The sequence below is a fragment of the Burkholderia sp. Tr-20390 genome, from assembly GCF_017104595.1.
Lineage (GTDB): Bacteria > Pseudomonadota > Gammaproteobacteria > Burkholderiales > Burkholderiaceae > Burkholderia.
Genome location: NZ_JAAGPC010000012.1, coordinates 1 through 97,302 on the forward strand (window position 1 = coordinate 1; position 97,302 = coordinate 97,302).

Below are 97,302 nucleotides of genomic sequence, written 5' to 3' on the forward strand. Positions count from 1 at the left end.
TCCGTTGAAGATGCGCACGTCACCGAGGTCGTCGCGCCGGCTCGCCGCGTAGACGGGCTGCGGCACGGTGAGCTGGTAATACGCGGCGGTGCCGTCGAGGTCGAGCGAGAAGCGCTGCGCGACGCGCGCGTCGGCCGCCGCGAACGACGCGAGCAGGCTCAGTCCGAGCAGGGCGGCGAGTCGTTTCATGGCGTGTCGTCCTGCGGCGCGGCGGCCTTCGGCGGCAGCGGCGAGAAATACCCGATCAACAGCAGCAGCACGCCGATGCCGATGAACGACACGATGCGCTCGATGCCTGTCACGTGCGACAGGTCGAACAGGAACAGCTTGACGACCGTGAGCGCGAGCAGCGCGGCGCCGACGAACCACAGCGGACGCAGCCCGCGGCGCGTGGCCCAGATCGTGATGGCCAGTGCGCAAAGCGTCCAGTACACGGACACCGATGCCTGCACCAGCGTCGATTCCGCCATCGCGCCGAGTTCGTACGGCACGCCGGCCCAGTGATGCAGCGTACGCAGCAGGATCGCGTTCAGCCACAGGAACGCGGTCGCGCCGGCCGCGCTCAGCAGCTCGACGCGATACTTGTCGAACGACCAGCCGAGCTTGCGTGCGCGCACGAACCACGACGCTGCGAGTGCGTAGACCACCGCGAGCACGAGGTCGAGCGGGTTGAAGAGCGGCACGCGCGCCCAGCTTCCGCCGTCCTGCGTGAAGTTCGCGTAGAAGGTCCACCCCCACATCACGACGATCAGCGGCAGCGACGCGAGCGCGCACACGCGGGCGATGCCGTCGCGGCGCGTCAGCCACATTCCGGCGAACGCGAACAGGCTCCAGCCGACCATGAACACCTGCTGGATGCCGAACGACGACAGCACGGTGTCGATGCCGTAGGCCAGGTGGAAGCGCTGATGCAGCGTGCGCAGCATCAGTGCGTTGAACCACAGGAACACGGTGGCGATGGCCACGTAGTCGACGACGCGCGGATGCCACGCGATGCCGAGCGTCTTCAGCCGGCGCAGCCACACGGCGAATGCAATGAACACCAGGCCCTGCGCGATGTCGAGCGGGTTGAGCAGCGGCAGCCAGAAGAGCGGCGCCGCGTTGCCGTCGCTGATCACGCTGGCGATGCTCCACAGCCACAGCAACGCCGCGAGCGGCGCCGCACCCCACACCTGGTACGCGCGCGGAAACGCCGCGACGGGCCAGCGCAGCCGCGAGCCGGGGCCCGACACCAGCAGGAGCAGCGCACCGAAGCCGTAGGCCCACGCGCTCCAGCTCCACGCGCCTTCGGGCACGTACGCACGCAGGCGCCAGAAGCCTTCGAGCGACAGCAGCCCGCACACGGTCCAGAACATCAGCGTATGCAGCGGCGCGATGATGCCTGCGGAGAGGGATGGCGCGACGCCGCGCGCCGAGCCTGGCGCGGAATCGGCGCCTGCGGTGCCGCGCGACTGGCGCCACAGCAGCGCAAGGCCTGCGCCGACGGCGACGGGCCACGCGAACGCGCCCATCCCCGACAGCGGCGCTTCGTGCGCATCGAACACACGCAGCGCGAGCAGCGCCAGCACCGGCGTCAGCGCGAGCGCGGGCCATTCGGCGAGCGGCCACGCCAGACGGCGGCGCGCGACGTGCGAGAGCCACGCGGTGCCGGCCGCGAACAGCGCGGTCGAATCGACGACGAAGCGGTCGGCATGCAGGTCGACGTGACGGCTCGCGTAGACGAGGATCTCGTGCAGGCCGCCGCTCACCCACCACAGCAGCCCCCATGCGGCGGCGGCGGCGCCGATCTCGGGCATCCACGCGTGCCACGCGCGGGCTTCGCCGCGCCCGTGCAGCCACCAGCCGGTGAACAGGCCGGCGAGCGCGATCAGCAGCATCGCGATATACGGGCTGTTGAGCACCGGCAGCACGGTGGCGTCGGCCGGCCCGAGCAGGCTCGTGAAGAATGCGCCGGCCGCGGCAACCTGCATCAGCAGCCCGAAGCCGAACCGCAGCATGCGCTTCTCGCGCACGCCGAGCCAGACGACGGCCGCGCCTTCGATCGCCCAAGCGGCGCTGGTCGTCGGGCCGGAGAACGCGAGCGGCACGGCCAGCGTCGCGAAGATCACCGCGAGCGCGAGCGTGGATTCGAACAGCAGCGCGAGGCGGTCGCGGCGCCGCGCGAGCCACGCGGTGACCACGACGTAGAACGCCGACAGCGCGACGGCGCTCCACGCGAGCCCGAACGGCATGTCCTTCACGAGCGACGCCTGCAGCGCGGTGGCGACGATCGGCGTGCCGAACACGAGCGTGCCGTCCACGTAGTGCCGCAGCGCGAGTTCGCGCTTCACCGCATACAGCAGCGCGATGCCGACGTACATCAGGAAGAACAGGATGAGGAACGGCTCGGTGCTCGCGAACAGCGCGGGGCGGTAGGCCGTCACGCCCCACGCCGAGCCGATCGTGAACGTGAAGACGAAGCCGAGCAGGTTCAGCGGACGCCAGGCCTTGAACCACGCGATCGCGAAGATGCCCGCGTTCAGCAGCGCGTAGTAGCTGAACAGCGCGACATGGTTGCCCTGGCCGGTCGACAGCAGCACCGGCGCGAGAAAGCCGCCCGCGGTGCCCATGAACGCGAGCGGCAGCGCGTTCTGCCGCACCGCGAGGAACGCGCTCAGCGCACACACGGCCACCATCAGCGGGAACGCGGCGCCGACGGGCAGCAGCGCGTAAAGCTTGGTCGCGGCGAAGATCGTCAGGTACAGGATGCCGACGCCGCCGCCCTGCAGCACGAGCCCGTACGCCGCGCGGCGCGCGCGCACGCGCCAGCCGATCGCGAGCAGCGCGGCCGCGGCGAGCGCGGTGCCGGCGAGGCGGAATTCGATCGGCAGCATGTTGTTGTCGGCCGCGTACTTGAGCAGGAACGCGACGCCGAAGAACAGCACGATGATCCCGACGCGCACGACTGTGTTGCCGCCGAGCAGCCAGTCGCGTGCGGCGCGGAATGCGCGCTCGACGAGGTCGGGCTCGCGCGGTTTGGGCGGCGCGGGAGGCGCCGACGGTGCGGGGGCCGGGGCGGCAGGCGTTTCGCTCGCGCGGATCGCGGCGGCCGGTGTCGGTGCCGGCGTGGCGGCGCGAACGGGGGTGGGAGCCGGTGCCGATACGGACGCCGGTGCGTCCGTGCGTGCGGCGGCCGGCTGGGCAGGCGCGCGCGGTGGGAGGACGGCCGAAGGCGGGACGGGTGCGGATGGGGTGGCGGAGGCGGTGCCGGCGGGCTTGTGCACGGTCGCGTCAGTTGTGGCCGTGCCGGCCTTCGCACCAGCCAGCTGGCCGCGCAGCGACGCCACTTCGCGCGTCAGCGTCTCGACTGTCGCCTCGAGGCGCGCGACGCGCTCGGCCAGGGGAGCCGGCGGCTGGGCGGGCGGTGCCTGCATCGCGAACGCGGCGGGCGCCGTGCCGTTGTTCTTGCGCTTGCGCTGTTGCAGCGTGTTGTCGAGGCAGAACCCGATCGCGGCGCCGAGCACTGCGCCGGTAATGGCGGAGAAATCCCCGATCAATGCGGCAATCCCGCCCACGATGAAGCCGATTGCGGTAAAAGCCCAGTTCATCTCGCCTTGCTCCCTCTCTCGTATCGTTATCGGCCTGCGATCGGATGTCTGCCGGTCGAGGCGGTATCGGCATGGCCGGCAGGCGAACCGGCATGCGCTGCTGACCACGGTGGCCGCGTGATGGCCTGTGTCGCGGTCAGCCTGTTGGCGGGGAATGTATCACAGCGGCTGTCGGGGATTTTCCGGGTTGGCGCGGTATCGCGGCGTGCACCGTCCGGTGTCGCCGCGCGGCTTTTTGCACGGTCATGCTTTTTATTGGTGGAGGCGAGGCGCTTTCGTCTGAGCAGATCGACGCGTGATCGGACGTGAAATTGTCGTAAAGCGACGCGTGCCCGATGCGAATTGGCGCAAGGCGCGACGCGATCCGCGCCGCGTTGCTGCGCACAAGTCCGACGCGCGATGCCCGCCGTTGCTGGCCGTGCGCGTATTGCGCCGCCGCAATCGGGTGCCGTCGCGTGCCGCGCCCCGCCCGGCGGGGCTGGCAGCCGTGTCGTATTTGCGCAAGCGTTTGTCGTAATTCGTCGGCAGGTCGGGGTTTTTTCTGGCAACTATGTAGGCACGCTAAGACAAGCGCGAGTCCCCGCTACACGAGGAGAAGGTTTCGATGGATGCCCCCAAGGTCGTGGTCGAAGGTCTGTGCAAGGTGTTTGGAAGCAACCCGCAGCAGGCGCTCGACATGCTCGCCGCCGGCGCGACGAAGGACGATGTGCTCAAGCGCACCGGCCAGGTCGTCGGCGTGCACAACGTCTCCTTCGATGTGCAGGAAGGCGAAATTTTCGTGCTGATGGGCCTGTCCGGCTCCGGCAAGTCCACGCTGATCCGCCTCGTGAACCGGCTGGTCGATCCCAGCGCCGGCAAGGTGATGATCGACGGGCTCGACGTTGCGTCGGCGCGCCGCTCGGCGCTGACCGCGCTGCGCCGCAAGGACATGAGCATGGTGTTCCAGTCGTTCGCGCTGATGCCGCACCGCACCGTGGTGTCGAATGCCGCGTTCGGCCTGGAAGTCGCGGGCATGGGCAAGAAGGAACGCGAGCGCCGCGCGATGGAAGTGCTCGAGCAGGTCGGCCTCGCGCCGTTCTCGCACAAGCTGCCGTCCGAGCTGTCGGGCGGCATGCAGCAGCGCGTCGGCCTTGCCCGCGCGCTGGCCGTGAACCCGTCGCTGATGATCATGGACGAGGCGTTCTCCGCGCTCGATCCGCTCAAGCGCCGGGAAATGCAGGATGTGCTGCTGCAACTGCAGAAGGAACAACGCCGAACGATCATGTTCGTGTCGCACGATCTGGAAGAAGCGCTGCGCATCGGCAACCGCATCGCGATCATGGAAGGTGGCCGGCTCGTTCAGGTCGGCACGCCGCAGGACATCATCGCGAACCCGGCCGACGATTACGTGCGCGCGTTCTTCGACGGCATCGACACCAGCCGCTACCTGACCGCCGGCGACCTGATGCAGACGGGCGCCGTGCCGATCGTGTCGAAGTGCGATGCCGCGAACGTCGCGGCGACGCTGAACGGCAGTGCCGACTATGCGTTCGTGCTCGATGCGCAACGCAAGATCCGCGGCTTCGTCACGCGCGAAGCGATCGGCCAGGCGACGCCGTCCGTGAGCCCGATCGAATCCATCCGGCGCGACGCGTCGCTCGAACATGTCGTCGCGCGCGTGGTCGCGAGCCCGAATGCGCTGCCGGTCGTCGACGACGACGGCTGCTACTGCGGCTCGGTCGATCGTGCGCTCATCCTGAAGGCCATCACGCGTTCGCGAGGTTCCCATGTCTGAAATGATTCCGCTCGGTACCTGGGTCGACCAGTCCGTTCACTACCTGCTCGACCACGACGCCAAGACGTTCGACACGATCGGCCAGGCGATCGAGGGGCTCGCGGCATTCGTCGAGCACGGCCTGCAGGCGATCCCGATGTGGCTGATGATGGCGATCTTCATCGGCGTCGGGCTGTGGCGGGTGGGCTGGCGCTTCGCGCTGTTCACGACGCTGTCGCTGCTGCTGATCTTCGCGACGGGCTTCTGGGACCAGACGGTCATCACGCTCGGCCTCACGCTGTCGTCGACGATCATCAGCCTCGTGCTCGGCATCCCGCTCGGCATCTGGGCCGCGAAGAGCAAGTGGGTCGCCGCGATCGTGCGCCCGATCCTCGACCTGATGCAGACGATGCCCGCGTTCGTCTACCTGATTCCGGCCGCGATGCTGTTCGGTCTTGGCCGCGTGCCGGGGATTCTGTCGACGGTGATCTTCGCGATGCCGCCGGCGGTGCGCCTGACGAGCCTCGGGATCCGCCACGTGAACCGCGAGATCGTCGAAGCCGGCCAGGCCTTCGGCTGCACGCCGTGGCAGCTGCTGTACAAGGTGCAGTTCCCGAATGCGCTGCCGTCGATCATGCAGGGCGTGAACCAGACGATCATGATGGCGCTGTCGATGGTGATCATCGCGTCGATGGTAGGTGCAGGCGGCCTCGGCAACGACGTGCTCGCCAGTATCCAGCGCCTCGACATCGGCCTCGGTTTCGAAAGCGGCCTGTCGGTCGTGCTGCTCGCGATCATTCTCGACCGCATCACCGAAAGCTTCGGCCGTGCACCGGGCACCGTGAAGGCGCCGCTGTTCTCGGGTCTCAAGCAGCTGTTTCGCGTGAAGGCCGCGCCCGCGCAGGCCTGACCTCCGGCGGCCGGCATCCCCGGCCGCTCACCCTGAATGAATAACGGCTTCCGCGGTTTCGGCCGCGGGGCTGGCCCCCTGCAACCTCCTCGCCAGGAGACCGATGTGACGTCCGCCGTCGCTGTCGCGCCCGCAGCCTGCGTTTCACCGGTTTCATCGCTCGCCCATTTCGGCTTCCTGACGCTGCCGAACTTTTCGATGATCGCGTTCTCGAGCGCCGTCGAAGTGCTTCGGATGGCGAACTACGTCGGGCGCGCCGATCACTACCAGTGGTCGATCTATTCGCTCGACGGCAGTCCGGTTCACGCCAGCAACGGCATCGCGGTACGGCCCACGCAGGCGCTCGACTACACGAACCTGCCCGACGTGATGATCGTGTGCGGCGGCATCCGCATCCGCGACGTGGTCGACGAGGGCGCGCGCGATACGCTCGCGGCGCTCGCCGAACGTGGTCTGCCGCTCGGCGGCATCTGCACGGGCGCGTATGCGCTGATGTCGAGCGGGCTGCTCGACGGCTATCGCTGCACGGTGCACTGGGAGAACCTGTCCGCGTTGCATGCCGAGTTTCCGCAAGTGGGTTTCGCCGACGAACTGTTCGTCGTCGACCGCGACCGGCTGACCTGCACCGGCGGCACCGCGCCGCTCGACCTGATGCTGAACCTCGTCGGGATGCGCTTCGGCCAGCAACTGGCCGCGCAGGTATCCGAGCAGTTCATCCTGGAGCGCATCCGCAGCTCGACGGACACGCAGCCGATTCCGGTCGATGCGCGCGTCGGCTTCTCGCGCGCGGAGCTGATCGAGGTCGTGCGGCTGATGGAGGCGAACATCGAGGAGCCGCTGTCGCTCGAGGAGCTCGCACGGCTCGTGCGGCTGTCGCAGCGGCACCTGCAGCGCATGTTCAAGGTGTACCTGAACGTGTCGCCGACTCACTATTACCTGACGCTGCGCCTGAAGCGCGCACGCGACCTGCTGCGCACGACCGACGCGTCGATCGCACGCGTGACGACGGTCTGCGGCTTTCATTCGCCCTGCCATTTCAGCAAGGCCTACCGTGCGCAGTTCGGTCACGCGCCGAGCTACGAGCGCCGGTTGCCGGGGCGCTGACTAATCCAATGGTCCGCGACGCCGCCGGGATCGCGGCGCGCGGCTTCAATAAACGATCCCGCATTCAAGCAAACGACATCACTTTGAGGAGAAGCAAGATGAAGCGCCTATTGATCGCAGCGGTGTGCGGGATCGGGATAACCGCGCCGATGTCGGCCGTGTATGCGGCCGATCCGCCCGTGTGCAAGAACGTGCGCTTCGCGGACGTCGGCTGGTCCGACATCGCGGCGACCACGGGCCTCGCATCGACGATGCTGCAAGGGCTCGGCTACAGCCCGACGAAGACGATCGCGTCGGTGCCGATCACGTTCGCCGGCATCAAGAGCAAGCAGATCGACGTGTTCCTCGGCTACTGGTCGCCGACGATGGACCCGATCATCCAGCCGTTCACGAAGGCCGGCCAGATCAAGGTGCTGTCGACGCCGAACCTGACCGGCGCGAAATACACGCTCGCGGTGCCCGACTACGTGTACCAGGGCGGCCTGAAGTCGTTCGCGGATATTCAGAAGTACGCGGACAAGCTGAACGGCAAGATCTACGGGATCGAACCGGGCAACGACGGCAACCTGCTGATCAAGAAGATGATCGACGGCAACAAGTTCGGCCTCGGCAAGTTCAAGATGGTCGAGTCGAGCGAGGCCGGGATGCTGGTCGAGGTGAATCGCGCGATCCGCGACAAACAGTGGATCGTGTTCCTTGGGTGGGAACCGCATCCGATGAACGTGCAGATGAAGATCGACTACCTGACCGGCGGCGACGACGTGTTCGGCCCGAACTACGGCGAAGCGAAGGTGCTGACGGCGACGCCGCCCGACTACTCGCAGCGCTGCCCGAACGTCGCGAAGTTCGTGTCGAACCTGCAGTTCACGACGTCGATCGAGAACCACGTGATGATGCCGATCATGAACAAGGAAGACCCGAACAAGGCGGCGGCCGAGTGGCTGAAGGCGAACCCGCAGGCGCTCGACAAGTGGCTCGCCGGCGTGACGACGCTCGACGGCAAGCCGGGCCTGCCGGCGGTGAAGGCCTATCTCGGCGTGCATTGAACGTAACGCGTCGGGCGTCGCGGCTTCGGCTGGAAGCCTGACGTGTTTCCGAGCCGGTGGAAGCAGGGTGCGCATCCTGCTTCCGCCGGCTTTTTGCTTCCGGTTTCAGGTTCGGCCCGTCAGTGGATGGGCGATGCGCTAGACTGCCCGATCCCGATCGAGGAGGCGGCAATGATACGCAGTGCGCTTGAGGTATCCGGATGGCGGCAGGTGGCCGGCAGGCGGCCGAGGCCGAACGGCGCGTCGGCTCGTCGCGACGCAGGCTGCAACCGGACGATGCCGCACTGCGGCCATTCACGCGCATGAAGCGCATCGAGCAAGTGGTGCTGGCCGCCGATCTCGCGGGCACGGCGGTGTTCGCGGTCGAGGGTGCCAATGCGGCGATCGGCGCCGGGCTCGACCTGTTCGGTGTGATGGTGCTGTCGCTCGTCGTCGCGCTCGGCGGCGGCGTGATCCGCGATCTGCTGATCGGCGCACGGCCGCCCAGCGCCGTGAGCGACTGGCGCTATCCGGCGCTTGCGTTCGCTTCAGGGCTGTTCGCGTTCGTGTTTCATGAGCGGGTCGCCGCGTTTTCTCCGTCGCTGCTCACGACGCTCGATGCGGCCGGCCTTGCGTTGTTCGCGGTCGCGGGCGCGGTGAAGGCGCTCGAATTCCGGGTTCACCCGTTCATTGCGACACTGATGGGCGCCGTGACCGGTTGCGGCGGCGGCGTCGTGCGCGATGTGCTGCTTGCACGGATCCCGGTCGTCCTGGTCACGGACATTTATGCGAGCGCGGCGCTGCTCGGCGCGGTGGTCGTCGTATCGTGCCGACGGCTCGGTTGCTCGCCGATCGTCGCGGCCGTGCTGGGCGGCGTCGCATGCTTTGCGCTGCGGATGGCTGCGGTACGATTCGGCTGGCAATTGCCGAAAATTGCCGCCGGGGCGTGAGCGTTCGGCTCATTGCCCCTTCGTCGCCGCCGGCACGTCGAACACCCGATCGAACGCCCACTGGAACACGAACGCGTAGCCGAAGAAGAACGCGAACAGCCCGATGTCGACGACGAACGCGTCGAGCCACGAGATGTCGAGCCACCCCGCCACGACCGGCACCAGAATGAAGATCAGCCCGCCTTCGAATCCGGTCGCGTGCAGGATCCGCCGCCCGAGCGTGCGTGTCGGCTGGCGACGCGACGCTTCCCAGCGCTCGAACAGCGCGTTGAAGATCATGTTCCACAGCATCGCGATCGCCGACATCGTTGCCGACAGCGCGCCCGAATAGACGAGGTCCTGCTTGAAGATCGCCGCGATCGCGGGCGAGATGCAGGAAATCGCGATTGCTTCGTAGAGCACCGCCTGCGTGATCCTGCGCGGTAGGCCTTGCACGTTGTTGCTCCAGTGGGACGTCACTCGCCGCGGCACCGTGCCGCGACGTCCCGCAAGGCTATTCGCGTTGCACGCCTGCTTCAATTCACCTAATCTCACCCGGATTCAATTGAATTCAACCCGGCCCGAGCCGGCCCGCGAGGCCCCGTGTTCTCGAAAATCCCCCTGACCGCATTGCGTGTATTCGAGTCGTCGGCGCGGCTCGGCGCATTCAAGGCCGCCGCGGACGAACTGTCCGTGACGCCGGCCGCCGTGTCGCACCAGATCAAGTCGCTCGAAAGCCGGCTTGGCGTGCTGCTGTTCGAGCGCGGCGCGAGCGGCGTGCGGCTCACGGACGAAGGCGAACGCCTGTTTCGCGCGAGTCACGATGCATTGCTCGCATTGAGCCGCGGGCTCGATGCGGTGCGGCCCGAGGCGGCCGGCGAGCGCACGCTCGTGCTGACCACCACGCCCGCGTTCGCCGCGATGTGGCTGATTCCGCGCCTCGGCCGGTTTCGTCAGGTCGATCCGCAACTGCACATCAAGGTTGAAACCGGCAACACGCTTGCGGATCTCGAACGCGATGCGCGGATCGATCTCGCGATTCGCGCGACGTCGCGCACGTTTCCGGCACTGCACGAGATTGCGCTGATCGACGAGTATTTCGGCGCGTATGCGGCCGTCAGCTTCGACGCGCATCGCACGGACGAGCCGCTCGACCTGATCGAGACCGTGTGGGATACGCCGCTGCCGGTGTCGGTCGACTGGGTGTCGTGGTGTCGCGCGGCCGGCCGCGACGCGTGGCTCGAGCGCGCGGTGTTTCGCCACTACGACGACGAGCATTACGCATTGCAGGCGGTGCTGCATGGGCAGGGCATCGCGTTGCTCAGTTCGGTGCTGGCCGCCGAGCATGTCGAGCACGGGGCGCTGATGCCGATCGAGCCGGCGGTGCGGATCGAGGGCGCGCGTTTTGTCGCGCTGTGCCGGCCCGGGCGGGAGCGCGAGCCGCAGGTCAGGTCGTTTCTCGACTGGCTCGAAGAGGAGATTGCGCAGACGCGGGAGGCGGTGGGGCGGATGGGGGCGGGCGTTGAGCGGTAAAGCGGGCCGTGCAGGCCCGATGCGAACCGACCCGCTCGCACACCCACCATCACCCGAACCTGACGCAATAAACCGGTGGCAAATGCGCAGACACCAGTTGCCAGCTTTCGCCGCCGTCGCCGGACGTCCATAACCCGCCGGTGGTCGATCCCATCGCGAGGCGCGTACCGGTGTCATCGATCGCGAGCCCGTGCCGATACACGAGGTCGTACGCCGGTGCACTCGGCAACCCGTTCGAAAACTGCTCGAAACTGCGCCCGCCGTCGCGCGTGCGCGTGACGACGAACCTGCCGTTCACCGGAATCCGGCACGCGTCCTTCACGGCCGGCACGAACCACGCGGTGTCCGGTTCATGCGGGTGCACGGCTACCGCGAAGCCGAAGCTCGAAGGCTGCGCCTCGATGCGCCGCCAGTGTTCGGCGCCATCGGTCGAGCGGAAGATCGTGCAGTGATGCTGCGTCCACAGCACGTCCGGGTTGGCGGCGCATTGCACGACGCGGTGCGGGTCTTGCGCGTTGGGCTCGCCGCGCCGCTCGGGCGGCATGTAGTCGGCTTCCATGCCGTCGGCGGTCACGCGCCACGTCGCGCCGCCGTCGGCGGTCTGCCAGACGCCGCCGCACGAGATGCCGACCATCACGTGCCGGCTGTCGCGCGGATCGACCATCACCGAATGGATGCCCGGCGCATCGTATCCGCCGCCGCCCCATTCGGCGCGCTCCGGGCGATCCCACAGTGCCCGGTTGAGCACCCAGGAACTGCCGCCGTCGTCGGAGCGGAACAGGCCGCCGGGAATCGTGCCGGCCCACAGCACGCCGGGTTCGTCGGCGCCGCCGGTTTCGAGCGACCAGATTTGCTGGAGCGTCCACGGCGGTTGCGGCGTGCCGGGTGGCGCGTCGTCGTCGTCGCCGGTGCCGGCATTCACACTGGCACCGGCGGGTGGGGCGTCGGCGGGCTGCGGCGGATAGACGGGAACCGCGCATTCTTCCCAGTCGGCGGCGCCTGCGCGCCGGCGGTGCAGCTTGACGCCGAAATGGCCGAGGTTCAGCGCCGCATACAGCGTGCCGTCGCGCGGGTCGGCGAGCGCCATGCTGACCGGCTCGCCGGCGAAGTGCGGCTCACCGAGCGTCCAGCCGCCGTGGCCGTCGGCCTGCAGGACGAACAGGCCCTTGCGGGTGGCGACGAGCAGTCGATCGTTCATTTGCGATGTCTCCGGATGCCCGGCTTGACGTTGGGGTGCGCGGCCGGTGCTTGTGCATATGTCCCCTTATCCGCCCGTCAACGCCTGCACGACATAGACCCGGCTGGCGTCGCCGAGCACATCGGACAGGTGTTGCCGGTCGCGGATCGGCTGGCCGTCGATGAATACCGACAGGTGTTTGCGCAGCGCACCCTGGTCGTCGAGGATGTAGCCGCGCAGCCGCGGCTGCTCGCCGAAAACGGTGTCGAATGCTTCGCCGACCGAGTGGGCGTCGATCTCACGCTCGGGCGTTTCGATATGCCGCTGGATCGAGGCGGCGAAGAAGAGGTGCGCCATGGCGGTGGCTGGCAGGAGCCTCGCTGAGGGGACGGTCTGTAGTTTAGGCGATCCTTTGGGGGCGGAAAGCCGGCATCGCGTAGTCGCGGTGCGCCGGCGTGTCCGATCCGGCCGGGTCGACACGTTCCGGCGAATCGGCAACAATCCTTGCCGGATCGTCATCGCATACAGGAATCGACCGCCATGCGACCGTCAGTCGTACGCTTTCCATTTGCCGATGAAGGAAATACTTGCCATGCCGCGATCCGCGCTGTCGATCGTCAAACCCGCCGTCGACGATATCGTCGCGGGCCGCAAGCGGGTCGAAATCCGGTCGTGGGCGCCGCCGGTCATACCGTTGCGTGATCTCGTGCTGGTGCAGAACACGATCTTCCTGCGTCAGGACGGACAGGAGGACCCTGACGGGATCGCGCTCGCGCTGGTCGACGTCGTGGGGGTACACGACTGGACGCCGGATGAAGCCCGCGCGCAAGGCAAGCAATGGTGTGCCGGATACGTGTGCTGGGAACTGACGAACGTGCGGGCGATCGATCCGCCATTCCGATGCGCAGCGAAACGAGGGATCTATGCACTGGAGACCCCGGAGCGTCATGCATCCTGACTCCCGCGCCCGGGAACGACAGAGCCATCGGTGATGGTTTGCCGGGCAGATATCGTGCAGTCGTATTACGCGTACTTGTCACCCACCGCCGCCCTGACCGGATGCGTGTCATAGACGATGACCATGCGCTCGACGCGTCCGCTTTCGTCGAATTCGAACACATCGACGCATTCGAACTGCACCGCCGAGCCGTCCTTCAGCCCCCAGTCGTACACGAAGTAACCGGTTGCCCGTCGCGCGCCGGTCGCGCTGACGCAGATGTCGATCGCCGTGATGCGGCTTTGTCCGGATGCGGAAACGACTTTTTCGAAAAACGGTGTCGGCTGCATCCAGCCGAGAAACGGCGAATAAATCCGCGCATCCGGCGTGAACAATGCGCAGATCGCGGCGACGTCGCCGCGCTCGAGCGCCTTCAGGTAGGTGTCGACCTGCCGCGTGTATAGTGCTTTCGACGATGGGTCCATTCTCTTTCTCCGCGGGTTGTTGACGAGCCGGGCCGCGACAGGTGAGGCGGATCCGGTGCAACCACGATAGCGATGCACAGATGTCCGAACAATCGAAAAATCCGCAACCCGGGCATGCGGCCCGTGCATACCCGCTTGCCGAACTCACGCGAGCCCTGCCGCCGTTGACGGCGTTCCAGGCCTTCGTTGCCGCGGCCGAACTCGGCAGCTTCAGCCGGGCTGCCGATCATCTGTGCCGGACCCAGGGGGCGGTGAGCCGTCAGGTGCAGCAACTGGAAGTGCATTACGGGTGTGCGCTGTTCGTGCGTCATGCGTCGGGGCTGACACTGACTGCGGAAGGCGGCGCGTTGCTGACGGTGGCCGTCGACGTCCTGACGCAACTGGCACGCCACGCGCAGGCGCATGGCGGCGTCGCGCCGGTTCTCACGCTGCGGTTGCCGTCGACCTTCGCGATCCGCTGGCTGCTGCCGCGTCTCCCGGCGATCAATCGCGCACTCCCGCAGACCGAGCTGCGGATCCAGACGTCGGCGGACGACACGCCGGATTTCGCCGGAACCGACGTCGACGCGATCGTCGTACGAGGCGCCGGGCACTGGGCCGGCATGGTGTCGGTTCCGCTCTTTGCAGAGCGGCTGACGCCGATGTGTACCGGCACGCTGGCCGCTTCATTGAGATCGATCGCCGACCTTGCGCAGGCCACGTTGCTTCATCCCGCCCACGGGCACGACGAGTGGCGCTGCTGGCTCGCGGCCGTCGGCGCGACGCAGGTCGACCCGGAAGCCGGGCTCGTACTGGACACGCTCGAATTGACGCTCACCGCCGCCGAGCAGGGGCACGGCGTGGCGATCGGTGACCCGCGCATGGCCCGGGACCGGCTCGCGGCCGGGACGCTGGTCGCCCCGTTTGGCGAGGTCGTGGACAACGGTCTCGGCTATTTCCTCGTGTACCCGTCGCCGCGTGCGATGCAGCCCAAGATTCGCGCGCTGACGTCGATCCTGACGGAACTGGCACAGGACGATTCGCCGCGCATGGCGTGACGGGAAGCCACGCCGCTCACACGCGCTAAACCGGAATCGACCGCCCGCGCATCCTGATCCCGATCCGCACGACACCGATCACCGCATTCGACAGCCACGTGAGCAGGCGCGGCATCCCGCGCCGGCGGATATCGAGCAGCAGCACGATCCGCACCGCGTCGCTGTCGTTCCATACCTCGTGCAGGAACGTGTCGTCCCACAGCAGGAAACGCCCTTCCTCGAGCCGGTATTCGTGGCCGTCGACTTTCAGCACGGCGGCCGGCGTGCCGTCCGCGCGCGTCGGCATCGACAGCACCAGATAGCCGCGCAGGATGCCGCGAAACGGCCCGCGATGCGGGGGAATGTGCTTGCCGGGCGCGAGGAACGACAGCGATGCGGACAGCACGTCCGGCGATGCCGCGACGATCGATGCGACGGTCGGGCAGCGCGACAGGTTGCGCGGGAACGGCTGGCCGTACGCCTGCATGATGAACATCCGCCAGTCGCGTGCATCGTTGGCCGAGATGTCGTACTGCTCGCGCATGATCTCGTGAAAGCGCGGGATGCGCGGCATGTCGCGCGCCACGGCGAATGCCTCTGCCTGGATGTCGGTCCAGGCACGGACGAAACGCTCGGTGTCGGGAAACACGGCCGTGTCGAGCACCGCGCCGCCGTCGATATGGCGGTCGAACAGCGTGCGCAACAGGCCGGCTGCATAGTCGTAGGCGACGGACATGATCGATCGAAGGGCGATCCGTAAGGGGTGACGTCAGTCTGCCCGAAGCGCGGCGGGCGCTGCGTTACGTCAGGTTACGCCGGCTGACGAAAGAATGACAGTTGCATGAACGTCCGTGCCGGGCGCGCCCGGTGCTCGAGAAGCCGCGTGATCCGGGTTGCGCGACGCGCGGGAATAAACGCACGCGCTCCGTCGTCATACGGGTGTAGCACGTCGTCTCGTTGACTTCTCAAGGAGTGGAACATGAACACGCATTGGCTGGTGGCCGCCGCGGTGGCGGCGATTTCTCTCGCGGGTGTCGCGACGCAAGCGTCGGCACAGGCACTGACGCGCGCGCAGGTCAGGCAGGAACTGACCGACGCCGAAAACAACGGGCTGCGCTTCGTGACCGATACGTCGTATCCGGACGTGAGCCCGCTGTTCCAGCGGCAGGTCGAACAGATGCCGACGCATCAGGCCAGCACGGCGGTCGGCAGCGATCCGGCCGCGTCATCCGAAGCGGGCAGGCCGGCGACGATGTCGCCGCGCCAGGGTTCCGCCGCATGCGTCGGCCCCGCGAGCTTCTGCGCGGTTTATTTCGGAAGCTGACGCAGCCGCCTGCGTTCGCAGGTCAGGTATTCGAGGGATTCAACACGGTTGATCGATACGGAACATTGAAGGAGTTCATGATGAAAACATATATCGTAGTACTGATGATGATCGGCGCGATCGTCGGTCAGTCGGCTTTCGCGCAATCGGCCGCGCCGCTGACGCGTGCCCAGGTTCGCGACGAATTGATGCGTCTGGAAGCAGCCGGGTATGACCCGGCGAAGGGAGATGAAGGGGAGTATCCGGCGGACATCCAGGCGGCGGAAGCGAAGCTTGCCGAGCAGGACCGGGCCCGGATGGCGGCTGCCGCCGCGCACGCGCCGGCCGCCGGTATGCCGACGCAGACCAGCAACTAGGTGTCGACATGCTCTTGTGCGACTTCAGGCCGTCGTGTTCGCGGCACGGCCGAACGGCGCCGGCCGCGCCGCCGGCCATCGCGCGCCGCTTCGCGCGGCGGCGCGATCATCTCATCGGTCGCGTGCGATGAGCGGCCGGTCGGGCGTGCGACCAACCGGAACGAAGACGGTAGCGGTATCGGCGGCAATCCGGCACATGCGCACGATGGCATGCGGTGCCGCCAGCATGGCGATCACCAGGGCATCATGCGCTGCATGACCTGATCGCGCAGCACGAAGCGGTGCGCGAGCGCGGCCGCCACGTGCAGGCAAATGCCGACGAACAGTGCCCACGCGAGGATGCCGTGCACGTCGCCCATCGCGTGGCCGAACGCGGAGCCGGCCGCCGACAGCGCGGGCAACGGCACGATCCCGAGCAACGTCACGCTCCATGCGCGCGACGACGCGTTGATCCAGCCGAGCAGCGGCACCGCGATCAGCAGCGCGTAGAGCGCGAAATGCGTCGCGCCCGACAGTGCGCGCATCGCGGGCGGCAGGTCACTCGCGGGCGGGCGATGCGTCACGCGCCACAGCACGCGGCAAGCCATCGCCGCGAGCAGCGCGGTGCCCACGAGGAGGTGCGCGGCGATCAGGCCGATGGGCTGCGTGTCGCGATGCACGTCGGGCATCGTCCAGCCGATCGCATATTGCGCGATGACCAGCGCGACGATCAGCCAGTGAAGCAAGCGCGCAACGGTGTCATATCGGGCGGGCGTGGACATGGAGACTCCTGCGGACGACGGGGACGATATCGGTCGAGCGGATTCTACGTTCGCTTTCTTAACGAAACGTTAAGCAGGCGTCGCCACAATCGTTCTCCGCTGGACTGTCGCTTTTCTTCATCCTGACCTACGCGACCTTTCGAATCTTTCAGATCGATAGCGGTCGTCCGCACGGGAGACTCTTTCATCATGGCACCTTCGACGATCGAGCGATGGCGTGCCCACCTGCTGATCGCCGCACTGGCCGGCATGTTCATCCAGGGTTTCATGCTGGTGTCGTTGCTTGCATGGCACGTACCCGAAGCATTTTTCACCACGATGACGTTTCGTATCTGGGTCGCCATCGCGTTAGCCACCGCGATCCTTTCGGCCCGCAAGCTTGCCGACGTCGCGTTCCGCGCCGCGCTCGCCTGCGGCTACGTGCGCGTGACAGGAATCGATCGCCGCACGGTAGTCGTGTCATCTGATTGCGCGTATCGTCGCTTGGTCGTCCTTCACATCCGGCTCCACGGGAATCGATACGGCGGCGTGCACGGGTGACCCTGCGTGCGCGCGGCGGCTCCCGGGTGTCGTGGTCGCACGGGTCACCACTGGGGAGAAGCATGGTTTTGCTGCATGTGCTGCGCGCGCTGGCCGGGGCAATGTCGATCGTCTGCGGGCTGGGCGTGTTACTGGGCATTGCCTACACGATCACGGCCAGCGTGCTGGTCGGCCGGTTCTTTTCCCGGGCGCCGGCCGAGCCGCGCGACTATCCGGGCGTCACCGTCGCGAAGCCGCTGCACGGCGACGAGTGGCAACTCGTACAGCATCTCGAAAGCTTCTTCGTGCAGAATTATCCGGGGCCGGTCCAGCACCTGTTCGGCGTGCACGACGCGAACGACAAGGCGCTCGTGGCCGTCGAGGCGCTGCGGGCGCGCTACCCTGAAGCGAACATCAAGGTCGTCGCCGATGCGCGGCTCTATGGGCCGAACCGCAAGATCGCCAATCTCGTGAACATGCTCGAACACGCGGAGTATTCGGTGCTCTGTCTCGCCGACAGCGACGTTCGGGTCGAGCGCGATTATTTGCGCGCCGTCGTCGGCGCGCTGCAGCAGCCGGAGGTCGGCATCGTGACGAGCGTGTATCGCGGCATCGCATCGCCGGGCTTCTGGCCCGGTGTCGCCGTCGCGATGACGAACTACCATTTCCTGCCGGGCGTGATCACCGGGCTCTTCCTCGGGCGCGCACGGCCATGCTTTGGCCAGACGATTGCGATCACGCGCGCGACGCTCGAACGCATCGGCGGCCTCACGCGTTTCGCGCATCACCTGGCCGAGGATCATGCGCTGGGCGAGGCGGTGCGGCAGGTGGGCGCGCAGGTCGTCATTCCGCCGTTCGTCGTCGGGCATGCGTGCGTCGAGGAGACGTTCGCGAAGCTGTACGCACACGAATTGCGGTGGAGCTGCACGATCCGCGCGGCGGACCGGCTCGGTCACGCCGGCTCGGTGCTGATGCACCCGGTGCCGCTCGCGCTGCTGGCGCTGCTGTTTTCCGGCGGCACGGCCGTCGCGTGCGGGCTGGCAGTCGCGGCGCTCGCCGCGCGGGCGCTGCTGATGCTGAACACGAGCCGGGCGACCGGCGCCGGCCTGCGCGGCGCGCTGTGGCTGCCGTTCGTCGATCTCCTGCAGTTCGTCGTGTTCGTGTCGAGCTTCTTCTCGTCGCATGTCGTGTGGCGCGGCACGCGTTTTCGCGTCGACCGGGAAGGGCTGCTGTCGCCCGCGAGCGAATCATGACGACCCCAACGAACCCCGCTGCCGATGCCGCGGAGCGGAACGCCGCGCGGGGCGACGCACGGCTGCGCCACGTGGGGCGGGTGGCGGCGCTGGGCGGGCTCGCGCTCGCCGTGTGGCTGATCTGGCGCGAGCATCCGCTGGACATCCTGCATCGCCTGCAGATCGCCGGGGCCGGGCTGTTGCTCGCGGCGCTGGCGCACATCCTGCCGATGCTCGCGAATGCGTGGGACTGGCGGATGCTGATCCGCGGCCCGAGCCGGCCGTCGTTCGCGACGATGCTGAAACTCGTGTGGATCCGCGAATCGATCAACGGGTTGTTGCCGGTCGCGCGGATCGGCGGCGAGATCGTGTCGTTCGGCCTGCTGCGGCAGGCGGGCGTGCGGCCGGCCACCGCCGTCGCCAGCCTCGTCGCCGACATGCAGCTGACGCTGATCAGCCAGCTCGTGTTCGCGCTGGTCGCGATCGGCTACGTGCTCGAGCACGTGTCGTCCGACGCCGCGCGGGTGGCCGGCAACCTCGCGATCGGCATGGCCGCGCTGGTGCCGGTGCTGCTGCTGTTCGCGCTGGTGCAGCACGCGCGGCCGTTCGAACGCGCGATGCGCGTGCTCAACCGCGTCACGAGCGGCAAGGTGGTGGCGCTGGTCGGCGAATCGGCGCGCACCGATCAGTCGATCCGGATGATCTGGAGAAAGACCGGCATCGTCGTGCGTTATCTCGTGATCTGGCAGACGCTGCAGTTCGTCGGCTATGCACTGGAAATCTGGCTCGCGCTGTATTTCCTCGGCGCGGAGCCGACGTTCGCGCAGGCGCTCGCGATCGAGGCGCTGATCCAGCTCGTGAGCAGCATCGCGTTCCTGATGCCGGGCGGGCTCGGCGTGCAGGAGGGCGGGTTCGTGCTGATCGGCGGGCTGCTCGGGTTCGACCCGCCGACCTGTCTCGCGCTGGCCGGCGCCCGCCGCGTGCGCGACCTGCTGTTTTATCTGCCGGGCCTGCTGGCATGGCAGTGGGCGGCCGGTTCGGCGAAGCGGCCACGCGCGACGCAAAACCCGCCGTTGCCCATCGGGGAATCGGCCCGGCCGCGTTGATGTGACCGGGCAGCCCCTGCCCGTCACGCGCGGCGGGCCGCGCGGGACTCAGCGCCGTTCGTCGGCGAGATGGCTGCGGATCACGTCCGCGAACGACGTATCGCCCTTCAAGCCGAGCGCTTCCGCGCGCGACGTATCCCAACGGCCCGGCCAGCTGCCGACGATCTTCTCGACGCGCTCGTCCGGCACATGGCGGATCAGCTTCACGACGTCGTCGCCCGCGACTTCGCGCAGCGCCGCGATCATTTCGTCGACCGACACCGACAGGCCGGGCAGATTGATCACCCGTTTGTTGCCGAGCTTCGCGCCGTCGATCTCGCAGCCCGCGACGAGCGCTTCGATCGCGCCGCGCGGCGACAGCAACCACAGGCGCGTCGAACCCGGCACCGGGCACACGCTTTCCTCGCCGTTCAGCGGCTCGCGGATGATGCCGCTCGCGAACGACGACGCAGCTGCGTTCGGGCGCCCCGGCCGCACGCTGATCGTCGGCAGCCGCAGCACGCGGCCGTCGACGAAGCCGCGCCGCGCGTAGTCGCACAGCAGCAGCTCGGCGATCGCCTTCTCGGCGCCGTACGACGATTGCGGGTTCAGCGCGGTGTCGTCCTGCACGACGTCGGGCAGCGTGCCGCCATAGACTGCGACGGAGCTCGTGAACACGACGCGCGGCCGATGGCCACGCGCGCGGCATACTTCGAGCAGCGTGCGCGACGCGTCGAGGTTGATCCGCATGCCGAGATCGAAATCGGCTTCGGCCTGCCCGCTGACGATCGCCGCGAGGTGGAAGATCGCGCCGGTCTGCGTGTCAATTGCGCGGTCGAGCACCGCGCGCTCGGCGATGTCGCCGACGATCGACGTCACGCGCGCGTCGCCGAAATCGCTGCCTGCGACGACGTCGAGCAGCACCAGCTCGTCGATCTTCTCGCTGCGGCCGTCGGGGCCGGCGAGTTCGCCTCGCTCGAGCAGCTTGCGTGCGAGACGGTGGCCGAGAAAGCCGGCGCCGCCGGTGATCAGTACTTTCATGTTCTTTACCCTCGGAAGAATGCTGGAATTACAGGTACGGCTTGAGCCAGCCGAGCCCTTCGGACGTGCCGGCCTTCGGGCGGTACTCGCAGCCGATCCAGCCGTCGTAGCCGAGCGCGTCGATCAGCGCGAACAGATACGGGTAGTTGAGTTCGCCGATATCCGGCTCGTGGCGCTCGGGCACGCCCGCGATCTGGATATGGCCGATGCCCGCGAAATCGCGCTTGAGCTTCATCGCGAGATCGCCTTCGACGATCTGGCAGTGGTAGCAGTCGAACTGCACCTTCAGGTTCGGCGCGCCGACTTCCGCGCAGATCTCGTGCGCATCGTCCTGGCGGCTCAGGAAATAGCCGGGCATGTCGCGCGGGTTGATCGGCTCGATCAGGATCGTGATGCCGTGCGCGAAGGCGGCTTGCGTCGCATGCCGCAGGTTCGCGAGGTAGGTGTCGCGATGGCGCGCACGGTCGGCGCCCGGCGGCACCATGCCGGCCATCACGTGCAGCTTCTTGTTGCCGAGCACGCGCGCATAGTCGAGCGCCTGGTCGATGCCGCGCCGGAACTCGTCCTCGCGGCCCGGCAGCGACGCGGTGCCGCGTTCGCCCGCGGCCCAGTCGCCGGGCGGCGCGTTGAACAGCGCCTGCTCGAGGTGGTGCGCATCGAGGCGCGCGCGGATGTCCTCGGCGGCGAAGTCGTACGGGAACAGGTACTCGACGGCCTTGAAGCCGTCGTAGGCGGCAGCGGCGAAGCGTTCGAGGAACGCGTGCTCGGTGTACATCATCGAGAGGTTGGCGGCGAAGCGTGGCATGGCAGCGGGTCCTGTGAATGAATGGGGCGGGGCGCACGGCGCCCCGCGTCGAATGGCGGCCGGATCGTTCGTGGGGCGAATCAGCGGTTCACGAGTTTCGCGGGCGTGAGCCACACCGCGATCGCGCCGATCACGAGCATCGCGGCGAGCACGTACATGCCGGACGCGGTGCTGTGCGTGACGTCCTTCAGGTAACCGATCACGTACGGGCTCGCGAACCCGGCGAGGTTGCCGACCGAGTTGATGATCGCGATCCCGGCCGCGGCCGCGGAGCCCGCGAGGAACGCGGTCGGCAGCGACCAGAACAGCGGGGCGCAGGTCAGCACGCCGCCCGCCGCGAGCGACAGGAACACGATCGACACCGCCGTATTGTGCGAGTACGACGCGGCGACCGCAAACCCGAGCGCGCCCATCAGCGCCGGCACGATCAGGTGCCAGCGGCGTTCGCGGCGCTTGTCCGCGCTGTGGCCGAACAGGTTCATCACGACGATCGCGACGAGGAACGGAATGGCCGACAGCAGGCCGATCTGCAGCGTATCGGTGATGCCGGTCGACTTGACGAGCGTCGGCATCCAGAACGTGAGCCCGTACTGGCCGGTGACGAACGCGAAGTAGATCAGCGACATCCACCACATGCGCGGGTCCGCGAACACGGCCTTCAGCGAATGGCCGTGCTTCTGCTGTTCCTGCGGCTGCGCGGCGATCTCGTCCTCCAGCAGCTGCTTCTCGCGCTCGTCGAGCCACTTCGCGCTGCGGATGCTGTTGTCGAGATACAGGATCGTCGCGATGCCGACGAGCACGGCCGGCACGGCTTCGATCATGAACATCCATTGCCAGCCGTGGAAGCCCGAGCCGCCGTGGAAGCGCTCCATGATCCAGCCCGACAGCGGGTTGCCGAAGATGCCCGACACGGGAATCGCGGACATGAATACCGCGATGATCTTCGCGCGGCGATGCGACGGGAACCAGTACGTGAGGTACAGGATCACGCCGGGATAGAAGCCGGCTTCCGCGAGGCCGAGCAGGAAGCGCAGCACGTAGAACTGCGTCGGCGTCTGCACGAACGCGAACAACGCGGACAGCAGGCCCCACGTGATCATGATTCGTGCGATCCAGATGCGTGCGCCGATGCGGTGCATCAGCAGGTTGCTTGGCAGTTCGAACAGAAAATAGCCCAGAAAGAAAATGCCGGCGCCGAGCCCGAACACCGTTTCGCTGAACGCGAGGTCCTGTGACATCTGCAGCTTCGCGAAGCCGACGTTCACGCGGTCGAGATACGCGACCACGTAGCAGAGCATCAGGAACGGCACGATGCGCCAGAACACTTTCTTGTAGGTGCGGTCGAGTTCCGCGGCATGGGCGGGCGCGGCGGGCGAGCGGCCAGCGGCCGCGTCGAGAGCAGTCATCGTCGTCTCCAATGATGTCGTGTGCCGGCGGCGCGTACGTCGCCGGTCGTGTGTGTGCTGACGGAAGGGCCCGCGCACACGGCGGGCATGGGAATCGTTGCGCGGCGCGCCGCTACCAGCGCGCGCCGAAGCTGGCGCGTAGTTCGTCCAGCGCGGCGTCGTCGAGCGGCTCGGGTTTCGGGTGCGTCATCAGCCACAGCCGCGCCGTTTCCTCGAGTTCCTCGAGCGCATACGACGCGTGCGACACCGACGGTCCCCACATCACGGGGCCGAGGCGGTCGAGCAGCACGCCGCGCACCTGATCGGCGAGCGCCGCGACTTCGGCGGCAACGGCCGGATCACCGGGGCGGCGGTAGCGGATCAGCGGAATGTGGCCGACCTTCATCACGTAGTACGGCGTGATCGGCGGCAGCACGTCGGTGTCGCGCCACACGCCCGCGAGTGTCAGCGCGACGAGATGCGTCGAATGCGTGTGGACGACGCCGTTCGCTTCGGCATTGCGTGCGTAGATGCCGCGATGCAGCGCGAGCGTCTTCGACGGCTTGCCGCCCGATACGGGCTGGCCGTCGAGGCCGACTTTCGCGATGTCGTTCGGGTCGAGCCGGCCGAGGCATGCATCGGTCGGCGTGATCAGCCAGCCGTCGGGCAGGCGCGCGCTGATGTTGCCCGCGCTGCCGACCGCATGGCCGCGCGCATACAGGCTCGCGCCGACCACGCAGATCTCTTCGCGCAGTTTCGCTTCGTCGCTCATCGTGCGGCTCCGTCCAGCGCGCGCAGCGCCTTGTCGAAAAAGTCCGTGGCGCCGAAATTGCCGGACTTCAGCGCGAGGCCGAGCGGCTGCGCGTCGATGGTGGCCGTCGCCGGCACGCCCGGGTCGATCTGCGTGCCGATCTGCAGTGACTTCACGTCGAGCGCCTGCACGACCGCGCCGGACGTTTCGCCGCCGGCGACCACGAACTTGCGCACGCCGAGATCACGCAGGCCGCGCGCGATCGCCGCGAGCGTGGCTTCGACGAGATGGCCGGCCGCGTCGACGCCGAGCGCCTGCTGCACGGCCTTCACTTCGTCGGGCGTCGCGGTCGCGTAGATCAGCACGGGCTGCGGCAGGTGCGCGCGCGCGAACGCGAGTGCCTGGTCGACGACGGGTTCGCCGCGCGATGCCGCGAGCGGATCGATGCGGAAGCTCGGCCGCGTGGCGCGCCATGCGGCGACCTGGGCATTGGTGGCCTTCGACGCGCTGCCGGCGAGCACGACCGACAGGCCGTCGATGCGCGGCAGCGACGCCGCGTTGTCGCGTTCGGGCAGTTGCTCCGCGCGACGGAAATTCGCGGGCAGGCCGAGCGCGATGCCCGAGCCGCCGGTGACGAGCGGCAGGCCCGCGCACGCTTCGCCGAGCACGTAGAGGTCGCGGTCCGACAGCGCGTCGGCGATCGCGAAGCGCACGCCTTCCGCGCGCAGTTGCTCGATCCGCGTGCGCACGGCGGCCGCGCCGAGCGCGATCGTGTCGTAGCGGATCAGGCCGACCGGCGACTTCGTCTGCCGTTGCAGCACGCGCACGAGGTTCGCGTCCTTCATCGGCGTGAGCGGATGGTTCTCCATGCCGGATTCGTTCAGCAGCACGTCGCCGACGAACAGGTGGCCGCGATAGATCGTGCGGCCGTTCTCGGGGAAGGCCGGGCACGCGATCGTGAAGCCGCCGCCGGCCGCATCGAGCAGCGCATCGGCGACGGGGCCGATGTTGCCCGCGTCGGTCGAATCGAACGTCGAGCAGTACTTGAAGAAGAACTGCCGGCAGCCTTGCGCGCGCAGCCATTCGTACGCGGCGAGCGATTGCGCGACGGCGTCGGCGGCGGGGATCGTGCGCGACTTCAGCGCGACGACGATCGCGTCGGCGTCGAGCGGGGTGCCTGCGGCGCCGTCGGCGGGCACGCCGATCGTCTGCACGGTGCGCATGCCGCTCTTCACGAGCATGTTCGCGAGATCGGTCGCGCCGGTGAAATCGTCGGCGATGCAGCCGAGCAGGGGACGGGAAGCGGAAGCGGTCATGGCAAGTACGTCGGTCGAATCAGCGGGCGGGCGGCAGCGTGATGCCGGGGAAAGTCTTGATCACGGCGGAATCGTCCTCGCCGCCGTGGCCGGCGCTCGACGCGCTCATGAACATCTGGTGCGCGGTGGCCGACAGCGGCAGCGGGAACTTGCTGCGGCGCGCGGTATCGAGCACGAGGCCGAGATCCTTCACGAAGATGTCGACGGCCGACAGCGGTGTGTAGTCGCCGTTCAGGATGTGCGGCACGCGGTTCTCGAACATCCACGAATTGCCGGCGCTGTGCGTGATCACGTCGTACAGCGCGTCCGCATCGACGCCTTCGCGCAGGCCGAGCGCCATCGCCTCGGCCGCCGCCGCGATGTGCACGCCGGCCAGCAGCTGGTTGATGATCTTCACTTTCGAGCCGATGCCGTGCGCGTCGCCGAGGCGATAGACCTTGCCGGCGATCGCCGCGAGCACGTCCTCGCAGCCCGCATACGCGGCGGCCGGGCCCGACGTCATCATCGTCATCTCGCCGGAGGCCGCGCGCGCGGCGCCGCCGGATACCGGCGCATCGAGCATCTGCAGGCCGGCCGCCTCGATGCGCGCGCCGAGCGTGACCGCGAATTCGGGCGCGACGGTTGCGCTGGCGATCACGACGCCGCCCGGCTTCATCGCCGCGACCGCGCCGTGTTCGCCGAACAGCACCGTTTCGGTCTGCGCGGCGTTGACGACGAGCGTGACGACGACGTCGCACTGCGCGCCGAGTTCGGCCGGCGTCGCGCAGGCGATGCCGCCTTCGGCGGCGAACGCCTGCAGCACCGTGTCGCGCACGTCGCATGCGTGCACGCGCAGGCCGGCGCGCAGCAGCGAGCGGGCGACGCCGAGGCCCATCGCGCCCAGGCCGATGACTCCAACATTTCGTGACATGGTCAACCTTGATCGATTCGGGAGAGGGGCGGCGCGGCGGCCGCCGGGTTCAGCAGATACCGGCTTCCGCGAGGCGGCGGGCGGCGTTGTACATGTGCGTGCGCGCCGCGTTGCGTGCGGCCATCGGGTCGCGCGCGCGGATCGCGTCGGCGATCGCCGCGTGTTCCTCGCGCACCTGGCGCGAGAAGTCCTCGCGCGTCGCTTCGTTGCGCCGCGTGACCTTCACGCCGGCTTCGAGGTATTGGTTCAGGAACTGCAGCGTCTTCAGGAAATACGGGTTGCCGGTGACGGCCGCGATCGTGCGGTGGAACGCGACGTCTTCCGCGACGCCATCGCGCCCTTCGGCCACCGCGTCGTCGATCTTGCGCAGCGCATCGTCGATGTCGGCCATGTCTTCATCGGTGTGGTTCAGCGCGGCTTCGGCGGCGACCTCGGCCTCGATCGCGCGGCGCACCGCGAGCAGGTGCGGCAGCGACGTGGCTTCGACGGCCTCCGCGTAGTCGATCCGCAGCGGCCGGATCGCGCCGTGCTGGTTCACGTACACGCCGCTGCCCTGGCGCGGCTCGACCACGCCTTCGTTCTTCAGCCGCGAGATCGCCTCGCGGATCACGGTGCGGCTCACGCCGAATTCCTGCGCGAGCACGGCCTCCGTCGGCAGCTTGCCGGTGGCGGAGAAACTGCCGACTTCGATCTGCTTGAGCAGTTGCTGCGCGACATGGTCGCTCATCGCGCGGGCGGGAATTTTCTCGAACATGGCGCTCTGGTTTGTAAGGTTATGTGGTCATCATACAAATTTGAATGAGCGTCTGCATCCGGGATAACCCTCGGCTAACGGAGCGCAACGTCGGCCAAATCGATTGGAACCGGTTCCAATTGAATCGAATCCGATGCGTTCGAGTGTCGATGCGCGAACGGTTGGAAAAGGAGCGGGGGCCCGTCGCCGTCAGTCGGCGATGTCCTCGACGGCGTCCGCCGCGATTGCCGCGCCGGCTTCCGCCACTTCCCCGCCACGCTCCCGATACGTCGCAGGCGGCACGCCGAACTGCTTGCGGAATTCGCGCCCGAGGTGCGACGCATCGGCGAATCCGCAGCTCGACGCGATATCGGCCACCGTGCGGTCGGAGCTCGTCAGCAGCCACGCGGCCGTGCGCAGCCGCACCTGCTTCGCGAACGCCTGCGGGCTCTTGCCCGTTTCCGCCTTGAACAGCCGCTCGAGCTGCCGCGTCGACAAATCGAGCTTGCTCGCGAGCTCGTCGAGCGACAGCGCACGCCCGACATGCTGTTCCATCAGGAGAATCGCGCGCTTGACCTTCGGGTGCGTCGCCGGCTCGAGGCCCGGCGGATGCGGCTGCGGCGCGTTGCCTTTCTGCATCTCGCCGACCAGCAGGATGCGCAGCGCCTTCTGCACGGTCGCGTGATCGAAGTGGCGCAGCAGGATCGCGGCGGCGACGTCGATCGACGCGCGGCCGCCCGAGCAGGTGATGCGGCGCCGGTCGATCACGAACAGCCGGTCGGCGATCAGCAGGTCGGGATCGGCAGCCGGAAAGCGCTCGATGAAATCCCAGTAGTGGAACCAGCTCACGCAGGTGCGGTAGCCGTCGAGCACGCCGGCGCGCATCAGCGTGAACACGCCGGTGCAGATGCCGACGACCGTCGCGCCGCCCGCCGCCGCGCGGCGGATGAAGTCGAGCGTCTCGGGGCCCGCCTGCGGCCCCGAATGCAGCAACCCGCCGACCACCACCACATAGTCGAACGGCTCGGCCGCGTCGAACGTTTCCCACGGCGTGATCTGGATCCCGCAGCTTGCGCGCACCGGCGCGAGGGTCTCGCCGATCACGCTCCACGCGCAGCGCACGGGCTTGCTGTAGTCGCCGTCGTCCGCCGACAGCCGCAGCATGTCGACGAAGCCGGAGAAGGCCGTCAGCGTGAAGTTCGGCAGCAGCACGATGCCGAAGCGGATACGCCGCGGCGTGGGTTCTGCGAGGGGGGAAGCGGGTACGTCGGTTGTCATCGCGGCCAATCTCTTCACGCCGGGCGGGCGGTCTCACTCAGTCTGTTGATACGGGTCATGCGGATACGGCGGCCGGGCGGGGCGGATGCAGCCAGCGTCGCTGATCGGTTCCGGCACGACTTGTGGTTTTCCGTCGCGAACCATCGCCAAAACGCACTTTCGGTCCTGCCGGCAGGGCGCTTGGCGGCGGTATCCCACGCCGATGCCGTTTTTGTTCTATCGGCCGATTTTACGCTTTGATGTACTGGCGCCAACGTCATTTCACGTGTGTGCCACCCAGAGGAAGCCAATGAACGTCAGCGTCTTCGACCTGTTCAAGATCGGCATCGGCCCGTCCAGTTCGCATACGGTCGGCCCGATGATCGCCGCGTGCCGCTTCGCGTCGCACGTGGAGGACGCGAACCTGCTCGGTTTCGTGCGCCGCGTGCGGGTCGAACTATACGGCTCGCTCGGCGCGACCGGCAAGGGCCACGGCACCGACAAGGCCGTGCTGCTCGGTCTCGAGGGCCACCTGCCCGACACGATCGATCCGGACCTGATCGAGCCGCGGCTCGCCGCGATCCGCGCGGAGAAATCGCTGTCGCTGCTCGGCAAGCAGACCGTCCGCTTCGAGGAAAAGGAGCACATCGGCTTCTATCGCAAGCTGATGAGCGGCACGAGCATCGTGCACCCGAACGGGATGCGCTTCCAGGCGTTCGACGAACACGGCCAGCTGCTCGTCGAGAAAGAGTATTACTCGGTCGGCGGCGGCTTCGTCGTGAACCGCGACGGCGATCGCGTGAACGGCGTGCGCGCGGCGGTCGAGGTGCCGTATCCGTTCCGCACCGGCGACGACCTGATGCGCCAGTGCCGCGAACACGGGCTGTCGATCGCCGAGCTGATGATGCGCAACGAATGCGCGCTGCGTCCCGCCGACGAAGTGCGCGCCGGGCTGCTCGCGATCTGGCGCACGATGGCCGCCTGCGTCGAGCGCGGCTGCAAGGTCGAGGGCGACCTGCCGGGCCCGATGCGCGTGAAGCGCCGCGCGGCCGAGCTGAACAATCGCCTGCGCGCGCGCTCGGAGGAGTCGCTGCGCGACCCGTTGTCGATGCTCGACTGGGTCAACCTGTATGCGATGGCCGTCAACGAGGAGAACGCGGCGGGCGGCCGGGTCGTCACCGCGCCGACCAACGGCGCGGCCGGCGTGATCCCCGCGGTGCTGCACTACTACGTGAAGTTCGTGCCGGGCTCGAACGAAGCCGGCATCGTCGAATTCCTGATGACGGCCGCGGCGATCGGGATCATCTACAAGGAAACCGCGTCGATCTCCGGCGCGGAAGTCGGTTGCCAGGGCGAAGTGGGCGTCGCGTGCTCGATGGCCGCGGCCGCGCTCGCCGCGGTGATGGGCGGCACGCCCGACCAGGTCGAGAACGCGGCCGAGATCGGCATGGAGCACAACCTCGGGATGACCTGCGACCCGGTCGGCGGGCTCGTTCAGATCCCGTGCATCGAGCGCAACGCGATGGGCGCGATCAAGGCGCTGAACGCGTCGCGCATGGCGCTCAAGGGTAACGGCCAGCACTACGTGTCGCTCGATTCGGTCATCAAGACGATGCGCGAGACGGGCGCCGACATGAAGACGAAATACAAGGAAACGTCGCGCGGCGGTCTGGCCGTGAACGTCATCGAATGCTAAACGAAGGATCACTCACATGAGCCGCTACTCGATATTCAGCCTGTTCCGCAACGGCCTCTCGTATCACGAGAACTGGGAAAAGCAGTGGAAGAGCCCGGAACCGAAGAAGGAATACGACGTCGTGATCGTCGGCGGCGGCGGCCACGGCCTCGCGACCGCGTATTACCTCGCGAAGGAGCACGGGATCACGAACGTCGCGATCCTCGAGAAGGGCTGGATCGGCGGCGGCAACACCGCGCGCAACACGACGATCGTCCGCTCGAACTATCTGTGGGACGAATCGGCCGCGCTGTACGAGAAGGCGATGAAGCTGTGGGAAGGGCTGTCGCAGGACCTGAACTACAACGTGATGTTCAGCCAGCGCGGCGTGATGAACCTGGCCCACACGCTGCAGGACGTGCGTGACACCGAGCGCCGCGTGAACGCGAACCGGCTGAACGGCGTCGACGCCGAATTCCTGACGCCCGCGCAGATCAAGGAAATCGAGCCGACCATCAACCTGAACAGCCGCTACCCGGTGCTCGGCGCGTCGATCCAGCGCCGCGCGGGCGTGGCGCGTCACGACGCGGTGGCCTGGGGCTTCGCACGCGGCGCGGACCGCGCGGGTGTCGACATCATCCAGAACTGCCAGGTGACGGGCATTCGTCGCGAAGGCGGCGCGGTCGTCGGCGTCGATACGGTGAAGGGTTTCATCAAGGCGAAGAAGGTCGCGGTGGTCGCGGCCGGCAACACGACGACGCTCGCCGACATGGCCGGCGTGCGCCTGCCGATCGAGAGCCACCCGCTGCAGGCGCTGGTGTCCGAGCCGATCAAGCCGGTCGTCAACTCGGTGATCATGTCGAACGCGGTGCACGCGTACATCAGCCAGTCCGACAAGGGCGACCTCGTGATCGGCGCCGGCATCGACCAGTACACGGGCTTCGGCCAGCGCGGCAGCTTCCACATCATCGAAAGCACGCTGCAGGCGATCGTCGAGATGTTCCCGGTGTTCTCGCGCGTGCGGATGAACCGCCAGTGGGGCGGCATCGTCGACGTGTCGCCGGACGCGTGCCCGATCATCACCAAGACCGACGTGAAGGGCCTCTATTTCAACTGCGGCTGGGGTACCGGCGGCTTCAAGGCGACGCCCGGCTCGGGCTGGGTGTTCGCGCACACGATCGCCCGCGACGAACCGCATCCGCTGAACGCGCCGTTCGCGCTCGACCGTTTCTACACGGGCCACCTGATCGACGAGCACGGCGCCGCCGCCGTCGCGCACTGACCGCTACCGCACAGACACAGGAGAAAGAAACATGTTGCTGATCGAATGTCCGTGGTGCGGGCCGCGCGCCGAATCCGAGTTCTCGTGCGGCGGTGAAGCCGATATCGTGCGCCCCGTGAACAACGAGAACATGACCGACCGCGAATGGGGCGAGTACGTGTTCATGCGCGAGAACAAGCGTGGGCTGCACAAGGAGCAATGGCTGCACACGCAGGGCTGCCGCCGCTGGTTCAAGGCCACCCGCGACACGGTGACCTACGATATCAAGGGCTACGAAAAGTTCGGCGGCGAAGCTGCCGGCAACGCACACGAAGAGGGCACGAGCAAATGAGCCAGAAAGACCGCCTCGGCACCGGTGGCCGCATCAATCGCGCGATTCCGTTGACCTTCACGTTCAACGGCCGCACGTATCAGGGCTTCCAGGGCGACACGCTCGCGTCCGCGCTGCTCGCGAACGGCGTGCACTTCGTCGCGCGCAGCTTCAAGTACCACCGTCCGCGCGGGATCGTGACGGCCGACGTCGCGGAACCGAACGCCGTCGTGCAGCTCGAATCGGGCCCGTACACGGTGCCGAACGCACGCGCGACCGAGATCGAGCTGTACCAGGGGCTCGTCGCGTCCAGCGTGAACGCGGAGCCGTCGCTCGAGAACGACAAGTACGCGATCAACCAGAAGCTGTCGCGCTTCCTGCCGGCCGGCTTCTATTACAAGACGTTCATGTGGCCGCGCAACATGTGGCCGAAGTACGAAGAGAAGATCCGCGAAGCGGCCGGCCTCGGCAAGGCGCCGGAAGCGCTCGACGCCGATCGCTACGACAAGTGCTACGCGCACTGCGACGTGCTCGTGGTCGGCGGTGGCCCGTCGGGCCTCGCGGCCGCGCATGCGGCGGCCACGGCCGGCGCGCGCGTGATCCTCGTCGACGACCAGCGCGAACTCGGCGGCAGCCTGCTGTCGTGCCGCGCCGAGATCGACGCGAAGCCCGCGCTGCAATGGGTCGAGAAGATCGAGGCCGAGCTGCGCAAGCTGCCCGACGTGACGATCCTGTCGCGCAGCACCGCGTTCGGCTACCAGGACCACAACCTCGTGACGGTCACGCAGCGTCTGACCGATCACCTGCCGGTGTCGATGCGCAAGGGCACGCGCGAACTGCTGTGGAAGGTCCGCGCGAAGCGCGTGATCCTCGCGACCGGGGCGCACGAGCGGCCGATCGTGTTCGGCAACAACGACCTGCCGGGCGTGATGCTCGCCGGTGCGGTGTCCACCTACGTGCATCGCTTCGGCGTGCTGCCGGGCCGCAACGCGGTCGTGTTCACGAACAACGATCGCGCGTACCAGACCGCGCTCGACCTGAAGGCGTGCGGCGCGAAGGTGACGGTCGTCGATTCGCGCGCGTCGTCGAACGGTGCGCTGCCGGCCGCCGCGAAGCGGCAGGGCGTGACGGTGATGAGCGGCGCGGTCGTGACGGGTGCATCGGGCAAGTGGCGCGTATCGTCGGTCGACGTCGCGTCCTACTCGAACGGCCAGACCGGCGGCAAGCTGCAGACGCTGCCGTGCGACCTCGTCGCGATGTCGGGCGGCTTCAGCCCGGTGCTGCACCTGTTCGCGCAGTCGGGCGGCAAGGCCTGCTGGAACGACGAGAAGGCCTGCTTCCTGCCGGGCAAGCCCGTGCAGGCGGAAGCGAGCATCGGCGCAGCAGCCGGCGAATTCGGCCTGGCGCGCGCGCTGCGGCTCGCGGTCGATGCGGGCGTGGAAGCCGCGAAGGCAGCGGGTTTCACCGCTGCGCAGCGCGCGGTCGCGCCGCAGGTCGCGGAAACCGTCGAAGGCGCACTGCAGCCGCTGTGGCTGGTCGGGAGCCGCGAAGCCGCGGCACGCGGGCCGAAGCAGTTCGTCGACTTCCAGAACGACGTGTCGGCCGCGGACATCCTGCTGGCCGCACGCGAAGGCTTCGAGTCGGTCGAGCACGTGAAGCGCTACACGGCGATGGGCTTCGGCACCGACCAGGGCAAGCTCGGCAACATCAACGGGATGGCGATCCTCGCGGGGGCGCTCGGCAAGACGATTCCGGAAACGGGCACGACGACGTTCCGCCCGAACTACACGCCGGTGTCGTTCGGCACGTTCGCGGGCCGCGAGCTCGGCGATTTCCTCGATCCGATCCGCAAGACCTGCGTGCACGAGTGGCACGTCGAGCACGGCGCGCTGTTCGAGGACGTCGGCAACTGGAAGCGGCCGTGGTACTTCCCGAAGAACGGCGAAGATCTCCATGCGGCCGTGAAGCGCGAATGCCTCGCGGTGCGCAACAGCGTCGGCATCCTCGACGCGTCGACGCTCGGCAAGATCGACATCCAGGGTCCGGACGCGGTGAAGCTGCTGAACTGGATGTACACGAACCCGTGGAACAAGCTCGAAGTGGGCAAGTGCCGCTACGGGCTGATGCTCGACGAGAACGGGATGGTGTTCGACGACGGCGTGACGGTGCGCCTCGCCGACCAGCATTTCATGATGACGACCACGACGGGCGGCGCGGCGCGCGTGCTGACGTGGCTCGAGCGCTGGCTGCAGACCGAATGGCCCGACATGAAGGTGCGGCTGTCGTCGGTGACCGATCACTGGGCGACGTTCGCGGTGGTCGGCCCGAAGAGCCGCAAGGTCGTGCAGAAGGTGTGCCAGGACATCGATTTCGGCAACGAGGCGTTCCCGTTCATGAGCTACCGGAACGGCACGGTTGCAGGTGCGAAGGCGCGCGTGATGCGGATCAGCTTCTCGGGCGAGCTCGCCTATGAAGTGAACGTGCCGGCGAATGCGGGCCGCGCGGTGTGGGAAGCGCTGATGGCGGCCGGCGCCGAGTTCGACATCACGCCGTACGGCACCGAAACGATGCACGTGCTGCGCGCGGAGAAGGGCTACATCATCGTCGGCCAGGATACCGACGGCTCGATCACGCCGTACGACCTCGGGATGGGCGGCGTCGTCGCGAAGTCGAAGGACTTCCTCGGCAAGCGTTCGCTCGCGCGCTCGGACACCGCGAAGGAAGGCCGCAAGCAGTTCGTCGGCCTGCTGACCGAGGACGAACAGTTCGTGCTGCCGGAAGGCGCGCAGATCATCGCGAAGGACACGCAGGTGTCGGCGGTCGATCCGACGCCGATGCTCGGCCACGTGACGTCGAGCTACTACAGCCCGATCCTGAAGCGCTCGATCGCGCTCGCGGTGGTGAAGGGCGGCCTGAACAAGATGGGCGAGAGCGTCGTGATTCCGCTGGCCAACGGCAAGCGCATCACCGCGACGATCTCGAGCCCGGTTTTCTACGATACCGAAGGGGTGCGCCAGCATGTGGAATGAAACCAGAAACCAGACGCAGGTGGCGGGCGCGGGCGGCGTGACGCTTGAATCGCCGTTCGTCGGCGCGGCCGACGTGCTGAAGCCGCACCAGGCGCGCGCCTCGAAGAAGTTCACGCTGCGCGAGCGGCCGTTCCTCGATCTCGTCAACGTGCGCGGCGAGTTGAGCGATCCGGCGTTCGTGAGCGCGTTCGAGCGCGTGGTCGGCTGCCGGCCGCCCGCGGCGCCGAACACGGTCGCGCGCGGCGCCGAGTACGACGTGCTGTGGCTCGGCCCCGACGAGTGGCTCGTGCGCTCGAACGGACCCGTGCCGGCGGGCGTGCTCGAAGCGAAGCTCGCGGAAGCCGTGCAGGGCACGTATTCGGCGGCCGTCGATGTCGGCAGCGGCTATACGGTGGTCGAGATCAGCGGCGAACGCGTGCGCGACGTGCTCGCGCGCGGCTGTCCGCTCGATCTCCATCCGCGTGCGTTCAAGCCGGGCCAGTGCGCGCAGTCGCATTACTTCAAGTCGTCGATCGTGCTGATCCCGACCGGTGACGATGCGTTCGAGATCGTCGTGCGTCGCAGCTTCGCCGACTACTTCGTGCGCATCATGCTCGACGCGGCCGCGCCGCTCGCATCATGAAGCCGTTCGACGAACCGTTCGTGGCGATCGACGCGCCGCGCCTGCGCGGGCGCGGCTGGAGCGTGTTCGTCGACGAACTGAAGGTGCCCGCGCGGATCGGCATTCATGCACACGAGCATGAAGCGCCGCAGCCGATCGTGATCGATGCACGGCTCGGTTACCGGTGCGAGCCGAGCGAGCAGGGCGAGTGGATCGATTACGACGGTTATTGCGCGCGCCTTGCCGCATTCCTGTCGCACAAGCCGCATACGCGGCTGCTCGAGACGCTCGTCGCCGATATCGCGGTGCTGTCGTTCCGTGAATGGCCGGCGCTGGAGTCGCTGACGCTGTCGGTGTACAAGCCGAAGATCCGGCCCGGCACGAAGCGGGTCGGCGTGTCGCTCGACTGGACACGCGGGGATTATTTGCGGTGGACGGGGGCGGCGGGGCAGTTTTGAGGCGTGATGACACGGCAAGCCGGTGTATCTGGTTTGCCGTGCATTTCTCTTTGTTCCTGAAATATGAGAACAATGGGTGTGCGGTGAATGTAGTCGGCATTGTTCCTGAAATATCGGAACAATGAGACGTTCACTCGCCGTCACGTATAACGCGAGCGCTCTTGGGCGACCCGCTTCGGCCCCGCTCCAGCAGCTTGCGCTGGCCTTGCAGGCCAGTGTTCGCGGTGCCGTCCTCTACGAGCCATGCCAGCGGCAATGCCATTGCGGGTTCCGCCGTGCTTTGCGTGCGCGCGTCGATCGTCGCGGCAACCGTCAACGGCGATCTTTTCAAGATTGTGTTGTGCCGCCCCGGCACGACCTGTTCCAATCACCGTCGAACTTCCTCTGATCGCAGTGCGATGTTTCCCACGTACTATTCGCTATTGGGAAATATTCACGAAGTCCATCGGGAAGGCGATAATGAAACGCGCTGTGATTTTCGTTGTTGCCGCTTTGGCGCCGCTCATCGCACATGCCGGGTGCAGTGATAACCTTCAGAACTGGTCGGCGCGACTCCATCCCGGCCATACGCTGGATGCTACGCACGCGGTTTGCAAGGTCTGGCCTGCGAACGCGGCGCTGACGATCGGGGCGTTACCGCTGATGCAGAAAGGCAGCGCCGACGGGCCGAACGTCGTCGACATCGAAGTAGTGGTTGCCGATACGGCTACGGGTGCGATTGTCACGCATCGGTTTCAGCGATCGGCGATTCGCTATGCCGAGGATCACTATTTTGAGGGCATCGACCTCGACACGGCGCGCTATCAGCTGACCTCCACTCAACGTGCCTTCGGCGTGCGCCTGAAGTCGTCTGGCGGCCCGCCCGCGGATATGTCGGGCATCGCTACGCTGAGTCTCTATTTGATCGATGGGCAGCATTTGCGCACGGTGTTGGACCGCCTGATCGTGAGCGATTGGACGGGCGACCGCGATGGTCCTTGTACCAGCATTTCAGAAACGTCACGCACACTCGCACTCGGCCCGCCAGACACGCAAGGCTATGCCGTTTTGCGGGTCAGCGAAAAGTACGTCGAGCGCGTGAACCGGCTCGAGGTCGATAAATGCTCGGGTCGCACGTCACCCGCTCAACACCGTAACATGACACTCGACTATCGCGATGGCACATACCGGATACCGGATGCCATGCGAAATGCCGATTGATCAGTTGCCTCCGCTTCACCATTCTCCTGCTCCGTTCAAAGTGATAGGTGGGGAGCAATGAAACGTTTGGCTTTTGACGGATATCGAGCGGACCACCTGCGATAGCTGCGAGACGTTTCAGGCGTATCGCAGCTATCGCTCCGTGCGACAGCATCAAGCCGCAGCCACCCCATCCAGCGCCGGATAGTCGACATACCCGCGCGCATCGCCGCCGAAGAACGTTTCGCGCCGCGCGTCGTTCATCGGCGCGCCGGTCTTCACCCGCGTCACGAAATCCGGATTCGCCAGCACCATCTGCCCGTACGCTTCGAGATCGGCCAGCCCCGACGTCACGTCCGTGCCGATCGCGTCGCGCGTGCGGCCCGGACGGTTCAGGATCAGCGTGCCGCTCCAGCGCGCGCGCAGGTCGGCCAGCAGCGCTTCGTTGCCCTGATGCATCACGTGCAGGTAGGCGAGGCCGAGCCGGTCGAGTTCCGTCGCGAGATGGCGATACAGGTCCGGCCCCTCCGCACCTTCGTCGAGGCCGCCCAGCGTATTGCCGGGCGACACGCGGATGGCCGTGCGATCCGCGCCGATCTCGTCGGCGATCGCCGTGGCGACCTCGATCGCGAAGCGCGCACGGTTCTCGATCGAGCCGCCGTACGCGTCGGTGCGCGTGTTGGCATTCGGCGCGAAGAACTGCTGGATCAGGTAGCCGTTCGCGCCGTGGATCTCGACACCGTCGGCACCCGCCTCGATCGCGCGGCGCGCGGCGATGCGGAAGTCGTTCACGGTCTCGCGCACTTCGTCGAGCGTCAGCGCGCGCGGCGCGGGGATGTCCAGCATCCCCTTCATCGTGAACATCTGCGCATTCGGCGCGATCGCCGACGGCGCGACGGCCTGCCGGTGATGCGGCGTATTGTCGGGATGTGACATGCGCCCGACGTGCATCAGCTGGATGAACAACCGGCCGCCACGGGCATGCACGCGGTCGCTGATCGCCTTCCAGCCGGCGACGTGCGCGTCGGTATAGATGCCGGGCGTCGTCAGGTAGCCTTGCCCGTCGTCCGACGGCTGCGTGCCTTCGCTGACGATCAGTCCGAGGCTCGATCGCTGCGCGTAATACTCGGCGGCCCATTCGCCGGGCGTGCCGTCGAAGGCGGCGCGGCTGCGGGTCATCGGCGCCATGACCAGGCGGTTTTCCAGCGTATATCGGCCCACGCGGACCGGGGTGAACAGTTGGCTCATGATGCGTCAGCTCCTCGAGAGTCGGGACGGTGGCACCGGGTCGGTGCTGCCTCGGGCGCCGGCCGCGCACGGGTGTGCCGACCTCGCCTCCACGCACCCATCATCCATTGCTTCCTTTTCGGGATAAACCGGGTAATCTGGATAACATTGATCCATTGATGGAGCAGTGGGCATGGAACTGCTGAACGACATGGCGCTGTTCGTCGAAGTCGTGAAGGCGAAGGGGTTTCGCAGTGCGGCGGAGACGCTGGGGATGCCGAACTCGACGCTGTCGCGGCGCATCAGCGCGCTGGAGAAGGCGATCGGGCTGCGGCTGCTGCATCGCACGACGCGCCGGATCGAACTAACCGAGGCCGGCCAGCTCTACTTCGAGCGCTGCAAGCGCATCGTCGACGAGGCGCGGCTCGCGCACGAGCAGCTCGGCGGGTTGCTGGCGGAGCCGACCGGCGTGTTGCGTGCGTCGTTTCCGGTCGATTTCGCGGTGACCTACCTGGCGCCGCTGATCGTCGAGTTCTCGACGCGTTACCCGAAGCTGACATTCGATTTCGAGCTGACGTCGCGGCGGGTCGATCTGGTGAGCGAACCGTTCGACGTGGCGATCCGCTTGGGCGATTCCGACGATTCTCAACTGATCGCGCGGCGGCTGGCCACGCTCGGGAACTACCTTTATGCGTCGCCCGGCTATCTCGCGCGCGAGGGCGAGCCGCGCACGCCGGACGACCTGGCGCGGCACGCGTGCCTCAGCCTGGCGAGGGCCGGCACGTGGACGCTGCATGACGGCACGCACTCCGTCGCGGTGCCAGTGAGCAGTCGTTTCGCGGGAAACAGCGTCGGCATGCTGCGGCGCCTGGCCACGCTCGATGCGGGCATCATCGTGCTGTCCGAGGCGATCGTCGCGGACGACCTGGCCGCCGGCCGGCTGCGCCGCGTGATGCCCGCATGGGAGGGCGAGCCGATTCCGGTCTACGCGATGACGGAAACGCGGCTGCTGCCCGCGAAGACGCAGCATTTCATCGAGTTCTTGCGGGAGCGCTTCGCGCAGGCGTGACGGGCGGGTAGCCGTTCGTCGTTCAGTTCTGCGCCGGTGGCGGTGCGTCCAGCTGCGCTTCCCATTTCTTCAGGATGCGCACGCGTGCCTGGCTGAAATCGACCCAGCAGTTCATCCGCGCGTCTTCCGGGATCATCTGCTGCGGATTGGCGGCTTTCACGTAGTCGCAGGTGTCGTCGGCGAAGCGGGTCCAGCTTGCCTGCGACTTCGCGAGCGCGCTGGCGGCATCGGGGTTGCGCTGCTTGAGCTTGTGCTCGAGCGACCGGTACGCGCGCTCGACGGCCTGATCGTTCTGACCGAGTACGCAGGTCCGTACGTCGTTCATCGTCAGCGCGTGTTTCTCGCAATCGACGGCGGCAAACGCGGTGGTGTGGCCGATCGCCAGCGCGGCAACAGCAAGGAAGCGGGTGGCGTGGCGCATGCGCGTCGATCGAAGGGGGAGACTAGTTGGCGCGGGCCGACGTCGGGCTCGTCCTTTCGCTGACCGGCACCATGCGGGCCTTCGCATCGTTCGCGGAATTCGCAGGATTCGAGGCTTTCGCGTCGTCGTCAGGTTCAAGCACGAAGCGGAACGAATCGACGCGCTGCATCACCTTCGCCGCATACGCGTTCGAACCGCCGCTGTAGCTTCTCAGGCCGGCCCGCACGTCGCCCCCGGCCGCCCTCACGTAGCCCGACAGGATCGCGGAGCCCACTTCGACGTTCGCGTTCGGGTCGGTCAGGTCCTTCACGTTGCGCACCAGGCCGCGGTGCGCGGTCGGCACGACCTGCATCAGCCCGGTCGCGCCGTGCTGGCCGCGCGCCTTTTCCTGGAAGCGCGATTCGATCGAAATAATGGCGTAAACGAGTGCGGGAGGCAGTGAATATTTCGTCGCAGTGACGCTCACGATATCGGCGAGCTTCGCGGCCCGTTCCTTCGCGACGCCGAACTTCTTCGTCAGGTAGGACGTGATGCGGCGGTTTGCTTCGTTCGGCTGATCGTTGGCGTCGGCGAGCGGCGCGGAGGCGACGGACGGCGCCGATGCGGCTGCTTCGGGCGCGGACGCAGGCAGTGCGGGCGCTTGCTGCGCCGACGCCTGTTGCGCGATGCCGAGCGAAAGCACGATCAGCCAGAGAAACCGTCGCATGGTGGAGTGCGGGGAATGGGAAGGCGCCTAGTATATCGGCCAATTGCCGCCGGCGGTCGAGTGCCGGTTCGAATGAAAGCGGCATGTAGGCTTGTGTCGCGGCGAGCCGATCGAGGAACCGATCGTTGCGCGGACACGCATCGGAGTCCGGACGAACGCTAGTTGATGATCTCGCCGATGCCGGTTTCGATGCGGATTCTGAGCTGCTGGATGAACGCCGGATCGTAGGGTTCCCAGCTTTCGAGCTCGCCGACGATCTTCAAAGGCGATGTGCTCCGGTACGATCGCGTCGGATTGCCCGGGAATTTCTTGTCCGTGACGTTCGGGTCGTTTTCGAATTCGCCGGTGGGTTCGACGATGTAGACCCGCGGTCGGCCGTCGCCTTTGGCCATTTCCGCAGCCAGGCCGGCGCCTTTGGGCAAGGCCGTGAAGTAGATGTGATTCATCACGACGTCATCGCGATAATTCGATCGGAAGCCTGCCGTCAGCAAATCGCCGATCCGCAAATCCGCTTTCGTGCCATGAAAAAACGGGCCGGTGTCCGAAACGGTCATGGTTTCCCCCTTCCAAAAATCGCGCAACGGCTTCTACGCGCGCCGTGCGGCTGCCACCCGTGCAATCGCGCCGATCGCATCGCTGACGAGCACCGCGAGCAGCCCGACGATCACGCCGCCCTGCAGCACGAACGCGGTGTTCGACGTCTGCAGCCCCGCGATGATCACGTCGCCGAGCCCGCGCGCGGCGACCGTCGAGCCGATCGTCGCGGTGCCGAGATTGATCACGACCGCGAGCCGCACGCCGTTGACGATCACCGGAAACGCGAGCGGCAGCTCGACCGACACCAGTTGCTGCCAGCCGCTCATCCCCATCCCGCGCGCGGCGTCGACGACGTCGCGCGGCACATCCTCGAGCCCCGCGATCGTGCTTTCGAACACGGGCAGCAGCCCATACAGCACGAGTGCGATCAGCACGGGCTTCAAGCCGAAGCCGACGGCCGGCACCGCGAGCGCGAGCACCGCGACGGGCGGGAAGGTCTGGCCGATGTCGACGACGCTGCGCGCGACCGGCAGGAAATCCGCGCCCCACGGCCGCGTGACCGCGATGCCGGCCGCGACCGCGACGATCGTGCCGATCACGCTCGACAACGCGACCGTGCCGAGATGCGCGAGCGTGAGGTCGAGCAGGCTCGCGCGATCGTAGATCACTGGCGCGCCGTTGTCGGCGAACGGCGCGAACAAGCCTTGCAGCCATGCGGGTCGCAACAGCAGCACGAGCAGCAGCGCGAGCGCGGCCGCGCGTGCGAGGTAGGCGGGGAGTGCCGACCGCCCGGGCCGCGTGCTGCCGTGCGTCGTCATGCGGGCTTCCTTGCGTGCGCACGGATCGCATCGAGCGTGATGCGGCGCGTGTTGCGGCCGTCGCCATCTTCCACTGGAAGCACATCGACACCGCGCCACAGCAGCTCCGACACCGCATCGCGCAGCGTGCGCGTCGCGGCGATCGGTTCGCCATCGGCATGACCGGGTTCGGCCACCGCATCGATCGGTGTCAGCGCGAGCAGGCGCAGCGGCCGGTCGACGCCGGCGACCAACTGTTCGACGACGCCGGCTGCCGGCTTGCCGAGAATCTCGGCCGGCGCAGCGACCTGCAGCAGCCGGCCGCCGTCCATCACCGCGATCGTGTCGCCGAGCTTCAGCGCTTCCTCGATATCGTGCGTGACGATCACGACGGTGATGCCGAGGCGGCGCTGCAAGGCAAACAGGTCGTCCTGCGCCTTGTTGCGGATGATCGGATCGAGCGCACCGAATGGCTCGTCCATCAGCAGCATCGCGGGCTCGGCCGCGAGCGCACGCGCCACGCCGACGCGCTGTTGCTGCCCGCCCGACAGTTCGTGCGGCAGCTTGTCCGCGAACTCGGCCGGCGCGAGATGAAACAGGTCGAGCAATTCGTTCACGCGCGCGTCGATGCGATCGGCCGGCCAGCCGAGCAGGCGCGGCACGGTCGCGATGTTGCGCGCGACGCTCCAGTGCGGAAACAGCCCGTGCCCCTGGATCGCATAGCCGATGCCGCGACGAAGCTGTTCGGGCGCCACGGTGGCCGTATCGACGCCGTCGATGCGGATCGTGCCGCTCGTGGGCGCGATCAGCCGGTTGATCATGCGCAGCAGCGTCGACTTGCCGCTGCCCGATGCACCGACGAGCGCGGTGATCGTGCCGCGCTCGATCGTCAGCGAGACGTCGTCGACAGCGACGATATCGCCGAAGCGTTTGCCCGCACGTTCGATCTCGATCATCCTGCACGCCCCTTCGCGAGCGTGGTCGCGGCTTCGAATATGACGGCCGCCACCAGCGCGAGCACGATCGTCGGGATCGCGCCGAGCAGCACGAGATCGGCGGCCGATTGCCCGATCCCCTGGAAGATGAAGGTGCCGAAGCCGCCGCCGCCGATCAGCGCGGCGACCGCGGTCAGCCCGATGTTCTGCACGAGCACGATGCGCACGCCGCTCAGGATCACGGGCAGCGCGAGCACGAGATCGACGCGCAGCAGCCGCTGCGCGCGCGTCATCCCCATCGCGCGCGCCGCTTCGGTCACGTGCGGCGGCACCTGGCCGAGCCCGACCACGACGCTCGACGCGATCGGCAGCAGCGAATACAGGAACAGCGCGAGCACGGCAGGAGCGACGCCGATGCCGCGGATGCCGAGCGCGGCCGCGAGCGGCACGTGGGCGGCGAGCAAACCGAGCGGCGCCATCATCAGCCCGTACATCGCGATGCTGGGGATCGTCTGCACGATATTGAGCACGGGCATCGCGACGGTACGCACCGCCGCGATGCGCGCGCAGGCGATGCCGAGCGGCACGCCCGCGACGAGCGCGGCCGCCACCGAGCCGCCGGTGAGCGACACGTGCCGGATCGCCTCGATCCAGAAGTCGTCGCTGCGCACCGCGTATTCGCGCATCACCGAAAGTCCGTCCCACCAGCCGCTCGCGAGCGGCACCGAAATCGCTGCTATCGCGACGACGAGCGCGGCGAGGCGCCGCCACGGGCCGAAGGCGAGCCGTGCAAGCGCATCCGCGACGAGCACGGCCCACGCGAACAGCAGCAGCCAGACGCCGGAGGAGGGTGATACGCGGGCGAGCGTGTCGTCAGGCGCGACGAGGTGCGTCGCGGCCGCGCCGACCGCGTACGCGAGCGTGGCGAGCCACGCGCAGCCGGCCGCGAGGCGCCACGCGGGGCGGCTGGCCGTCATCGCCCACAGCGCGCCGACGATCCACAGCGCGGCGAGCGCGGCGCCCTGCAGGGCCGGCAGCGCGGCGAACACCGACAGGTCGGTGCCGGCCGCGATGCGGTTCGGCCGCAGCACCGCGAACGGCAGGCCGAGCACGGCGACGATCGTCAGGACCCCGATCAGGATGCCGACCTTGTCCGCCGTGATGCGCCGCGCGGACGCTGCCGCGCGATCCGTCATTTAACGAAGCCCTTCGCTTTCAGGTAGCTTTTCGCGACGCCGGCGGCCGGTTCGCCGTTGATCTGGATGCGCGCGTTCAGCGTCTGCAGCGTCTTCAGGTCGAGGCTCGCGAACACGGGCTTCAGGTAGTCGGCGATCTGCGGGTGCGCTTTCAGCACGGCTTCGCGGATCACCGGCGCGGGCGCATAGACGGGCTGCACGTGCTTGTCGTCGTCGAGCACCGCGAGGCCGCTCGACGAGATGCCGCCGTCGGTGCCGTAGACCATCGCGGCATTCACGCCGTCGGTCTGGTTCGCCGCGGCCTTGATGGTTGCGGCCGTGTCGCCGCCGGACAGCACGACGAGCTGGTCGGGCTTCAGCTTGAAGCCGTACGCCTTCTCGAACGACGGCAGCGCCGACGCGCTGTTCACGAATTCGGCCGACGCCGCGAGCTTCACCTTGCCGCCGCCGGCCACCCACTTGCCGAAATCGGAGAAGGTCTTCAGGTGCTGCGACTGCGCGACCGGTGCGAGCACGGCGACGCCCCACGTGTTGTTCGCGGGCGCCGGGGTGAGCCAGACGAGATGGTTCGCCGCGTAGTCGAGCTGCTTCGCGGTGTCGTAGCCCTGGCTCGCGTTCTTCCACAGCGGATCGTCCGCCTTGTTGAAGAAGAACGCGGCGTTGCCGGTGTATTCGGGGTAGACGTCGATCTCGCCGCTCGTGAGCGCCTTGCGCACGATCGGCGTGGTGCCGAGCGCGATCTTTTCGGTGACGGGGATGCCGTGGGCCTTCAGCACCTGCGCGATGAGGTTGCCGAGCAGGTTGCCTTCGGTGTCGATCTTCGACGACACCACGACGGGCGTGTCGGCATGCGCGCCGGGCGCGACGATCGCGGCGGCGAGCGCGAGGCCCAGGATCCGGGCGGGCAGGGCGAGCTTCATACGGGCCAATCTCCAGGACGAGGGCGTACGCCGAAAGTTACTTGACTGAGCCGGCTTTGGCAAACCACGTGCGGCGGCGTGCCCACAGCCCGTGTGGGGATTACCCGCATCCGTGTGGCAGGCTTGTTACACTGAATCCGTTCCCGCCTTGCCGACACTTCCTGACATGAAGCCCGAGTTGCTGGTTCTCATCGCATTGCGCGGCGACGCGCATCGCGAGATCGCCGCGTCGTTCGACGTGCGCTACGCCCCGACATCCGACGAACGCGAACGTGCGATCGCCGAACACGGCGGCACGATACGCGCGGTGCTGACCAACGGCAGCACGGGGCTCACCGCCGCCGAGATCGATCGTCTTCCGCAACTCACGTTCGTCAGCGCGCTCGGCGCCGGCTACGAGCACATCGATGTCGCCCATGCGAAGACGCGTGGCGTGACCGTGGTCACGGGCGCCGGCACCAACGACGATTGCGTGGCCGATCATGCGTTCGCGCTGCTGCTCGCGGCCGTGCGCAACGTCGTGCAGCTCGATGCGAAAACCCGCGCGGGCGTGTGGCGCGACGGCCTGGCGATGCCGCCGAACGTGTCGGGCAAGAAGCTCGGCATCGTCGGGCTCGGCAAGATCGGCGAGAAGTGCGCGCGCCGCGCGGCCGGCTTCGACATCGAGATCGGTTATCACAACCGGTCGGAGAAGAACGTCCCTTACCGCTATTTCGATCGCGTCGACACGCTCGCGCAGTGGGCCGATTTCCTGATCGTCGCGACGCCGGGCGGCGCGGGCACGCGGCACCTGATCGATCGCGCGGTGCTCGACGCGCTCGGCCCTGGCGGGTTCGTCGTCAACGTGTCACGCGGCAGCGTTGTCGATACCGCTGCTTTGGCGGACGCGTTGCGTGAAGGACGCATCGCGGGCGCGGGGCTCGACGTGTACGAAGGCGAACCCGAGCCGCCGCGCGCGCTGACGGATCTCGACAGCGTCGTGCTGACGCCGCACATGGGCGGCTGGTCGCCCGAGGCGCTCGATCGGTCGGTGCGGCAGTTCATCGACAATGCCGAGCGGCACTTTTCAGGGCGGCCGGTGTTGACGCCGGTGTGAGCGGCGCCGGGATGATGATTCGCCGCCCACCGTTTCGTCCGGGATCGATGTCGGCGTGAGAGGCGTCCCGCGACGGTCGAGGGCGGATGCGACGCGCTATCGATCGATACGCAGCACGAGCTTGCCGGTCGTGCCGCCCGACTCGAGCGCCGCATGCGCGTCGACGATCGCGTCGAGCGCATAGCTGCCCCCGATCAGCGGCTTCAGTGCACCGGTGGCCAGCAAGCCGAACAACTCGCCGAGCGTTTGCTGCACGACGTGATCGGCGAGGAACGCATGCAACGCGAAACCCGACAGCGAGCGGCAGCCGAAGATGAGCGCGTTCATCAGGCTGTCATCGACCGCGAGCAACTGGCCGCTTGCCGCGCCATAGGCGACGAAACGACCGTGCGGCGCAAGGCTGGACGCCAGCGTGCGGGCCACGGCGCCACCGATCGAATCGAACACGACGTCGGGGCCCGTGCCGCCGGTTGCAGCGGCCAGTCGATCGACCCACGCGTCGTCGCGATAGCTGATGGCCTGATCGGCACCGAGCGCCCGCACCGTCGATAGCTTCTCCGTGGAACCGGCCAGGCCGACGATCGTCCTGGCACCGTCGAGTCTCGCCAGCTGGATGAGCATCGAACCGACGCCGCCGGCTGCGGCGGTGATGGCGACGGATCGCGCGGCCACCGGCGTCTCGCGCAGCAGCATGCGGGCGACCAGCCCCTGCAGCATGACCGCGACGGCGTCGTCGTCCGAAACGGCGTCGGGAATCGCGACGATCAGCGGAGCGCGTACCGTCACATATTCGGCATAGCCGCCGGTTCCGCTCGTTGCGCCGAACAGCGCCGCGGCCACGCGATCGCCGACGCGGAAGTCCCGCACGTTCGCGCCTGCCGCTTCGACGGTGCCGACCGTTTCCGATCCCAATATCGCCGGCAAAGTCGGCGCCGGGCCCGGATAGGTACCGGCGCGTTGCAGCGTTTCCGCGAAATTCAGTCCGATGCGCGTCACGCGCACGAGGACTTCGTCGGGAGCCGGCGTCGGGCGCTCGATCACGACCGGACGGAGTACGGACGGCGCGCCGAAACGATCGATCTGAATGGCATTCATGGTATTCACGGGGAAATCTCGCTGGATGCGGGGGCGTTGCCCCCGGGATGTGTGAGGTGTCGGGCAGGACGCGGCGTCGGCCGGATCACTCCGGCAGGGACGCTCGATCGCCGCGATCGAACGAGGCGCGGCCCGCGCCGTTCAGCACGAGCGCGAGCAGGCCGCCCGTCATCGACAGGTTCATCATGAAGAAGGTCTGCTGCGTCTGGTCGCCGCCGCTATGGAAGATCACCGCGGCGATGACCGAAAAGATCGCGAGCCCGAGCGCGGCGAGTCGCGTCATGAAGCCGGCGATCAACGCGAGGCCGCCGGCGACCTCGACGAAGATCACGAGCGGCAGCAGCGCCCCCGGTACACCCATGTGCGCCATGTATTGCTCGGTGCCTGCGTAGTTGAAGATCTTGCTGATGCCTGCGCCGACGTAGACGCCGGCGATGAGGGTGCGCACCAGGACGGACAGGATGGCGTTGACGGTGGGCGTCTGCGCAGCGGTTCGGTACAGGGCGCGGTTGATCGATCGAATCATGGTGAGTCCTTGTTCGAGGGGCGACGGATCGGCGATCCGCCGCCGTATTCAGCGGTTGGGGTTCGGGGCCGCGCTCATGCGCGGAACGGCGGGTAGTCGGTATAGCCGGCTTCGCCGCCGCCATAGGCCCTGGACATGTCCGCATGCGCGAGCGGCCGGTCGTGCCGGAGGCGTTCGGCAAGATCCGGGTTCGCGATGAACGGGTAGCCGAACGACACGAGATCGGCATGGCCGTCGGAAAGTGCCGTTTCCGCGCGTGCTTTCGTGTAGCCGTTGTTCGCGATGTAATGCCCGCCGAACGCGTGCTTGAGCGCGCCGTAGTCGAATGCGGGCACCGCGTCCGGTGCGGCCTGAGGGACGCCTTCGACGACATGGAGATAGACCGCGAGGCCGCTCAGCTGGTTGGCGAATCGCTCGAACAGCGTTTGCGGATCGCTATCCGCAATTCCACCGAAATGCGGCGTGACCGGAGAGATACGGATACCTAATCGATCGGGGCCTGAAACGAGGCCGACTGCGCGCACGACCTCGAGTGGCAGCCGAAGCCGGTTGTCGATCGTGCCGCCGTAGTCGTCGGTCCGGCGGTTCGTGCCGTCACGCAGGAACTGGTCAAGCAGATAGCCGTTGCCGGCGTGAATCTCCACGCCGTCGAACCCGGCCTGCAATGCGGCGCGAGCGGCCAGCACGTATTGGTCGACGATGGCGGGCAATTCGGCGGGTTCGAGCGCGCGCGGCACAGGGTACGGCTGCGGGCCGGTCGGCGTATAGGCGTCGCCGTCGGGCCGGATCGGCGACGGCGCGACCGGTCGTGCACCGTCCGGCTGCAGGTCCGGGTGACCGATGCGGCCGACATGGGCCAGTTGCACGAAAATGCGGCCGCCTTCACGGTGCACCGCGTCGGTCACCTGTTTCCAGCCCGCGATCTGCGCGTCGCTGTAGATGCCCGGCGTGAACGGATAGCCCTTGCCCTGTGGCGAGATCTGCGCGCCCTCGGTGACGATCAGGCCGGCCGAGGCCCGTTGTGCGTAGTAGGTCGCGTTCATCGGGCCGGGCGCGTCGCCGGCACCGGCACGGCTGCGCGTCATCGGCGCCATTACGATGCGATTCCTGAGCGTGATGCGCCCGAGTTCGATCGGGTCGAACAGCGTCGGACGCGTAGACGCACGGGGCGGTGAAAGCAAGCGGTCGGTCGTCATGGTTCCATGTTCCTGTGACATTGACGGGGGACTGTCGACGCGGGGAAGCCGCGATCGACATGGCGTGACAGGAATGTAGGGGATCGTTTCGATCCAAACAATTGGCTAGAATGGATCGTTAAAATCAATTTTCTGGATAGATCGTGGATCGCAGCCCCAATCTGGATCAGCTTCGTGCGTTCGTCGCCGTCGTCGAGGCAGGCAGCTTTTCAGGGGCGGCGCGTCGGCTCGGCAGGGCGCAATCGGTGGTGAGTTATGCGGTCGCCAGCCTTGAGGCACAGCTGGGCATGCCGTTGTTCGAGCGCGGCAGACGCCGTCCGCAACTGACGGCCGCCGGCGAGGTCGTGCTCGCCGATGCGCGTCGGCTCGACATGCTGATGGGGCAGTTGCAGGCGAAGACGGCCGGTTTGCGGGGCGGCGTGGAAGCCGAGCTGTCGCTGGCCGTCGACGTGATGTTTCCGTTGCCGAAGCTGGTCGAAGGCATGCAGGCGTTTGCGGAGGCGTTCCCGACCGTCGCACTCAACCTGGCGATCGAAGCGCTCGGCGGCGTCATGAAGCTGGTGCTCGACGGCGGCTGTGCGCTCGGCATCAGTGGCCCGATTCCGAACTGGCCGGATGCGATCGACGCGACCTCGATGGGGGCGATCGAGTTGCTGACCGTTGCGGCGCCCATGCATCCGCTCGGGTTGCGCGCGGCGCCGATTCCGCTCTCGGAGGCGCGCGAGCATACGCAGATCGTGCTCACCGACCGCAGCAAGGTCACCGACGGGCAATCGTTCGGAATCCATGCGACCCGCACCTGGAAGGTGGCCGACCTCGGCGCGAAACATCGGTTGCTGCTCGCCGGGCTGGGCTGGGGATCGATGCCGATGCATCTGATCGAGGACGATCTGCAGTCGGGCCGACTCGTGCCGGTGCAACTGGCCGACCGGCGCACGTTCCGATACGGACTATCGCTGATCCGGCGTGCCGATCGCGCGAGCGGTCCGGCCGCGCAGTGGCTGATCGATTATTTGAGTCGCCAGGGCGATCCGAACGGCCGGCGGGCCTGACCCATGCCCGGCAGCGACCGGCCGGGCAGGCCGCCGGCCAGCCTTGCAATCCGCGACGATTGAAGGCTGGCCGGACGTTCGGCCGTGTCAGCGACGCGCGCCGGCGGAAGTGCGTTCCGCCCGGCGCATGCCCGCTCAGGACGAAGCCAGCGGCACCGTCACCGACGTACCGGCCGGGTCCAGCGTCAGCCCGGTGCCCGGCGTCGGCCGCAGCGTCGCCTCATTGTCGCTCGACAGCACGACGAGCCCCAGCCGGTGGCCGGCTTCCAGCTTGTAGTCACGCGGCATGAACGTCAGCTTCAGGTCGTACGGCATGCCGGGCAGAACCGGCTGCGAGACCCACTCCGATACGCGGTTGCGCGGATCGGTCCACGCCCGCGTGACGATCGTCGCCGTGCCGTCCGGCGCGCGATCGACCAGCAGGGCCGTCACGTTGGCCACGGCCGTGAAGGTCAGCCTGACGCGCGCGGTCGCCGAACCGGACAGGCGTGTCGCGGCCGTGAGCGGCGCGGTTTCGAAGCGGCTGCGGTTCTCGCCCGTCGGCGCGTTCGCCAGCGTGAGCGCGGTGATGCGCGCATCGTCGGTGAAACGCGCGAGCGGACCGCCGGTCGGCAGCCGCAGCAGCGTGCCGGTGCCCGCGCCGTCGCCGCCCGCGAAATACGTGACCGGCGTGGCGTGGCGTGCGGCCCAGTCCGCTTCCTTCAGCAGCGTGCCGTCCGCCTGCTCGATCACCGCGCGCGGATCGCGTTCGACGCCATTGTCGAAACCGATCAGGTAGCGCGTAAACCAGCGGTTCACTTCCGCGGTCCACGCATCGGCCATCGCCGGCACGCGGGTCGGGTCGGTGTGCTTCAGGCGATGCAGCCACAGCTGCGTCGGCACGCCCTGGCGCCGCATCGCGAGATGCCACAGCGTCGACTGGTCGACCCGCACGTTGTCGTCGGTCAGCCCCTGCGCGACGAGCGCCGGTGCGACCGCGTACGCGGTGGGAATATCGCGCGCGGCCCAGAACGGCGAATAGTCGCCGGTCTTGCGGTCTTCCTGCTGCAGCGCTTCGTCGATCAGGTGCGTGCAGCGCTCCGGATGCGCGTTCGTCAGCAGCGCCTTGATGTACACGTCGACGTCCTCGCCCTGATAGCCTTCCGGCGCACGCACGAGCCCGCCCGAGCGGTAGTAGCCGTACATGTTCGTCAGCCCGGCGACCGGCACGATCGCGTCGAGCCCGCGCGTGCGCAGGCTCGCGACCATCTTCGGCAGCGTGCCGTCGTACGACACGCCGTACATGCCGACGTGGCCCGTCGACCAGTTCGCGACGACCGTCTTGCCGTTCGCGTCCTTCGCGGTCGCGTCGCGGCCGAGCCAGCGGATCACCGAGGCCATCGCGACCGATTCGTCGCGGGTGAGGATCGTCGGGCAGCCGTCCGAGCCGGCCGTGCCGAGCGAATCCGCGTAGACGATCGTGAAGCCGCGCGGGATGAAGTAGCCCTCGATCCACGAGCGCCCGGCGGCGGCCGCCTCGACCTGCTGCAGCATCCGCACCTGCGGCGCGGCGGCCATGATGCGCGCGGAGGCGCCGGTCGCTGCCGCGGCCGCCGTGGCGGCCGGATGCGGCGTGCCGTCGAGTTCGACGTCGACGTTGTGGTCGGGGCTGTCGGCGAGGCCCGCGTAGTACGGGCTCGCGAGCACGATGACGGGCGTGCGCGCGCCGTTCGCGGTTTCGGTCGGGCGCACGATGCGCACGTGGATGCGGTCGCGCGTGCCGTCGCCGTCGGAGTCGACCGGCGTGTCGACCCACGCGTTCTCCTCGATCGTGCCGCCCGACAGCGACGGCTGCACCTGGCCGTTCGTGATCACGGGCCGGTAGCGGCCGCCGCTGGCCGGGTTGGCGTACGGCACGCCCGACGGCGATATGCGTGACGCGAGCGACTGCTTGTCGGCTGCCGAGGCGGCGGCCCCCTCCTGTTGGCCCTGCGCGAGCGCGGAGGCGCCCGCCACGCTGCCGCCGTCGTCGCCGCCGCACGCGGCGAGCGTTGCGGCCGCAACGAGCGCGGGAAGCCACGCGCGACGCAATCCGGTTCGATGAATGTCCATTGTCGACCTCTTGTTGTGATTGTCTGGAACCGGACGGCCCGCGATATGCCCCCTGCGGCCCGGCCGGGTGCTGCATCGGATGAAACGGAACTGCACCTTCGAAAGCACCGGGCGCGATGCCCGGGTGTCACGGCCGGTGTCGACGCGTGTCACGCATCGCGCGACCCGGCGAGCGTCGGGGCGATTGCATCGCCTCGACCGCAAAGCATCAGCGCGGCGGCTGATTCGGGCCGCCCGGTCGAAGCGAGGCCGGCGGCACGAAGTGAATACAGGAGTGCGAATCAAATGCGGGCATGCCCGATCTTCCTTCAGGTTTCAGATGAAACGGAACGGCACGATGCGATGAGGCGGGGATGGTGCGAACGGCGGTGCTGCAACGGCAGGAAAGCGCGACGCGAGTCGGCAGGGCTGGCCGGAATGCTTTCCGGAAGCTTGCGCAAAACTTATCTCAGTGAAATCTCGGTGTCAAACTTTTTTAGTTTGAGTCAAACAAAGTTTTAAGCGTGCGGGGCGATGGACCTGCGATCGGTCTAAATTTCCGGGAAATCTGTCCGTAAACGGTAAAAAACAGATTGAAAGGAGAGAGAGGGCATGACGACTTCAGTCACGGCAGCGAGCGGCCTTTCGCTCGTGCAGATGGCGCAGCAGGCTGCGCTCGACGGGCGCCAGCAGACGGACGCGGCGACCGGGCAAGCGCAGGACACGCCGATTACCATCCGGGCGCTGGACCAGGACGCGATGCACGCGGCGCGCATGAAGCAGATGTCGATCCTGGGCAACCTGTCGACGAAGCTGCGCGACGTCACCAGCCAGCTCGCGACGAGCCTGCACGAGATCATCGCGAAGCGTCCGGACCTGGCCGACGCGCAGTTCGACTTCAAGACCGACAACGGTCAGATCAAGGTCGTATCGAAGACGATGACGGAAAGCGATCGCGCGTGGGTGGAGTCGACGCTGAACGCGAACGCGGGCCTCGTGCTCGCGACGCGCGCGTTTCACCAGCAGGCCGTCGATTTCGCGGAGCAGGGCGCGGCCGCCGTAGGCGAGACGTTCACGGACGACGATCGCAAGGTGGCCAGCCAGCGCGCCGACGCGGACTTCCTCTTCATGAAGGAAGTCAACGCGTCCGTCGCGCGCAACCAGCGGTTCGAAGAGGTCGGCGGGCATTTCACCACGCTGGACGGCACGCGGCTGACGTTCGATCAGTCGGCCGGCACCGCGCGCGGCACGCTGGCGCTGCTGGATACCGACCGCCAGTTGTCGTCGGGTGCGGCGATCTTCGTCGACGAGTCCGGGCAGAAGACCTACGGCCGGCGCCCGGGTCTGATCGACGTCGGCTTCGGCGCCGCGTTCGAGAACATCCTGAACGGCCGCAACAGCATCGGCTTCCACGAGATCGCGTAGCCACGCGCGTCACGGAGCCGCACGCCGCGCGCCTATTCGTCGCGCAGCGCTTCGGCCGGCCGCACCCGCGCGGCGCGCCAGCTCGGGTAGAGCGTCGCGACGCACGACATCAGGAACGCGGCCGCGGCGATCTCGATCACGTCGGTCGCTGCGAGCTTCGACGGCAGCGAACTGAGGAAGTACACGGACGGCGTCAGGAAGCGGATGCCGAGCAACTGCTCGATCGCGGGCAGCACCCACGGGATGCTCACCGCGATCGCGCAGCCGAGCGCGACACCCGCGAGCGTGCCGGCGAGCCCGATCGTCATCCCCTGGATCGCGAAGATCTTCATGATCGACCCGGGCGGCGCGCCGAGCGTGCGCAGGATCGCGATGTCGCCCTGCTTCTGGGTGACGGTCATCACGAGCGACGACACGAGGTTGAACGCGGCGACCGCGACGATCAGCATCAGGATCAGCGACAGCATGCGCTTTTGCAGCCGCTCGGCCTCGAACCACGTGCGGTTCTGCCGCGTCCAGTCGCGGATATAGAGGTCGCCCGACAGCGTGCGCGACAGTTCCAGTGCGACGTCCGGCGCGCGCTGCAGATCGTCGAGGCGCAGCCGGATGCCGGTCGGCGCACGCACGTTGAACAGCGTCTGCGCGTCGCGGAGATGGATGTAGGCGAGCGCGCTGTCGTACTGGTAGTGGCCCGACTCGAACGTGCCGACCACGTTGAACTGCCGGAACCGCGGCAGCGCGTCGCCGATGCGCGCGGTGTTGCCGGGCGCGAAGAACGTGACGCGGTCGCCGATCTTCACGTGCAGCGCGTCGGCCAGCGCCGAGCCGAGCACGATGCCCATCTCGCCCGGCACGAGCGCGTCGAGCCGCCCGGTCTTCAGTTTGCGCGCGATCTCGGACACCCGCGGCTCCAGCACGGGATCGATGCCGCGCAGCGCGACGCCCGTCACGCTGCCCGCGTTCGTCAGCAGCGCCTGCGCGTCGACATAGGGGGCGACGGCGCGCACCGCCGGATTCTGCAGCGACTCATGAGCGGTGAGCCGCCAGTCGGGCATCGCGCCCGTCGGCGAGAAGATTTCCACGTGGGCGAGCACGGACAGCATCCGGTCGCGCACTTCGGTCCGGAAACCGTTCATCACCGACAGCACGACGATCAGCGCGGCGACGCCGAGCGCGATGCCGGCCATCGCGGCGCCGGCAATGAACGACACGAAGCCGTCGCCGGCCGAGCGCCGGCCGCCGCGCGCATAGCGCAGCCCGATCTGCCATTCGAACGGGAGTTTCAAGCGGTTTCCTTTCATTTCGATTCGATCCTGCCGAGCCGCGCATTCTAGCGAACGCGGCGCCGCCGTGTGCAGAGGTTGCGCCCTGGACGACCGAGATCCGCCCGACCGGCCGGTCATCCGGCGGCGTTGCGCGCCGGCACACCGATATTTCCATCGTTTCGGGTCTGATCGATAATGGCGCCCAGCATCCGGTCGAACATACCAAGCAATTACGGCGCAACCGGGCCGCGCCGTCACAGACCCATAACAATTCGGGGAAGGTTGCCGCACCCGGCAGCATGTCCTTGACAAGGAAATAACAATGGATTTGCTGCGTTTCCTGCTGCTCCTGCCGATTCGCGTGGCGGGCTTCGTCTGGTGGCTGCTCGGCTGCGCGCTGCGGCCGCTGGTCGGCGACGTGTCGTGGACGGCGCCCGCGTGGATGGGCGTGACCGCCGCGGCCGTGCGCCGCCGCCCGTGGCATGCCGGCGGCCTCGTGCTGCTCGCGGCTGCGCTCGGCTACGGCGGCTACTGGTTCAAGCATCGCCCGAAGCCGCCCGAGCCCGCGACCGTCAGCTTCACCGTGAAGGCGCCGGCCATCACCACCTACGAGGTGGACGACACCGACAAGCCGAAGATCACCGTGCATCCGCTCGAAGTCGTGTTCGCGCAATCGGCGGCGCCGATCGAACAGGTCGGCAAGCCGGCCGGCGACGGCATCGAGATGACGCCCGCGCTGAAGGGTGCCTGGGAGTGGGCCGACGACAAGACGCTGCGCTTCACGCCGGCGGCCGACTGGCCGGTCGGCGCGCACGTCGAGGTGCGCTTCGCGGTGCACCGGGTGTTCGCGCCGCAGGTGCTGATGCACGACGACCGTTTCGCTTTCGACCTGCCGGCGTTCGCCGCGACAGTCGGCAGCAACGAGTTCTACCAGAACCCCGACAATCCGGCGGAGAAGCAGGCGCTGCTGCAGTTGCGCTTCAACTACCCGGTCGATCCCGCCGAGTTCGAGAAGCGCGTCGGCCTCGTGCTGGTCGGCCGCGACGGCAAGAATACGACCCCGCTGCGCTACACCGTCAGTTACGACAAGATGAAGACGAGCGCATGGGTCCGCTCGCAGTCGCTCGAGATCCCGCGCGATCCGCTGGTGGCACGGCTCGACGTCGACAAGGGCGTGAAGAGTTCGCGCGGCGGCAACGGCACGCCGGACGTGCTGCATGCGTCGGTCGCCGTGCCGGGGCTCTACAGCCTGTCGATCGCCAACTTCGCGCCGACGCTCGTCGACAACGAGCGCTTCGAGCCCGAGCAGGTGCTCGTCGCGGAGGCATCCGACGGCGTGCGCAGCGCCGATCTCGCTGCGCGTGCCAGGGCGTGGGTGCTGCCGAAGCGCAAGCCGGGTGTCGATCAGTCGGACGACGATCCGCCTTACGAATGGAACGTGGCCGACATCAGCGACGCGGTGCTGAAGCAGTCGAAGCCGCTGCCGCTCGACGCAGTGCCGACCGAGAACGACTACGCGACGCTGCAAAGCTTCAAGTACCACGCGACGCCGGGCGATCGCATCGTCGTGCGTTTCGCGGGCGACCTGAAATCGGCCGGCGGCTACCTGCTCGCCGAGCCGGTGACGACCGCGTTCACGGTGCCCGACTATCCGAAGCTGCTGCGCTTCATGGCTGACGGCTCGCTGCTCTCGATGAGCGGCAGCAAGCGGTTGTCGGTCGTGTCGCGCAACCTGCCGGGGATGAAGGTCGAGATCGGCCGCGTGCTGCCCGACCAGCTCCAGCATCTCGTGAGCTTCAACAACGGCACGTATGCGCGGCCCGAGCTGTCGTATTCGTTCAGCGAGGATCACATCGTCGAGCGCTTCGTGCAGACGCGTGCGTTCCCGGCCGGCGACCCCGGCAAGGCGCATTACGAAGGCATCGATCTCGGCCAGTACCTGAAGGGCGGCAAGCGCGGCGTGTTTCTGCTGCACCTGACGAAGTACGACCCTGCGGCCGAGAAGAAGAAAGCCGACGATGCGAAGGACAGCGATGCATCGTCCGGCGACGGCGGCCAGGATCAGTCGGACAACGCCGATTCGGGCGACAGCAGCGGCAACGGCGACGACAGCGACAACGCGCTCGGCGACACGCGCCTGATCGTCGTGACCGATCTCGGGATGCTGGTCAAGAAGGCGCTGGACGGCAGCCAGGACGTATTCATCCAGTCGATCCGCACGGGCAAGCCGGTTGCGGGCGCAACCGTATCGGTGCTCGCGGTGAACGGCCAGGCGCTGTTCACGCAGACCACGAGCGCCGACGGCATCGTGCATTTCCCCGCATTCAAGGGGCTCGACCGCGAGAAGCGGCCGCAGCTGTACGTCGTGACGAAGGACACCGACCTGTCGTTCCTGCCGGTGGCCGGCCGCGACCGCCAGCTCGACTTCTCGCGTTTCGACGTCGACGGCGAGCGCAATGCGACGGGCCAGGGGCAACTGTCCGCGTACCTGTTCTCGGATCGCGGGCTGTATCGGCCCGGCGATCCGTTCCACATCGGCCTGATCGTGCGCGCCGCGAGCTGGGCGCGCAGCCCGGCCGGCGTGCCGCTGCAGGCGGAGATCGTCGACCCGCGCGGGATCACCGTCGAGCGCAAGCCGGTGACGGTCGATGCGACCGGCTTCACCGAGCTCGGCTATACGACGGCCGAAACGGCGCCGACCGGCACGTGGACCGTCAACCTGTATATCGTCAAGGACGGCCAGCCCGGTGCGGAGCCGATCGGCAGCACGACGGTGCAGGTGAAGGAGTTCCTGCCCGACCGGATGAAGGTCGACGCGAAGCTGTCGCAGCAGGTCGTCGAAGGCTGGGTGAAGCCAAAGGGGCTGAAGGGCATCGTCGATGCGCAGAACCTGTTCGGCACGCCGGCGGAGAAGCGCCGCGTCGCGGCGACGCTGACGCTGCGCCCGGTGTGGCCGTCGTTCCGCAGCTGGCAGGGCTATCACTTCTTCGACGCGCGCCGCGCGAAGGAGGGCTATACGACGACGCTGCAGGACGGCACGACCGACGACAAGGGCCATGCGGAGTTCGACCTCGATCTCGACAAGTACGCGGACGCGACCTACCAGCTCTACTTCCAGGCGAAGGCCTATGAAGCGGAAGGCGGGCGCAACGTCGCCGCGAACGCGCAGACGCTCGTGTCGAACAACGACTGGCTCGTCGGCTACAAGTCGGTCGACGATCTCGGCTACGTGAAGCGCGGCAGCCCGCGCACGGTGCGGCTCGTCGCGATCGATCCGACCGCGAAAGCGATCGACGTGAAGGACCTGCGTGCGCAGCTCGTCGAGGAGCGTTACGTGTCGGTGCTGACCAAGCAGGATTCCGGCGCATATAAATACGATTCGCGGCTGAAGGAAGTGCCGGTCGACGACAAGCCGCTGGCGATTCCGGCGGCCGGGCTCGACTTCACGCTGCGCACCGACAAGCCGGGCAGTTATGCGCTCGTGATCCGCAACGCGGCCGGCGCGGCGGTGAACCGGATCGAGTATTCGGTCACGGGCGACGCGAACGTCACGCGCTCGCTCGACCGCAACGCGGAGCTGCAGGTGACGCTCGCGAAGCACGACTACAAGCCGGGCGAGCAGGTCGAGATCGCGATCCGCGCGCCTTACGCGGGCAGCGGCCTGATCACGATCGAGCGCGACAAGGTGTATGCGCATGCGTGGTTCCATGCGGACACGACGAGCTCGATCCAGCACATCACGGTGCCGGCCGGCTTCGAGGGCAACGGCTACATCAACGTGCAGTACATTCGCGATCCGTCGTCCGATGAAATCTTCATGAGCCCGCTGAGCTACGGCGTCGTGCCGTTCTCGGTGAACCTCGACGCGCGCCGCAACGCGGTGTCGGTCGATGCGCCGGCGCTCGTGAAGCCCGGCGACACGGTGAACTTCACAGTGCATTCGGCGAAGCCTTCAAAGGTCGTGGTGTTCGCGGTCGACGAGGGCATCCTGCAGGTCGCGCGCTACAAGCTCGGCGATCCGCTGAAGTTCTTCTTCCGCAAGCGGATGCTCGAAGTCGGCACGTCGCAGATCCTCGACCTGATCCTGCCGGACTTCGAGAAGCTGATGGCGATGGCCGCGCCGGGCGGCGACGCCGACGATGCAATCGGTCGCCAGTTGAACCCGTTCAAGCGCAAGCGCGACAAGCCGGTCGTCTACTGGTCGGGGATCGTCGACGTGAACGGCGACACGCGCCTGAGCTACACCGTGCCCGACTACTTCAACGGCAAGCTGCGCGTGATGGCCGTGTCGGTGTCGCCGGACCTGGTCGGTACGTTCGAAGGCGCGACGACGGTGCGCGGCGATTTCGTGCTGTCGCCGAACGTGCCGACGACACTCGCGCCGGGTGACGAGGCCGACGTCAGCGTCGGTGTCGCGAACAACCTGACGGGTGTCGGCAACCAGCCGGTGCCGGTCGCGGTCACGCTGAAGACGGGGCCGCAGTTGCAGGTGGTCGGGCCGGCCACGCAGAACGTCGCGCTCGCGCCGCAGCACGAGGGTGTCGCGATGTTCCGCGTGAAGGCGACCGACACGCTCGGCTCGGGCTCGCTGTCGTTCGGCGCGCGTTATGGCGCGAAGGGCGCGCAGCAGCGCGTCGACGTGTCGGTGCGGCCGGCCGCCGCGTTCCGCACGCAGCTCGACATCGCACGCCTCGATCCGGGCAAGAAGGCGAGTGTGCCGAACCTGCGGTCGATGTACGACGCGTATGCATCGCGCGACGCGAGCATCTCCACCGCGCCGCTCGTGCTGTCCGAAGGGTTGTCGTCGTATCTCGTCAACTTCGAGCACACCTGCAGCGAGCAACTGGTGAGTGCGGCCGTGCCGCGCGTGTTCGCGGCGAAGTGGCTGTCGGTGCGGGCGCTGACGAGCGCGATGCATGCGGCCGACGCCGGTGCCGACGCGACGAACGCGGCGGCGATCACGCAGTTCCTCGGGGTGCTGCGCGGCCGGCAGAACGCACAGGGTGGGTTCGGGCTGTGGAGCGCCACACCGGACGCCGATCCGTTCGTGTCCGCGTACGCGATGCACGTGCTGCTCGACGCGCGTGAGCGCGGCATCGCGGTGCCGAAGGACACGCTCGACGCGGGCAACCAGTATCTGCAGAAGCTCGCGGCGAACGATTCGCTCGGTTCGCTCGACCTGCTGCGGCAGCGCGCGTACGCGGTGTATCTGCTGACGCGCCAGGGCAACGTGACGACCAACAGCCTCGCGGCCGTGCAGAAGCGGCTGCAGGATGCGTATCCGAACGACTGGAAGAACGATCTCGCAGCCGCATGGCTTGCCGCGTCGTACCAGCTGCTGAAGCAGGACAAGGAGGCCGCGGCGCTGATCGCGGGCCCGCAGGCGCTGCTCGAGCGCAAGCGCGCGTCCGACGGCGGCTACGTGACCGGCTACTACCTCGATCCGCTGACGCGTGACGCGAGCGTGCTGTACCTGATCGCGAAGCACTTCCCGGACCGCGTGCGCAAGCTGTCGCCGCGCGCGATGGACAACCTCGCCGCGCCGCTCGTCGACAACCGCTACAACACGCTGTCGTCGGCGATGACGATCCTCGCGCTCGATGCGTATGCGGCGTCGAGCGCGGGCCAGCTCGACCAGCTCGCGATCGACGAGGTGCGCGCGGGTGCCGCGCCGAAGGACGTGTCGTCGATCCAGGCGAATCTCGTGCGTTCGGGCACGTGGTCGGCCGGTGCGTCACGCGTCGACTTCGTGAACGGCAGCTCGCTGCCTGCATGGTGGATCACGAGCCAGTCGGGCTACGACCGCGGCACGTCGACGAAGGCGATCAAGAACGGGCTGGAGATCGTGCGCGACTACACCGACACGGACGGCAAGCCGCTCGACAAGATCACGGTCGGCCAGGAGATCGACGTGCACCTGAAGATCCGTGCGACGGGCTCGGCGAGCGTCGGCAACCTCGCGATCGTCGACCTGTTGCCGGGCGGCTTCGATCCGGTCATCGCGCCGCCGCCCGTCACCGACACGCAGGAGGGCGACAGCAACGGCGACGGCCGCGCGTCGGCGCCGGTGGCCGATGCGCCGTGGCGTTCGCCGATCGGCGTGAAGGGTTCCACGTGGCAGCCGCAGTTCGCGGACGTGCGCGAGGATCGCGTGGTGATCTACGGCACCGCGACGACCGACGTGCGCGAGTTCGTCTACCGGATCAAGGCGAGCAATGCGGGCCGCTTCATCGCGCCGCCGGCCTACGGCGAGTCGATGTACGACCGCCGCTTGCAGGCCCAGGCGCCCGGCGGATCGACACTGACGGTGGAGCGCGTGCGATGACGATGAAGCTGCAACGTCGTTGCCGGCCGAGCCGGGTGCGAGGAGCGCCCGCGCGTGGCTGACGACGTTTCGGTGCGCCGGCGCGTGCTGCACGGCGCCGGCCGCTGGCTGCATCGCTGGCAGAACTGGATCGCCGGCGTGCTGCTCGTGTTCGGCGCGCTGGCCGCGTGCCGGCTGTGGCCGCATCCACCGCTGCGCGACTGGAAGCCGTCGTCGGTCGCGGTAACCGACGCACAGGGCCGCTTGCTGCGGCTCACGCTCGCGAAGGACGATCGCTACCGGCTGTGGGTGCCGCTCGACCGGATGTCGCCGCAGCTCGTCGAAGCCGTGATGCTGCACGAGGACCGCTGGTTCTGGTGGCATCCCGGCTTCAATCCGTACGGGCTCGCACGCGGCGCGTGGATCACGTACGTGCGCGGCGGCAATCCGCAGGGCGGCTCGACGCTGACGATGCAGCTCGCGCGCTCGCTGTGGCGGCTGAACACGCGCACGCCGGCCGGCAAGCTCGAGCAGGTGGCGCGCGCGGTGCAGCTCGAACTGTTCTATTCGAAACGGCAGATCCTCGAAGCGTATCTGAACGATGCGCCGTACGGCCGCAACGTCGAAGGCGCGGGCACCGCGAGCGTCGTCTATTTCGACCGGATGCCCGACGCGCTGACGCTGCCCGAGGCGCTCGCGCTGGCGGTGATTCCGCAGGACCCGGCGCGACGGGTGCGCGGCGGGCAGGATGAAATCAACCGCGCGCTGGCCGTGTCGCGCAACCGGCTGTATGCGCGCTGGCTGACGAAGCACCCGGGCGATGCGTCGTTCAAGCCGCTGTTCGCGTTGCCACTTGCGATGCGGTCATTGTCCGCACTTCCGTTCGATGCACCGCACGCGGTCGACCAGGCACTCGCCGCACGCAGCGCGTGGCGTACGACCTCGAGCGCGTCGGCGAACGACGGCGACACCGACGCGCGGCTCGTGACGACGCTCGATCTCGACCTGCAGCACACGCTCGAACGGCAGATCGCACGTTATGTCGCGCGCAACGACACGCGCGGCGTGCGCAACGCGGCGGCGATCCTCGTCGATACGCGCGACATGGGCGTGAAGGCGCTCGTCGGTTCCGCGAACTTCTTCGACCGCACGATCGACGGGCAGGTGAACGGCACGCTCGCGCGGCGCTCGCCGGGATCGACGCTCAAGCCGTTCATCTATGCGCTCGGTTTCGACCAGGGCGTGCTGCATCCGCAGACCGTGCTGCGCGACGTGCCGACCGCGTTCGGCCCGTATGCGCCGGAGAATTTCGACGGCCATTTCCTCGGGCCGATCACCGCGACCGATGCGCTGAACCGCAGCCGCAACGTGCCGGCCGTGTGGGTCGCGTCGCAGCTCAAGTCGCCCGATCTGTACCGTTTCCTGCAGGAAGCCGGCGTGCGGCGGCTCGCAAGCGCGCAGCACTACGGGCTCGCGCTGGTGCTCGGCGGCGGCGAAGTGACGATGCAGGATCTCGCGGCGCTCTACGCGATGCTCGCGAATCGCGGCGAGTTCCGGCCGCTGCGGCTGCGCGCGGACGAGCCCGCGCTGCCTGGCAAGCGGCTGCTGAGCGCCGAGGCGAGCTACATGACGATGGACATGCTGCGCCAGCATCTGCGCCCCGACGAGACGACCGGCGCGCAGCCGTCGAGTGTGCCGGTCTACTGGAAGACCGGCACGTCATGGTCGTTCCGCGATGCATGGACGGCCGGCGTGTTCGGCCCGTACGTGCTGGTCGTGTGGGTCGGCAACTTCGACAACTCGACCAACACGGCATTCGTCGGCGTCGATGCGGCCGCGCCGCTGTTCTTTCAGGTTGTCGATGCGCTGAATGCCGAGCGCACGCTCGTCGAGCCGCCGCGCGCGGTGCCGTCGAAACTGAAGCGCGTGCGGATCTGCCTCGCGAGCGGCGACTTGCCGAACGAGTGGTGCCCGCAGCAGGGCTGGACGTGGTTCATTCCGGGCACGTCGCCAATTCGCGTGAGTACCGTGCACCGGCCGGTCGTGATCGACGATGCGACGGGGAAGGCCGCGTGCCCGCCGTACGACGGCAAGCGCACGCATGCGGAGATCTTCGAGTTCTGGCCGTCGGATCTGCAGCAGGTGTTCGTGCAGGCAGGCATTCCGCGCCGACGGCCGCCGCAGAATGCGGACTGTCGCGACGCGGGGCAGGTCGAGGGCGATCCGCCGCGCATCACGTCGCCGCTGCGCGGGAGTACGTATGCGATGCGTGTGAAGAGTACGGAGGAGACGCGCATTGCGTTCAACGCCACGGCCGATGCGAGTGCGCATTCGCTGTACTGGTTCGTCAACGATGCGTTCGTCGGGCGCGGTGTGCCGGGCGATGCGCTGTTCTGGCAGCCGCGGACGGCAGGCAGTTATACGGTGCGGGTGGTTGACGATCACGGGCGCAGCGATCAGCGGCCGCTGGCGGTGGGGTTGGAGCAGTAGGCGTTGCGTGGCTGTCGCCCGGGTTGCCGCCGGGTGACTGCGTCGACCTCTTCTGTGCTTGGAGGATTTCCGCGGACATGGGGCAGACTGTCGGTATTCGGCCGGATTCATCGTTCGACAACAGTGCAACGAGAAATGAAATGATTGCAATCGACGTCGCGTGGAAGCACGCTTTCGAGACAGAGCCGGTCCGGCTCGTTTCGGTGCTGGATCGGGATCGCTATGAGGTGCGCAAGCTCGAATTCTTTCGCGACGGCCGGGTGGGATTTGCCGACGATGCGAGGTCGTCGCATGGAACGGAGCTTGGAACGGTTCCCGTGCCGTCGCTGGTCGAGATCAACGCCGATCCTGAATTCGATGGAAGAGAGATCACGCTGGAAGATTTCGAAACGCTATGGTCGCGCCATGTGACACGTATCGATCGCGTCGACTGAGTGTGCGGCGTTGGGCGGCAATCAGTTGCTCGACATCGGCGCGTGGATTGCCGGCCCGATAACGAGAGCGTCGAACGTCATCGTCCGCCGATATCGGCAAGATCGGAACCTCGGAAGCCGTTGCTGATCCATGCAGTCCACTTATGCGATGCCTTATGGACAAGAAAGCAAGAAACATCCTGGTCAGAACTTACTGGAACAGCAAGGGATGGGTTGACAGAAAGGACAGGAACATTAGCGACGCCGATCTTGCCTATGCAACGGAACAAGGCGTGATGTTTGCCCCCGTCACGCTGACGCACGACCAGAGCATTACGGCAATCAAGGAAATTCTGCCGAAGGTCGCGCAGGATGCCGTAGCCAGGGCGTTTTTAAGCAGCCTCTCGACGCGGCGGCTGGAATGGCGTTCGGCGTTGGCTTCTTTCGTGTGCGCGCAACGATTGTCGCCGCCGCATGAATACGTACCGAAGGTGAGCGGACACGGGTACACGAACGGTGTCATCACGCACACCGCCTATCGCTGCGGCGTCTGCGACGGATCCCGGGAGTATGAGGCGGTGGACTTGAGCGTACTGAATTTCGAGCGCATCAAATGGGGCGGCGTGCGTCTCGGCGACCGGATGTATACCTTGTTCGATTTGCAGCAATTCCTGCGCGAAGAAATTTCCGAGCCCACGCAGGCCGACATCGACATTCTCAAATCGATGCTGTCAGTGATTGCTCATAGCCAGCCAGATGACTACCCGAGTGCTTTGAGGGACAACCTCGAGCCGGTCATCAAATCGTCGAAAAGCGAGCGCGGCGTGTTGATGGAAATTCTGGCGTGCGTTGATATTCTGCGGCCGTCGTCTTACGACAGGCCCTCGCGAGGCAGGCACGATTGGCATTTCATGGAGCACTGGCGCGGAGAGGACAAATACAACGAAGCTGCCGTGAAGCAGTATTTCGGCAAGTATCTCGATTGACAAGAGACCGCAACTTGCCCGGTTTGCAGGCCGGGTTGGCAGCACCGATTCAGCCTGCCTCGATTGCTGATGCCGCACATCGAAGCCAATGCTGGGTTCGGCCGAGTGGCGGCATTTCAAGAATGCTGCATGTCTCTTGCGGGGCGTCGGGCTACATCCATAGCAATCGCCAACGCGCCTTTTCTTCTTCTCTTCCGGCGCTTGCCGTAGCCGTAGCCGCGGGCGCGTAACGCCCCGCCCACCCCATCACCCATCATCCGCCTTCGCCTGCAGCCCCTTCAACCCCTGGATCACGACCAGCAGCGCGCGCCCGTGCTCATCCGACCCGTCCCACGCGTCGACGATCGCGTCGCGCAGCAGGTCGTTGTACTGGCGGCGCGACGGCCCGGTATCGACACCATAGAAACTGCATAGCTTATTGAATGGCGCGCTGCGGCGCAGCCGGTGCCCGTTCGACAGCCTCAGGCGCGATACGGTCGGCTGGCTGACCCCGGAGAGTCGCGCAATTTCGCTGGACGAGCGTGTATCTGCCATCAGGCGGCGCAACAGGTCTTGAACGGGAAAATCTTGGTCCGGGGCTTCCATGCGATGCATTATACCTATACAGTTACGGCTGTTGAATGGGCTTGCTGTCACCAGCGAGGCTGTATCCCCGAGAAAGTTGATGACACTGAAACACCTCCCACCCACGTTCTGCTGGACCAAGATCGGTACCGAGTCCGGCGAGGATTTGCCGACCGTCGTGCTCCGCAAGGAATGGGAGCGCCGGCTTGGGGGCGGGCGTTTTCTGTGGGGCATCAACCAGCCGCTCGGCAGCAGCGCGCAAGTCGCCGCGCATCGCACGGGCTCGCTGCTCGCGCTGTTTTCGCCGGTCGCATCGCGCCCGCGCGCAGGCGAGCGCAAAGACATGCTCCTGTGGAATGCATGGGTCGACGCGAGCGGGCAGGTGCGGCCGTTGCCGCCGCACACGTTCATCGCCAGCCGCTCGACCTTGCCGTCGGGCCGGCGCCGCGAACAGCACTACGCGCTCGTGTGCGCGTCATCCACCGCGCTGACGGTCGGCACGCAATTGCGCGTGTTTCCCGATCACCTGCGCAGCGTGAGCACCGGCCAGCCGCTTGGCGCCGCACAGGGCGCGGCCGTGGTCGATTGCGTCGGGCGTGCGAAGGAGCAGACGGGCAAGAGCTATCCGCTCGCGCTGTCGGTCGAACTCGAAGCACCGTATTTCGTGCGGCTCGCACAACCGTGCGTGCTGAAGGCACGCGATCTCGCGGAAGTGAACAAGGCCACGCGCGCGGGCGATTTCGATCGCTTCGTCGAGCTCGTCGCGCGTTTGCGCGGCCGTTCGCCGACGGACGCCGTGCGCGGTGTCACGCGTGATCTGTTCGATGTGCCGCCGATCGAAACAGCCGCCGCGTATGTTGCGCCCACGCACGCGGCGCGATTGCGCAACCGGCCGGCGGCCGAGCATCCGCGTGATCTCACCGGCGACCTGTTCGACCTGTCGCCGGGTGAAGCGGCCGCGTTCGCGGGCCTTGCGCATCCCCGTATCGGGCGCGCGTGATGAAACGCGCGACGCAGATCGCGCAAGAATTTGTTGCAATCTCGCCATAGCGGAGCGGCGAGCGCAGAGCGACAATCGGCACGAAGCGCGCTGCGCGGCGGCCGATGCGTCGATACTCGATGGGTCGTGGTTCACGCCGCCGACATGCGCACCACGCACACTGAGCGTCGGCGTGCTTCACACTGCAACCCTGAGGGAGAAGTGTCGATGTCGACCCACATCTGTTCGCGGGAAGCCCGGGCCGCGCAGCGCTTCGTCGAAGCCACGCGCAACGTCGATCAGGCGTTTCGCGCCGTGCGCGGCGAAAGCGACGACGACGTTTCGTCGGCCGAATACGCACTTGCGATGTCGCGCCTCGATCGTGCGCTCGACGAGCTGGCGCGTGCGCAGGAATTTTTCGATCGCGTCGTCAGCGCCGACACAGCGCACGACAACTGATCGAGCCGCATCAACGTGAAAGCGCGTCGGGCGACGCGCTTTCATCATCTTGCCGGGTATCGCACCCGGCATGTCATTCAGTCATCCCGTTCCGACTTCAAACTTTGCGGCCTTCGACCGGATAGCCGGGATCGGTATAGCCGTGCGTCGAGGCATGCCCGGGCGGCACGAGCGAATCGACGAACCGTTCGTCGTCCGGGCCGAGTTCGAGCTTCAGCGCATCGACGTAGCTGTCCCAGTGTGCTTCGGTGCGCGGCCCCGCGATCGTCGAGCTGACGATGCGGTTCTTCATGACCCATGCGAGCGCGAACGCAACCGACGTCGTGCCGCGCGCGGCGGCATGCGCGGCCACCTGCTGCGCGATGTGCAACGATTCGGGGCGCCATTCCGTTTGCTGGATGCGACGGTCGCCGCGGCCCGCGCGTGAATCGGCGGGCGGCTGCGCATCGACTGCATATTTGCCAGTCAATACACCGCGCGCGAGCGGGCTGTACGGCACGACGCCGATCCCGTAGTGCGCGGCGGCCGGAAGCTGTTCGACCTCGGCCGTGCGATCGACGAGGTTGTACAGCGGTTCGCTCGCGACCGGGCGATCGATGCCGAGCTGGTCCGCGAGCCGCGCGATCTCGGCGATGCGCCAGCCCTTGAAGTTCGACAGCCCGAAGTAGCGCACCTTGCCTTGCCGGATCAGGTCGGCGATCGCGCGCATGCCTTCGTCGAGCGGCGCATCGGTCAGCGCGCGATGGAAATAGAGGATGTCGATGTAGTCGGTGCCGAGCCGCTTCAGGCTCGCGTCGACCGATTCGACGATCCATTTGCGCGACTGGCCCTGCCGGTTCGGCCCTGCGTCCGGCCCGGCCGGATAGCCGAACTTCGTCGCGACGACCCAGCTGTCGCGACGCGACGCAATCGCGCGGCCGACCACTTCTTCCGAGCGGCCGGCGTGATAGACGTCGGCCGTGTCGATGAAGTTGATGCCCTGGTCGAACGCCTTGTCGATGATGCGCGCCGATGTCGCTTCGTCGGTTTCGCCGCCGAACATCATTGCACCGAGACACAGCGGCGACACCTTGAGCGCGCTGCGCCCGAGATAGCGGTAATCCATGAAGGCTCCATGCGGGCGCGTGCCCACCGGTTGAATGTAGGGATGCTGCGCTTACACGCCGGCTTCGTCGAACACGCGCTGCGCGATCGTCAGCGCCGAGCTTGCGGTCGGCCAGCCCGAGTAGAACGCGAGGTGCGTGATCGCTTCGACCAGCTCGTCGCGCGTGAGGCCGTTGTCGAGCGCTTTCTTCAGGTGGAACGGCAGCTCGTTGACGCGATACAGCGACACGAGGCTCGCGACCGTGACGAGGCTGCGATCGCGCGGCGACAGGCCGGGGCGCTGCCACACGTCGCCGAACAGCACGTTGTCGGTGTAGTCGGCGAGGGCGGGGGCGATGGCGCCGAACGCTTTGCGTGCGGCGGAAGTCGGTTCGGACATCTAGGGCTCCGGGGAAAGTGGGGAACACCGTCGATGGTAGCCACCGATGCGTCTATCGATAATCCCCGTCAATCCGCATGCACTTATCGACCCGATTCATGAATCGCGGCGCATGGGCGGCGCAGGCTCATGCGCGATAGCGCAGCGCCTCGACGATCACCGCGAGCGCGCGCGACGACTGCCGCCGGCTCGCGTAGTACAGGTGATGACCGGGGAACGTCGGGCACCAGTCGGCGAGCACGCTGTCGAGGCGGCCGGCGTCGACATGCGGCGCCGCGAGTTCGGCGGGCACGTAGGCGAGCCCGTAGCCCGCGAGCGCCGCATCGAGTGTTTCGTAGGTGCCGTTGAACGTGACCTGCCCGTCGACGCGCACCTGCAGCATGTCGTCCCCGCGTGCGAGCTCCCACGCGTACAGCGCGCCATGCGTCGGCAGGCGCAGGTTGATGCAGTCGTGCGCGACCAGATCCTGCGGCGACACGGGGCGCGCGCGTTCCGCGAAATACGCGGGCGCGCCGACGATCGCCATCTTCATGTCGGCCGAGATGCGTACGGCGATCATGTCCTTCGCCACCTGGTCGCCGAGCCGCACGCCGACGTCGAAGCGCTCCGCGACGATGTCGGACAGCCCGTAGTCGTTCACGAACTCGACTTTCAGGTCGCGATAGTCGCGCAGGACCGGCGCGAGCTTCGGCCACAGCAGCGTGCGGATCACGAAGTCGGTCGCGTTGATGCGCACGGTGCCCGTGGGCTGGTCGCGCAGTTCCGCGAGCGCAGCCAGTTCGGCCTCGATTTCGTCGAAGCGCGGCGCGAGATTGAGCAGCAGGCGCTCGCCGGCTTCGGTCGGCGCCACGCTGCGTGTCGTGCGCGTGAGCAGCCGCACGCCGAGGCGCGTTTCGAGCGAGCGGATCGTATGGCTGAGCGCGGATTGCGAGACGCCGAGCTGCGCGGCCGCCCGCGTGAAACTGCGCTCGCGCGCGACGGCGATGAAGGCGAGGAGATCCGCAAAGTTGTCGCGCGGCATGGAAGGTGTCGGGTGGTCGATGCCCGCGCATCGTACCACCGGGTTCGCCGGGCCGCGTCGTGTCGCTGCGTCGTGACGCCGCGATGCGGCGCGCGTCAGCCCGCGCGGGTCATGCCCGGCGCATGGGGCGCGGGACGGTACGCATAGCCGCGCTGCTGGAACGACGTCGCGAAGAACCGCATCTGGTAGCGGATCGCATTCGCCCAGTAATCCCACGTATGGCCGCCCGGCCGTTCCGCATAGTCGTGCGGCACGCCGAGCGCGACGAGCCGTTCGTGCAGCGTGCGGTTCGAGCCGACGAACGCGTCGTCGCGGCCGCAGTCGATCGTCAGGTCGAGATGCGCCCGCACGAACGCGCCGGCGCTTGCGACGATCACGTTGCGGTCCCAGAACGACGGATGGCGGCCGGGGTCGCCGAATACGTGGTCGATGCCCGGCTCGTCCGCGCAGCAGCGCGGATCGACCGCGCCGCTGATGCTGCCGACCGCGCCGAACGTGTCGGGCCGGTCGAGCGCGATGCGCAGCGCGCCGAAGCCGCCCATGCTGAGCCCGGTGATCGCGCGGGCGCGTTGCGTGGCGATCGTGCGGAAGTGCAAGTCGATGTACGACACGACTTCGTCGCCGATGAAGGTTTCGTAGCGGCTGCCCGAATCGAACGGGCTGTCGATGTACCAGCTCTCGTGCCCGCCGTCGGGCATCACGAGGATCACGTGGTAGCGGTCGGCCAGCGCGGCGATGCGCGTGTTCGACGTCCAGTCGGTGTGATCGCCGCCGGAGCCGTGCAACAGATAGACGACCGGATAGCGGTCGCCGTCGCGGGTGCCGCGCGCATAGGCGTCGGGCAGCACGACGGTGGCCTTGAGCGTCTCCTTCATCGCGGCGCTGGGAATCACGACGACCCGCGCGTGGAAGGCGAGAGCAGGGCCTGAAATGGCGACCAGCAGAAGCAGCCAGAAGGCGCGTGCCAGGTACATCGATCCTCGCATGTGTCGACCCCATCCGGCGCCGGGCGCCGGGAAAACCCTGTTCGGACGACTCTAGCAACCGCGCCTTTCAACCATATTTCGGCGAATCCTACGGGTTGTCAGGCGGGCGGCGCGGACACGATGCGCTCGAGCGCCGCGCGAAACGCATCGGGTTGCTCGGCCGGGATCAGGTGCCCGCAGCGCTCGATCGTGTCGAAGCCGGCGCAGCGCGCGAGCGCCCGGTCGGGCACGTGCCAGCCTGCGCGCGAGCGTTCGCCGGCCATCAGCCAGACCGGATGACGCGCGAACACTTGCGCGAGTGTCTGCAGATAGCCCGGTTCGCCCGTCGTCGCGACCACCGAGCGGCCCATCGCGCGCAACGTCGATGCCGGCTGATGCGCGAGCCAGCGGCGGGCGTCGTCGACGAGGCCCGGCGACGGCGCGTCGATCGCGCCACGCAGCCAGCCGTGCGGATCGGCACGCAGGCCGTCGAGCATCGCGTCGGCTTCGGCAGGCGTCATGCGGCCGACCGACGCCGACCAGAATGCATCGTCGAGCGTGAAGTTGCCCTCGATGTTGACGATCCGCCGCACACATTCCGGGTGCGCATGCGCGAACAGCATCGCGATCGCGCCGCCGACCGAGTGGCCGACGACATCGACCGGCTGCGCGCCGAAGTGCGTATCGACGGTATGCCGAAGGTGCTCGACCTGCGCGGCGAGTGTGATCAAGTCGAACGGTACCGTGCGATGCGCGCCGTAGCCGAGCAGGTCGGGGGCGAGATGCGGGCCGTTCCACCCGTGCACGTCGAGCGTGCCGATGAAACCGTGGATGAAGACGACGGGCGTGGGCTGGGTCATGGAGCGGGCGCGGCAGGAAGGGGTGGCAATTCGAGTTCGGCGAGCAGTTCGTCGAGTTCGAGCACGTGCGTGCGGTCGTGGTCGAGCAATTCGCGCACGAGTTCGTCGAGCGACATGCGGCGCAGGCCGTCGCGCAGCCCGCAGCGTGCGAGTTGCGCGGAATCGAGCGCGGCCGCGGTTGCACACAGCGCGGCGCGGCCCGTGCGGAATGCCGTGACGGCAGCGTCGAGCGGTTGCGCGAGATAGTCGCGTTGCGCGGCGAGCGCGGTGCCGTCGACGGATGCAATCACGGGCAGGTCGAGCGTGCATACGGCGTCGATGCGCTCGGCGAACACCGCGTCGAGATCGCGCAGGTGGCATGCATGCTCGACGAGCGAGAAGCCCGTGCCGTCGGGGCGGCGTGTCCACAGCGCGGCCGGCACGTGCGCCGCATACGCGGCGAGCCGATCGGGCAGGCGCGCCAGCGCGGCGACGACGTCGGTGAAAGGCAGCAGTTGCGGATACGCGCTGAACACCGCGCCATAGCTGAACAGCGTGCCGCCGAGCCGCCCGCGCGCCTGCACGACGTCGTGGCCGTGACGGCGCATGACTTCCGCGACCATCGCGCCGCAGAACTGGCGGGCTGTCGTGTCGGTTTCGATTTCGGGGAATTTGTGCGCGATCTCGTGCTGGATCGCACCGATCGCGGCGACGCCCACGCGCGACAGCGCCGCGAATTCGACGTAACGCTCGGGTTGCGCGATCAGCGCTTCGAGCTGGGCGCCGAGCGCGGTGAGGCGGAAACGGTCGAAGCGGGAATGCATGACGGGAGGGTTTCGGCGAGTAACGTATCAAAACGATACGTTACTCGCCGAGGGGACGTCAACAGGCGGAATCGGGCAAGACGTTGGTTCACTCCTTGCCTGCGCCCTTGGCTGCCTGTTCGATCAGCTTCGCGACTTCGGCCGGGTGCGAGATGTACGCGACGTGGCTCGACTTGAGCTCGATCGTCTTGCTGCCGGCGCGTTGCGTCATGAAGCGTTCGAGCTCGGGGTTGATCGCGCGGTCGGCCGTGGCGACCACCGCCCAGCTCGGCTTGGTCCGCCATGCGGCATGCGTGATCGGCACGCCGAACGACTGCGCGGCCGGCGTCACCTGCGAGATCGCCATGAATTTCGCTTCGGCGGCCGGCACGTCGGCCGCGAAGTCGGCGTGGAACGACGCTTCGTCGAAATACAGATGGCCGTCTTCGGTGGCCTTGATCGCCTTCGTCGCGGGCGGCGTCTTCTTGGTCAGGTCGAGCGGGCTTTCGCCGGTGTCGGGCTGGAACGCGGCCACGTAGACGAGGCCCGCGACCTTGTCGTCGTTGCCGGCTTCGGTGATCACCGCGCCGCCGTAGCTGTGGCCGACGAGGATGCTCGGGCCGTCCTGCGCGTCGACGACACGCCGGGTTGCCTTCACGTCGTCGTCGAACGACGTTTCCGGTTGCTGAACGACGGAAACCTTGTAGCCGTCGCGCGTCAGGATGTTCGAGACGGCTTGCCAGCCCGAGCCGTCGGCGAAGTAGCCGTGAACCAGCACGACGTTCTTGATGGGGGCGGCGACGGCCGCGTGCGAACCGAATGCGGCGGCGGAAACGGCGAGTGCCGCGGCGATGTGGCGAAGTTGGGAAAAGCGCTTCATTTTCATTCTCCAGAAGGAAGACAGGGTGGGAAACCGTCGGATATCGACAGGCGTCTTGTTCTGTCGATGAAGTCATCCTACTAGTAGGTAGGGTGGTCGACAAGGAGAATTTGCGGCTGGAAAAGACTATCTCAGGGCAGTAAACTATCGCTGTTTTTCATCCGACTAGATGGTAGGCAGATATGACGGTATCGGGGGACAGTACGGCGGGCCGCATTCTCGAGGCCGGGCGGCAACTGATCATGCGGCGCGGCTACAGCGGGTTCAGCTATGCCGACATCGCCGACGCGATCGACATCCGGAAGGCGAGCATCCATCACCATTTCCCGACGAAGGCGGATCTGGCGGTCGCGGTGCTGCAGCAGTCGCAGGCGAATTTCGATGCCGATATGTCGCTGCTCGACGCGAGCGGCGCCGACGCGCTGGTGCAGATGCGCGCGTACATCGGCTACTGGGAACGCTGCATCGCGGACGACAGCGCGCCGTTCTGCGTCGCCGGCATGCTCGGCGCGGAGCTGCCCGCGCTGCCCGACGAGGTCGCGCGGGCGGTGAGGGCGCATTTCGACGACCTCGCCGCATGGCTGGTGCGCGTGCTCGAGGCGGGGGTGAAAGATGGCGTCGTGCAGCCGGACATATCGGTGCAGACCGAGGCCGCGACGTTCGTGTCGCTGGTCTACGGCGCGATGCTCGCCGCGCGGGCGTACGGCAATGCCGGGATGTTCCGGGACGTGACCGGCGGCGCGGTCGAGCGGCTCGCGGTGCCGCGCAAACGCGGGTGAGCCGCGCACGCATCAGCGGGTAGGAGCGGCGTCCGGCGGTGAGGCGAAACCGTCCGGCGCCGCCGCGATTTACGCGTGTTTTCCGGCGTCGGCCTGCGCGCTCGACCTCGCTTTCTGCGCTTGCAATGCTTCCGTGAACGCCGGGCTGAAGTCTTCCGCCTCGAACAGCGGGCGAATCTCGATGTCGGAGTCGCCGGGCATCGGGTTCGGGCAGCGCTTCACCCATTCGACTGCCTCGTCCATCGATTTCACCTGCCACAGCCAGAAGCCGGCGACCAGCTCCTTCGTTTCGGCGAACGGGCCGTCGCTGACGGTGCGGTTCTTGCCGGCAAAATGCACGAGCTTGCCGCGCCTGCTCGGGTGCAGCCCGTCGGCGGCGAGCAGGATGCCGGCTTGCGCCAGTTCTTCGTTGAACCGGCCCATCGCGGCGATCATTTCCGGGTCGGGCATCCGGCCGGATTCGGAATCGGTGGTGGCCTTGACGATGACGAGGACGCGCATGGTGGACTCTCCTTGAACAAGAATGAGGGGGCGCCGCCGGTCGTTCCGACGGCAAAACGAGCGGTTACGACAACACGACGCGCGACGGCGGCGCGAATCGACATCGCAGGGAAAAAATCTCAGGGGTGAACGGCGTGTGCGGCGTTGCGCCGGCAATCCGTCATGTCGTGCCGGCGCCCGCATCGAGCGCGCTGCGGATCCGGGCGGCGAGTTCGTCGCGCCGGTATGGCTTGCCGAGCAGCATCACGCCGGGGTCCAGCCGTCCCGCATGGAAGATCTCGTCTCGCGTGTAGCCGGACGTGAACAGCACGGGCAACGGCGGCTTGCGCAGCGCGGCACGGCGTCCGAGTTCGCCGCCCTTCACGCGGCCGGGCATGATCACGTCGGTAAACAGCAGGTCGATTGGCGTCTCGCTGTCGAGCACGCGCAATGCGGCTTCGCCGCTGGACGCCGTGATGACCTTGTAGCCGAGCTGCGCGAGCATGTCGACCACGGTCAGGCGGACGTCCGCATCGTCCTCGACGACGAGGATGGTCTCGTGGCCGCGCACCGCGTCGTGCTGCGGCATGCGGGCCTGCTCCTCGGCCGCGCCGTGGCAGCGCGGAAACGTGAGGCGCACGGTGGTGCCCTGGCCCGGCGTGCTGTCGATCGACACATGGCCGCCGCTCTGCTTGACGAAGCCGAACACCATGCTGAGCCCGAGCCCCGTGCCTTCGCCATCCGGCTTGGTCGTGAAGAACGGTTCGAACGCGCGCTCGAGCACGTCGGCCGTCATGCCGGTGCCCGTGTCGGCGAGCTCGAGCGTCACGTATTCGCCGGGTGGCGTCGGCGCGCGGCCGGCGTTCGACGCATCGCCTGACTGCACGTTGTAGGCGGCGATCGTCAGCGTGCCGTCGCCGCGCATCGCGTCACGCGCATTGAGCGCAAGGTTCAGGAGTGCGTTTTCGAGCTGGTGCCGGTCGGCGAGCACGTTGCCGACATCGGGTGACAGTGCGGGGACGATCCGGATCGTTTCGCCGAGCGCGCGGCGCAGCATCTCGCTCATGTCCACGATCAGTTGCCGCGGATTCAGCGTCGTCGGCGCGAGCGGCTGGCGGCGCGCGAAGGCGAGCAGGTGCGACGCCAGTTTCGCCCCGCGCCGCACGGCGTTGTTCGCGTTCTCGATCCGGGGTTGCGCGCCCGCATGGGCGCCGAGCTCGACGGAGAGGATCTGCAGGTTGCCGCTGATCACCTGCAGCACGTTGTTGAAGTCGTGCGCGATGCCGCCGGTCAGGTTGCCGATCGCTTCCATCTTCTGTGCATGACGCAACTGTTCCTCGATCGCCGCACGCTCCGCGATCGCGTCGGTCACGCGCTGCTCGAGCGTCTCGGTCAGGTCGCGCAGCCGGGCATTGGACGCCTGCAGCGCCGCTTCCGCGCGATCGCGGTGGCGCGTGGCGAGCACGCGTTCAGTGGTCTCGACGACGACGGCGAGCACGCCGCCCGGTGCACCGTCGTCGTCGGGGATCGGGCTGTAGTGCAGATCCATCCAGACGTCTTCGGGGCGGCCGCTGCGCAGCAGCACGAGGGCTTTGTCGCGATAGGACAGCGTGCCGCCGGCGAGGCAGGTGTCCATCACGTTGCGGTTGAAATCGGCGACTTCGGGCCAGCCGAGTTCGACCGGCTTGCCGAGCAGATACGGATGGCGCCCGCCGGCGAACCCGGCATACGCGTCGTTGTAGATCATGTAGCCGGGGCGGCCCCACAGCATCACCAGCGGCAGCGGCGACGCGAGCACCGTGCGCACGGCCGTGACGAGGCTGGCCGGCCACCCGTCGAGCGGGCCCAGCCCGGTGGCGGCCCAGTCGAATGCGGCGATGCGCCGGGCCATGTCGCCCTGCCAGCCGGTACAAGCGTGATGCTGCGCGAACAACTCGACATGCATGGGAGCGCTCCGATGAGGACATGCGGTCTCGGGCGGGGGACAAGTCGCGAAAGCGTGCTCCATTCTAGGGCAGATCGATTCGTGCGGCGACGCTGCGCCGTTCCGGAGCCCGTCGTCAAAACTGGTATGCTGATCCTCACCACGTTCACGCGGAGGGCGCCATGGCTGCTAAGGAAGTCTCGAAGAAGAAGTACCTGAAAATCCTGAACAAACGCCTGCGCGCCGAGCCGGCGGCTCCGGCCGGCGCGTCGTTTGTCTTTTTCCCGCTGGGTGCGAAGGCGAAGCACGCGACGGGTGTCGTGTCCGGCGACACGCGCAGCAAGCGCGAACTGGCGGTGATGGCCGCGGTGCAGCGCAAGGCGGCCGAAGAGTTCGTCGTCGCCGGCGCCTGACCGGACCCTGCTGCACCCTCGCTGGATTGCCGCCTCCGCCCCTTACGCGGCGGCGGCCTCGCAATGCGCGATCGCGCCGGCGAGCACGCGCGGGATGTCGTGCGTGAGGGCCGGGCCGTGCCTCGGCAGGATGAGGTCGAGATCGAGCGGCTGGATCGGGCACAGCGCACTGGCCAGGCAGGCGAGCGAGGGCAGGTAGTCCGGGCGCCGGCTCGAATCGACGGTCGCCGGCAGCGGGCCGTCCGTCGCTTCACGGCCGAAGCGCATCAGGATGCCCGACGACAGCAGCGCCTTGTACGCCGGCAGGTACCCGACTGACCCATTCCACTGATGTACGTGTTTCGTGAAGATCGGCACGAGTTCGACGCCGGAGCGGGGCGTCGACACCGTGCCGGGCAGGCGCGCGACACGGTGCCTCGGCTCGGTCCGGCAGCGTCGGTCCGGCCGCGAATCCGGCCGCTTCGCGCAGCAGTCGGGCACGGCGCTGCGCACCGTCCCGGCTATCGTGAACATCCGGTTCGATCGGGCGCTCAGGACACCTAGTCCGCCGCCGCCGCATAGCGGCCACCGCCACCCGCTTCATCGCCCGCCGCGAGCTGTTCCAGCGCGAGGCCCTTCGTCTCGATCCCGAGTGTCCACACGGCCAGCGCGGCCGCGATGAACGACAGCGCGCCGAGCGTGAACACGCCGCCCTGGCCGAACACCGGCAGCACGACGCCGACCACGTAAGGCCCGATCAACGAGCCGACGCGCCCGATCGCCGACGCGAAGCCCGAGCCCGTCGCGCGCGCGCCGGTGCCGTACAGCTCCGGCGTGTACGTGTACAGCGCGGCCCACATCCCGAACAGGAAAAACTGCATCGCGAGGCCGGTGCCGATCAGCAGCGCCATGCTGCCGCCGTACAGCGCGCTCTGGCCGTACGCGTACGCCATCACGCCGCCGCCGATCAGCGACGCGATGCAGGTCGGCTTGCGCCCCCAGCGTTCGACGAGCCACGCGGCGCACAGGAAGCCCGGCACGCCGCCGAGCGAGATCAGCACCGTGTAGAACACCGATTTCGTGACCTCGAAGCCGGCCTGCTGCAGCAGCGCGCCGAGCCACGACGTGAGGCCGTAGAAACCGAGCAGCGCGAAGAACCACAGCAGCCACACCATCACCGTGCGGCGGCGGTACACGCCACTCCAGATTTCGCGCAGCGCGCCGTGGCCACGCGCGACGACCGGCTCGGCGAGCCGCGACGGCGGCGGCAGCGTCGTGACGCCGGCCGAGCGCATCACCTTCGCCTCGATCGTGTGCATCACCGTGTCGGCTTCCGCGTGCCGGCCCGCATGCTCGAGCCAGCGCGGCGATTCCGGCACGATGCGGCGCACGACGAGCACGAACACCGCGGGAATCGCGAGCAGCGCGAACACCGTGCGCCAGCCGAACTGCGGCAGCACGAAGTACGCGACGATGCCGGCCGTGATGAAGCCGAGCGGCCAGAAGCCGTCCATCAGCGCGATCAGGCGGCCGCGCTTCTCGGTCGGCACGAATTCGGACAGCAAGGTCTGCGCGACCGGGAATTCCATCCCCATCCCGATCCCGAGCAGCACGCGGTAGACGATCAGCGCGTCGACGCTCTGCGCGGTCGAGCACAGATACGAGGCCGCGCCCCACAGCACCATGCTCCACTGGAACACGGGCCGGCGGCCGAAGCGGTCGGCGAGCAGGCCGGCGACGGCCGCGCCGAGCACCATCCCGAAGAAGCTCGCGCTCGCGACGAGGCCGGCGGCCGCGGTCGACAGGCCGAACTCCTTGCGGATCGAGCCGAGCACGAACGTCATCGTGCCGAGGTCGACCGAGTCGAAGAAGAATGCGATCGCGATGATGAAGAAGATCCGCTTGTGATAGCCGGAGAACGGCAGGCGTTCGAGCCGGGCGGCGGCGGAGGCGGGAGCGGTGGCGGCGGGCATGGCGTCCTCTGAAATGAAAAGGGGCCGCGAAGCGCGTGCTTCGCGGCCCCGATGCTTCATCTTCAGTAGACGCGACCACAAAATGCCGCATCAGAGGAAAAGCGCCGCCTGCTTGCTCAAATGCGTCATCGGCAGCAGCGCGGGGAGCGGCCGTCTTGCGTCAATTCTTCAGCTTGTAGCCGGTGCGGAACATCCACGCGACGATCGCCAGCAGGATCACGAGGAACAGCGACGTCGCGCCGAGGCTGACGCCCACGTGCACGTCGGCGATCCCGTAGAACGACCAGCGGAAGCCGCTGACCAGGTAGACGATCGGGTTGAACAGCGTGACGACGCGCCACGCGGGCGGCAGCATGTCGACCGAGTAGAAGCTGCCGCCGAGGAACGTGAGCGGCGTGATGATCAAGAGCGGCACGAGCTGCAACTTCTCGAAGCTGTCGGCCCAGATGCCGATCACGAAGCCGAACAGGCTGAACGTGACCGCCGTCAGCACGAGGAACAGCACCATCCAGAATGGATGCAGGATGTGCAGCGGTACGAACAGGCCGGCCGTGGCGAGGATGATCACGCCGAGCAGGATCGACTTCGACGCGGCCGCGCCGACGTACGCGATCACGATCTCCCAGTACGACACGGGCGCGGAGAGAATCTCGTAGATCGTGCCCGTGAAGCGCGGGAAGTAGATGCCGAACGACGCGTTCGAGATGCTCTGCGACAGCAGCGACAGCATCACGAGCCCCGGCACGATGAACGAACCGTAGCCGATGCCGTTCACGTCGCTGATGCGCGAGCCGATCGCGGAGCCGAACACCACGAAGTACAGCGATGTGGAGATCACCGGCGCGATGATGCTCTGCATCAGCGTGCGGCGCGTGCGGGCCATTTCTGCGCGGTAGATCGCGCGGATGCCATGCAGGTTCATGACTCAGGCTCCTTGCACGCCGTTGCGGCGGTTGTCGATCAGGCTGACGAAAATGTCCTCGAGCGAGCTCTGCGTCGTGTGCAGGTCGCGGAAGCCGATGCCGGCCGAGCCGAGCGCGTTGATCAGCTTCGCGATGCTCGCGTCGTCGCGCTGCGAGTCGTACGTGTAGACGAGCGCGGCGCCGTCGGCCGCGCGTTCGAGCCCGAACGGCGCGAGCGCGGGCGGCACGTCCGCGAGCGGGTGCTCGAGCTGCACGGTGAGCTGCTTCTTGCCGAGCTTGCGCATCAGCTCGTGCTTTTTCTCGACGAGCACGAGCTCGCCGCCGAGGATGATGCCGATCCGGTCGGCCATTTCCTCGGCTTCCTCGATGTAGTGCGTGGTCAGCAGGATCGTCACGCCGCTCTCGCGCAGCGAATCGACGAGCTTCCACATGTCGCGGCGCAGCTCGACGTCGACGCCGGCCGTCGGTTCGTCGAGGAACAGGATGCGCGGCTCGTGCGACAGCGCCTTCGCGATCATCACGCGGCGCTTCATGCCGCCCGACAGCGTCATCAGCTTGTTGTCGCGCTTGTCCCACAGCGACAGCGCCTTCAGCGTCTTCTCGATGTACGCGGGATCGGGCGCCTTGCCGAACAGGCCGCGGCTGAACGACACGGTCGCCCAGACGGTCTCGAACGCGTCGGTGGTCAGTTCCTGCGGCACGAGGCCGATCATTTCGCGGGCCGCGCGGTAGTGATCGCGGATGTCGTGGCCGCCGACCGTCACGCGGCCTTCGGTCGGCGTGACGATGCCGCAGATCGAGCCGATCAGCGTCGTCTTGCCGGCGCCGTTCGGCCCGAGCAACGCGAAGATCTCGCCGGGGCGGATGTCGAGGGTCACGTGCTTCAGCGCCTGGAAGCCGGACGCGTAAGTCTTGGAGAGGTCGGAGACGGAAAGGATCGGTTGCATGCTCACGGAGGGCACGGCCGGCCGGCGTGACGGTGCGCGCCGCGCGTGCCCGGCATCGCCGCCGCTGCGAAGCGGCCGGGATCGGGGACGGCATGGCGAACGGGCGTCATGTCGAACGGCGTTGTGGTGCGGGATCGCAGGATCGCCATATTAGCAATCGGTAGATGGAAATGCATTCTCGTGGAAAGGGCGTGGGTTGCCGGTGCTGGATTTGCGTGAATTGACGGTGCATCGCTGAATAGCGCGACTCTTTATTTGCGATGCGTGAACAATTTGAGCCATTTTCGGCGAACCGGGCTGCGATCGTGTTTCCCCTCGGTGGCGGCGCGGCCGGCCGGCCGACTGTGCCGCCCGAAGGCCGTCGCGCCGTACCGGGACGGCGTGCGCGGCGCTCGCGATAATGCGTTTCTTTCATCGTTTACGGAGCGGCGCGCATGTCTTTGGTCGATTTCAAATCCGTGGCGGCGGCGCAGGCCGTCGCATGGAAATCCACGATCGTCGGCGAGGTGGGGCCGGCCAGGATCAAGGTGCTGCGCATGGATGCGCAGGCTTACGAAGCGGAAGTGCACGACTACAACGAAGGCCTGCTGGTGCTCGACGGCCGGATGATGCTCGAGGTCGCAGGCGAGACGATCATCGTGGAGGCCGGGCAGATGTACCTCGCGCGCGCCGGTGTGTCTCATGCGGTGCTGCCGGGCAGCCACGGCACGCTCGCGATCATCGACGTGTAAGGTTGCGCCGCAACATGCAGGTGGCCGGCTGAGGCCCGGCTGGCTTGGCCAGGCGCGGATTGGCGGCCGCCATTCAAACGCGTGTTATACCGCCCGGGTATTTGTCTGAGCAAATAAATTGAAGGCTGTTTGAAAATCTGTCAAATACCGTGTAAACGCTAGGATTGCGTGGTTTCGGTCGTTTGGAACTCTGCATCCATTTACTTGTGGGTATCGTCCGATCATAGTCTCCACCAACGACGCATCACGATAACGAATCAAGCGTACGGATGGAGACCAATTCATGAGACGCCTATCCGCGGGGCCAGCCGGACTGCCGTTTCCCGTTTTTTCGCTGAATGCAGGCGCGATGCCGATCGCGTACCTGCGTTGTCCTGTCGCCGTGTAGCGGCGAACCATTTCCCGTTTCGATCGTTCTCACGGCGCCGTGCCGCATGACGGCGCCGCGGGAGAGCGCTTGCCTGCCGCCGCGGCGTGTGCCGCATGTGCCTGATCGGCATCGCGGCCGTCTTGCGCGCACCGTCATGCGCCGCGCGTCCGTGCCGCGGCGCGATACCAACCGGCGGGCCATGCAGCCTGTCCGGACGAGACTTGTCGTACCTGAAAAGGAGGGGTTGATGATTTGCATTCCTGAATGGCGGAAAGCGATTCTGTCGTGCGCGGTGCTGGCGCTGCCGTTCGTTGCCGGTTGCGGCGGCGGCGACGATCCGGGGCCGATCAACGTGCCGCAGTGCTCGGGCAGCGCATGCGGGCCGAGCGGTGCCGAAACGACGCCGCCGGTCGTGACGAAGCTGTGTCCGGACGCGCTCGATTACACGACGACGTATACGGGCGGCGCAGGCAGCGGCGAGTACGTGAAGGTGAAGTTCGACACCACGAAGCTCACCTACCAGATGCAGTTCATCGAATCGTCGGTGCCGACGTCGGCCGGGCAAGTCAACAATACCCGCGCGGGCTTGACGATCAGCGGCGCATTCCATCATCCGACCACGCTCCCGACGGCCGAGCAGAACCGCTGCGCATTCGTGCTCGACAGCGGCGCGACGAGCGACGGTGCGTATTCGGTGACGATCAACCGTGCCGATCCGCCGATGCTGTTCGTCGGCAATGGCGTGGTGGGCGGGGGGATTCCGGGGGCGACGATTGCGTTCGCCGGTATTCCGCTGCTCCCGGGCGTCACGCTCGGCGTCGTACCGTCGCGCACGTTCGATTTCTATCCGTTCATCGGCTTCACCGACACCGAAACCGACTTCACGAAAGTGGCGGGCAACTACAACGAGGTAGGCATCCATCTGTCGCCGATCGGCGGTGATGGTCAGAGCCCGACCGGGCCGGTCGGCTGGGAGTCCGACGTCGTCAACTGGAATCAGACGTTCAATGCGGACGGCTCGTGTTCGATCACGCAAGGCAGCGACTACTCGTGTCAGACGACCGGGACGCCGTGGACGCGGCGCAACAACGCGGACGGATCGGCCGACAACGTATTCGTGAGCAATCCGGCTGTGGGGCAGGGGTATCCGATTGCGGGGCAAGGTTCGACGCTGATCATTGCACCGAGTCAGGCGAAGGGCATCATGATCGTCGGCAGATTGAACGGCGTACTTGTGCCGATTGTGATTCGAGTGGGCTACACGCACGTCGATACGGTCAATCTGCTCGCATCGGTCGCCGATGCCGAAGTCGGTATCTCGATGCTTTCGTCGACGAAAGCGATTGCCGCGAACTCCCTGAAGGGCGGTTATATCGGCGCGACCAGTGCATCCGCATGCGGCATCGTGACCTCCAGTGGCCAGGGGAACAAGTTGACGTCGGCGGGGCCGAGCTTCAACCCGAACGTGCCGCACCCTGACCTGCCGGGTACCTTCACCAATAACGCCTTCTATTCGGTAGCAGGCAGTTGCAACGACGGTACTGCCGTGTCGACGATGGCCGCGAACTATACGTCGACGCTGTTCCAGGGGGCTACCGCGGCGTTCATCGATCCGCAGACGTCGTCGGTGACCTCGCAGTTCGGGCTCGACTACACGCAGGCGACACCCGGCAAGATCAAGGTCACGGCCACGCAGAACTTCAACGCGAAGGGCGCCGGCGGCGACGTGGCGATCTTCAAGAAGGGCGATACGGGCTGGATCGTGACGGCCGGCAACGTCTACGCGATGGTCGTCAACAACAGCCAGGTCAATCCGTTCTTCACGGTCGGCGCATTCGTCCAGTAACCCTGCATTGAACACGTAACACCGGCGGCGCATGCGTCGCCGCCGGCGAATCGAATTTCAAGAGGATTCCTATGAATTTGAAGCAATGGATGGCCGCGGCCTCGCTCGCGCCCGTGCTGGCAGCATGCGGCGGAGACGGCGACCCGCCGCCCGCACCGGCGGTCCGGCTGTGCCCGCAGACGATCGACTACAACACGGTGTTCATCGGCGGGTCGGGATCGGGCGAGCTCGTGAAGGTGCAGCTCGATACGACGAAGATGACGTACCGGATGACGTATCTCGCATCGCCGGTGCCGACCACCACGGGCACCGTGCAGCCGACCCGCGACACGGCGCCGGCCAACGTGGTCGACGGCACGCTCGCTGACGAAACGGGGCTGCCGACGGTGAAGCTGAACCAGTGCACGTTCCGGATGCAGAACGCGAGCCTCGACCCGAACCGGCCCGCGCGGCTGTTCCTCGGCGAGGGCGTGCTGGGCGGCGCGATTCCCGGCGCGACGATTCAGTTCGACGGCGTGATCGGCGTCGGCAAGATCACGAAGACGACGTTCCCGTACTACCCGTTCATCAGCTTCTCGTCGCTGGAAACCGACCTGACGAAGATCGCAGGCAAGTACAACCAGCTCGGCTATCACCAGGTGCCGTCGCAGAGCTTCCAGCCGGTGGCGCTCGACCAGCAGGTGACGATCAACGCGGACGGGAGCTATGTCGAAACCGACAACTTCGGCAAGAAGAACGGCGGGCAGCCGCTTGCATCGAGCGCGACCGTGAACCAGCCGTTCACGCTGCGGCCCGATGCGCCGGCGTTCCAGTCGCTCAACTACCTGCCGCAGATTCCGCCGACGCTCGCGGCGGTCGATCCGGCGAAGGCCGGCAAGGGGATCCTGATCGTCGGCAAGCTGCGCAACCAGCTCGTGCCGATCTTCATCCGCACCGGCGCGGCCAACGCGGATCTCACGCAAGGCCCGCCGAGCGCGGACGACGAATCGGGCATCTCGTTCCTGAGCCCGCAGACGCCGATCGCGCAAGGCTCGCAGAACGGCGAGTACACGGGCGTCGACAGCGCGTTCAACTACCGCGCGACCGCGCTCGTCGGCGCGCAGGCCACGCTGCTCGATCCGTTCAATGCGTCGCAGGCCGCGCTTACGCGTGCGCTGAACCTCGACTACACGCAGAAGGTGCCCGGTGTCGTCACGACCGTGCATGCGGATGCGGCGTCGGGGCCGGCGACCGGCAAGTTCGTGTTCACCGGCGGCGTATTCGGGTTCCTCGACATGAACGATACGAGCAACCCGTACTTCACGGTCGGCGCATTCGTGCAGTGACGCAGGCGTGGATGGAGACACGGCGGCGCCGCGCGCAGATGCGCGGCGCCCGGACAGAATGAGGGGAGACTTCATGAAGAAGCTGATTGTCGCGGGTGTCGTCGCAGGCGTGTCGACGCTCGCATCGGCCCAGCAGGCGGGCGACAACGTCGCGACGCTGGGCTGGCTGCACATCATGCCGCAGGATTCGACCAACGGGCTCACGACGAATCTTGCCGGCATGCCGATCAACGGGCCGCTGCGCCTGCCCGGGTCGTTCACGTCGCCGGGCACGAGCCTGACGGTCAACAACGCCGATACCGTCGGCCTTACGCTCACGCACTTCTTCACCGACCACATTGCGGTGACGTCGGTGCTCGGCGTACCGCCCGAGTTCACGCTGACCGGGCACGGCTCGATCCGGCCGCCCGGCCCGGCCGGTGCGCTCGGCAGCGTCAACATGGACAACCCGGCGAACCAGCCGGCGGTGAAGAACGCGCGGCAGTGGAGCCCGACGGTCATTCTGCAGTACTACTTCAATTCGCCGACGGCGCGGTTCCGCCCGTTCGTCGGGATCGGCGTGGCCTACAGCTGGTTCAGCAACATCGAACTGAACGGCAACTTCGCGAAGGACATCAACGAGAACCTCGGCAGCGTGCTCGCGGCCGGTGCCGGCAAGCCGGGCCCGACGTCGGTGGAGGGCAAGGCGTCGTCGTCGTTCACGCCGGTCTACAACGTCGGCGCGAGCTATGCGATCGACAAGCACTGGGGCTTAACGGCGACGCTGACGTACATGCCGCTGAAGACCTACTCGTCGCTCGTGATCAAGGCGGCCGACGGCTCGACGCTCGCCACCACGCGCACGCGGCTGAAGGCCGATCCGCTGATCACGTTCGTCGGGATTTCGTACAAATTCTGAGCCGTCCGGCGCGCATGACGCGCGTCGGCGGCTTCCTGCGACCGGCTGGCCGGACCCTTCCGGCAGGAAGGTCGCGTTCCTGGCGGCGTGCCGCCATTTGTGAAGAGAGGGGGCAGTTCAAATGAGCATTCGCAAAATCGTATCGCTTGTTGCTGCAGTGGCTTTCACCGCGGTTTCGGCCGCGCCTGCTTTCGCTGTCACCGTTACGCGTGCCGACGGCCAGCCGATGAACCCGAACGGCGAGCCGTTCTCGGCGACCGGGCTCACGAACCTCAGCAAGGGTGCGATCACCGCAGGCTGTACCGCGACCTTCAACGGCACGATCACGTCGACCGGTATCGTCAGCATCACGTCGACGACGTTCACGGGTGGCGCAACATGCTCGCTGATCAGCGGCAGCGCGAGCAGTACGTCGCCGTGGACGGGGCAGGCTGACAGCACGACGCAGTTGTCGATCAATAACGTAAAGGTGAACGTCACGCTGCTCGGCACCTGCGGGCCGAGCAAGGTCGTGACGACGTGGAGCGATACGAACTCGTCGCTGGCGTTCAATAACTCCGTGCTGACGCCGGACTGCACGGTGGCTGGCACGGTTCTGACGTCGCCGAAGTTCCACGTGCAGTAAGCGATCGCGGATCGAAGCGGATGCCCGCCGCGCGCGAGGGCCGCGCGGTATGTGCGGCGGGCTTCCGCGGTTTCGCTGGGTTCGTGCCGTCGCGTGTATCGGCGCGGCGGCCGGATTCATTCTGCAGAGCGGCCGCGTTTCTCGTGTAAGGCCGCCATATATCAATAGAGAGGGCCGTACAAATGGAAATTCGTCAAATTGCATCGCTTGTTGCTGCAGTGGTATTTACCGCGGTTTCGGCCGTGCCTGCTTTTGCGGTGACCGTTTCGCGCGCGGATGGGCAGCCGATGAATCCGAACGGTGAGCCGTTTTCGGCGGCGGGGCCGGTAACGCTTGTCAAGAAGACGGCCGTCACGAACTGCACCGCGATATTCAACGGAACGATTACGTCGACGGGTATCGTCAATATCACGTCGACGCAGTTCGTCGGGGGCAACTGGTGCCCGCTGATCAGCAACACTGCGAGCAGCGCGGTGCCTTGGACAGGGCAGCTGGACAGCACTACGCAGCTCTCGGTCAATAACGCGCAGGTGGGCATCGCGCTTCTCGGACCTTGCGGACCGAGCAAGCTCGTGTCGTCATGGGACGATTCGAATTCGTCGATGACGTTCAATAACGCGGAATGGAAACCTGATTGTACGTTGGCCGGCAGGACTGTTACGGCGCCGAAGTTCCATGTGCAGTAACCGTATCCGAGGACGCCGGGCGCGGGCCACGCGTGAGGACCATCCGGTATGAACGCGGGTTTCCGCTTCCTCGATTTGTTCGCGTTGTCGCGCTTATCAGCGTGACGGCCGGCTGGCCTCCCGTATCGCGATCCGATACGGGGGATTGCAGTGCCGGCGTGGCGTACAGCGCCACTCGATTCAATTGAAACAACCAAATTCAAATTGGCCAGAACACTCCCGGAAGACCCATGCTTACCGATCCAGCAAAGTATGGAGATGCCCGCGGCGCGACGCCTGACCGGCTGCGCACGGCCGCGTGGCTGCAGTATCTGATCGAACGAATCGACGCCGCCGCGTGCGCGGCGGACACGGGTGACGCCGGCGACACGACCGTCATCTCGTCACACGCGATACGTATGCGAGTGGGCGCGAACCTGTCTCGAGAAACGGCAGCGATTCTTGGCCGGCTTGCGCCGTGGATCGCATCGGACAGTGGCGCCTGCGCATGCGATCTGACGGACCCGCGCGGCGCGTGCTCGCATGTGCCGTCGATGCAGCAACTCGCCGAAGCCGAACGAAGCTGCCCCGGCTCGCGCGCCGTGTTCGACACCGCGTACGGTGTGATCGATGCATGCGCGTTCGACGATCCCGATGTTGGCTGGGCCGCACTCGGGCGGATTGCCGGCGGTGTCGAATGCAACGGGGGCGATGACGGTGCATGTAGCGAACATGAACAGGGCGTGCACGGCGACACGTCGCCTGCGAAGAACCTGAGAGAAAGACTGGCCGTGGTCGCGGCTGCCGGTGGGGAAACGGCAGCCATGCCGGGCGCCGTCATCGACGCGATCGTGCTGCGCGTGTGCGGGCCGCGCGACGATGCATCGCGCATCGACGAGATGGCGGCGCTCGTGACGTTCTCGGCCGCACTTGCTGCCGGCGACGGAACGTCCATCGCCGCGTATGGCGGTCAGCACAACCTCGTTGCCCGGGCGATCCGCACGCATCGCGCCGATCTCGCGTCGGTGGACGGGCTGCTCGCGGCGTTGTCCGTGTGCCGGCTCGATCGGCTCGTCGGCGCGGGCAGCTTTTGGGCGTACTACCTGCTGGCGGGCATCGTGATTGCAGCGCCGGATGCCGTTCGGGAAGTCGGTCGCCGCTTTCATGGTGATGAATGGCAGGCGTGGCTCGATCACGTGCTCGCGTGGCCGGCGGTCAGTCGATTCGGGCCGAAGGAGGACGACGCGTTCGAAGGCCTGCGCGGTGCAATGAGCCTGACGTCGCGATGGAATCCGATCGTCCGCGGGAAGCGGATGCGGAAGCGGGGTGTCGTATCGCCCTGAATCGGGGGGCACGTGGGACATGGCCGACTGATGCATCGCCTTGGCCGAAGCGACATACAAGGATTCCAAACGAATCGCGCACGAGCACCCTCGCTCGCGCCGAAGTGCCGGCCTCGTTCGCAAGCGCGAACGGGCGTCAGGCGGCGGCGCGCTGAGCCTTCGTGCTGTCAGCGTCCACACCGGCCGCGCGCCACGCCGTCCACGCCATCTATCCTTCCAGACCGCCAGACCGCCAGACCGCCAGACCGCCAGACCGCCAGACCGCCAGACCGCCAGACCGCCAGACCGCCTCGCGCCTCCCCGATCCAGGTACCCTCGACCGAACGCAGTATGATTCCGCAGACGGCGCCGGCGATCGCTTCGATATAGCTGCCGCCCGCACCGCCCAAGATCTGCCAAGCTTGTTGTAAGCCGGACGCAAACAGCCGCCGCGTGAGAGCGCCGCCGCGAACCCGCCGCCGGACCCCCTTCATCGAAACGGTCAGTCAGATGTCAAAGCAAAACAAGAAGATCCTCCTCCTGAGCGTCAGCGCCGGCGCCGGCCATACCCGGGCGGCCGAAGCGATCCGCGCGTTCGCCGACCACCATCCCGCCGGCATCGAAGCCACCCACCTGGACGTGATGGATTTCGTGTCCACCGGCTTCCGCAAGCTGTACACCGATCTTTACATCAAGCTCGTCAGCAGCCAGCCGGCGCTGTGGGGCTACCTGTACCAGAAGACCGACGAAGTCGATCCCGCCGCGCCGTCGCAGAAGATCCGGCGCGCGATCGAGCGGCTCAATTGCCGGGCACTGCTCGCGGAGATCGAGCGGCAGCGCCCTGACGCGATCATCTGCACGCACTTCCTGCCCGCCGAGCTGCTGTCGCGCGAGATCCGCAAGGGGCGCGTCGACACGCCGGTGTGGGTGCAGGTCACCGATTTCGACCTGCACAGCATGTGGGTCGTGCCGAACATGCGCGGCTATTTCGCGGCCAACGACGAGATCGCGTGGCGCATGCATGCGCGCGGCATGGCGCCCGACACGGTGCATGTGAGCGGTATCCCGATCATGCCGGCGTTCGGCCAGCCGCTCGATCGCGCCGCCTGCGCGGCCGAATTCGGCCTCGATCCCGCGCGCCCGACGTTCCTGATGATGTCCGGCGGCGCGGGCCTCGGCGGGCTCGACGTGCTGGCCGCGCGCCTGCTCGAGATGGAGGCTGACTTCCAGCTGATCGCACTGGCGGGCAAGAACAAGGCGATGCTGACGTCGTTGCAGGAACTCGCCGCGCAGCATCCGGGCCGGCTGTTTCCGCAGGGCTTCACGCAGCAGGTCGAGCGCCTGATGGCCTGCGCCGATCTCGTGATCACGAAGCCGGGCGGCCTGACGACGTCCGAATGTCTGGCGATGCAGTTGCCGATGATCGTCAACTCGCCGATTCCGGGCCAGGAAGAGCGCAATGCGGATTTCCTGCTCGAACAGGGTGTCGCGCTGAAGGCGATCGACGACGATGCGCTGGTCTACCGGATCCGCGCGCTGCTGCAGACGCCCGAGCGTCTTGCCGACATGCGCAGCCGTCTCGCGCCGCTCGGGCGGCCGCTCGCCGGCCGCTTCGTGCTCGATCGCGTGCTGGGCCTGGAGCCGGCCGCATGAGCGGCGCGCGTTTTGTGCCGACGCGCCATACGGTGTTCGTCGTTGCGTGGGTCGTGCTGCTCGCGTACTTCTTCGCGAACGTCGAGATCCAGATCGAAGGCAGCGCGGGCTGGGCCGCCAACCTGCCGACGTGGCGCATCGAGCATCACTGGCTGCTCGACCTCTTCTGGGGCGGGCGGCCGATGACCGGCTATCACGCGTGGGTGTTCCCGTTCGTCGCGCTGTTCTTTCATCTGCCGGCCGTGTTCAACGGACGGTGGTCGTGGCGCATCGAAGCGCGGACCATCGCGTGCATCATGGTGTTCTGGCTGACCGAGGATTTCCTGTGGTTCGTGCTGAATCCGGCGTATGGCCTGGCCCGTTTCAATCCGGCGAATGTGCCGTGGCATATCCACTGGCTGGGCGTGGCCCCGACCGACTACTGGACGATGAGCGCCGCCGCGATCGTGCTGTTCATGCTTTCCCGCGAGCGCAAGCGCGCCTTTTACTGATCTCCGACCCGACATGAAAATCGCCATCATTGCCGCGATCGCCGTCGCGTTTGCCGGGCGCGTGCAGCCGGCCCACGCGGACCCGGCCTCCGAGGTGTCCGCCCGGCCGATCAAATGGGCGCAGAGCGTGGCCGACGCGCATGTGAACAACCTGCATCGCATCACGCCGACGCTGTATCGCAGCGCCCAGCTGTCGCGCTCGGACGTGCCGGAACTGCAGAAGCTCGGCATCCGCAAGGTCATCAGCTTCCGTTCGTTTCACGCGGACGACACCATCCTGGCCGGCACGCAGATCCGGATGCAGCGCATCCGGATCAACACGTGGGACATCCGCGACGAGGACATGGTGACCGCGCTGAAGGCGCTGCGCACGGCCGACCAGGACGGCCCGGTGCTGATCCACTGCCAGCACGGCGCCGATCGTACCGGCCTCGTGTCGGCGCTGTACCGGATGGTGTACCAGGGCTGGACGCGCGAGCAGGCGCTCGATGAACTGCAGCACGGCGGCTACGGGTTCCATCCGATCTGGCAGAACATCACGAACTACTTGAAAAACGTCGACGTCGAGCGCTTGAAGCGAGAAGTGAACAGCGGCTGACGAATCCATGCAAAACGCCGCCGACAATCGCTGTCGGCGGCGTTTCGAAAGTACGTCGATGCGCGGGCACCACGCCCGCCGTCGTCAGACCGTCTCCGGCTGCCGCACTGCCTTCGCGATATTGCGGGCCATTGCCCCGTTCGCGACGAAGTACGGCACGTCCACGCGCGCAAGCGGCTTGCGCCCGCGAATCTTGTCCGCGATCTTCTCGGCGATCATGATCGTCGGCGCATTGAGGTTGCCGGTCGTGATGATCGGCATGATCGACGCATCGACGACGCGCAGCCCTTCGAGCCCGTGCACGCGGCCTTCTTCATCGACCACGGCCATGTCGTCGTAACCCATCTTGCACGAGCACGACGGATGGAACGCGGTCTCCGCGCGGGCGCGCACGAACGCGTCGAGTTCCTTGTCGGACTTGCAGTCTGCACCCGGGTTCAGCTCGCGGCCGCGATAGCGGTCGAGCGCGGGTTGCCGCATGATCTCGCGCGTCGCACGGATCGCATCGCGGAATTCGCGCCAGTCGAGCGCTTCGGCCATGTAGTTGAACAGGATGCTCGGATGGTCGTTCGGATCGCGCGAGCGCAGCTTCACGCGGCCGCGGCTCGGCGAGCGCATCGAGCCGACGTGCGCCTGGAAGCCGTGCATCTCGATCGCGTTCGAGCCGTTGTAGTTGATCGCAACAGGCAGGAAGTGATACTGGATGTTCGGCCACGGATCGTCGTCGCGCGTGCGGATGAAACCGCCCGCCTCGAAGTGGTTGCTCGCGCCGAGGCCGGTGCCGTTCAGCATCCATTCGAGGCCGATCTTCGGCTGGTTCCACCACTTGAGCGCCGGGTACAGCGAGACCGGCTCCTTGCACTCGTACTGGATGTACATCTCCAGGTGATCCTGCAGGTTCTGGCCGACACCGGGCAGGTCGAGCACGACGGGAATGTCGAGTGCCTTCAGCCACGCGCCGGGGCCGACGCCCGAGCGCTGCAGCAGTTGCGGTGACGCAATCGCGCCGCTGCACACGAGCACTTCGCGGCGTGCATGTGCGGTCGCGCGTTCGCTGCCGCGCAGGTACGTGACGCCCGACGCACGCTTGCCGTCGAACAGGATGCGATCGGCGAGTGCGTGCGTGACGATCTCGAGGTTCGACCGCACCTTGGCCTGGTCGAGGTAGCCGCGCGCGGTGCTGGCGCGGCGGCCCTTCGGCGTGACGGTGCGGTCCATCGGGCCGAAGCCTTCCTGCTGATAGCCGTTCAGGTCATCCGTGCGCGGATAGCCGGCCTGCACACCTGCATCGACCATCGCCTCGAACAGCGGGTTCACGCCCGGCTTGCTGGTCGTGACCGACACGGGGCCGCTGCCGCCGTGATAATCGTTCGGGCCGACGTCGCGCGTCTCGGCCTTCTTGAAGTACGGCAGGCAGTCGAGATACGTCCAGTTCTCGAGGCCCTTGTGCGTCGACCAGTTGTCGTAGTCGAGCGCGTTGCCGCGGATGTAGCACATGCCGTTGATCAGCGACGAGCCGCCGAGCCCCTTGCCGCGGCCGCATTCCATCCGGCGGTTGTCCATGTGCGGCTCGGGGTCGGTTTCGTAGGCCCAGTTGTAGCGGCGGCCCTGCAGCGGGTAGGCGAGGGCGGCCGGCATCTGCGTGCGGAAGTCGAAGCGGTAGTCGGGGCCACCTGCTTCGAGCAGCAGCACCGTCACGTCCGGATCTTCCGTCAGGCGCGTTGCGAGCACGTTGCCCGCGGAACCTGCGCCGCAGATGATGTAGTCGTATTCGCGTGTCGTCATGACGGTCAGTCTCCTTTCGTGATCCTTAAAACACCGGGTTGTAGCGGCCGAGCTCGACCTGCACCGACTTGATTCGAGTGTAGTGCTCGAGCGTCGTGATGCCGTTCTCGCGTCCGACACCGGATTGCTTGTATCCGCCAACCGGCATCTCGGCCGGCGATTCGCCCCACGTGTTGATCCAGCAGATGCCGGCTTCGAGACGATGGATCGTGCGGTGCGCGCGCGACAGGTTCTCGGTCACGACGCCGGCCGCGAGGCCGTAGTGCGTGTCGTTCGCGCGGGCGATCACTTCGTCCTCCGATTCGAAATCGAGGATGCTCATCACCGGCCCGAAGATTTCCTCGCGGACGATCTTCATGTCGTCGCGGCAATCGCCGAACACGGTCGGCGCGACGTACTGGCCGCTGCCGAAGTGGCCGTCGGTCAGGCGCGTGCCGCCCGCGAGCAGCTTCGCGCCTTCTGCCTTGCCGCTTTCGATGAAGCCGAGCACCTTGTCGAGCTGCGCGGCCGACACGAGCGGGCCGAAGTTGGTATCGGCATCGGTCGGCTTGCCGACGCGGATGCGCTTCACGCGTTCGAGCACGCGCTGCGTAAATGCATCCTTGATCGAGCGGTGCACGAACACGCGCGTGCCGTTCGTGCAGACCTGGCCCGAGCTGAAGAAGTTGGCGGTCACCGCGATGTCGGCCGCGCGGTCGAGGTCCGCGTCGTCGAACACGATCAGCGGCGACTTGCCGCCGAGCTCCATCGTCACTTCCTTCAGCGACGATGCACCGGCCAGCGACATCACCTTCTTGCCGGTTTCGACGCCGCCGGTGAACGACACCTTCGCGATGTCCGGGTGGCCCGTCAGCAGCGCGCCGACCGAGCCGTCACCCTGCACGACGTTGAACACGCCGGCCGGCACGCCGGCTTCCGTATAGATTTCCGCGAGCTTCAGCGCGGTGAGCGGCGTGACTTCGCTCGGCTTGAACACCATCGCGTTGCCGGCCGCGAGCGCGGGGGCCGTCTTCCAGCATGCGATCTGGATCGGGTAGTTCCACGCGCCGATGCCCGCGCACACGCCGAGCGGCTCGCGGCGCGTGTAGACGAACGATTCGGCGCGCAGCGGCACCTGCAGCCCTTCGATCGCGGTCGCGAGGCCCGCGTAGTACTCGATCACGTCCGCGCCGGTGACGATGTCGACCGCGAGCGTCTCGCCGATCGGCTTGCCCGTGTCGCGCGTTTCCAGCGCCGCGAGCTCGTCGTTGCGCTCGCGCAGCAGGTCGACCGCGCGGCGCAGGATGCGCGAGCGCTGCATCGCGGTCATCGCGGCCCATTCACGCTGGCCTTCCTGTGCGGACGCCACCGCGCGATCGACGTCGGCCGCGCTGGCCTGCTGCACCTGCGCGAGCAGTTCGCCGGTGGCGGGATCGAAGGTGTCGAAAGTCTTGCCGCTCGTGGCGTCGACGTAACCGCCGCCGATGTAGAGGCGCTGCAAACCGAATACGGACATGAGGATCTCCTTGAGGGCGACTGCGTCGCGCGTCAGTCGGACGCGAGCAGCAGGTCGATGTAATCGTGGGCGAGCTTCAATGCAGCCCGGGTGTCGATGGGGCCGCCGGCGAGTGCGCCGCGCAGCCACAGGCCGTCGATCAGCGCGGCGAGGCCGCTGGCGGCTTCGCGCGCTTGCGTGCGCGGCAACGCCTTCGCGAATTCGGCGCACAGGTTCGAGTGGAGGCGCCGCGTGTTGACGTGCTGCAGGCGCTTGAGCATCGGGTCGTGCATGCTCTGCGACCAGAACGCGAGCCAGGTCTTCATCACGGGCGCGCTGACCTGCGTGACGTCGAAGTTCGCGGCGACGATCGCGCGCAGCCGGGCGCGCGGATCCTTGCGTGCCGCCACGCGGCGGCGCGTGGTGGCCGACCACAGGTCGCGCAGCACGTGCCGCATCGTCGCTTCGAGCAGGCCGTCCTTGTCGCCGAAGTAGTGGCTGACGATGCCCGTCGAGATGTTCGCGCGTTGCGCGACCGACGCGAGCGTCGTGCCGGGCAGGCCCGCTTCGTCGATCGAGCGCAGCGTGGCGTCGATCAACTGCGCGCGGCGTATCTCCCGCATTCCGACTTTCGGCATCGCGACTCCCTTCGCCCGGACGGGCCGTCCATGGAAGTCGAGAGCTTAGCGGTTTTTTATTGATCGTTCAATCAACAAAAAATCGGGGTCTGACGGTGACGACGATTACCCGGCAGGTGCGCGAGGCCCCCGATCCCGCGTTGTGCAGGTGCGGAAAAATGATTGAAAGATGATTAAGAAAGATGGAGTTTGTTTAAAACGCTTTCTGAAGCGAGCAATCAATCCGGTTAATCGTTGCAGGTGTCGAATCGATTACGGAATGAAAGAATAATGAGCTGTGTGATATTTGGTTAAGCGTAGAAGTCGACACGCGAAACAGCGTCACGATTCATTCATGAAAATCCGTTTGAAATAGTCGAATGAAACGACCTAACGTATTGATTGTAAATGGATGTGCGTCAATTAAACAGGGATCGACTGCCGCTCCGCAAACGATTGCGGCCGCCCTCGATCGGATTCCGCTTACCATAAAAAATGCTGGAATAATTTGAATCCGACGTATTTCCTAACAGAGTAGAGGGTATCGTTGGAATGACTTGAGTCAGTAATATTGTCCGTATTAGTATGGCGCCGCACTACGAGGAATGAATCGATGACGCCGGTATTGCCGCGGTGCATTGGCCAATCGCGCGATTCGGACGCGCGTGACAAACCGGCGCAGTCATTGCGCACCTGCAGCATGCCGCGACGTCGAGACGCCGCATCCACCGGAGAACGACGATGCTGACCGAAAAACACGTGGTCCCGTTGCCGAATGGTCTGAAGGTCTACGTCGAACGGAACGTGTTCGACCCGGCGTTCGACACGGCAATGCTCGTCAACGGCGCGCTCGCGACGACCGCGTCGTTCGGGCAGACCGTCCAGTATCTCGGCGAGCGGATGAACACGATCTGCTTCGACCTGCCGTATGCGGGGCAGTCGCGCCAGCACAACCCGGGCTGCTTCATCCTGACGAAGGACGACGAAGCCGCGATCCTGCAGCACCTGGTCGAGCGCTTCGCGCCGGCGTACCTCGTGTCGGTGTCGTGGGGCGGCGTCGCGTCGCTGTTCGCGCTTGCACGCGGCTGCCCGAGCGTGCGGCGCGCGGCGATCTGCTCGTTCTCGCCGTTCCTGAACGACGCGATGGTCGACTACGTGACGCGCGCCCGCGACCACATCGCGGCCGGCGAGAACCTGAAGGCCGCGCAGCTGCTGAACGACACCGTCGGCCGCTACCTGCCGCGCATCATGAAGCTGTACAACTACCGGTATCTCACGCGCCTGCCGCGCGACGAGCAGGACCAGGTCGCGTTCCACGTCGACCAGATCCTGTCGCTGCAGCCGGAGCGCTACCTCAGCGAGTTCTCGAACATCGGCTGCGAGCTGCTGTTCCTGAACGGCGAGCGCGACGAGTACACGACGCCCGCCGACGTGCGCCAGCTCGGCGCGCACGTGCCGCGCGCACGGTTCGCGACGGTGCCGGACGCCGGCCACTTCCTCGACATCGAAGGCCGCGCGCAGCGCGAATACACGCGCTCGGCGTTGCTCGACTTTTTCTGCGGCGGGTCGCAGCTCGCCGCCGGCATGGCGCTCGCCGCCGCGCAGTCGTGCGTGCCCGCTCCGATGCACGCGCTGTCGTCGTGACACCATCCGCCGTGCGTCCGATACGCGCGGCGCTCCCGAACTCCCATCCCAACGAGGCAGGCCCGCCGTGAATATCGTTCAGACCATCGCCATCGTCGTTCCGTGGGCCGTGTGGCTCGCCTACTGGATCGCCACTTCGCAAGGCGTGAAGACGACCGTGCGCAAGGAAGCGTCGCGCTCGCGCACGTTGCAGTCGATTCCGCTGATCGTCGGCGGCGCGCTGATCATCCTGCCCGATCCGTCGTGGCAGGCGCTCGTGCCGGACTGGCCGCGCTTCGGCCTGCAGGCGCAGTGCGGGCTCGCGGTGCTGGTGGCCGGCCTGCTGTTCTCGGTGTGGGCGCGGCTGCACCTCGGCACGAACTGGAGCGTGTCGGTCACGCTGAAGGAAGACCATGAGCTCGTCCGCACGGGGCCGTATGGGCTCGTGCGTCACCCGATCTATACGGGCTGCCTGATCGCGCTCGTCGGCGCCGCACTGATCGGCGGCGAATGGCGCGGTGCGATCGGCGTGCTGCTCGTGTTCGCGTCGCTCGCGTACAAGGTGCGCGTCGAGGAAAGCTGGCTGACCGGGTATTTCGGGCCGGCGTACACGCAGTACCGTCGCGAAGTCGCGGCGCTGATTCCCGGCTTCTACTGAACCCCGCGAGGCGCGCGATGGCGAAGATGATCGTGACCGCGATCGGCTCGGCGGGCGACGTGCATCCGCTGCTCGGTGTCGCCCGCACGCTCGCGGCGCGCGGTCACGACGTCGTGTTCTGCACGCATGCGCCGTTCGAGGCAGCCGTGCGCCGGTGCGGGTTCGCCTTCGTGCCGATCGGCACCGCGGCCGACTACGAGGCCGCGATGGCGAACCCCGCGCTGTGGGATTCGCGCACGTCGTTTCGCACGCTGTGGGCGGTGATCGCGCCGACGGTGCGCCCGCATTACGACGCGCTGCGCGCGCTGACCGACGACGATACGGTGCTCGTCGGCACGCTGTGGGCGTTCTCCGCGCGCATCATGCAGGAGCTGCACGGCACGCCGTACGTGTCGGTGCAGGTGTCGCCGTCGACGCTGCTGTCCGCGCATGCGCCGCCGACGCACCCGCGCCTGACGATTCCCGCGCGCTGGCCGCTGCCCGTGAAGGCGGCGCTGATGACGCTGATCGAGCGGCAGGTGCTCGATCGCACGTGCGGCCCCGCGCTCAACGCGGTGCGCCGCGCGCTCGGGCTCGCGCCGGCGCGGCGTGTGCTGGGCCGCTGGCTGCATTCGACCGATGGCGTGCTGTGCCTGTTTCCCGGCTGGTTCGCGCCGCCGCAGCCGGACTGGCCGTCGAATCATCTGCAAAGCGGCTTCCCGTTGTTCAACGATATTGCGACGCCTGAAGACGATGTGGCACTCGATGCGTATCTCGCGGCCGGTGAACCCCCGGTCGTGTTCACGGCCGGTTCGACACGCGTCGATCACGCGGCATACGCGCGCGCGGTGGCGGACGCGCTGCGCGCGACCGGCGCGCGCGGGATCCTGCTGACGCCGCACGATGCGGCGCCGGACAGTGACCGCTTGCTCGTGCGCCGCTTCGTGCCGATGCGCACGCTGCTGCCGCGCTGCCGCGCGCTCGTGCATCACGGCGGGGTCGGCACCGCGGCGCTCGCGTTCGAAGCCGGGATCGCGCAG

Annotated in this window: 92 protein-coding genes and 1 pseudogene; 45 read left to right on the forward strand and 48 right to left on the reverse strand. The window is 67.2% G+C overall.

The features are described from left to right. A partial coding sequence (locus tag G3N98_RS05535; protein ID WP_206147528.1) for a DUF3999 family protein occupies nucleotides 1-189 on the reverse strand: 189 nt, incomplete at its 3' end. Then, nucleotides 186-3,587, reverse strand: a complete 3,402-nt coding sequence (locus tag G3N98_RS05540; protein WP_206147529.1) for a DUF2339 domain-containing protein — start codon at nucleotides 3,585-3,587, stop codon at nucleotides 186-188. The genes G3N98_RS05540 and G3N98_RS05535, both read right to left, overlap by 4 nt. A gap of 482 nt (nucleotides 3,588-4,069) precedes the next feature. On the opposite strand from G3N98_RS05540, the pseudogene G3N98_RS05545 reads away from it, so the two are divergent. The 5 genes and pseudogenes from G3N98_RS05545 to G3N98_RS05565 form a co-directional block, all read left to right on the forward strand. Continuing rightward, nucleotides 4,070-5,361: pseudogene (locus G3N98_RS05545) on the forward strand (glycine betaine/L-proline ABC transporter ATP-binding protein); the annotation flags it as partial. After that, nucleotides 5,354-6,250, forward strand: coding sequence for a choline ABC transporter permease subunit (choW, locus tag G3N98_RS05550; RefSeq protein ID WP_046549695.1), 897 nt, complete (start codon nucleotides 5,354-5,356; stop codon nucleotides 6,248-6,250). The pseudogene G3N98_RS05545 and the gene choW, both read left to right, overlap by 8 nt. Before the next feature lie 105 nt (nucleotides 6,251-6,355). Then, nucleotides 6,356-7,354: a GlxA family transcriptional regulator gene (locus G3N98_RS05555; protein ID WP_011354068.1), complete on the forward strand. Its 999-nt coding sequence runs from the start codon at nucleotides 6,356-6,358 to the stop codon at nucleotides 7,352-7,354. Between the two features lie 98 nt (nucleotides 7,355-7,452). Further along, entirely contained in the window at nucleotides 7,453-8,400 is a 948-nt protein-coding gene (locus G3N98_RS05560) for a choline ABC transporter substrate-binding protein (RefSeq protein ID WP_206147530.1), read from the forward strand. A 302-nt stretch (nucleotides 8,401-8,702) separates the two neighbouring features. Next, nucleotides 8,703-9,329, forward strand: coding sequence for a trimeric intracellular cation channel family protein (locus G3N98_RS05565; RefSeq protein WP_175239951.1), 627 nt, complete (start codon nucleotides 8,703-8,705; stop codon nucleotides 9,327-9,329). A 9-nt stretch (nucleotides 9,330-9,338) separates the two neighbouring features. On the opposite strand, the gene G3N98_RS05570 is transcribed toward G3N98_RS05565, so the two are convergent. Then, complete coding sequence (locus G3N98_RS05570; protein WP_206147531.1) at nucleotides 9,339-9,764, reverse strand: PACE efflux transporter; 426 nt, start codon at nucleotides 9,762-9,764, stop codon at nucleotides 9,339-9,341. 147 nt (nucleotides 9,765-9,911) lie between these two features. On the opposite strand from G3N98_RS05570, the gene G3N98_RS05575 reads away from it, so the two are divergent. After that, nucleotides 9,912-10,841, forward strand: coding sequence for a LysR substrate-binding domain-containing protein (locus tag G3N98_RS05575; protein ID WP_206147532.1), 930 nt, complete (start codon nucleotides 9,912-9,914; stop codon nucleotides 10,839-10,841). A gap of 49 nt (nucleotides 10,842-10,890) precedes the next feature. Here G3N98_RS05575 and G3N98_RS05580 read toward each other — a convergent pair whose 3' ends face one another. After that, complete coding sequence (locus G3N98_RS05580) at nucleotides 10,891-12,039, reverse strand: exo-alpha-sialidase (protein WP_206147533.1); 1,149 nt, start codon at nucleotides 12,037-12,039, stop codon at nucleotides 10,891-10,893. A gap of 66 nt (nucleotides 12,040-12,105) precedes the next feature. After that, a complete protein-coding gene (locus G3N98_RS05585) occupies nucleotides 12,106-12,375 on the reverse strand; it encodes a MoaD/ThiS family protein (RefSeq protein ID WP_043180651.1) in 270 nt (89 codons plus the stop codon). A gap of 217 nt (nucleotides 12,376-12,592) precedes the next feature. Between G3N98_RS05585 and G3N98_RS05590 the strand changes: the two genes are divergently transcribed. Then, on the forward strand, nucleotides 12,593-12,976 hold the full coding sequence (locus G3N98_RS05590; RefSeq protein ID WP_241025767.1) for an ASCH domain-containing protein: 384 nt from the start codon (nucleotides 12,593-12,595) through the stop codon (nucleotides 12,974-12,976). A gap of 65 nt (nucleotides 12,977-13,041) precedes the next feature. Here G3N98_RS05590 and G3N98_RS05595 read toward each other — a convergent pair whose 3' ends face one another. Beyond that, the gene (locus G3N98_RS05595) at nucleotides 13,042-13,440 is read right to left on the reverse strand and encodes a nuclear transport factor 2 family protein (protein WP_089475510.1); all 399 of its coding nucleotides are present in this window, start codon (nucleotides 13,438-13,440) and stop codon (nucleotides 13,042-13,044) included. Nucleotides 13,441-13,520: 80 nt separating this feature from the next. On the opposite strand from G3N98_RS05595, the gene G3N98_RS05600 reads away from it, so the two are divergent. After that, nucleotides 13,521-14,477: a LysR substrate-binding domain-containing protein gene (locus tag G3N98_RS05600; RefSeq protein WP_206147534.1), complete on the forward strand. Its 957-nt coding sequence runs from the start codon at nucleotides 13,521-13,523 to the stop codon at nucleotides 14,475-14,477. 25 nt (nucleotides 14,478-14,502) lie between these two features. Here G3N98_RS05600 and G3N98_RS05605 read toward each other — a convergent pair whose 3' ends face one another. Next, a complete protein-coding gene (locus tag G3N98_RS05605) occupies nucleotides 14,503-15,192 on the reverse strand; it encodes an aspartyl/asparaginyl beta-hydroxylase domain-containing protein (RefSeq protein WP_089475508.1) in 690 nt (229 codons plus the stop codon). 243 nt (nucleotides 15,193-15,435) lie between these two features. Between G3N98_RS05605 and G3N98_RS05610 the strand changes: the two genes are divergently transcribed. Both G3N98_RS05610 and G3N98_RS05615 read left to right on the forward strand, forming a co-directional pair. Then, entirely contained in the window at nucleotides 15,436-15,780 is a 345-nt protein-coding gene (locus tag G3N98_RS05610) for a DUF4148 domain-containing protein (protein ID WP_206147535.1), read from the forward strand. Nucleotides 15,781-15,860: 80 nt separating this feature from the next. After that, the gene (locus G3N98_RS05615; protein ID WP_206147576.1) at nucleotides 15,861-16,136 is read left to right on the forward strand and encodes a DUF4148 domain-containing protein; all 276 of its coding nucleotides are present in this window, start codon (nucleotides 15,861-15,863) and stop codon (nucleotides 16,134-16,136) included. 111 nt (nucleotides 16,137-16,247) lie between these two features. Here G3N98_RS05615 and G3N98_RS40155 read toward each other — a convergent pair whose 3' ends face one another. Both G3N98_RS40155 and G3N98_RS05620 read right to left on the reverse strand, forming a co-directional pair. Next, entirely contained in the window at nucleotides 16,248-16,373 is a 126-nt protein-coding gene (locus G3N98_RS40155) for a hypothetical protein (RefSeq protein ID WP_277396884.1), read from the reverse strand. Further along, on the reverse strand, nucleotides 16,370-16,897 hold the full coding sequence (locus G3N98_RS05620) for a cytochrome b (protein WP_089426767.1): 528 nt from the start codon (nucleotides 16,895-16,897) through the stop codon (nucleotides 16,370-16,372). Before G3N98_RS05620 ends, G3N98_RS40155 begins: the two co-directional genes overlap by 4 nt. 189 nt (nucleotides 16,898-17,086) lie before the next feature. Between G3N98_RS05620 and G3N98_RS05625 the strand changes: the two genes are divergently transcribed. From G3N98_RS05625 to G3N98_RS05635, 3 genes are all read left to right on the forward strand, one after another. Next, nucleotides 17,087-17,437 carry a hypothetical protein gene (locus tag G3N98_RS05625; protein ID WP_089426768.1) on the forward strand — a complete coding sequence of 117 codons (351 nt, stop codon included), beginning with the start codon at nucleotides 17,087-17,089 and terminating at the stop codon, nucleotides 17,435-17,437. 62 nt (nucleotides 17,438-17,499) lie between these two features. Next, on the forward strand, nucleotides 17,500-18,669 hold the full coding sequence (gene hpnI / locus G3N98_RS05630) for a bacteriohopanetetrol glucosamine biosynthesis glycosyltransferase HpnI (protein ID WP_206147536.1): 1,170 nt from the start codon (nucleotides 17,500-17,502) through the stop codon (nucleotides 18,667-18,669). Continuing rightward, complete coding sequence (locus tag G3N98_RS05635; protein WP_206147537.1) at nucleotides 18,666-19,754, forward strand: lysylphosphatidylglycerol synthase domain-containing protein; 1,089 nt, start codon at nucleotides 18,666-18,668, stop codon at nucleotides 19,752-19,754. The genes hpnI and G3N98_RS05635 overlap by 4 nt, the downstream gene beginning before the upstream one ends. A 48-nt stretch (nucleotides 19,755-19,802) precedes the next feature. Here the strand turns inward: G3N98_RS05635 and denD are convergent, their stop codons facing one another. The 8 genes from denD to G3N98_RS05675 all read right to left on the reverse strand — a co-directional run bounded on the left by denD (nucleotide 19,803) and on the right by G3N98_RS05675 (nucleotide 27,952). Next, nucleotides 19,803-20,774 (reverse strand): D-erythronate dehydrogenase, encoded by a 972-nt coding sequence (denD, locus tag G3N98_RS05640; protein ID WP_206147538.1) that lies wholly within the window; start codon nucleotides 20,772-20,774, stop codon nucleotides 19,803-19,805. A 28-nt stretch (nucleotides 20,775-20,802) separates the two neighbouring features. Continuing rightward, nucleotides 20,803-21,579: a 2-oxo-tetronate isomerase gene (gene otnI, locus G3N98_RS05645; protein WP_206147539.1), complete on the reverse strand. Its 777-nt coding sequence runs from the start codon at nucleotides 21,577-21,579 to the stop codon at nucleotides 20,803-20,805. Between the two features lie 80 nt (nucleotides 21,580-21,659). Continuing rightward, nucleotides 21,660-22,985, reverse strand: a complete 1,326-nt coding sequence (locus tag G3N98_RS05650) for an MFS transporter (RefSeq protein WP_166888068.1) — start codon at nucleotides 22,983-22,985, stop codon at nucleotides 21,660-21,662. A gap of 112 nt (nucleotides 22,986-23,097) precedes the next feature. Further along, nucleotides 23,098-23,736: an aldolase gene (locus G3N98_RS05655; protein ID WP_206147540.1), complete on the reverse strand. Its 639-nt coding sequence runs from the start codon at nucleotides 23,734-23,736 to the stop codon at nucleotides 23,098-23,100. Beyond that, on the reverse strand, nucleotides 23,733-25,031 hold the full coding sequence (gene otnK, locus G3N98_RS05660; protein WP_206147541.1) for a 3-oxo-tetronate kinase: 1,299 nt from the start codon (nucleotides 25,029-25,031) through the stop codon (nucleotides 23,733-23,735). The genes G3N98_RS05655 and otnK overlap by 4 nt, the downstream gene beginning before the upstream one ends. A 19-nt stretch (nucleotides 25,032-25,050) precedes the next feature. Further along, the gene (gene ltnD / locus G3N98_RS05665) at nucleotides 25,051-25,941 is read right to left on the reverse strand and encodes an L-threonate dehydrogenase (RefSeq protein WP_206147542.1); all 891 of its coding nucleotides are present in this window, start codon (nucleotides 25,939-25,941) and stop codon (nucleotides 25,051-25,053) included. A 49-nt stretch (nucleotides 25,942-25,990) separates the two neighbouring features. Further along, nucleotides 25,991-26,695, reverse strand: a complete 705-nt coding sequence (locus G3N98_RS05670) for a FadR/GntR family transcriptional regulator (RefSeq protein ID WP_011354089.1) — start codon at nucleotides 26,693-26,695, stop codon at nucleotides 25,991-25,993. Between the two features lie 189 nt (nucleotides 26,696-26,884). Next, on the reverse strand, nucleotides 26,885-27,952 hold the full coding sequence (locus G3N98_RS05675) for a GlxA family transcriptional regulator (protein ID WP_089475702.1): 1,068 nt from the start codon (nucleotides 27,950-27,952) through the stop codon (nucleotides 26,885-26,887). 289 nt (nucleotides 27,953-28,241) lie between these two features. On the opposite strand from G3N98_RS05675, the gene G3N98_RS05680 reads away from it, so the two are divergent. From G3N98_RS05680 to G3N98_RS05705, 6 genes are read left to right on the forward strand one after another with little or no spacing between them, the layout of a single operon-like run. Next, on the forward strand, nucleotides 28,242-29,627 hold the full coding sequence (locus tag G3N98_RS05680; RefSeq protein WP_089426777.1) for an L-serine ammonia-lyase: 1,386 nt from the start codon (nucleotides 28,242-28,244) through the stop codon (nucleotides 29,625-29,627). Between the two features lie 16 nt (nucleotides 29,628-29,643). Next, nucleotides 29,644-30,888, forward strand: a complete 1,245-nt coding sequence (locus G3N98_RS05685) for a sarcosine oxidase subunit beta family protein (RefSeq protein ID WP_006480591.1) — start codon at nucleotides 29,644-29,646, stop codon at nucleotides 30,886-30,888. Nucleotides 30,889-30,919: 31 nt separating this feature from the next. After that, nucleotides 30,920-31,219 carry a sarcosine oxidase subunit delta gene (locus tag G3N98_RS05690; protein WP_089433164.1) on the forward strand — a complete coding sequence of 100 codons (300 nt, stop codon included), beginning with the start codon at nucleotides 30,920-30,922 and terminating at the stop codon, nucleotides 31,217-31,219. Then, entirely contained in the window at nucleotides 31,216-34,227 is a 3,012-nt protein-coding gene (locus tag G3N98_RS05695; protein WP_206147543.1) for a sarcosine oxidase subunit alpha family protein, read from the forward strand. The genes G3N98_RS05690 and G3N98_RS05695 overlap by 4 nt, the downstream gene beginning before the upstream one ends. Continuing rightward, nucleotides 34,217-34,849 carry a sarcosine oxidase subunit gamma gene (locus G3N98_RS05700; protein ID WP_089426779.1) on the forward strand — a complete coding sequence of 211 codons (633 nt, stop codon included), beginning with the start codon at nucleotides 34,217-34,219 and terminating at the stop codon, nucleotides 34,847-34,849. Before G3N98_RS05695 ends, G3N98_RS05700 begins: the two co-directional genes overlap by 11 nt. Beyond that, complete coding sequence (locus G3N98_RS05705) at nucleotides 34,846-35,286, forward strand: dihydroneopterin aldolase (protein ID WP_011354099.1); 441 nt, start codon at nucleotides 34,846-34,848, stop codon at nucleotides 35,284-35,286. Before G3N98_RS05700 ends, G3N98_RS05705 begins: the two co-directional genes overlap by 4 nt. 130 nt (nucleotides 35,287-35,416) lie before the next feature. Here G3N98_RS05705 and G3N98_RS05710 read toward each other — a convergent pair whose 3' ends face one another. Beyond that, entirely contained in the window at nucleotides 35,417-35,653 is a 237-nt protein-coding gene (locus G3N98_RS05710) for a hypothetical protein (RefSeq protein WP_206147544.1), read from the reverse strand. Between the two features lie 92 nt (nucleotides 35,654-35,745). Between G3N98_RS05710 and G3N98_RS05715 the strand changes: the two genes are divergently transcribed. Further along, on the forward strand, nucleotides 35,746-36,486 hold the full coding sequence (locus G3N98_RS05715; protein ID WP_206147545.1) for a hypothetical protein: 741 nt from the start codon (nucleotides 35,746-35,748) through the stop codon (nucleotides 36,484-36,486). A gap of 153 nt (nucleotides 36,487-36,639) precedes the next feature. Here the strand turns inward: G3N98_RS05715 and G3N98_RS05720 are convergent, their stop codons facing one another. Beyond that, entirely contained in the window at nucleotides 36,640-37,713 is a 1,074-nt protein-coding gene (locus tag G3N98_RS05720; RefSeq protein ID WP_089475495.1) for an alkene reductase, read from the reverse strand. A gap of 172 nt (nucleotides 37,714-37,885) precedes the next feature. Between G3N98_RS05720 and G3N98_RS05725 the strand changes: the two genes are divergently transcribed. Next, complete coding sequence (locus tag G3N98_RS05725; protein WP_206147546.1) at nucleotides 37,886-38,761, forward strand: LysR family transcriptional regulator; 876 nt, start codon at nucleotides 37,886-37,888, stop codon at nucleotides 38,759-38,761. A 22-nt stretch (nucleotides 38,762-38,783) separates the two neighbouring features. Here the strand turns inward: G3N98_RS05725 and G3N98_RS05730 are convergent, their stop codons facing one another. The 7 genes from G3N98_RS05730 to G3N98_RS05760 all read right to left on the reverse strand — a co-directional run bounded on the left by G3N98_RS05730 (nucleotide 38,784) and on the right by G3N98_RS05760 (nucleotide 44,273). After that, on the reverse strand, nucleotides 38,784-39,182 hold the full coding sequence (locus G3N98_RS05730) for a lysozyme inhibitor LprI family protein (protein WP_089426784.1): 399 nt from the start codon (nucleotides 39,180-39,182) through the stop codon (nucleotides 38,784-38,786). Nucleotides 39,183-39,204: 22 nt separating this feature from the next. Further along, nucleotides 39,205-39,888, reverse strand: a complete 684-nt coding sequence (locus G3N98_RS05735; RefSeq protein WP_206147547.1) for a lytic transglycosylase domain-containing protein — start codon at nucleotides 39,886-39,888, stop codon at nucleotides 39,205-39,207. Nucleotides 39,889-40,046: 158 nt separating this feature from the next. Continuing rightward, the gene (gene arr, locus G3N98_RS05740) at nucleotides 40,047-40,442 is read right to left on the reverse strand and encodes an NAD(+)--rifampin ADP-ribosyltransferase (protein ID WP_089426786.1); all 396 of its coding nucleotides are present in this window, start codon (nucleotides 40,440-40,442) and stop codon (nucleotides 40,047-40,049) included. 33 nt (nucleotides 40,443-40,475) lie between these two features. Next, nucleotides 40,476-41,243 carry an ABC transporter permease gene (locus G3N98_RS05745; protein ID WP_089433157.1) on the reverse strand — a complete coding sequence of 256 codons (768 nt, stop codon included), beginning with the start codon at nucleotides 41,241-41,243 and terminating at the stop codon, nucleotides 40,476-40,478. After that, a complete protein-coding gene (locus G3N98_RS05750) occupies nucleotides 41,240-42,178 on the reverse strand; it encodes an ABC transporter ATP-binding protein (protein ID WP_089475490.1) in 939 nt (312 codons plus the stop codon). Before G3N98_RS05750 ends, G3N98_RS05745 begins: the two co-directional genes overlap by 4 nt. Next, on the reverse strand, nucleotides 42,175-43,353 hold the full coding sequence (locus G3N98_RS05755; protein WP_206147548.1) for an ABC transporter permease: 1,179 nt from the start codon (nucleotides 43,351-43,353) through the stop codon (nucleotides 42,175-42,177). The genes G3N98_RS05750 and G3N98_RS05755 overlap by 4 nt, the downstream gene beginning before the upstream one ends. Continuing rightward, on the reverse strand, nucleotides 43,350-44,273 hold the full coding sequence (locus tag G3N98_RS05760; protein WP_089475488.1) for an ABC transporter substrate-binding protein: 924 nt from the start codon (nucleotides 44,271-44,273) through the stop codon (nucleotides 43,350-43,352). Before G3N98_RS05760 ends, G3N98_RS05755 begins: the two co-directional genes overlap by 4 nt. 166 nt (nucleotides 44,274-44,439) lie before the next feature. Between G3N98_RS05760 and G3N98_RS05765 the strand changes: the two genes are divergently transcribed. Next, nucleotides 44,440-45,369: a 2-hydroxyacid dehydrogenase gene (locus tag G3N98_RS05765; protein WP_206147549.1), complete on the forward strand. Its 930-nt coding sequence runs from the start codon at nucleotides 44,440-44,442 to the stop codon at nucleotides 45,367-45,369. 96 nt (nucleotides 45,370-45,465) lie between these two features. Here the strand turns inward: G3N98_RS05765 and G3N98_RS05770 are convergent, their stop codons facing one another. From G3N98_RS05770 to G3N98_RS05780, 3 genes are all read right to left on the reverse strand, one after another. Beyond that, nucleotides 45,466-46,473, reverse strand: coding sequence for a zinc-binding dehydrogenase (locus G3N98_RS05770; RefSeq protein ID WP_206147550.1), 1,008 nt, complete (start codon nucleotides 46,471-46,473; stop codon nucleotides 45,466-45,468). A gap of 76 nt (nucleotides 46,474-46,549) precedes the next feature. After that, nucleotides 46,550-46,990 (reverse strand): DoxX family protein, encoded by a 441-nt coding sequence (locus tag G3N98_RS05775; RefSeq protein ID WP_089426793.1) that lies wholly within the window; start codon nucleotides 46,988-46,990, stop codon nucleotides 46,550-46,552. Between the two features lie 74 nt (nucleotides 46,991-47,064). Further along, a complete protein-coding gene (locus tag G3N98_RS05780; RefSeq protein ID WP_206147551.1) occupies nucleotides 47,065-48,186 on the reverse strand; it encodes an alkene reductase in 1,122 nt (373 codons plus the stop codon). Nucleotides 48,187-48,329: 143 nt separating this feature from the next. Here G3N98_RS05780 and G3N98_RS05785 point away from each other — a divergent pair, with 143 nt between their 5' ends. Next, nucleotides 48,330-49,238, forward strand: coding sequence for a LysR family transcriptional regulator (locus G3N98_RS05785; protein ID WP_206147552.1), 909 nt, complete (start codon nucleotides 48,330-48,332; stop codon nucleotides 49,236-49,238). Nucleotides 49,239-49,373: 135 nt separating this feature from the next. Here the strand turns inward: G3N98_RS05785 and G3N98_RS05790 are convergent, their stop codons facing one another. After that, the gene (locus G3N98_RS05790) at nucleotides 49,374-51,329 is read right to left on the reverse strand and encodes a Xaa-Pro dipeptidyl-peptidase (RefSeq protein ID WP_206147553.1); all 1,956 of its coding nucleotides are present in this window, start codon (nucleotides 51,327-51,329) and stop codon (nucleotides 49,374-49,376) included. Nucleotides 51,330-51,920: 591 nt separating this feature from the next. Between G3N98_RS05790 and G3N98_RS05795 the strand changes: the two genes are divergently transcribed. After that, nucleotides 51,921-52,733 carry a hypothetical protein gene (locus tag G3N98_RS05795; protein ID WP_206147554.1) on the forward strand — a complete coding sequence of 271 codons (813 nt, stop codon included), beginning with the start codon at nucleotides 51,921-51,923 and terminating at the stop codon, nucleotides 52,731-52,733. A 32-nt stretch (nucleotides 52,734-52,765) separates the two neighbouring features. Here the strand turns inward: G3N98_RS05795 and G3N98_RS05800 are convergent, their stop codons facing one another. Further along, nucleotides 52,766-54,034, reverse strand: a complete 1,269-nt coding sequence (locus G3N98_RS05800; protein WP_089426798.1) for a lipoprotein-releasing ABC transporter permease subunit — start codon at nucleotides 54,032-54,034, stop codon at nucleotides 52,766-52,768. A 286-nt stretch (nucleotides 54,035-54,320) separates the two neighbouring features. Here G3N98_RS05800 and G3N98_RS05805 point away from each other — a divergent pair, with 286 nt between their 5' ends. The 4 genes from G3N98_RS05805 to G3N98_RS05820 all read left to right on the forward strand — a co-directional run bounded on the left by G3N98_RS05805 (nucleotide 54,321) and on the right by G3N98_RS05820 (nucleotide 64,191). Beyond that, a complete protein-coding gene (locus G3N98_RS05805) occupies nucleotides 54,321-60,323 on the forward strand; it encodes an MG2 domain-containing protein (RefSeq protein ID WP_206147555.1) in 6,003 nt (2,000 codons plus the stop codon). Between the two features lie 54 nt (nucleotides 60,324-60,377). Next, complete coding sequence (gene pbpC / locus G3N98_RS05810; protein ID WP_206147556.1) at nucleotides 60,378-62,792, forward strand: penicillin-binding protein 1C; 2,415 nt, start codon at nucleotides 60,378-60,380, stop codon at nucleotides 62,790-62,792. A gap of 140 nt (nucleotides 62,793-62,932) precedes the next feature. Then, nucleotides 62,933-63,226, forward strand: a complete 294-nt coding sequence (locus tag G3N98_RS05815; protein WP_206147557.1) for a hypothetical protein — start codon at nucleotides 62,933-62,935, stop codon at nucleotides 63,224-63,226. A gap of 155 nt (nucleotides 63,227-63,381) precedes the next feature. Further along, complete coding sequence (locus G3N98_RS05820; protein WP_206147558.1) at nucleotides 63,382-64,191, forward strand: hypothetical protein; 810 nt, start codon at nucleotides 63,382-63,384, stop codon at nucleotides 64,189-64,191. A gap of 246 nt (nucleotides 64,192-64,437) precedes the next feature. Here G3N98_RS05820 and G3N98_RS05825 read toward each other — a convergent pair whose 3' ends face one another. Next, nucleotides 64,438-64,776: a helix-turn-helix transcriptional regulator gene (locus G3N98_RS05825; protein ID WP_011354126.1), complete on the reverse strand. Its 339-nt coding sequence runs from the start codon at nucleotides 64,774-64,776 to the stop codon at nucleotides 64,438-64,440. 79 nt (nucleotides 64,777-64,855) lie between these two features. Here G3N98_RS05825 and G3N98_RS05830 point away from each other — a divergent pair, with 79 nt between their 5' ends. After that, on the forward strand, nucleotides 64,856-65,755 hold the full coding sequence (locus G3N98_RS05830; protein ID WP_089426803.1) for a hypothetical protein: 900 nt from the start codon (nucleotides 64,856-64,858) through the stop codon (nucleotides 65,753-65,755). Between the two features lie 207 nt (nucleotides 65,756-65,962). Continuing rightward, entirely contained in the window at nucleotides 65,963-66,193 is a 231-nt protein-coding gene (locus G3N98_RS05835; RefSeq protein ID WP_089429039.1) for a hypothetical protein, read from the forward strand. A gap of 97 nt (nucleotides 66,194-66,290) precedes the next feature. Here the strand turns inward: G3N98_RS05835 and G3N98_RS05840 are convergent, their stop codons facing one another. The 7 genes from G3N98_RS05840 to G3N98_RS05870 form a co-directional block, all read right to left on the reverse strand. Further along, a complete protein-coding gene (locus tag G3N98_RS05840; protein ID WP_206147559.1) occupies nucleotides 66,291-67,298 on the reverse strand; it encodes an aldo/keto reductase in 1,008 nt (335 codons plus the stop codon). 51 nt (nucleotides 67,299-67,349) lie between these two features. Then, nucleotides 67,350-67,676, reverse strand: coding sequence for a carboxymuconolactone decarboxylase family protein (locus tag G3N98_RS05845; protein WP_039369463.1), 327 nt, complete (start codon nucleotides 67,674-67,676; stop codon nucleotides 67,350-67,352). Nucleotides 67,677-67,803: 127 nt separating this feature from the next. Next, nucleotides 67,804-68,697: a LysR family transcriptional regulator gene (locus G3N98_RS05850; RefSeq protein ID WP_206147560.1), complete on the reverse strand. Its 894-nt coding sequence runs from the start codon at nucleotides 68,695-68,697 to the stop codon at nucleotides 67,804-67,806. Between the two features lie 95 nt (nucleotides 68,698-68,792). Continuing rightward, nucleotides 68,793-69,671 carry an alpha/beta hydrolase family protein gene (locus tag G3N98_RS05855; RefSeq protein ID WP_206147561.1) on the reverse strand — a complete coding sequence of 293 codons (879 nt, stop codon included), beginning with the start codon at nucleotides 69,669-69,671 and terminating at the stop codon, nucleotides 68,793-68,795. Between the two features lie 110 nt (nucleotides 69,672-69,781). After that, complete coding sequence (locus G3N98_RS05860; RefSeq protein WP_206147562.1) at nucleotides 69,782-70,522, reverse strand: alpha/beta fold hydrolase; 741 nt, start codon at nucleotides 70,520-70,522, stop codon at nucleotides 69,782-69,784. Further along, complete coding sequence (locus G3N98_RS05865) at nucleotides 70,519-71,325, reverse strand: DinB family protein (RefSeq protein ID WP_206147563.1); 807 nt, start codon at nucleotides 71,323-71,325, stop codon at nucleotides 70,519-70,521. The genes G3N98_RS05860 and G3N98_RS05865 overlap by 4 nt, the downstream gene beginning before the upstream one ends. Nucleotides 71,326-71,413: 88 nt before the next feature. Continuing rightward, nucleotides 71,414-72,184, reverse strand: a complete 771-nt coding sequence (locus tag G3N98_RS05870; RefSeq protein ID WP_206147564.1) for an alpha/beta hydrolase — start codon at nucleotides 72,182-72,184, stop codon at nucleotides 71,414-71,416. A gap of 182 nt (nucleotides 72,185-72,366) precedes the next feature. On the opposite strand from G3N98_RS05870, the gene G3N98_RS05875 reads away from it, so the two are divergent. Further along, nucleotides 72,367-72,963, forward strand: coding sequence for a TetR/AcrR family transcriptional regulator (locus G3N98_RS05875; RefSeq protein WP_206147565.1), 597 nt, complete (start codon nucleotides 72,367-72,369; stop codon nucleotides 72,961-72,963). Between the two features lie 69 nt (nucleotides 72,964-73,032). On the opposite strand, the gene G3N98_RS05880 is transcribed toward G3N98_RS05875, so the two are convergent. Together G3N98_RS05880 and G3N98_RS05885 are read right to left on the reverse strand one after the other, a co-directional pair. Beyond that, nucleotides 73,033-73,464 carry a YciI family protein gene (locus G3N98_RS05880; protein ID WP_206147566.1) on the reverse strand — a complete coding sequence of 144 codons (432 nt, stop codon included), beginning with the start codon at nucleotides 73,462-73,464 and terminating at the stop codon, nucleotides 73,033-73,035. 160 nt (nucleotides 73,465-73,624) lie between these two features. Continuing rightward, on the reverse strand, nucleotides 73,625-75,388 hold the full coding sequence (locus G3N98_RS05885) for an ATP-binding protein (RefSeq protein ID WP_206147567.1): 1,764 nt from the start codon (nucleotides 75,386-75,388) through the stop codon (nucleotides 73,625-73,627). A gap of 161 nt (nucleotides 75,389-75,549) precedes the next feature. Between G3N98_RS05885 and G3N98_RS05890 the strand changes: the two genes are divergently transcribed. Then, on the forward strand, nucleotides 75,550-75,780 hold the full coding sequence (locus G3N98_RS05890) for a hypothetical protein (RefSeq protein WP_034186060.1): 231 nt from the start codon (nucleotides 75,550-75,552) through the stop codon (nucleotides 75,778-75,780). A gap of 42 nt (nucleotides 75,781-75,822) precedes the next feature. On the opposite strand, the gene G3N98_RS05895 is transcribed toward G3N98_RS05890, so the two are convergent. From G3N98_RS05895 to G3N98_RS05910, 4 genes are all read right to left on the reverse strand, one after another. Then, nucleotides 75,823-76,293 carry a hypothetical protein gene (locus G3N98_RS05895; RefSeq protein ID WP_241025765.1) on the reverse strand — a complete coding sequence of 157 codons (471 nt, stop codon included), beginning with the start codon at nucleotides 76,291-76,293 and terminating at the stop codon, nucleotides 75,823-75,825. A gap of 26 nt (nucleotides 76,294-76,319) precedes the next feature. Further along, nucleotides 76,320-77,732 carry an MFS transporter gene (locus G3N98_RS05900; protein ID WP_089475470.1) on the reverse strand — a complete coding sequence of 471 codons (1,413 nt, stop codon included), beginning with the start codon at nucleotides 77,730-77,732 and terminating at the stop codon, nucleotides 76,320-76,322. A 160-nt stretch (nucleotides 77,733-77,892) separates the two neighbouring features. Further along, nucleotides 77,893-78,654 carry an ABC transporter permease gene (locus G3N98_RS05905; RefSeq protein WP_083266168.1) on the reverse strand — a complete coding sequence of 254 codons (762 nt, stop codon included), beginning with the start codon at nucleotides 78,652-78,654 and terminating at the stop codon, nucleotides 77,893-77,895. 3 nt (nucleotides 78,655-78,657) lie between these two features. Further along, on the reverse strand, nucleotides 78,658-79,602 hold the full coding sequence (locus tag G3N98_RS05910; RefSeq protein WP_206147577.1) for an ABC transporter ATP-binding protein: 945 nt from the start codon (nucleotides 79,600-79,602) through the stop codon (nucleotides 78,658-78,660). 434 nt (nucleotides 79,603-80,036) lie between these two features. Between G3N98_RS05910 and G3N98_RS05915 the strand changes: the two genes are divergently transcribed. From G3N98_RS05915 to G3N98_RS05960, 10 genes are all read left to right on the forward strand, one after another. Further along, nucleotides 80,037-80,333 (forward strand): cupin domain-containing protein, encoded by a 297-nt coding sequence (locus G3N98_RS05915; protein WP_089426814.1) that lies wholly within the window; start codon nucleotides 80,037-80,039, stop codon nucleotides 80,331-80,333. A gap of 617 nt (nucleotides 80,334-80,950) precedes the next feature. Then, nucleotides 80,951-82,549 carry a DUF2957 domain-containing protein gene (locus G3N98_RS05920; RefSeq protein ID WP_089475467.1) on the forward strand — a complete coding sequence of 533 codons (1,599 nt, stop codon included), beginning with the start codon at nucleotides 80,951-80,953 and terminating at the stop codon, nucleotides 82,547-82,549. Nucleotides 82,550-82,620: 71 nt separating this feature from the next. Next, on the forward strand, nucleotides 82,621-83,874 hold the full coding sequence (locus G3N98_RS05925; RefSeq protein ID WP_206147568.1) for a DUF2957 domain-containing protein: 1,254 nt from the start codon (nucleotides 82,621-82,623) through the stop codon (nucleotides 83,872-83,874). Between the two features lie 73 nt (nucleotides 83,875-83,947). Then, entirely contained in the window at nucleotides 83,948-84,772 is an 825-nt protein-coding gene (locus G3N98_RS05930; RefSeq protein ID WP_089475466.1) for an OmpW family outer membrane protein, read from the forward strand. Between the two features lie 121 nt (nucleotides 84,773-84,893). Next, nucleotides 84,894-85,397 carry an activator protein gene (locus tag G3N98_RS05935; protein WP_206147569.1) on the forward strand — a complete coding sequence of 168 codons (504 nt, stop codon included), beginning with the start codon at nucleotides 84,894-84,896 and terminating at the stop codon, nucleotides 85,395-85,397. A 182-nt stretch (nucleotides 85,398-85,579) separates the two neighbouring features. After that, complete coding sequence (locus tag G3N98_RS05940) at nucleotides 85,580-86,083, forward strand: activator protein (RefSeq protein WP_089475465.1); 504 nt, start codon at nucleotides 85,580-85,582, stop codon at nucleotides 86,081-86,083. A gap of 230 nt (nucleotides 86,084-86,313) precedes the next feature. Further along, the gene (locus G3N98_RS05945; protein WP_206147570.1) at nucleotides 86,314-87,405 is read left to right on the forward strand and encodes a hypothetical protein; all 1,092 of its coding nucleotides are present in this window, start codon (nucleotides 86,314-86,316) and stop codon (nucleotides 87,403-87,405) included. A 489-nt stretch (nucleotides 87,406-87,894) separates the two neighbouring features. Then, nucleotides 87,895-89,037: a glycosyltransferase gene (locus tag G3N98_RS05950; protein ID WP_206147571.1), complete on the forward strand. Its 1,143-nt coding sequence runs from the start codon at nucleotides 87,895-87,897 to the stop codon at nucleotides 89,035-89,037. After that, a complete protein-coding gene (locus G3N98_RS05955; protein ID WP_089475463.1) occupies nucleotides 89,034-89,528 on the forward strand; it encodes a hypothetical protein in 495 nt (164 codons plus the stop codon). Before G3N98_RS05950 ends, G3N98_RS05955 begins: the two co-directional genes overlap by 4 nt. A 13-nt stretch (nucleotides 89,529-89,541) precedes the next feature. After that, entirely contained in the window at nucleotides 89,542-90,126 is a 585-nt protein-coding gene (locus tag G3N98_RS05960) for a dual specificity protein phosphatase family protein (RefSeq protein ID WP_206147572.1), read from the forward strand. Nucleotides 90,127-90,210: 84 nt separating this feature from the next. Here G3N98_RS05960 and betA read toward each other — a convergent pair whose 3' ends face one another. The 3 genes from betA to betI are packed head-to-tail and all read right to left on the reverse strand — an operon-like array spanning nucleotide 90,211 to nucleotide 94,023. Beyond that, nucleotides 90,211-91,911 carry a choline dehydrogenase gene (betA, locus tag G3N98_RS05965; RefSeq protein ID WP_206147573.1) on the reverse strand — a complete coding sequence of 567 codons (1,701 nt, stop codon included), beginning with the start codon at nucleotides 91,909-91,911 and terminating at the stop codon, nucleotides 90,211-90,213. Between the two features lie 25 nt (nucleotides 91,912-91,936). Continuing rightward, the gene (betB, locus tag G3N98_RS05970) at nucleotides 91,937-93,406 is read right to left on the reverse strand and encodes a betaine-aldehyde dehydrogenase (RefSeq protein ID WP_011354163.1); all 1,470 of its coding nucleotides are present in this window, start codon (nucleotides 93,404-93,406) and stop codon (nucleotides 91,937-91,939) included. A gap of 32 nt (nucleotides 93,407-93,438) precedes the next feature. Next, nucleotides 93,439-94,023 (reverse strand): transcriptional regulator BetI, encoded by a 585-nt coding sequence (betI, locus tag G3N98_RS05975; RefSeq protein WP_089426825.1) that lies wholly within the window; start codon nucleotides 94,021-94,023, stop codon nucleotides 93,439-93,441. Between the two features lie 720 nt (nucleotides 94,024-94,743). On the opposite strand from betI, the gene G3N98_RS05980 reads away from it, so the two are divergent. From G3N98_RS05980 to G3N98_RS05990, 3 genes are all read left to right on the forward strand, one after another. Beyond that, nucleotides 94,744-95,646 carry an alpha/beta hydrolase gene (locus tag G3N98_RS05980; protein WP_089429040.1) on the forward strand — a complete coding sequence of 301 codons (903 nt, stop codon included), beginning with the start codon at nucleotides 94,744-94,746 and terminating at the stop codon, nucleotides 95,644-95,646. 67 nt (nucleotides 95,647-95,713) lie between these two features. After that, nucleotides 95,714-96,283 carry an isoprenylcysteine carboxylmethyltransferase family protein gene (locus G3N98_RS05985; protein WP_206147574.1) on the forward strand — a complete coding sequence of 190 codons (570 nt, stop codon included), beginning with the start codon at nucleotides 95,714-95,716 and terminating at the stop codon, nucleotides 96,281-96,283. Between the two features lie 17 nt (nucleotides 96,284-96,300). Then, on the forward strand, nucleotides 96,301-97,302 hold a 1,002-nt coding region (locus G3N98_RS05990), incomplete at its 3' end, for a glycosyltransferase (protein WP_206147575.1).

Excerpts from the sequence above, each read along its gene's own strand:
- G3N98_RS05540 (WP_206147529.1), bottom strand. The coding sequence starts at position 3,587 with ATGAACTGGGCTTTTACCGCAATCGGCTTCATCGTGGGCGGGATTGCC.
- choW (WP_046549695.1), top strand. The coding sequence starts at position 5,354 with ATGTCTGAAATGATTCCGCTCGGTACCTGGGTCGACCAGTCCGTTCAC.
- G3N98_RS05560 (WP_206147530.1), top strand. The coding sequence starts at position 7,453 with ATGAAGCGCCTATTGATCGCAGCGGTGTGCGGGATCGGGATAACCGCG.
- G3N98_RS05565 (WP_175239951.1), top strand. The coding sequence starts at position 8,703 with ATGAAGCGCATCGAGCAAGTGGTGCTGGCCGCCGATCTCGCGGGCACG.
- G3N98_RS05580 (WP_206147533.1), bottom strand. The coding sequence starts at position 12,039 with ATGAACGATCGACTGCTCGTCGCCACCCGCAAGGGCCTGTTCGTCCTG.
- G3N98_RS05585 (WP_043180651.1), bottom strand. The coding sequence starts at position 12,375 with ATGGCGCACCTCTTCTTCGCCGCCTCGATCCAGCGGCATATCGAAACG.
- G3N98_RS05590 (WP_241025767.1), top strand. The coding sequence starts at position 12,593 with ATGAAGGAAATACTTGCCATGCCGCGATCCGCGCTGTCGATCGTCAAA.
- G3N98_RS05595 (WP_089475510.1), bottom strand. The coding sequence starts at position 13,440 with ATGGACCCATCGTCGAAAGCACTATACACGCGGCAGGTCGACACCTAC.
- G3N98_RS05600 (WP_206147534.1), top strand. The coding sequence starts at position 13,521 with ATGTCCGAACAATCGAAAAATCCGCAACCCGGGCATGCGGCCCGTGCA.
- G3N98_RS05605 (WP_089475508.1), bottom strand. The coding sequence starts at position 15,192 with ATGTCCGTCGCCTACGACTATGCAGCCGGCCTGTTGCGCACGCTGTTC.
- G3N98_RS05610 (WP_206147535.1), top strand. The coding sequence starts at position 15,436 with ATGAACACGCATTGGCTGGTGGCCGCCGCGGTGGCGGCGATTTCTCTC.
- G3N98_RS05615 (WP_206147576.1), top strand. The coding sequence starts at position 15,861 with ATGAAAACATATATCGTAGTACTGATGATGATCGGCGCGATCGTCGGT.
- G3N98_RS05620 (WP_089426767.1), bottom strand. The coding sequence starts at position 16,897 with ATGTCCACGCCCGCCCGATATGACACCGTTGCGCGCTTGCTTCACTGG.
- G3N98_RS05625 (WP_089426768.1), top strand. The coding sequence starts at position 17,087 with ATGGCACCTTCGACGATCGAGCGATGGCGTGCCCACCTGCTGATCGCC.
- hpnI (WP_206147536.1), top strand. The coding sequence starts at position 17,500 with ATGGTTTTGCTGCATGTGCTGCGCGCGCTGGCCGGGGCAATGTCGATC.
- G3N98_RS05635 (WP_206147537.1), top strand. The coding sequence starts at position 18,666 with ATGACGACCCCAACGAACCCCGCTGCCGATGCCGCGGAGCGGAACGCC.
- denD (WP_206147538.1), bottom strand. The coding sequence starts at position 20,774 with ATGAAAGTACTGATCACCGGCGGCGCCGGCTTTCTCGGCCACCGTCTC.
- otnI (WP_206147539.1), bottom strand. The coding sequence starts at position 21,579 with ATGCCACGCTTCGCCGCCAACCTCTCGATGATGTACACCGAGCACGCG.
- G3N98_RS05650 (WP_166888068.1), bottom strand. The coding sequence starts at position 22,985 with ATGACTGCTCTCGACGCGGCCGCTGGCCGCTCGCCCGCCGCGCCCGCC.
- G3N98_RS05655 (WP_206147540.1), bottom strand. The coding sequence starts at position 23,736 with ATGAGCGACGAAGCGAAACTGCGCGAAGAGATCTGCGTGGTCGGCGCG.
- otnK (WP_206147541.1), bottom strand. The coding sequence starts at position 25,031 with ATGACCGCTTCCGCTTCCCGTCCCCTGCTCGGCTGCATCGCCGACGAT.
- ltnD (WP_206147542.1), bottom strand. The coding sequence starts at position 25,941 with ATGTCACGAAATGTTGGAGTCATCGGCCTGGGCGCGATGGGCCTCGGC.
- G3N98_RS05670 (WP_011354089.1), bottom strand. The coding sequence starts at position 26,695 with ATGTTCGAGAAAATTCCCGCCCGCGCGATGAGCGACCATGTCGCGCAG.
- G3N98_RS05675 (WP_089475702.1), bottom strand. The coding sequence starts at position 27,952 with ATGACAACCGACGTACCCGCTTCCCCCCTCGCAGAACCCACGCCGCGG.
- G3N98_RS05680 (WP_089426777.1), top strand. The coding sequence starts at position 28,242 with ATGAACGTCAGCGTCTTCGACCTGTTCAAGATCGGCATCGGCCCGTCC.
- G3N98_RS05685 (WP_006480591.1), top strand. The coding sequence starts at position 29,644 with ATGAGCCGCTACTCGATATTCAGCCTGTTCCGCAACGGCCTCTCGTAT.
- G3N98_RS05690 (WP_089433164.1), top strand. The coding sequence starts at position 30,920 with ATGTTGCTGATCGAATGTCCGTGGTGCGGGCCGCGCGCCGAATCCGAG.
- G3N98_RS05695 (WP_206147543.1), top strand. The coding sequence starts at position 31,216 with ATGAGCCAGAAAGACCGCCTCGGCACCGGTGGCCGCATCAATCGCGCG.
- G3N98_RS05700 (WP_089426779.1), top strand. The coding sequence starts at position 34,217 with ATGTGGAATGAAACCAGAAACCAGACGCAGGTGGCGGGCGCGGGCGGC.
- G3N98_RS05705 (WP_011354099.1), top strand. The coding sequence starts at position 34,846 with ATGAAGCCGTTCGACGAACCGTTCGTGGCGATCGACGCGCCGCGCCTG.
- G3N98_RS05715 (WP_206147545.1), top strand. The coding sequence starts at position 35,746 with ATGAAACGCGCTGTGATTTTCGTTGTTGCCGCTTTGGCGCCGCTCATC.
- G3N98_RS05720 (WP_089475495.1), bottom strand. The coding sequence starts at position 37,713 with ATGAGCCAACTGTTCACCCCGGTCCGCGTGGGCCGATATACGCTGGAA.
- G3N98_RS05725 (WP_206147546.1), top strand. The coding sequence starts at position 37,886 with ATGGAACTGCTGAACGACATGGCGCTGTTCGTCGAAGTCGTGAAGGCG.
- G3N98_RS05730 (WP_089426784.1), bottom strand. The coding sequence starts at position 39,182 with ATGCGCCACGCCACCCGCTTCCTTGCTGTTGCCGCGCTGGCGATCGGC.
- G3N98_RS05735 (WP_206147547.1), bottom strand. The coding sequence starts at position 39,888 with ATGCGACGGTTTCTCTGGCTGATCGTGCTTTCGCTCGGCATCGCGCAA.
- arr (WP_089426786.1), bottom strand. The coding sequence starts at position 40,442 with ATGACCGTTTCGGACACCGGCCCGTTTTTTCATGGCACGAAAGCGGAT.
- G3N98_RS05745 (WP_089433157.1), bottom strand. The coding sequence starts at position 41,243 with ATGACGACGCACGGCAGCACGCGGCCCGGGCGGTCGGCACTCCCCGCC.
- G3N98_RS05750 (WP_089475490.1), bottom strand. The coding sequence starts at position 42,178 with ATGATCGAGATCGAACGTGCGGGCAAACGCTTCGGCGATATCGTCGCT.
- G3N98_RS05755 (WP_206147548.1), bottom strand. The coding sequence starts at position 43,353 with ATGACGGATCGCGCGGCAGCGTCCGCGCGGCGCATCACGGCGGACAAG.
- G3N98_RS05760 (WP_089475488.1), bottom strand. The coding sequence starts at position 44,273 with ATGAAGCTCGCCCTGCCCGCCCGGATCCTGGGCCTCGCGCTCGCCGCC.
- G3N98_RS05765 (WP_206147549.1), top strand. The coding sequence starts at position 44,440 with ATGAAGCCCGAGTTGCTGGTTCTCATCGCATTGCGCGGCGACGCGCAT.
- G3N98_RS05775 (WP_089426793.1), bottom strand. The coding sequence starts at position 46,990 with ATGATTCGATCGATCAACCGCGCCCTGTACCGAACCGCTGCGCAGACG.
- G3N98_RS05780 (WP_206147551.1), bottom strand. The coding sequence starts at position 48,186 with ATGACGACCGACCGCTTGCTTTCACCGCCCCGTGCGTCTACGCGTCCG.
- G3N98_RS05790 (WP_206147553.1), bottom strand. The coding sequence starts at position 51,329 with ATGGACATTCATCGAACCGGATTGCGTCGCGCGTGGCTTCCCGCGCTC.
- G3N98_RS05795 (WP_206147554.1), top strand. The coding sequence starts at position 51,921 with ATGACGACTTCAGTCACGGCAGCGAGCGGCCTTTCGCTCGTGCAGATG.
- G3N98_RS05800 (WP_089426798.1), bottom strand. The coding sequence starts at position 54,034 with ATGAAAGGAAACCGCTTGAAACTCCCGTTCGAATGGCAGATCGGGCTG.
- G3N98_RS05805 (WP_206147555.1), top strand. The coding sequence starts at position 54,321 with ATGGATTTGCTGCGTTTCCTGCTGCTCCTGCCGATTCGCGTGGCGGGC.
- G3N98_RS05815 (WP_206147557.1), top strand. The coding sequence starts at position 62,933 with ATGATTGCAATCGACGTCGCGTGGAAGCACGCTTTCGAGACAGAGCCG.
- G3N98_RS05820 (WP_206147558.1), top strand. The coding sequence starts at position 63,382 with ATGGACAAGAAAGCAAGAAACATCCTGGTCAGAACTTACTGGAACAGC.
- G3N98_RS05825 (WP_011354126.1), bottom strand. The coding sequence starts at position 64,776 with ATGGAAGCCCCGGACCAAGATTTTCCCGTTCAAGACCTGTTGCGCCGC.
- G3N98_RS05830 (WP_089426803.1), top strand. The coding sequence starts at position 64,856 with ATGACACTGAAACACCTCCCACCCACGTTCTGCTGGACCAAGATCGGT.
- G3N98_RS05835 (WP_089429039.1), top strand. The coding sequence starts at position 65,963 with ATGTCGACCCACATCTGTTCGCGGGAAGCCCGGGCCGCGCAGCGCTTC.
- G3N98_RS05840 (WP_206147559.1), bottom strand. The coding sequence starts at position 67,298 with ATGGATTACCGCTATCTCGGGCGCAGCGCGCTCAAGGTGTCGCCGCTG.
- G3N98_RS05845 (WP_039369463.1), bottom strand. The coding sequence starts at position 67,676 with ATGTCCGAACCGACTTCCGCCGCACGCAAAGCGTTCGGCGCCATCGCC.
- G3N98_RS05850 (WP_206147560.1), bottom strand. The coding sequence starts at position 68,697 with ATGCCGCGCGACAACTTTGCGGATCTCCTCGCCTTCATCGCCGTCGCG.
- G3N98_RS05855 (WP_206147561.1), bottom strand. The coding sequence starts at position 69,671 with ATGTACCTGGCACGCGCCTTCTGGCTGCTTCTGCTGGTCGCCATTTCA.
- G3N98_RS05860 (WP_206147562.1), bottom strand. The coding sequence starts at position 70,522 with ATGACCCAGCCCACGCCCGTCGTCTTCATCCACGGTTTCATCGGCACG.
- G3N98_RS05865 (WP_206147563.1), bottom strand. The coding sequence starts at position 71,325 with ATGCATTCCCGCTTCGACCGTTTCCGCCTCACCGCGCTCGGCGCCCAG.
- G3N98_RS05870 (WP_206147564.1), bottom strand. The coding sequence starts at position 72,184 with ATGAAGCGCTTTTCCCAACTTCGCCACATCGCCGCGGCACTCGCCGTT.
- G3N98_RS05875 (WP_206147565.1), top strand. The coding sequence starts at position 72,367 with ATGACGGTATCGGGGGACAGTACGGCGGGCCGCATTCTCGAGGCCGGG.
- G3N98_RS05880 (WP_206147566.1), bottom strand. The coding sequence starts at position 73,464 with ATGCGCGTCCTCGTCATCGTCAAGGCCACCACCGATTCCGAATCCGGC.
- G3N98_RS05885 (WP_206147567.1), bottom strand. The coding sequence starts at position 75,388 with ATGCATGTCGAGTTGTTCGCGCAGCATCACGCTTGTACCGGCTGGCAG.
- G3N98_RS05890 (WP_034186060.1), top strand. The coding sequence starts at position 75,550 with ATGGCTGCTAAGGAAGTCTCGAAGAAGAAGTACCTGAAAATCCTGAAC.
- G3N98_RS05895 (WP_241025765.1), bottom strand. The coding sequence starts at position 76,293 with ATGTTCACGATAGCCGGGACGGTGCGCAGCGCCGTGCCCGACTGCTGC.
- G3N98_RS05900 (WP_089475470.1), bottom strand. The coding sequence starts at position 77,732 with ATGCCCGCCGCCACCGCTCCCGCCTCCGCCGCCGCCCGGCTCGAACGC.
- G3N98_RS05905 (WP_083266168.1), bottom strand. The coding sequence starts at position 78,654 with ATGAACCTGCATGGCATCCGCGCGATCTACCGCGCAGAAATGGCCCGC.
- G3N98_RS05910 (WP_206147577.1), bottom strand. The coding sequence starts at position 79,602 with ATGCAACCGATCCTTTCCGTCTCCGACCTCTCCAAGACTTACGCGTCC.
- G3N98_RS05915 (WP_089426814.1), top strand. The coding sequence starts at position 80,037 with ATGTCTTTGGTCGATTTCAAATCCGTGGCGGCGGCGCAGGCCGTCGCA.
- G3N98_RS05920 (WP_089475467.1), top strand. The coding sequence starts at position 80,951 with ATGATTTGCATTCCTGAATGGCGGAAAGCGATTCTGTCGTGCGCGGTG.
- G3N98_RS05925 (WP_206147568.1), top strand. The coding sequence starts at position 82,621 with ATGAATTTGAAGCAATGGATGGCCGCGGCCTCGCTCGCGCCCGTGCTG.
- G3N98_RS05930 (WP_089475466.1), top strand. The coding sequence starts at position 83,948 with ATGAAGAAGCTGATTGTCGCGGGTGTCGTCGCAGGCGTGTCGACGCTC.
- G3N98_RS05935 (WP_206147569.1), top strand. The coding sequence starts at position 84,894 with ATGAGCATTCGCAAAATCGTATCGCTTGTTGCTGCAGTGGCTTTCACC.
- G3N98_RS05940 (WP_089475465.1), top strand. The coding sequence starts at position 85,580 with ATGGAAATTCGTCAAATTGCATCGCTTGTTGCTGCAGTGGTATTTACC.
- G3N98_RS05945 (WP_206147570.1), top strand. The coding sequence starts at position 86,314 with ATGCTTACCGATCCAGCAAAGTATGGAGATGCCCGCGGCGCGACGCCT.
- G3N98_RS05950 (WP_206147571.1), top strand. The coding sequence starts at position 87,895 with ATGTCAAAGCAAAACAAGAAGATCCTCCTCCTGAGCGTCAGCGCCGGC.
- G3N98_RS05955 (WP_089475463.1), top strand. The coding sequence starts at position 89,034 with ATGAGCGGCGCGCGTTTTGTGCCGACGCGCCATACGGTGTTCGTCGTT.
- G3N98_RS05960 (WP_206147572.1), top strand. The coding sequence starts at position 89,542 with ATGAAAATCGCCATCATTGCCGCGATCGCCGTCGCGTTTGCCGGGCGC.
- betA (WP_206147573.1), bottom strand. The coding sequence starts at position 91,911 with ATGACGACACGCGAATACGACTACATCATCTGCGGCGCAGGTTCCGCG.
- betB (WP_011354163.1), bottom strand. The coding sequence starts at position 93,406 with ATGTCCGTATTCGGTTTGCAGCGCCTCTACATCGGCGGCGGTTACGTC.
- betI (WP_089426825.1), bottom strand. The coding sequence starts at position 94,023 with ATGCCGAAAGTCGGAATGCGGGAGATACGCCGCGCGCAGTTGATCGAC.
- G3N98_RS05980 (WP_089429040.1), top strand. The coding sequence starts at position 94,744 with ATGCTGACCGAAAAACACGTGGTCCCGTTGCCGAATGGTCTGAAGGTC.